This is a genomic window from Desertihabitans brevis, from assembly GCF_003327535.1.
Classification (GTDB): Bacteria; Actinomycetota; Actinomycetes; order Propionibacteriales; family Propionibacteriaceae; genus Desertihabitans; species Desertihabitans brevis.
Window position 1 is genome coordinate 1 of record NZ_QOUI01000008.1, and the last position, 115,060, is coordinate 115,060.

General features: G+C 73.2%; 103 protein-coding genes (1 of these 103 cut by a window edge). 69 read left to right on the forward strand and 34 right to left on the reverse strand.

Annotated features, from left to right (window positions below; all coding sequences use genetic code 11):
* The first annotated feature begins 167 nt into the window (after positions 1–167).
* From glmS to DT076_RS13110, 5 genes are all read left to right on the forward strand, one after another.
* Positions 168–2,015 carry a glutamine--fructose-6-phosphate transaminase (isomerizing) gene (gene glmS / locus DT076_RS13090; protein ID WP_114127145.1) on the forward strand — a complete coding sequence of 616 codons (1,848 nt, stop codon included), beginning with the start codon at positions 168–170 and terminating at the stop codon, positions 2,013–2,015.
* 25 nt (positions 2,016–2,040) lie between these two features.
* On the forward strand, positions 2,041–2,391 hold the full coding sequence (locus DT076_RS13095) for a holo-ACP synthase (RefSeq protein ID WP_114127146.1): 351 nt from the start codon (positions 2,041–2,043) through the stop codon (positions 2,389–2,391).
* A 31-nt stretch (positions 2,392–2,422) separates the two neighbouring features.
* Positions 2,423–3,898 carry a bifunctional ADP-dependent NAD(P)H-hydrate dehydratase/NAD(P)H-hydrate epimerase gene (locus DT076_RS13100; protein WP_114127147.1) on the forward strand — a complete coding sequence of 492 codons (1,476 nt, stop codon included), beginning with the start codon at positions 2,423–2,425 and terminating at the stop codon, positions 3,896–3,898.
* A gap of 71 nt (positions 3,899–3,969) precedes the next feature.
* Positions 3,970–5,136 carry an alanine racemase gene (gene alr, locus DT076_RS13105; protein WP_114127148.1) on the forward strand — a complete coding sequence of 389 codons (1,167 nt, stop codon included), beginning with the start codon at positions 3,970–3,972 and terminating at the stop codon, positions 5,134–5,136.
* Positions 5,137–5,235: 99 nt separating this feature from the next.
* Complete coding sequence (locus tag DT076_RS13110; protein WP_114127149.1) at positions 5,236–6,384, forward strand: alpha/beta fold hydrolase; 1,149 nt, start codon at positions 5,236–5,238, stop codon at positions 6,382–6,384.
* 13 nt (positions 6,385–6,397) lie between these two features.
* Here DT076_RS13110 and DT076_RS13115 read toward each other — a convergent pair whose 3' ends face one another.
* Positions 6,398–7,528, reverse strand: coding sequence for a glycosyltransferase family 4 protein (locus tag DT076_RS13115; protein WP_114127293.1), 1,131 nt, complete (start codon positions 7,526–7,528; stop codon positions 6,398–6,400).
* 362 nt (positions 7,529–7,890) lie between these two features.
* Here DT076_RS13115 and DT076_RS20020 point away from each other — a divergent pair, with 362 nt between their 5' ends.
* The 6 genes from DT076_RS20020 to DT076_RS13145 all read left to right on the forward strand — a co-directional run bounded on the left by DT076_RS20020 (position 7,891) and on the right by DT076_RS13145 (position 14,622).
* Positions 7,891–10,035, forward strand: coding sequence for a DEAD/DEAH box helicase (locus DT076_RS20020; RefSeq protein ID WP_114127150.1), 2,145 nt, complete (start codon positions 7,891–7,893; stop codon positions 10,033–10,035).
* A gap of 74 nt (positions 10,036–10,109) precedes the next feature.
* Positions 10,110–11,135, forward strand: coding sequence for a tRNA (adenosine(37)-N6)-threonylcarbamoyltransferase complex ATPase subunit type 1 TsaE (gene tsaE, locus DT076_RS13125; protein ID WP_233493948.1), 1,026 nt, complete (start codon positions 10,110–10,112; stop codon positions 11,133–11,135).
* Complete coding sequence (gene tsaB / locus DT076_RS13130) at positions 11,132–11,842, forward strand: tRNA (adenosine(37)-N6)-threonylcarbamoyltransferase complex dimerization subunit type 1 TsaB (protein WP_114127151.1); 711 nt, start codon at positions 11,132–11,134, stop codon at positions 11,840–11,842. The genes tsaE and tsaB overlap by 4 nt, the downstream gene beginning before the upstream one ends.
* Positions 11,839–12,306, forward strand: coding sequence for a ribosomal protein S18-alanine N-acetyltransferase (rimI, locus tag DT076_RS13135; RefSeq protein WP_114127152.1), 468 nt, complete (start codon positions 11,839–11,841; stop codon positions 12,304–12,306). Before tsaB ends, rimI begins: the two co-directional genes overlap by 4 nt.
* The gene (gene tsaD, locus DT076_RS13140) at positions 12,296–13,432 is read left to right on the forward strand and encodes a tRNA (adenosine(37)-N6)-threonylcarbamoyltransferase complex transferase subunit TsaD (protein WP_114127153.1); all 1,137 of its coding nucleotides are present in this window, start codon (positions 12,296–12,298) and stop codon (positions 13,430–13,432) included. The genes rimI and tsaD overlap by 11 nt, the downstream gene beginning before the upstream one ends.
* Before the next feature lie 2 nt (positions 13,433–13,434).
* The gene (locus tag DT076_RS13145; protein WP_114127154.1) at positions 13,435–14,622 is read left to right on the forward strand and encodes a class I SAM-dependent methyltransferase; all 1,188 of its coding nucleotides are present in this window, start codon (positions 13,435–13,437) and stop codon (positions 14,620–14,622) included.
* A 186-nt stretch (positions 14,623–14,808) separates the two neighbouring features.
* On the opposite strand, the gene DT076_RS13150 is transcribed toward DT076_RS13145, so the two are convergent.
* A complete protein-coding gene (locus DT076_RS13150) occupies positions 14,809–15,984 on the reverse strand; it encodes an ROK family transcriptional regulator (RefSeq protein WP_199539177.1) in 1,176 nt (391 codons plus the stop codon).
* A gap of 131 nt (positions 15,985–16,115) precedes the next feature.
* Here DT076_RS13150 and xylA point away from each other — a divergent pair, with 131 nt between their 5' ends.
* Entirely contained in the window at positions 16,116–17,309 is a 1,194-nt protein-coding gene (xylA, locus tag DT076_RS13155; RefSeq protein ID WP_114127156.1) for a xylose isomerase, read from the forward strand.
* Positions 17,310–17,410: 101 nt separating this feature from the next.
* On the opposite strand, the gene DT076_RS13160 is transcribed toward xylA, so the two are convergent.
* The 3 genes from DT076_RS13160 to DT076_RS13170 all read right to left on the reverse strand — a co-directional run bounded on the left by DT076_RS13160 (position 17,411) and on the right by DT076_RS13170 (position 21,573).
* The gene (locus DT076_RS13160; RefSeq protein ID WP_114127157.1) at positions 17,411–18,265 is read right to left on the reverse strand and encodes an SMP-30/gluconolactonase/LRE family protein; all 855 of its coding nucleotides are present in this window, start codon (positions 18,263–18,265) and stop codon (positions 17,411–17,413) included.
* Positions 18,262–20,610, reverse strand: a complete 2,349-nt coding sequence (locus DT076_RS13165; protein WP_233493949.1) for a glycoside hydrolase family 3 N-terminal domain-containing protein — start codon at positions 20,608–20,610, stop codon at positions 18,262–18,264. Before DT076_RS13165 ends, DT076_RS13160 begins: the two co-directional genes overlap by 4 nt.
* Before the next feature lie 99 nt (positions 20,611–20,709).
* Positions 20,710–21,573 carry an alpha/beta fold hydrolase gene (locus DT076_RS13170; protein ID WP_114127159.1) on the reverse strand — a complete coding sequence of 288 codons (864 nt, stop codon included), beginning with the start codon at positions 21,571–21,573 and terminating at the stop codon, positions 20,710–20,712.
* A gap of 188 nt (positions 21,574–21,761) precedes the next feature.
* Between DT076_RS13170 and groES the strand changes: the two genes are divergently transcribed.
* From groES to DT076_RS13220, 10 genes are all read left to right on the forward strand, one after another.
* Positions 21,762–22,058 (forward strand): co-chaperone GroES, encoded by a 297-nt coding sequence (gene groES / locus DT076_RS13175; RefSeq protein ID WP_114127160.1) that lies wholly within the window; start codon positions 21,762–21,764, stop codon positions 22,056–22,058.
* A 27-nt stretch (positions 22,059–22,085) separates the two neighbouring features.
* A complete protein-coding gene (groL, locus tag DT076_RS13180; protein WP_114127161.1) occupies positions 22,086–23,687 on the forward strand; it encodes a chaperonin GroEL in 1,602 nt (533 codons plus the stop codon).
* Positions 23,688–23,953: 266 nt separating this feature from the next.
* A complete protein-coding gene (locus DT076_RS13185) occupies positions 23,954–25,273 on the forward strand; it encodes an ABC transporter substrate-binding protein (protein WP_114127162.1) in 1,320 nt (439 codons plus the stop codon).
* Between the two features lie 49 nt (positions 25,274–25,322).
* Positions 25,323–26,285, forward strand: a complete 963-nt coding sequence (locus tag DT076_RS13190) for a carbohydrate ABC transporter permease (protein ID WP_114127163.1) — start codon at positions 25,323–25,325, stop codon at positions 26,283–26,285.
* Positions 26,282–27,178, forward strand: a complete 897-nt coding sequence (locus DT076_RS13195; RefSeq protein WP_114127164.1) for a carbohydrate ABC transporter permease — start codon at positions 26,282–26,284, stop codon at positions 27,176–27,178. Before DT076_RS13190 ends, DT076_RS13195 begins: the two co-directional genes overlap by 4 nt.
* Complete coding sequence (locus DT076_RS13200) at positions 27,175–29,211, forward strand: GMC oxidoreductase (RefSeq protein ID WP_114127165.1); 2,037 nt, start codon at positions 27,175–27,177, stop codon at positions 29,209–29,211. Before DT076_RS13195 ends, DT076_RS13200 begins: the two co-directional genes overlap by 4 nt.
* Before the next feature lie 41 nt (positions 29,212–29,252).
* Positions 29,253–30,131, forward strand: a complete 879-nt coding sequence (locus DT076_RS13205) for a TIGR01777 family oxidoreductase (protein ID WP_114127166.1) — start codon at positions 29,253–29,255, stop codon at positions 30,129–30,131.
* Positions 30,132–30,193: 62 nt separating this feature from the next.
* Positions 30,194–31,720, forward strand: coding sequence for an IMP dehydrogenase (gene guaB / locus DT076_RS13210; protein WP_233493950.1), 1,527 nt, complete (start codon positions 30,194–30,196; stop codon positions 31,718–31,720).
* A gap of 13 nt (positions 31,721–31,733) precedes the next feature.
* Positions 31,734–32,837 carry a GuaB3 family IMP dehydrogenase-related protein gene (locus DT076_RS13215; protein WP_114127167.1) on the forward strand — a complete coding sequence of 368 codons (1,104 nt, stop codon included), beginning with the start codon at positions 31,734–31,736 and terminating at the stop codon, positions 32,835–32,837.
* Positions 32,834–33,142: a chorismate mutase gene (locus DT076_RS13220; protein ID WP_267896827.1), complete on the forward strand. Its 309-nt coding sequence runs from the start codon at positions 32,834–32,836 to the stop codon at positions 33,140–33,142. The genes DT076_RS13215 and DT076_RS13220 overlap by 4 nt, the downstream gene beginning before the upstream one ends.
* Before the next feature lie 452 nt (positions 33,143–33,594).
* Here DT076_RS13220 and epsC read toward each other — a convergent pair whose 3' ends face one another.
* The 3 genes from epsC to DT076_RS13235 form a co-directional block, all read right to left on the reverse strand.
* Entirely contained in the window at positions 33,595–34,212 is a 618-nt protein-coding gene (epsC, locus tag DT076_RS13225; protein WP_114127297.1) for a serine O-acetyltransferase EpsC, read from the reverse strand.
* Positions 34,213–34,268: 56 nt separating this feature from the next.
* Positions 34,269–35,198, reverse strand: a complete 930-nt coding sequence (gene cysK, locus DT076_RS13230; RefSeq protein WP_114127168.1) for a cysteine synthase A — start codon at positions 35,196–35,198, stop codon at positions 34,269–34,271.
* Between the two features lie 95 nt (positions 35,199–35,293).
* The gene (locus tag DT076_RS13235; RefSeq protein WP_199539178.1) at positions 35,294–36,022 is read right to left on the reverse strand and encodes an aminoglycoside phosphotransferase family protein; all 729 of its coding nucleotides are present in this window, start codon (positions 36,020–36,022) and stop codon (positions 35,294–35,296) included.
* A 219-nt stretch (positions 36,023–36,241) separates the two neighbouring features.
* On the opposite strand from DT076_RS13235, the gene guaA reads away from it, so the two are divergent.
* Positions 36,242–37,798, forward strand: a complete 1,557-nt coding sequence (gene guaA / locus DT076_RS13240) for a glutamine-hydrolyzing GMP synthase (protein WP_114127169.1) — start codon at positions 36,242–36,244, stop codon at positions 37,796–37,798.
* Between the two features lie 112 nt (positions 37,799–37,910).
* Here guaA and DT076_RS13245 read toward each other — a convergent pair whose 3' ends face one another.
* Genes DT076_RS13245 through DT076_RS13255 form a run of 3 tightly spaced genes read right to left on the reverse strand, consistent with a single transcriptional unit; the run spans position 37,911 to position 39,904 of the window.
* Entirely contained in the window at positions 37,911–38,213 is a 303-nt protein-coding gene (locus DT076_RS13245) for a PspC domain-containing protein (protein ID WP_114127170.1), read from the reverse strand.
* Positions 38,214–38,237: 24 nt separating this feature from the next.
* Positions 38,238–38,450 (reverse strand): hypothetical protein, encoded by a 213-nt coding sequence (locus DT076_RS13250; protein WP_114127171.1) that lies wholly within the window; start codon positions 38,448–38,450, stop codon positions 38,238–38,240.
* Positions 38,447–39,904 carry a PspC domain-containing protein gene (locus DT076_RS13255; RefSeq protein WP_158548132.1) on the reverse strand — a complete coding sequence of 486 codons (1,458 nt, stop codon included), beginning with the start codon at positions 39,902–39,904 and terminating at the stop codon, positions 38,447–38,449. Before DT076_RS13255 ends, DT076_RS13250 begins: the two co-directional genes overlap by 4 nt.
* A 166-nt stretch (positions 39,905–40,070) precedes the next feature.
* On the opposite strand from DT076_RS13255, the gene DT076_RS13260 reads away from it, so the two are divergent.
* Both DT076_RS13260 and DT076_RS13265 read left to right on the forward strand, forming a co-directional pair.
* A complete protein-coding gene (locus DT076_RS13260) occupies positions 40,071–41,423 on the forward strand; it encodes a PspC domain-containing protein (RefSeq protein ID WP_114127173.1) in 1,353 nt (450 codons plus the stop codon).
* Positions 41,420–42,202, forward strand: coding sequence for a response regulator (locus DT076_RS13265; RefSeq protein WP_114127174.1), 783 nt, complete (start codon positions 41,420–41,422; stop codon positions 42,200–42,202). Before DT076_RS13260 ends, DT076_RS13265 begins: the two co-directional genes overlap by 4 nt.
* Before the next feature lie 59 nt (positions 42,203–42,261).
* Here DT076_RS13265 and DT076_RS13270 read toward each other — a convergent pair whose 3' ends face one another.
* Positions 42,262–42,534 (reverse strand): GlsB/YeaQ/YmgE family stress response membrane protein, encoded by a 273-nt coding sequence (locus tag DT076_RS13270; protein ID WP_114127175.1) that lies wholly within the window; start codon positions 42,532–42,534, stop codon positions 42,262–42,264.
* 128 nt (positions 42,535–42,662) lie between these two features.
* Here DT076_RS13270 and DT076_RS13275 point away from each other — a divergent pair, with 128 nt between their 5' ends.
* Entirely contained in the window at positions 42,663–43,013 is a 351-nt protein-coding gene (locus DT076_RS13275; RefSeq protein ID WP_233493951.1) for a hypothetical protein, read from the forward strand.
* 18 nt (positions 43,014–43,031) lie between these two features.
* Here the strand turns inward: DT076_RS13275 and DT076_RS13280 are convergent, their stop codons facing one another.
* Positions 43,032–44,267 carry a phospholipase D-like domain-containing protein gene (locus tag DT076_RS13280; protein ID WP_114127177.1) on the reverse strand — a complete coding sequence of 412 codons (1,236 nt, stop codon included), beginning with the start codon at positions 44,265–44,267 and terminating at the stop codon, positions 43,032–43,034.
* Positions 44,268–44,309: 42 nt separating this feature from the next.
* On the opposite strand from DT076_RS13280, the gene DT076_RS13285 reads away from it, so the two are divergent.
* On the forward strand, positions 44,310–46,811 hold the full coding sequence (locus DT076_RS13285) for a UvrD-helicase domain-containing protein (protein ID WP_114127178.1): 2,502 nt from the start codon (positions 44,310–44,312) through the stop codon (positions 46,809–46,811).
* A 241-nt stretch (positions 46,812–47,052) separates the two neighbouring features.
* Here DT076_RS13285 and DT076_RS13290 read toward each other — a convergent pair whose 3' ends face one another.
* Entirely contained in the window at positions 47,053–48,150 is a 1,098-nt protein-coding gene (locus tag DT076_RS13290; RefSeq protein ID WP_158548133.1) for a M23 family metallopeptidase, read from the reverse strand.
* A 222-nt stretch (positions 48,151–48,372) separates the two neighbouring features.
* Here DT076_RS13290 and DT076_RS13295 point away from each other — a divergent pair, with 222 nt between their 5' ends.
* The 3 genes from DT076_RS13295 to sucD all read left to right on the forward strand — a co-directional run bounded on the left by DT076_RS13295 (position 48,373) and on the right by sucD (position 51,087).
* A complete protein-coding gene (locus DT076_RS13295) occupies positions 48,373–48,798 on the forward strand; it encodes a cobalamin B12-binding domain-containing protein (protein WP_233493952.1) in 426 nt (141 codons plus the stop codon).
* Between the two features lie 213 nt (positions 48,799–49,011).
* Positions 49,012–50,187, forward strand: coding sequence for an ADP-forming succinate--CoA ligase subunit beta (sucC, locus tag DT076_RS13300; protein WP_114127181.1), 1,176 nt, complete (start codon positions 49,012–49,014; stop codon positions 50,185–50,187).
* Positions 50,188–50,199: 12 nt separating this feature from the next.
* Positions 50,200–51,087, forward strand: coding sequence for a succinate--CoA ligase subunit alpha (gene sucD / locus DT076_RS13305; RefSeq protein WP_114127182.1), 888 nt, complete (start codon positions 50,200–50,202; stop codon positions 51,085–51,087).
* Between the two features lie 105 nt (positions 51,088–51,192).
* Here the strand turns inward: sucD and DT076_RS13310 are convergent, their stop codons facing one another.
* A complete protein-coding gene (locus tag DT076_RS13310) occupies positions 51,193–52,974 on the reverse strand; it encodes a hypothetical protein (protein WP_114127183.1) in 1,782 nt (593 codons plus the stop codon).
* 164 nt (positions 52,975–53,138) lie between these two features.
* Here DT076_RS13310 and DT076_RS13315 point away from each other — a divergent pair, with 164 nt between their 5' ends.
* From DT076_RS13315 to DT076_RS13335, 5 genes are all read left to right on the forward strand, one after another.
* Positions 53,139–54,455: a cell division protein PerM gene (locus tag DT076_RS13315; protein ID WP_114127184.1), complete on the forward strand. Its 1,317-nt coding sequence runs from the start codon at positions 53,139–53,141 to the stop codon at positions 54,453–54,455.
* 74 nt (positions 54,456–54,529) lie between these two features.
* The gene (purN, locus tag DT076_RS13320) at positions 54,530–55,105 is read left to right on the forward strand and encodes a phosphoribosylglycinamide formyltransferase (RefSeq protein ID WP_114127185.1); all 576 of its coding nucleotides are present in this window, start codon (positions 54,530–54,532) and stop codon (positions 55,103–55,105) included.
* Positions 55,106–55,149: 44 nt separating this feature from the next.
* Positions 55,150–56,736 carry a bifunctional phosphoribosylaminoimidazolecarboxamide formyltransferase/IMP cyclohydrolase gene (gene purH / locus DT076_RS13325; protein ID WP_114127186.1) on the forward strand — a complete coding sequence of 529 codons (1,587 nt, stop codon included), beginning with the start codon at positions 55,150–55,152 and terminating at the stop codon, positions 56,734–56,736.
* Between the two features lie 25 nt (positions 56,737–56,761).
* Complete coding sequence (locus tag DT076_RS13330) at positions 56,762–57,619, forward strand: bifunctional methylenetetrahydrofolate dehydrogenase/methenyltetrahydrofolate cyclohydrolase (RefSeq protein ID WP_114127187.1); 858 nt, start codon at positions 56,762–56,764, stop codon at positions 57,617–57,619.
* 10 nt (positions 57,620–57,629) lie between these two features.
* Positions 57,630–57,914 (forward strand): DUF3017 domain-containing protein, encoded by a 285-nt coding sequence (locus DT076_RS13335; RefSeq protein ID WP_114127188.1) that lies wholly within the window; start codon positions 57,630–57,632, stop codon positions 57,912–57,914.
* Positions 57,915–58,001: 87 nt separating this feature from the next.
* Here DT076_RS13335 and DT076_RS13340 read toward each other — a convergent pair whose 3' ends face one another.
* Together DT076_RS13340 and DT076_RS20030 are read right to left on the reverse strand one after the other, a co-directional pair.
* On the reverse strand, positions 58,002–58,991 hold the full coding sequence (locus DT076_RS13340; protein WP_114127189.1) for a malate dehydrogenase: 990 nt from the start codon (positions 58,989–58,991) through the stop codon (positions 58,002–58,004).
* Positions 58,992–59,106: 115 nt separating this feature from the next.
* Positions 59,107–59,727, reverse strand: a complete 621-nt coding sequence (locus DT076_RS20030) for an NINE protein (protein ID WP_233493953.1) — start codon at positions 59,725–59,727, stop codon at positions 59,107–59,109.
* Positions 59,728–59,810: 83 nt separating this feature from the next.
* On the opposite strand from DT076_RS20030, the gene DT076_RS13350 reads away from it, so the two are divergent.
* The 5 genes from DT076_RS13350 to DT076_RS13370 all read left to right on the forward strand — a co-directional run bounded on the left by DT076_RS13350 (position 59,811) and on the right by DT076_RS13370 (position 65,120).
* Positions 59,811–60,356, forward strand: a complete 546-nt coding sequence (locus tag DT076_RS13350) for a nucleoside/nucleotide kinase family protein (RefSeq protein ID WP_114127190.1) — start codon at positions 59,811–59,813, stop codon at positions 60,354–60,356.
* A gap of 33 nt (positions 60,357–60,389) precedes the next feature.
* Positions 60,390–61,727, forward strand: coding sequence for a hemolysin family protein (locus tag DT076_RS13355; RefSeq protein ID WP_114127191.1), 1,338 nt, complete (start codon positions 60,390–60,392; stop codon positions 61,725–61,727).
* Between the two features lie 49 nt (positions 61,728–61,776).
* Positions 61,777–62,808, forward strand: a complete 1,032-nt coding sequence (gene trpS, locus DT076_RS13360) for a tryptophan--tRNA ligase (RefSeq protein WP_114127192.1) — start codon at positions 61,777–61,779, stop codon at positions 62,806–62,808.
* A 43-nt stretch (positions 62,809–62,851) separates the two neighbouring features.
* A complete protein-coding gene (locus DT076_RS13365; RefSeq protein WP_233493954.1) occupies positions 62,852–64,078 on the forward strand; it encodes a phosphotransferase in 1,227 nt (408 codons plus the stop codon).
* A 118-nt stretch (positions 64,079–64,196) separates the two neighbouring features.
* Positions 64,197–65,120, forward strand: coding sequence for a type IV toxin-antitoxin system AbiEi family antitoxin domain-containing protein (locus DT076_RS13370; RefSeq protein ID WP_158548134.1), 924 nt, complete (start codon positions 64,197–64,199; stop codon positions 65,118–65,120).
* Positions 65,121–65,173: 53 nt separating this feature from the next.
* Here the strand turns inward: DT076_RS13370 and DT076_RS13375 are convergent, their stop codons facing one another.
* On the reverse strand, positions 65,174–65,902 hold the full coding sequence (locus DT076_RS13375) for a dienelactone hydrolase family protein (RefSeq protein ID WP_114127195.1): 729 nt from the start codon (positions 65,900–65,902) through the stop codon (positions 65,174–65,176).
* Positions 65,903–65,979: 77 nt separating this feature from the next.
* Between DT076_RS13375 and DT076_RS13380 the strand changes: the two genes are divergently transcribed.
* From DT076_RS13380 to DT076_RS13420, 9 genes are all read left to right on the forward strand, one after another.
* Positions 65,980–67,560, forward strand: coding sequence for an acyl-CoA mutase large subunit family protein (locus DT076_RS13380; protein WP_233493955.1), 1,581 nt, complete (start codon positions 65,980–65,982; stop codon positions 67,558–67,560).
* A gap of 82 nt (positions 67,561–67,642) precedes the next feature.
* Positions 67,643–68,869 (forward strand): amidohydrolase, encoded by a 1,227-nt coding sequence (locus tag DT076_RS13385; protein ID WP_114127196.1) that lies wholly within the window; start codon positions 67,643–67,645, stop codon positions 68,867–68,869.
* A 185-nt stretch (positions 68,870–69,054) separates the two neighbouring features.
* The gene (locus tag DT076_RS13390) at positions 69,055–70,170 is read left to right on the forward strand and encodes a BMP family lipoprotein (RefSeq protein WP_199539179.1); all 1,116 of its coding nucleotides are present in this window, start codon (positions 69,055–69,057) and stop codon (positions 70,168–70,170) included.
* A 76-nt stretch (positions 70,171–70,246) separates the two neighbouring features.
* Positions 70,247–71,917 (forward strand): ABC transporter ATP-binding protein, encoded by a 1,671-nt coding sequence (locus DT076_RS13395; protein WP_199539180.1) that lies wholly within the window; start codon positions 70,247–70,249, stop codon positions 71,915–71,917.
* Entirely contained in the window at positions 71,910–73,091 is a 1,182-nt protein-coding gene (locus DT076_RS13400) for an ABC transporter permease (protein WP_233493956.1), read from the forward strand. Before DT076_RS13395 ends, DT076_RS13400 begins: the two co-directional genes overlap by 8 nt.
* Positions 73,088–74,383, forward strand: a complete 1,296-nt coding sequence (locus DT076_RS13405) for an ABC transporter permease (protein WP_114127197.1) — start codon at positions 73,088–73,090, stop codon at positions 74,381–74,383. Before DT076_RS13400 ends, DT076_RS13405 begins: the two co-directional genes overlap by 4 nt.
* Complete coding sequence (locus DT076_RS13410) at positions 74,370–74,789, forward strand: cytidine deaminase (RefSeq protein ID WP_114127198.1); 420 nt, start codon at positions 74,370–74,372, stop codon at positions 74,787–74,789. The genes DT076_RS13405 and DT076_RS13410 overlap by 14 nt, the downstream gene beginning before the upstream one ends.
* Before the next feature lie 114 nt (positions 74,790–74,903).
* The gene (locus DT076_RS13415) at positions 74,904–75,650 is read left to right on the forward strand and encodes a GAF and ANTAR domain-containing protein (RefSeq protein ID WP_199539181.1); all 747 of its coding nucleotides are present in this window, start codon (positions 74,904–74,906) and stop codon (positions 75,648–75,650) included.
* A gap of 27 nt (positions 75,651–75,677) precedes the next feature.
* Positions 75,678–76,760: an adenosine deaminase gene (locus tag DT076_RS13420; protein WP_233493957.1), complete on the forward strand. Its 1,083-nt coding sequence runs from the start codon at positions 75,678–75,680 to the stop codon at positions 76,758–76,760.
* Positions 76,761–76,764: 4 nt separating this feature from the next.
* Here the strand turns inward: DT076_RS13420 and DT076_RS13425 are convergent, their stop codons facing one another.
* From DT076_RS13425 to DT076_RS13435, 3 genes are read right to left on the reverse strand one after another with little or no spacing between them, the layout of a single operon-like run.
* Positions 76,765–77,664 carry a cation diffusion facilitator family transporter gene (locus tag DT076_RS13425; RefSeq protein ID WP_114127199.1) on the reverse strand — a complete coding sequence of 300 codons (900 nt, stop codon included), beginning with the start codon at positions 77,662–77,664 and terminating at the stop codon, positions 76,765–76,767.
* The gene (locus tag DT076_RS13430; protein ID WP_114127200.1) at positions 77,664–78,404 is read right to left on the reverse strand and encodes a cation diffusion facilitator family transporter; all 741 of its coding nucleotides are present in this window, start codon (positions 78,402–78,404) and stop codon (positions 77,664–77,666) included. The genes DT076_RS13425 and DT076_RS13430 overlap by 1 nt, the downstream gene beginning before the upstream one ends.
* Positions 78,401–78,766 (reverse strand): ArsR/SmtB family transcription factor, encoded by a 366-nt coding sequence (locus tag DT076_RS13435; RefSeq protein ID WP_114127201.1) that lies wholly within the window; start codon positions 78,764–78,766, stop codon positions 78,401–78,403. Before DT076_RS13435 ends, DT076_RS13430 begins: the two co-directional genes overlap by 4 nt.
* 93 nt (positions 78,767–78,859) lie before the next feature.
* On the opposite strand from DT076_RS13435, the gene DT076_RS13440 reads away from it, so the two are divergent.
* From DT076_RS13440 to DT076_RS13465, 6 genes are all read left to right on the forward strand, one after another.
* A complete protein-coding gene (locus tag DT076_RS13440) occupies positions 78,860–79,843 on the forward strand; it encodes an aldo/keto reductase (RefSeq protein ID WP_114127202.1) in 984 nt (327 codons plus the stop codon).
* A 52-nt stretch (positions 79,844–79,895) separates the two neighbouring features.
* On the forward strand, positions 79,896–80,243 hold the full coding sequence (locus tag DT076_RS13445; RefSeq protein WP_114127203.1) for a hypothetical protein: 348 nt from the start codon (positions 79,896–79,898) through the stop codon (positions 80,241–80,243).
* Between the two features lie 35 nt (positions 80,244–80,278).
* Positions 80,279–81,193 carry an ATP-dependent DNA ligase gene (locus DT076_RS13450; protein ID WP_114127204.1) on the forward strand — a complete coding sequence of 305 codons (915 nt, stop codon included), beginning with the start codon at positions 80,279–80,281 and terminating at the stop codon, positions 81,191–81,193.
* A gap of 283 nt (positions 81,194–81,476) precedes the next feature.
* Positions 81,477–82,355 (forward strand): GNAT family N-acetyltransferase, encoded by an 879-nt coding sequence (locus DT076_RS13455; RefSeq protein WP_158548135.1) that lies wholly within the window; start codon positions 81,477–81,479, stop codon positions 82,353–82,355.
* Between the two features lie 73 nt (positions 82,356–82,428).
* Entirely contained in the window at positions 82,429–82,614 is a 186-nt protein-coding gene (locus DT076_RS13460; RefSeq protein ID WP_114127206.1) for a zinc ribbon-containing protein, read from the forward strand.
* A 15-nt stretch (positions 82,615–82,629) separates the two neighbouring features.
* Positions 82,630–83,481 (forward strand): PHP domain-containing protein, encoded by an 852-nt coding sequence (locus DT076_RS13465; RefSeq protein ID WP_114127207.1) that lies wholly within the window; start codon positions 82,630–82,632, stop codon positions 83,479–83,481.
* 21 nt (positions 83,482–83,502) lie between these two features.
* Here the strand turns inward: DT076_RS13465 and DT076_RS13470 are convergent, their stop codons facing one another.
* Together DT076_RS13470 and DT076_RS13475 are read right to left on the reverse strand one after the other, a co-directional pair.
* The gene (locus DT076_RS13470; RefSeq protein ID WP_114127208.1) at positions 83,503–83,772 is read right to left on the reverse strand and encodes a hypothetical protein; all 270 of its coding nucleotides are present in this window, start codon (positions 83,770–83,772) and stop codon (positions 83,503–83,505) included.
* A gap of 196 nt (positions 83,773–83,968) precedes the next feature.
* Positions 83,969–85,210, reverse strand: a complete 1,242-nt coding sequence (locus tag DT076_RS13475) for a cation:proton antiporter domain-containing protein (RefSeq protein ID WP_114127209.1) — start codon at positions 85,208–85,210, stop codon at positions 83,969–83,971.
* A 1,039-nt stretch (positions 85,211–86,249) separates the two neighbouring features.
* Between DT076_RS13475 and DT076_RS13480 the strand changes: the two genes are divergently transcribed.
* Both DT076_RS13480 and DT076_RS13485 read left to right on the forward strand, forming a co-directional pair.
* Positions 86,250–86,843, forward strand: a complete 594-nt coding sequence (locus tag DT076_RS13480) for a phosphotransferase family protein (RefSeq protein ID WP_158548136.1) — start codon at positions 86,250–86,252, stop codon at positions 86,841–86,843.
* Between the two features lie 23 nt (positions 86,844–86,866).
* Entirely contained in the window at positions 86,867–87,106 is a 240-nt protein-coding gene (locus DT076_RS13485; RefSeq protein WP_114127211.1) for a hypothetical protein, read from the forward strand.
* Positions 87,107–87,287: 181 nt separating this feature from the next.
* On the opposite strand, the gene DT076_RS20035 is transcribed toward DT076_RS13485, so the two are convergent.
* On the reverse strand, positions 87,288–88,262 hold the full coding sequence (locus tag DT076_RS20035) for a zinc-binding alcohol dehydrogenase family protein (RefSeq protein WP_233493967.1): 975 nt from the start codon (positions 88,260–88,262) through the stop codon (positions 87,288–87,290).
* A 111-nt stretch (positions 88,263–88,373) separates the two neighbouring features.
* Here DT076_RS20035 and DT076_RS13495 point away from each other — a divergent pair, with 111 nt between their 5' ends.
* Entirely contained in the window at positions 88,374–88,991 is a 618-nt protein-coding gene (locus DT076_RS13495) for an isochorismatase family cysteine hydrolase (RefSeq protein WP_114127213.1), read from the forward strand.
* Positions 88,988–89,431, forward strand: a complete 444-nt coding sequence (locus DT076_RS13500; RefSeq protein ID WP_158548137.1) for a MarR family winged helix-turn-helix transcriptional regulator — start codon at positions 88,988–88,990, stop codon at positions 89,429–89,431. Before DT076_RS13495 ends, DT076_RS13500 begins: the two co-directional genes overlap by 4 nt.
* Before the next feature lie 271 nt (positions 89,432–89,702).
* Here the strand turns inward: DT076_RS13500 and DT076_RS13505 are convergent, their stop codons facing one another.
* The 3 genes from DT076_RS13505 to DT076_RS13515 all read right to left on the reverse strand — a co-directional run bounded on the left by DT076_RS13505 (position 89,703) and on the right by DT076_RS13515 (position 92,707).
* Positions 89,703–90,767, reverse strand: a complete 1,065-nt coding sequence (locus DT076_RS13505; protein WP_114127214.1) for a TRM11 family SAM-dependent methyltransferase — start codon at positions 90,765–90,767, stop codon at positions 89,703–89,705.
* A gap of 408 nt (positions 90,768–91,175) precedes the next feature.
* Entirely contained in the window at positions 91,176–91,571 is a 396-nt protein-coding gene (locus DT076_RS13510) for a hypothetical protein (protein ID WP_114127215.1), read from the reverse strand.
* A 119-nt stretch (positions 91,572–91,690) separates the two neighbouring features.
* A complete protein-coding gene (locus DT076_RS13515; RefSeq protein WP_114127216.1) occupies positions 91,691–92,707 on the reverse strand; it encodes a LacI family DNA-binding transcriptional regulator in 1,017 nt (338 codons plus the stop codon).
* 209 nt (positions 92,708–92,916) lie between these two features.
* Between DT076_RS13515 and DT076_RS13520 the strand changes: the two genes are divergently transcribed.
* The 7 genes from DT076_RS13520 (at position 92,917) to DT076_RS13550 (ending at position 102,969) form a co-directional block, all read left to right on the forward strand.
* The gene (locus DT076_RS13520; RefSeq protein WP_114127217.1) at positions 92,917–94,116 is read left to right on the forward strand and encodes a Gfo/Idh/MocA family protein; all 1,200 of its coding nucleotides are present in this window, start codon (positions 92,917–92,919) and stop codon (positions 94,114–94,116) included.
* The gene (locus tag DT076_RS13525) at positions 94,113–94,961 is read left to right on the forward strand and encodes a sugar phosphate isomerase/epimerase family protein (protein WP_114127218.1); all 849 of its coding nucleotides are present in this window, start codon (positions 94,113–94,115) and stop codon (positions 94,959–94,961) included. Before DT076_RS13520 ends, DT076_RS13525 begins: the two co-directional genes overlap by 4 nt.
* A 173-nt stretch (positions 94,962–95,134) precedes the next feature.
* Positions 95,135–96,136, forward strand: a complete 1,002-nt coding sequence (locus DT076_RS13530) for an ABC transporter permease (RefSeq protein ID WP_233493958.1) — start codon at positions 95,135–95,137, stop codon at positions 96,134–96,136.
* Positions 96,133–97,095 (forward strand): carbohydrate ABC transporter permease, encoded by a 963-nt coding sequence (locus tag DT076_RS13535; protein WP_233493959.1) that lies wholly within the window; start codon positions 96,133–96,135, stop codon positions 97,093–97,095. Before DT076_RS13530 ends, DT076_RS13535 begins: the two co-directional genes overlap by 4 nt.
* 147 nt (positions 97,096–97,242) lie before the next feature.
* Positions 97,243–99,249 (forward strand): heparinase II/III family protein, encoded by a 2,007-nt coding sequence (locus tag DT076_RS13540; RefSeq protein ID WP_114127220.1) that lies wholly within the window; start codon positions 97,243–97,245, stop codon positions 99,247–99,249.
* A gap of 64 nt (positions 99,250–99,313) precedes the next feature.
* The gene (locus DT076_RS13545) at positions 99,314–100,969 is read left to right on the forward strand and encodes a type 2 periplasmic-binding domain-containing protein (protein ID WP_114127221.1); all 1,656 of its coding nucleotides are present in this window, start codon (positions 99,314–99,316) and stop codon (positions 100,967–100,969) included.
* A 68-nt stretch (positions 100,970–101,037) separates the two neighbouring features.
* On the forward strand, positions 101,038–102,969 hold the full coding sequence (locus DT076_RS13550; protein ID WP_114127222.1) for a DUF2264 domain-containing protein: 1,932 nt from the start codon (positions 101,038–101,040) through the stop codon (positions 102,967–102,969).
* A gap of 222 nt (positions 102,970–103,191) precedes the next feature.
* Here the strand turns inward: DT076_RS13550 and DT076_RS13555 are convergent, their stop codons facing one another.
* Positions 103,192–104,940: an acyltransferase gene (locus DT076_RS13555; protein ID WP_114127307.1), complete on the reverse strand. Its 1,749-nt coding sequence runs from the start codon at positions 104,938–104,940 to the stop codon at positions 103,192–103,194.
* Between the two features lie 112 nt (positions 104,941–105,052).
* On the reverse strand, positions 105,053–105,628 hold the full coding sequence (locus tag DT076_RS13560) for a TetR/AcrR family transcriptional regulator (RefSeq protein WP_114127223.1): 576 nt from the start codon (positions 105,626–105,628) through the stop codon (positions 105,053–105,055).
* Between the two features lie 69 nt (positions 105,629–105,697).
* Between DT076_RS13560 and DT076_RS13565 the strand changes: the two genes are divergently transcribed.
* A complete protein-coding gene (locus DT076_RS13565; protein WP_114127224.1) occupies positions 105,698–106,747 on the forward strand; it encodes a zinc-binding dehydrogenase in 1,050 nt (349 codons plus the stop codon).
* A gap of 8 nt (positions 106,748–106,755) precedes the next feature.
* On the opposite strand, the gene DT076_RS13570 is transcribed toward DT076_RS13565, so the two are convergent.
* A complete protein-coding gene (locus tag DT076_RS13570; protein ID WP_114127225.1) occupies positions 106,756–110,199 on the reverse strand; it encodes a phosphodiester glycosidase family protein in 3,444 nt (1,147 codons plus the stop codon).
* 144 nt (positions 110,200–110,343) lie between these two features.
* Here DT076_RS13570 and metG point away from each other — a divergent pair, with 144 nt between their 5' ends.
* The gene (metG, locus tag DT076_RS13575; protein WP_114127226.1) at positions 110,344–112,137 is read left to right on the forward strand and encodes a methionine--tRNA ligase; all 1,794 of its coding nucleotides are present in this window, start codon (positions 110,344–110,346) and stop codon (positions 112,135–112,137) included.
* A gap of 13 nt (positions 112,138–112,150) precedes the next feature.
* On the opposite strand, the gene DT076_RS13580 is transcribed toward metG, so the two are convergent.
* Entirely contained in the window at positions 112,151–112,603 is a 453-nt protein-coding gene (locus DT076_RS13580; protein ID WP_114127227.1) for a PGPGW domain-containing protein, read from the reverse strand.
* Positions 112,604–112,664: 61 nt separating this feature from the next.
* On the opposite strand from DT076_RS13580, the gene DT076_RS13585 reads away from it, so the two are divergent.
* A complete protein-coding gene (locus tag DT076_RS13585; RefSeq protein WP_114127228.1) occupies positions 112,665–112,922 on the forward strand; it encodes a DUF4031 domain-containing protein in 258 nt (85 codons plus the stop codon).
* Positions 112,923–112,937: 15 nt separating this feature from the next.
* On the opposite strand, the gene DT076_RS13590 is transcribed toward DT076_RS13585, so the two are convergent.
* The 3 genes in view from DT076_RS13590 to DT076_RS13600 are tightly spaced (at most 58 nt apart) and all read right to left on the reverse strand, a layout consistent with a single transcriptional unit that may run on beyond the window.
* A complete protein-coding gene (locus tag DT076_RS13590; RefSeq protein WP_114127229.1) occupies positions 112,938–113,771 on the reverse strand; it encodes a TIGR03620 family F420-dependent LLM class oxidoreductase in 834 nt (277 codons plus the stop codon).
* A 58-nt stretch (positions 113,772–113,829) separates the two neighbouring features.
* Positions 113,830–114,423 (reverse strand): uridine kinase, encoded by a 594-nt coding sequence (locus DT076_RS13595; protein WP_407642733.1) that lies wholly within the window; start codon positions 114,421–114,423, stop codon positions 113,830–113,832.
* Positions 114,420–115,060 carry the end of a phospho-sugar mutase gene (locus DT076_RS13600; protein WP_233493960.1) on the reverse strand. The gene runs 1,039 nt beyond the window's last position, so 641 of the gene's 1,680 nt are visible here — the last part of the coding sequence; its start codon lies off the right edge, out of view; its stop codon occupies positions 114,420–114,422. Before DT076_RS13600 ends, DT076_RS13595 begins: the two co-directional genes overlap by 4 nt.

The following is a 115,060-nucleotide window of genomic DNA, read 5'->3' on the forward strand; positions in this document are numbered from 1 at the left end:
GTGTGGGAGACTAGGACGCCGCCGGACAACCACACACGAAGGCCCCCGCACCATTTCTGGTGACGGGGGCCTCGTGCGTTGTCAGGGCACTTCGCAGAAGCCGCTCGACCGTGCGACGCCGTCGCGCTCGTTCGGCGCGGCCGCGGCCAGGCCCTAGGGTGGAGCGCATGTGCGGAATCGTCGGGTACGTCGGAGCCAAGAGCGCCTCGGAGGTCGTCGTCGAGGGCCTGCGGCGCATGGAGTACCGCGGCTACGACTCGGCCGGCATCGCGATCGCCGCCGACGGTCGGCTGGCGGTGGCCAAGAAGTCCGGCAAGCTGGCCAACCTCGAGGCCGCCATCGCCGAGCAGCCGCTGCCGGACGCCGGTACCGGGATCGGCCACACCCGCTGGGCCACCCACGGCGCCCCGAACGACGTCAACGCCCACCCGCACGTGGCGGACTCGGGCCGGGTGGCCGTCATCCACAACGGCATCATCGAGAACTTCATGAGCCTGCGCGCCGAGCTCGAGGGCGCTGGGATCCACTTCCTGTCCCAGACCGACACCGAGGTCGTCGCCCACCTGCTCGGGGCCGAGCTGGACGGCGGTGCCGACCTCGCCGGGGCGATGCGTGCGGTGTGCCGTCGTCTCGAGGGCGCGTTCACCCTCGTCGCCGTCGACGCCGAGGACCCCGGCACCGTCGTGGCCGCCCGCCGCAACAGCCCGCTGGTGGTCGGGCTCGGGGAGGGCGAGAACTTCGTCGCCTCCGACGTCGCCGCCTTCATCGAGCACACCCGCGAGGCGGTCGAGCTCGGTCAGGACCAGCTGGTCGTCATCACGGCCGACTCCTGGACCGTCACCGACTTCGCCGGCGAGCCCGCCGCCTGCAAGCCGTTCCGCGTCGAGTGGGACCTCTCGGCCGCGGAGAAGGGCGGCTACGACTGGTTCATGCGCAAGGAGATCTTCGAGCAGCCGAAGGCCGTCGCCGACACCCTGCTCGGCCGGCTGGGCGAGGACGGCGAGCTGGTGCTGGACGAGGTCCGCATCAGCACCGACGAGCTCCGCCGCATCGACAAGATCATCATCATCGCGTGCGGGACGGCCTCCTACGCCGGCCTGGTCGCCAAGTACGCCATCGAGCACTGGACCCGCATCCCCTGCGAGGTCGAGCTGGCCAGCGAGTTCCGCTACCGCGACCCGATCGTCAGCCCCAGCACCCTGGTGGTGGCCATCAGCCAGTCCGGCGAGACCGCCGACACCCTGATGGCGATCCGGCACGCGCAGCAGCAGAAGGCCAAGGTGCTCGCCATCTGCAACACCAACGGCTCCACCATCCCGCGGGAGGCCGACGCCGTCATCTACACCCACGCCGGGCCGGAGATCGCGGTCGCCTCCACCAAGGGCTTCCTCACCCAGGTGGTCGCCTGCTACCTGCTCGGGCTCTACCTGGCGCAGGTGCACGGCACCAAGTTCGGCGACGAGATCAAGGCGGTGCTGGCGGAGCTCGAGGCGCTGCCCGGGCAGATCCAGCACGTCCTCGACTCCACCACCGACCAGGCCCGCGAGCTCGCCCAGGAGCTGGTCGACGCGCCGTCGGTGCTCTTCCTCGGCCGTCACGTCGGCTACCCGATCGCGCTCGAGGGCGCGCTCAAGCTCAAGGAGCTGGCCTACATCCACGCCGAGGGGTTCGCCGCCGGCGAGCTCAAGCACGGCCCGATCGCGCTGATCCAGGACCGGCTGCCGATGTTCGTCGTGGTGCCGCCCCGCGGTCGGGACATGCTGCACGACAAGGTGGTCTCCAACATCCAGGAGGTGCGGGCCCGCGGCGCCCGCACGATCGTGCTGGCCGAGCTCGACGACTCCGAACCGCGGCCCTACGCCGACACGCTGATCCGGCTGCCCTCGGTCTCCACCCTGCTCCAGCCGATGCTGGCCATCGTCCCGCTGCAGGTGTTCGCCTGCGAGCTGGCCACCCTCAAGGGCCACGACGTCGACCAGCCGCGCAACCTCGCCAAGTCCGTCACGGTCGAGTGAACGCGGTGGGCACGGGGAGCCGACGGTGATCGTCGGTGTCGGGGTCGACCTCTGCGAGATCGCCCGGTTCGAAGCGGCCGAGCGGCGCCACCCCGCGCTGACCCGCCGCTGCCTGACACCGCGGGAGGCCGGCCTGTCGCTGGCCTCCCGGGCCGGTCGGTTCGCGGCCAAGGAGGCGCTGGCCAAGGCGCTGTTCGCCCCCGGCGGGCTGTCCTGGCACGACGCCGAGGTGGTCGCCGACGCCAACGGCGCGCCGTCGTTCCTGCTCCGCGGCACGGTGCTGGCCCGTGCCGAGGCGCTCGGCATCATCCGCACCCACCTGTCGATCTCCCACGACGCCGGGCACGCGGTGGCGATGGTCGTCTGCGAGGCTTGAGGGCGCACCCTCACCCGACCCCGGAGGACCCATGCTGAGCGCCCACCGTGCCGAGGACGTCCGCCGCGCCGAGGAGGCCCGGATGGCCGAGCTGGAGGTGCTCGGGCGTGACCCGGGTGAGCTGATGCAGACCGCGGCCGCCGCCGTGGCCGCCACCGCGTTGCGGATGCTGCCCCGCCGCTACGGCGCCCGGGTGCTCGTCCTGGCCGGCAGCGGGAACAACGGCGGCGACGCCCTGTTCGCCGGGGCCCGGCTGCGCGCCCGCGGCGTCGAGGTGTGGGTCGGCGCCACCTCCGAGCGCGGTCTGCACGTCGGCGGCGAGCGGGCCTGCCGACGGGCCGGCGCCCGCTTCCTCGCCCGCGACGAGCTGGTGCCCGCGCTCACCGCCGGACGGCTCGACCTCGTGGTCGACGGCGTCCTCGGTCTGGGCAGCCGGGGCGGGCTGCCCGACGACGTCGCCGTCCTGGCCGATGCGCTGGACGGGCCCGGTGCGCCGCCCGTGCTGGCGGTCGACCTCCCGTCGGGCCTCCAGGCCGACGCGAGCCGGGCCGACCGGTCCTTCCGGGCCGCGCGGACGGTCACCTTCGGCACCTCCAGGATCGCCCACCTCACCAGCCCGGCGCGCGAACGGTGCGGCCCGGTCGAGGTGGTCGACCTCGGGCTGACGCTGCCGGCGCCGGCGCTGCGGCAGTGGCAGGCCGCCGACGTGGCCGCGGCCTACCCCGTGCCCGGGCCGACCGACCACAAGTACACCCGCGGCGTGGTCGGTCTGGACACCGGGTCGGAGCAGTACCCCGGGGCCGCCCTGCTCGGCGTCCTCGGCGCCGTCCACGGCGGCGCGGGGATGGTGCGCTACCTCGGCTCGGCCACCGTCACCACCGAGGTGCCCAACGTCGTCGCCGCCGACGGCCGGGTGCAGGCGCTGGTGCTCGGCTCGGGCTGGGGCAGCGGCCAGGACGCCGAGGACCGGCTGCGGCAGGCCTTCGACCGGGTCGCCGGGGAGGGCTCGGCCCTGCTGCTGGACGCCGACGCGCTGGCGGTGCTGGCGGCCATGCTCGACGGCGGCGGCGAACGCCCCGCACCCGACCGCTGGCTGCTCACCCCGCACGCCGGCGAGCTCACCCGGCTGCTCCAGCGCGACGTCGACCGGGAGTGGGTCGAGTCCCACCCGGACGAGGCCGCGCAGGAGGCCGCCGACCGGTACCGGGCCACCGTGCTGCTCAAGGGCGGCACCCAGTACGTCGCCCACCCGCGCTCCGACGACGGGACCGACGCGCCGCCGGTCGACCTGGCCGTGCCTGGGCCGGCCTGGACCGGGCAGGCGGGGTCGGGCGACGTCCTCGCCGGTCTGTGCGGTGCCCTGCTGGCCGCCGGACTGCCGGCCGGCGACGCCGCGGTCGTGGGGGCGTCCCTGCAGGCGCTCGCCGCCGCCCGGCGACCGGGGCCGCACCCGCCGCAGCACGTCGTCGGTGCCGTCGCGGACGTCGTCGCCGAGCTGACCCGGTGAGCGCGGTCGCCGCCCTCGGACGCAGGCCGGACGGGCCGACCGGCGCTGCCCCCGCACGGCAGAATGGCCGGATGGACGCCCAGCCCGTCGGCGGATGGATCGACCCGGTCACCGCCTCGGCCGACATCGACCTCGACGCCTACGCCGCCAACCTGACCGCGCTGGCGGCGCACGTCGCCCCGGCCGAGCTGATGGCCGTCATCAAGGCCGACGGCTACGGCCACGGGCTGATGGCCTGCGCGCGGGCCGCCCGGGCCGTCGGCGTCCGCTGGCTCGGGGTGGCCACGCCGGGGGAGGCGATGGCGCTGCGCGAGGCCGGCGACACGGGACGTCTGCTGTGCTGGCTGTACGGGCCGGAGGAGGACCTGACGGCGCTGGTCGCCTCCGACGTCGACGTGTCGGCGTCCTCGGTGGAGCAGGTGGGCGACCTGGTGGCCGCCGCCGCCACCGCCGAGCGCACCGCCCGCGTCCACCTCAAGATCGACACCGGCCTGCACCGCAACGGAGCGCACCCCGACGACTGGCCCGCCGTGGTGGGCGCAGCCGCGGAGGCCGAGCGGTTCGGTGCGGTCGAGGTGGTCGGCGTGTGGTCCCACCTCGCCAGCGCCGAAGAGCTCGACCACCCCAGCGTCGCGGCCCAGCTGGACGCCTTCGACGAGGCGCTGGCCGTCGCCCGGGCCGAGGGGCTGGACCCGCGTACCAACCACCTGGCCAACTCCGCCGGGGCGCTGCAGCTGCCCCGCAGCCGTCACCAGCTGGTCCGGGTCGGGATCGCCACCTTCGGGGTCGACCCCGGCGACGGGGTGGCCGCGTCGGCCGGGGTGGCGCTGCGCCCGGTGATGCGGCTGCGCGCCCAGCTGGTCAACGTCAAGCCGGTCCGCGCCGGCGGCGGGGTCTCCTACGGCCACACCTGGGTGGCGCCGCACGACACCGTGGTCGGGCTCGTCCCGCTCGGCTACGGCGACGGCGTCCCGCGCCACGCCGGTTCGGTGGCCGAGGTGTGGGTGGGTGGCCGGCGAGCCCCGGTCCGCGGCCGGATCTGCATGGACCAGTTCGTCGTCGAGCTCGGCCCCGACGCGCAGGACCGGGTCGGGGACGAGGTGGTGCTGTTCGGGGCCGAGCCGGCACCGACCGCGGAGGAGTGGGGCCGGGTGTGTGGCACGATCGGGTACGAGATCGTCACCAGGGTCGGGGCGCGGGTTCCCCGGCGCCACGTCGGCGGCACCCCCACCCCCTGACCCGTCCGTCCAGCCAGGAGGCCGACCCCGGATGAGCACCAGCGTCCTGCCCGGTTCCGCGCGCCCGCGCCGGGGTGGCGCAGACCGGGAGCGGCAGCGGTGAGACGCGACCGGGTGGTGCCGGCGGTGCCGGCGCCCGCCGTGACGCGCGCCGCCCGCCGACGCGACGGCGGTGCGGTGGCGCGGGCGGTCGGCATGGTCGCCGGGCTCGCGGCCCTCGGTGCCGGCGGGATCGCCGCCGGGCTCGAGCTCGAGCGGCGGGTCGTCGGGAGCCGGTTCCGCACCGAGCGGACGCCGCGGGAGGACTTCTTCTCGCTCCGTTCCGACGGCCCGCCGGTCCGCACCTCCGACGGGCTCGACCTGCACACCGAGATCGACGAGCTCGCCGACCACCAGCCCGCCCCCGGCAGCGGGCCCGTGCACCCGGAGCTGACGGTGGTGCTGGTGCACGGCTACGCGCTCTCCCTCGACTGCTTCCACTTCCAGCGCAAGCACCTGCGGGGACGGGCCCGGCTGGTGCTCTACGACCAGCGCAGCCACGGACGCTCACCGCGGGCCGCTCCGGAGACCTGCCGGATCGACCAGCTGGGCGACGACCTGCTCGCGGTGCTGCAGCAGACCGGGGTGAGCGGACCCGCCGTCCTGGTCGGGCACTCGATGGGCGGCATGACGATCATGAACCTGGCCCGCCGCCACCCCGAGCTGTTCGGCGAGCTCGTCGGCGGGGTGGTGCTGATCTCCACCTCACCGGCCGACATGGCCGAGCACTCGCCGATCCGGGGCATCCCGGGCCGCACCTTCTCCCGGGTGGTGGAGCCGGCGCTGGCGCTGCTCAACCGCGTCCCCGACCTGGTCACCCACAGCCGCTGGGCCGGCTCCGACCTCGGGTTCGTGGCGACCAAGCAGCTCGCCTTCGGCAGCGAGGTGCCCGCCCAGTACGTGGAGTTCGTCAGCGAGATGCTCGGCGAGATCCCGCTGGAGGTGGTGGGCGACTTCTACCCGGCCTTCCGCGACCTCGACGAGACCGGCTCGTTCCCCGTGCTGGCCGGGGTGGAGACCGCCGTGATCGGCGGCGAGGACGACGCCATCACCCCGATCGAGCACACCCAGGTGATCATCGAGCTGCTCCCGGGGGCGGACGCACTGGTGCTGGAGAACTCCGGCCACATGGCGCTGATCGAGCACCACGTCCAGGTGGACGAGGTGATCGACGCCCTGCTGGTCCGCGTCGCCCGCAACGCCGGCTAGGCCGGCGCCCTGCTCAGCCGACGCGCTGGACGCGGTGGGCGCGGATGGCGGCCTGGTAGTGCTCGACCAGCCGGGCGCAGACCTCGTCCCAGGTGCGGCCGCGGACGGCGGCGCGGGCGGCGCGGCTGAAGGCGTGCCGCTTACGGTCGTCACCCACCAGGTCCTGCACCTGGCTGCGCAGCGTCGCCAGGTCCCCGGGCGGGTAGAGCCAGCCGGTGTGGCTGGGGTCGATCAGGTCGATCGGCCCACCCCTGGCCGGCGCGACGGCGGGGACGCCGCTGGCCAGGGCCTCCTGGATCGACTGGCAGAAGGTCTCCAGCTCGCCCGGGTGCACGAAGACGTCCATGCTGGCCAGCACCCGCGGCAGGTCCTCCCCGGTCAGCTGGCCGGTGAAGTGGGCGGTGGGTAGACGCTGCTCCAGCTCCTCGCGGGTCGGGCCGTGGCCGACCACCACCAGCCGGGTGTTCGGCAGGTCGGCGAGCACCGCGAGGTCCTCGACCTGCTTCTCCGCGGCCAGCCGGCCGACGTAGCCGATGATCCGCTCACCACCCGGCGCGACCGTGCGGCGCCAGGTCTCGTCCCGCTTCGCCGGCTGGAAGCGGGTGGTGTCGACGCCGCGGCCCCACAGCCCCACCCGCGGGATGCCGCGGTTGACCAGCTCCTGGCGGGTGTAGGACGAGGGCGCGAGGGTCATCGTGGCCAGCGAGTGGCTGGCGCGGACCCGCCACCAGATCACCGGCTGGGCGCGGTGCATCCAGTAGCGGGAGGCGAAGGAGGCGTACTCGGTCTGGTAGATCGCCACGCTCGGCAGGTCCATCCGGTTGGCCACCATGATGGCCTTGTGGCCCATGCTGATCGGCGCGGCCACGTGCACGACGTCGGGACGGAAGTCCTCGAAGACCTCCTCCAGCCGCAGGCTGGTCGGGAAGCCGAAGGGCAGGTCCGGGTAGCCGGGGAGGTTCGCCGAGGGGGCGGCCACGACCGGGAAGCCCGCATAGGTCCGCGGCACCTGGCCGTTGCTCGAGGGGGCGACCACCACGGCGTCGTCGCCACGGTCGCGGAGGTGCTCGAGGACCCGCATCACCGAGTGGGTGACGCCGTTGACGGAGGGCAGGAAGCTTTCGGTCACGATCGCTACGCGCACACCCACGACTCCATCCTCGACCGGTGACAGCCACCCCCCGCCCGGCCGTCGGGTCGACCAACGGCTGGTGACACCTCGGTGACCCGCCGGCCGGTGCGGTGCTGGTGCCATGGTGCCATCCCCGTCGCGCGCTGGTTCGGATTCCGGCTCCCGGGCTGGTAGTGTGAGGGGTCCCGGCTGCGCAGCGCAGTGCGGGACGTGAGGCGCCGGATGCCGCCGTCGGAGATCCACACCGACTGGCTCAGACATCGTGGGCGCTAGAGGTCCGTCGACCACCCGCAACGATGTCAGGCGATGCCCGCCCTTTGCGTCGGTGTGCGACGTGCCCACGAGGGGCCGAACGGCCCGGATGGAAGTCAGGCATGCCCAGCAAGTCCAGCTCACGCCCCACCAAGGGCCCCAAGAACACCAAGGCCGACGGCAGCAAGAAGCAGCGGTGGAGCGCCGCCGAGCGCGCCGCCCGCGGCCACGGCCCGCGACGCGGCGGCGGACGTCCCCGCAGCGAGGTCGAGGCCACCGGTCCCGGCCGTGCGCCGCGGTCGGTCGACCGCTGGGACGACCGCCGGTCCACCGACCGGGCCGGCGCCGGTCGTCGTGACGACCGCGAGGAGCGTCGTCCCCACCGCGACGAGCGCCAGGAGCGCCGTCCCTACCGTGACGACCGTGACGAGCGTCGTCCCGAGCGCTCTGAGCGCCGCGACGGCGACCGCGGCCGGGCGGACCGCTTCGACCGTGGCGACCGCCGCGACGACCGGTTCGAGCGCCGTGACCGTGACGACCGGTTCGAGCGCCGGGAGCGCGACGACCGTCGAGACCGCTTCGAGCGTCGCGACCGTGACGACCGCTTCGAGCGCCGTGACCGTGACGACCGCTTCGAGCGTCGCGACCGTGACGACCGCTTCGGCCGTCGTGACCGGGACGAGCGTCGTGACGAGCGCGGTGGTGACGACCGCGACCACCACCGGCGCGCCAGCCGGCCCGCCGCCGACCAGCACGGCTCCCGCCGCTTCGAGTCCCGCCCGCACCGCTTCGCCGAGCGGAGCCGGGCCGACGACCGGCGCGAGCGCCGCGAGGACCGTCCGGAGTGGCAGCAGCTGACCGGCTACGAGGGCGGCGACGCCGACCAGATGGAGTGGACGCCGACCGCGGCCGCCGAGGTCGACCCCGGGACCGCCGTGGTGGTCGAGGGCCCGGGCTTCGCCGACCTCGGCCTGCCCTCGGCGCTGGTGAACGCGCTGGCCGCCCAGCAGATCACCACCCCGTTCCCGATCCAGGCCGCCACCATCCCCGACGCGCTCGCGGGCCGGGACGTCCTCGGCCGTGGCCAGACCGGCTCGGGCAAGACGCTCGGCTTCGGTCTGCCGATGCTCAGCCGGCTCGCCGGCGGCGCCCGCGGCACCACCCGCGGGGTCGTGCTGGTGCCGACCCGCGAGCTGGCCATGCAGGTCGCCGACGTGCTCTCCCCGCTGGCCGGCACCCTCGGGCTGTCGGTCGTGCTGGTGGCCGGCGGGATGGCCTACGGCCCGCAGCTCAAGGCGTTCGACCGCGGCGTGGACGTCGTCGTGGCCACCCCCGGCCGGCTGATCGACCTGATGGACCAGGGTGCGGCCGACCTGACCGCGGTCGAGATCACCGTGCTCGACGAGGCCGACCACATGGCCGACCTGGGCTTCCTGCCCGACGTCCGCCGGGTGCTGGACACCGTCCCCGCCGGCGGGCAGCGGCTGCTGTTCTCCGCCACCCTCGACCGCGGCGTCGGCACCGTGGTCAGGGAGTACCTGGACGACCCGGTCACCCACGAGGTCGACTCCGGTCAGGCCACCGTGAGCACGATGGCCCACCACGTCTTCCAGGTGAAGCCGGCCGAGAAGCAGTCCATCACCGCCGAGGTCGCCAACCGCGAGGGCCGCACCGTGGTCTTCGTCCGCACCCAGCGCGGCGCGGACCGGGTCGCCAGCCAGCTGCGTGAGGCCGGGGTGATGGCCGGTGCGCTGCACGGCGGGCTCACCCAGGGCGCGCGCAGCCGCATCCTCGGGGCCTTCAAGGCCGGCACCGTGCCGGTGCTGGTCGCCACCGACGTCGCCGCCCGCGGCATCCACGTCGACGAGGTCTCGCTGGTGCTCCAGGTCGACCCGCCGATGGGTCCGAAGGACTACCTGCACCGGGCCGGTCGCACCGCCCGGGCCGGTGGCGAGGGCCAGGTCGTCACGCTGGCGCTGCCGCACCAGCGCCGCGAGGTCGCCCGGCTGGTCAAGCAGGCCGGGGTGAAGACGATGGCCGTCGACGTCTCCGCCGACGACGAGCGGGTCTACCGGGCGACCGGGGCCCGCAAGCCCTCCCGCCCAGCGATCGAGGACCGCGACTACGAGGCGCTCATCGCCCCGCCGGTCAAGGTCCGCAGCAGCCGGCGTCCCGGCGGTCGCGGCCAGGGCGGCCCGCGCGGTCGCGGCCCCTCCCGCGGCGGCTGGTCCCGTTCCGGCCGGGGACGTGCGCACGAGGGTGCCTGAGGCCCGTCGCCCGACGGCTCCCGGGATGCGACCGCGTCCCGGGGCCGTCGGGGGCCCGCCACTACGATGACCCGATGATGACTGCCGAGCCCGCCCTGACCGTCACCGGTCAGCCCGCCTCGGAAGCCCTCGGACCGGAGTGGGAGCTCTGGCTGGCCTCCGCCGAGGACGCCGAGCCCATCGCCGCCGTGGTGCGGGCCGCCTTCGCGGCCCGACCCCCGGTCGACCCGCCCGCCCCCGGCGTGCGCGAGACCGCCGGGAACATCGCCGCGCTGCTGGCCGAGGGCACCGGCGTGACCGCCTGGGTGGCGGACCGGCTGGTCGGCGTCATCCTGCTCACCCCCGCCGGCCCGGTCGAGGACCCGTGGTCGTCGGCGTTCCTGCAGCGGGTCTCGGTGCACCCCGACGTGCAGCAGCACGGCATCGCCGGGGCGATGGTCGAGGCCGTGCAGCGGCTGGCCTCCGACCGCGGCAGCACCGAGGTCCGGCTCTTCGTCCGCGCCGAGTTCCCCGGGCTGCAGCAGTGGTGGCGACGGCACGGCTACCGGGTGGTGGAGCGGCGCGACCACGGCGTGGTGCTGGCCCGCCGCGTCCCGGTCCGGGTCGAGGTGCCGCGCGCCGAGGACATGCACGCCCTCGGCGTCCGGCTCGCGGCGCTGCTGCGTCCTGGCGACGTGGTGCTGGCCGACGGCCCGCTGGGCGCCGGCAAGACCACCCTCACCCAGGGGCTGGGGGAGGGGCTCGGGGTCGGTGACCCCGTCATCTCGCCGACCTTCGTGCTCTCCCGGGTGCACCGCCCCACCGGTGGACGTCCCGGGCTGGTGCACGTGGACGCCTACCGGCTCGGCTCGCCCGAGGAGGTCGACGACCTCGACCTCGACAGCAGCGCCGAGCACAGCGTCACCGTGGTGGAGTGGGGCCGGGGCAGGGCCGAGCAGCTCTCCGACGACCGGCTGGAGATCGAGATCCTGCGCACCACCGACGCCGACGCCACCGACCGGACCCGGCCCGACAGCCGCACCGTCGTCATCACCCCGGTCGGGGACCGTTGGGACGGGGTCGACCTGCAGTCCCTCGACCCGCAGGGCGGCGAGCGGTGACCGCGCGCGCCGACGGCCTCACCCTCGGCCTGGACACCTCCGGCGTGGTCGCGGCCGGGCTGGCCCGCGGCACCGAGGTGCTGGCCAGCCGCAGCCACGACGACACCCGGGCCCACGTGGAACAGCTCACCCCGCTCGTGCAGACCCTGCTCGAGGAGGCCGGGGCCGGCTGGGACGACCTCACCCGCGTGGTCGTCGGCATCGGTCCGGGCCCCTTCACCGGTCTGCGGGTCGGCATCGCCAGCGCCGAGGTCCTCGCGCTCGCGCTCGGCCTCCCGTGCACCGGCGTGTGCAGCCTCGACGTGCTCGCCCTGCAGGCCGTCCGCGCCGAGGCCGTCACCGGTGACTTCGTCGTGGTCACCGACGCCCGCCGCCGCGAGGTCTACCGGGCCACCTACGCCGCCGACGGCACCCGTACCTCCGGACCGGAGGTGGGCCCGGCCGCACAGGTGCCCGCGCTGCCCGTGGTCGGCCCGGGCGCGCACCTCGACGCCGAGCTCGCCGACCGCAGCGTCGCCGCGGTGGGCAGCCTCGACGCCGGGGTGCTGGCCGCCGGGGTGGACCTGCTGCCCGACGCCGGTCTGGAGCCGCTCTACCTGCGCCGTCCCGACGCCACCGTGCCGGGCCGGCCGAAGTCCACCCTGGTCACCCCGGCACCCCGGCTGCGGGTGCGGCCGGCCAGCGGGCGGCGCGGGAGCGGGGCGTGAGCGTCGACATCGACCGGGGACGCCCGGACGACCTGGAGCTGCTGGTCGAGCTCGAGGAGGCCAGCTTCGACCCCCGCGAGCAGTGGAGCGAGTCCTCCTGGGCCGCGGAGCTGCACGGCGGTGACCGCGACGTCTGGGTGGTCCGCTCCGGCGCCGGGGAGCTGCTCGCCGCCGCCACCACGCAGACCGTCGGCGACGTCGCCGACCTGCACCGGATCGTGGTGCTCGGCCCCGAGCGCCGCCACGGCCTCGGCACGGCGCTGCTGCGGCACGCCATGGCGGCCGCCCGGCGGCGCGGCGCCCGGCGGATGATGCTGGAGGTCCGGGCCGACAACGCCGCCGCGCTGTCGGTCTACACCCGCGCCGGGTTCGTCGAGATCGACCGCCGACCCGGCTACTACGGACGCGGCAGCGACGCCGTGGTGATGCGCTGCCGACTGGGAGGTGCCGACGATGACGACTGAGGTGGAGCGCCCGGCCCGCGAGGCGGGACAGCCCCTGGTGCCCTCCCGCGAAGCGGGTCAGCCCCTGGTGCCCTCCCGCGAAGCGGGTCAGCCCTTGGTCCTCGGCATCGAGTCCTCCTGCGACGAGACCGGGGTCGGCATCGTCTCCGGGCACACCCTGCTGGCCAACGAGGTGGCCTCCAGCGTGGAGCAGCACGTCCGCTTCGGCGGGGTGGTGCCGGAGGTGGCCAGCCGGGCCCACCTGCAGGCGCTGGTGCCCGCCGTGCGCCGGGCCTGCGCGAAGGCCGACGTCGACCTGTCCGAGCTGGACGCCATCAGCGTCACCGCCGGGCCGGGGCTGATGGGTGCCCTGGTGGTCGGGCTGGCCGGGGCGAAGGCGCTGGCGGCCGCGCTGGGCAAGCCGCTGTACGGGCTCAACCACCTCGCCGGGCACGTCGCGGTCGACCTGCTCGACCACGGCCCGCTGCCCACACCGTGCGTGGCGCTGCTGGTCTCCGGCGGGCACACCTCGCTGCTGCGGGTGGGCGACATCGCGACCGACATCACCGAGATCGGCTCGACCATCGACGACGCCGCTGGCGAGGCCTACGACAAGGTGGCCCGGGTGCTGGGCCTGTCCTACCCCGGTGGTCCGGTGATCGACCGGGTGGCCGCCGACGGCGACCCGCGCGCCATCCGCTTCCCGCGCGGGCTCACCTCGCCGCGCGACCTGGAGCGGCACCGCTTCGACTTCTCCTTCTCCGGGCTGAAGACCGCGGTGGCCCGCTGGGTGGAGACCTGCCAGCGGGAGGGTCGGGAGGTGCCGCTGGCCGACGTCGCCGCGTCCTTCCAGGAGGCCGTCTGCGACGTGCTCAGCGCCAAGGCGGTCGAGGCCTGCGCCCACGTCGGCGCGGACCACCTGCTCGTCGGCGGCGGGGTGGCGGCGAACTCCCGGCTGCGGGCGCTGCTGGCCGAGCGCGCCGCCGCGGCGGGAATCACCCTGCGCACCCCGCGTCCGGCGCTGTGCACCGACAACGGCGCGATGATGGCCGTCCTCGGGGTCGAGGTGGTCAAGGCGGGCGGACGGCCGTCCCCGTCCGACCTGGGCGCCGACTCCGGGCTGCCGGTCAGCCGCGTCCTGGTCTGAGCGTGGACGCCGCCCTGGTGGCCCGGCTCGCCTCGGCGGAGGGACGGGCGGCGCTCGCGGTGGCCGCCGAGCAGACCGACCTCACCAGCCCGGCCGCGCTGGACGCCGTCCGCCGCCGGGTGGAGCCCGCGCTCGCCTCGGCCGCCTGCGCCCAGGAGAGCCTGCGCCGCCGCGCGGTGACGAAGTTCGGCGCCGCCGCCGCCGGGATGCTGTTCACCCCCGACGGGCTGGAGCAGGCCTCCCGCCCCGAGGTGGCCGCCCACCGGGCCGCACGGCTGGCCGCCACCGGCGTCCGCACCGTCGTCGACCTCGGCTGCGGGATCGGCTCGGATGCGCTCGCGCTGGCCCGGACGGGATTGCGGGTGGTCGCCGTCGAGCTCGACCCGGCCACCGCGGCGGTGGCCCGCGCGAACCTCGCCGGGCTGGACGCCGAGGTGGTCGAGGGCGACGCCGAGGCGCTCGCGCCCGGCCTGCTCGACGGCCCCGACGGCGAGGTCGCGGCCTTCTGCGACCCGGCCCGGCGCGACGCCCGCGGACGACTGTTCGACGTCGAGCGGTTCACCCCCAGCTGGTCGCTGGTGCAGCGGCTGCTGGCCCGCGAGGCGCCCGCCGCGGTGAAGCTCGGCCCGGCCGTCCCGCACGCGGTGCTGCCCGAGGGCTGTGAGGCCGAGTGGGTCACCGCCCGCGGCAGCACCGTCGAGGTCTGCCTGTGGGGTGGTCGCGGCAGTCGTCCCGACCACCGGGTCGCCACCCTGCTGCCGGGCGGGGACCAGCTCGTGGTGCCGCCGGGCCGCCGGGGCGAGCGGGCGCGGGTCGGCGACATCGGCTCGTGGGTGCACGAGCCGGTCGGTGCGGTGGTGCGTGCCGGTGGGATCGCGCTGCTCGCGGGGCAGCTCGACCTGCACCTGGTCGACCCGGGGGTGGCCTACCTCAGCAGCGACCACCCGGTGGGCTCGCCGTTCGTCGACTCCTTCCGGGTGGTGGAGGTGCTGCCGTGGCGGGAGAAGGACGTCCGGGCCTGGCTGCGTCGCCACGACATCGGCCGGCTGGAGATCAAGAAGCGCGGGCTCGAGCTCGACCCGGCCCAGCTGCGTCGCCGGCTCAAGCCGTCCGGCTCGGGGGAGATCACCCTGCTGCTCACCCGCACCCCGGCCGGCGCCCGTGCCGTCCTCGCCACCCGCGAGCCCTGAGGCCCACCCTCCCGTCCGGTTCGAGGTGATCCGGCACTCCGGGCCGTCCGCTGATACCTCGAACGCGCAGGGGAGGAGCCGACGCCCTCGTCCGGTTCGAGGCGATGACGCGCTCCCGAGCGTCCGCTGGTACCTCGAACCGCGCGGGAAGGAGGCGGCCGTCGGGGGAGGGGCAGCAGGAGGGCGTCAGGCGGCGGTCAGGCTGGCGCGCTCGATCACCCGCTGGAAGACCAGCTCGGCCGCCCCGACGAGCAGCAGGTCGCTGCCGAGCGCGGCCCGGACCACCGAGACCGACTCCCAGGACGGCCGCAGCGCCTGCGCCTGCAGCCCCCGCAGCAGGTGCTCCGGGGCCCGCTCGAAGAGGCTGCCGAGGAACCCGCCGAGCACCACCCGCTGGGGGTTGAGCGCGTTGACCATCTCGCGCACCCCGAGGGCCAGCGCATCGAGCTGGCGGAGCACCTCCGCCTGCAGGGCCTCGTCCTCGACGTGGCGCAGGGCGTCGGCCAGCACGTCGTCGCTGGCGCTCTCCAGCCCGAGCAGGTCGAGCAGCCGCTGCCGGCTGACCCAGGCCTCGAGCTCCCTGGACTCCTCCCCGGCCGGGGCGACCTGGGTGTGGCCGAACTCCCCGGCATACCCCTCCGCCCCCATCACCAGCTCGCCGTTGATGATGATGCCGCCCCCGATGCCGCTCGGTCCGCCGTTGAGGTAGAGCACCTGGGTCGCGTCCTGGGCCGCCCCGAACAGGTGTTCGGCCAGCACACCGGCGTTGGCGTCGTTGGCGGCCAGCACCTCCAGCCCGGTGGCCTCGCCGAGCATCGTGCCCAGCGGTTCGTCCCGCCACTCCAGGTGCGGGGCCCAGCGCACCAGCCCGTCGCTGGCCCGCACCAGACCGGGCACGGCGAGGCCCAGCCCGGTGAGCTGCCACGGCCCGGCGGCCTCGTCGAGCACGCCGCGCACCAGCTCGACGGTCTCCGCCGCCGACGGCGGGTGGCCGGTCTCGCAGCGGAACCGCCGTCGCACCGCACCGGCCAGGTCGACCACCGCGACGGTCACGGCGTCGGTCTCGGGCACCACGGCCAGCGCGGCCACCTCGGGGCTGCAGCGCACGATCGGGCTGGGACGGCCGACCTGCCGGGTGGGGTCGGGGTCGTCCTCGACCACGAGCCCGCGCCGGACCAGCTCGGTCACCAGGGCTCCCACCGTGGAGCGGTTGAGCCCGCTCTCCCGGGTGAGCTGGGCCCGCGAGGCCGGACCGCCGCGGTGCACCCGCTCGAGCAGCAGGGTGAGGTTGGTCGTGCTGGGGCGCGCGGGGCCGGTGCCGAGGCGCGAGGCCGTCAGCAGGTCGCTGGGGACCGTGGTCACCTCGCCTCCCTCCTCCGCCGCCGTGTGGACGTCGATTCTGGCCGACCCGGCGGCGACACCTCCAGCCGTCCGTTGACAGCCCGGGGCGCCACCCATATGTTGGGTGCGCCAACAATACCGTGGAGGGTTCGATGACGACCACACCGACACCGGCCGACAAGTTCTCGTTCGGCCTCTGGACCATCGGCTACACCGGTGCGGACCCCTTCGGCGGTCCCACCCGCGCCGACCTCGACGTGGTCCGGGCGGTGGAGAAGCTGGCCGAGGCGGGGGCGTGGGGGCTGACCTTCCACGACGACGACCTGTTCGCCTTCGGCAGCACCGACGCCGAGCGGCAGCGCCAGATCGACCGGCTCAAGCAGGCCATGGCCGACACCGGCGTCGTCGTGCCGATGATCACCACCAACCTCTTCTCCGCGCCGGTCTTCAAGGACGGCGGGTTCACCTCCAACGACCGCGCGGTGCGCCGTTACGCGCTGCGCAAGGTGCTGCGCAACGTCGACCTGGCCGCCGAGCTGGGCGCGGAGACCTTCGTCATGTGGGGTGGCCGCGAGGGCGCGGAGTACGACACCGCCAAGGACGTCCAGGCCGCGCTGGCGCGCTACCGCGAGGCGGTCAACCTGCTCACCCAGTACGTCACCGACAAGGGTTACGGGCTGCGGTTCGCGATCGAGCCGAAGCCGAACGAGCCCCGTGGCGACATCCTGCTGCCGACCCTGGGTCACGCGCTGGCCTTCATCGAGACGCTGGACCGGCCCGAGCTGGTCGGGCTCAACCCCGAGGTCGGCCACGAGCAGATGGCCGGGCTGAACTTCACCGCCGGGGTGGCCCAGGCCCTCGACGCCGGCAAGCTGTTCCACATCGACCTCAACGGCCAGCGCTCCATCAAGTACGACCAGGACCTGGTCTTCGGCCACGGCGACCTGCAGAACGCGTTCTCGCTGGTCGACCTGCTGGAGAACGGCGGCCCCGGCGGCGGCGCGGCCTACGACGGCCCGCGCCACTTCGACTACAAGCCGAGCCGCACCGAGGACGACGCCGGCATCTGGGAGTCGGTCGCGGCCAACATGCGCACCTACCTGCTGCTCAAGGAGCGGGCCAAGGCGTTCCGCGCCGACCCGGAGGTGCAGGAGGCGCTGGCGGCGGCCAAGGTGGCCGAGCTGGGCCAGCCGACGCTGGACGAGGGCGAGGGCTACGACCAGCTGCTGGCCGACCGCTCCGCCTGGGAGGACTTCGACGCCGACGCCTACTTCCACGGCAAGGGATTCGGGTTCGTCCGGCTGCAGCAGCTGATGATCGAGCACCTGGTCGGCGCCCGCGGCTGACCCCGCGACGCATCCTCCGCACCGGGCCCTCCGCGCACACCGCGGGGGGCCCGGTCGCGTTCCCGGGTGCGGTGGGCACGGGCCCAGGGCGTCGGGCTGGGTCAGCCGGCGAAGGGGTGGAGCTCGGCGCCGCGGACGCCGGGCTCGAGGGTGAAGACGGCGCCGGCCCCGGGCTCCTCGCCCTCGGGCAGACCCTCGCGGGAGGTGGTGATGAACAGCCTCGACAGGTCCGGGCCGCCGAAGGCGCAGGCGGTGACCTGGCTGACGGGCAGCTCGACGACCTCGCTCAGCGCGCCGTCGGCGTCGAAGCGGGCCACCCGCGAGCCGCCCCACAGCGCCACCCACAGGCCGTCCTCGGCGTCGATCGCCATCCCGTCCGGCGCGCCGTCGCCGGTCACCGCGGCGAAGCGACGGCGCTCGCCGAAGGTGCCGGTCGCGGCGTCGAAGTCGAGGACGTCCACCTGCCCGGTCGGGGTGTCGTTGTAGAAGGCCCGCTGACCGTCCGCGCTCCACTGCAGCCCGTTGGAGATGGTCACCCCGGTGAGCACGGGCTCGACCCGTCGGTCGGGGTCGAAGCGGTAGAGGGTGCCGGCGCCGGGGGAGGAGTCGTAGGCCATGGTCCCGCAGTAGAACCGGCCCTGCGGGTCGCAGCCACCGTCGTTCATCCGCACGGCCGGGTCGTCCAGCGCGGCCGTCTCCTCGCCCTGCTGGACGAACGCGTCGTCGACGAGGGCGAACCCGTGCTCCAGCGCGACCACGAACCCGCCGTCGCGCCGCGGGCGCAGCGCCGCCGCGACCGTACCGACGGAGCTGCGCTCCGGCTGGTCGGGACGGGCGAGGTCGACGACCACGCCGGCCAGCATGTCGACCACCAGCAGGCGGTCGCCACGGGCGTCCCAGACCGGGCCCTCGCCGTGCACGGTGCACGGTGCGCTCAGCTGCTCGGCACGGGTCACCCGGCCACCTCCTGGATCGCGCGGACGCTGACGTCGGTGGTCAGCACCGGACGCGAACCTACCCGGCGCAGGGGGCCGGTGAGGGTGAGGGTGGCGCTGCCGGTGAGGTCGCCGAGCGAGCGGCCGACCGACAGCTCCAGCTCACCGGGCTCCACCACCCGCGCGCGCTCCAGTCCGGTGAAGGAGAACCGGTCGGTGTGCAGGGCGAAGGTCACCTCGGCGCCGGCGCCCGGCTCCAGGTGCACCCGGGCGTAGCCGACCAGCTGGCGCACCGGACGGGTCACCTGCGCCACCGGGTCGGCGGCGTAGAGCTGGACGACCGTGGCCCCGGCCCGCTCGCCCGTGTTGGTCACGGTCGCGGTGGCGGTGACGGCGCCGTCGGTGGGCACCTCGGTGGCGTCCAGCACCGGACCCGACACCTCGAAGCTGGTGTAGGAGAGCCCGTGGCCGAAGGGGAAGGCGGCGGCGATGCTGAGGTTGCTGATCTTGTCGCCGTCCTGGCCCAGCGGCGGGGCGAGGTAGGTGTGCGGCAGCGCCGAGCCGGTGGCCGGCACCTGCACCGGCAGGTGTCCGCTCGGGTTGACCGACCCGGTGAGCACCCGGGCGATCGCCCCCGGCCCCTCCGACCCGGGCAGGAACGCCTGGACGATCGCGGCGGCCCGGTCGACGAAGGCGCCCAGCGCGTAGGGGCGCCCGGAGACCACCACCAGCACCACCGGACGGCCGGTGCCGAGCAGCGCCTCGACCAGCGCGACCTGGTCGCCGGGCAGGTCCAACCCGGGGGCGTCCGAGCCCTCCCCGGACGTCCCCTTGCCGAACATGCCCGCCCGGTCGCCGACCACGGCCAGCACGACGTCGCAGTCGCGGGCCGCCTCGACCGCCTCGGCGATCTGGCCGGTGTCCGGCTCGACCAGCGGGCAGCCGGGCCGCACGACGACCTCGGTCCCGGGCAGCTCCGAGCGCAGCGCCTCGGGCAGCGGGGCCACCTCGATGCCCAGCCCGAGCCCGGGGTGACGCGGCAGCACGTGCAGCGGGAAGGAGTAGGCGCCCATGAGCGCCGCCGGATCCTCCACGCACGGCCCGACGACGGCGATCCGGGAGGTGGCGGGGGAGAGCGGCAGCACCGTGTGGTCGTCGGCCAGCAGCACCACCGACTCCTCGGCCAGCCGGCGGGCGATGTCACGGTTGCGCGGGCTGTCCAGGTCGACGTCGACCGGCTCGGCGGGCGTCCAGCCCTCGTCGAGCAAACCGAGCTCGAGCTTCTGGCGCAGCACCCGGCGCAGCGCGATCTCGACGTCGGCGGCGACCTCGGGGTCGTCGAGGTCGAGCTGGGCGTAGCCGGCCAGGTCGGGCAGCTCGACGTCGATGCCGGCGTGCACCGCGAGCCGGGCGGCGTCGGCCACCGTGGCGGCGACGCCGTGCTTGGCCTTGAGGAAGGGCACCGCCCAGTAGTCGGAGACCACGGTGCCGGTGAAGCCCCACTCGCCGCGGAGCAGGTCGGTGAGCAGCCAGCGGTCGGCCGCGGCCGGGACGTGGTCGAGCTCGGTGTAGCTGTTCATCACGCTGGCGCTGCGCCCGACCTTGACCGCCATCTCGAACGGCGGCAGCACCAGGTCGCGGAGCTCCCGCACGCCCATCGAGACCGGCGCGTGGTTGCGTCCACCGCGGGAGGTGGCGTGCCCGGCGAAGTGCTTGAGGGTGGCGAGCACGCCGCCCTCCTGCAGACCCTGCACGTAGGCGGTCGCCAGGGTGGCGACGACGTAGGGGTCCTCGCCGAGGGTCTCCTCGACCCGTCCCCAGCGGTAGTCGGTGACGACGTCGAGCACCGGCGACAGACCCTGGTGGACGCCGACGGCGGCCATGTCGGTGCCGATCGCGTGCGCCATCTCGCGCACCAGCTCGGGGTGGAAGGTGGCGGCCCAGGCCATCGAGGTGGGGTAGACGGCGGCCTGGTAGGCGGTGAACCCGGTCAGGCACTCCTCGTGCACCACCGCCGGGACGCCGAGGCGGGTGCGGGTGAGCAGGTGCTGCTGGGAGGCCTGCACCTTCGCCATCCCCTCCCGGGCGGTGACGGGGGCGGTGCCGAAGACGCGCGTGAGCTGGCCGATGCCGTCGCGGACCGCGCCCTCGAAGGTGTCGCGGCCGGCCGACATCACGTCCTGCATCGGTGCGATGACCTCGTCGGGGCTGCGGTGGTCGGCCCAGTGGCTGCCCAGCTGGGCCAGCTTCTCCGCCGGGGTCATGGCCGCCACGAGGGCGTCGATGCGCTCCTCGGCGGGGCGGCTCGGGTCGCGCCAGATCGCGGCGCCGGTGTCGTGCGTGTCAGCGTCAGTGGTGGTGGGCACGGGGATCCTCTCGACGCCGTCACTCCACCACCCCGGTTTTGTTGTGTCAACCAGCAAATGCGGGGACATGTGCCGGGCGGAGGCTGCCGCGCCGCGTCCTCAACCGGCGTCGAGCACCTCGCGCAGCCGCACGGCGAAGGCGTCGGGCTGGCCCGGCCAGCCGTGCTCGCCGTCCATGAACCCGCCGTGGTGGCTGGGGAAGACGGCGGCCTGCTGCCCGAGGAGCTCCGCTGCGGCGACCGCCGTCCGCCCGGTGAGGACCTCGCGCGACTCCTCGCCGACGGCGAGCACGACCCGGGTCGGCGCGGCACGCAGTGCCTCGGCGTCGGGGACGAAGTCGATGATCGGCTGCGAGCGCTCCGAGAGCAGCGGGTCCTCCCGCGAGCCGTCGTCCTCGGTCGGCAGCCCGAAGGCGGCCGGGTCGGGAGCTGGCCGCTCGAGGAACTCCTCGCCCAGCTCCCCGGGTTCGTTGCTCAGCGCCATGAAGGCGGCCATCCCGGCTCCGAACCCGCGGTCGCGGTAGGCCGCACGGACCGCGGCCATCGCCCGCAGGACGACGTCGGCATCGGGCAGCAGACGGACCAGCGGCGGCTCGTGGGCCACCAGCGTCCGCACGTCGCCGGGGTGGGCGGCGACCAGTGCCAGCGCCGTCACCGCGCCGCCGCTGCTGGCGAACAGGTCGACCGGACCGCCGACCTCGGCGACGAGCCGGTGCACGTCCTCGGCCTGCACCCGCGGGTCGGCCTCGACCCGCCCGTCGGAGCGGACGCTGCGACCGATGCCGCGCGGGTCGTAGGTGATCGTGGTGCGCTCGGGCATCCGGGCCACGAGGGCACGGAAGCCGGTGGCGTCCATCGGCTGGCCGATGAGCACGAGCGGCGGACGCCCGTCGGCGGTCGGCAGTGGGCCGTGCACGTCGTAGACCAGGGCGACGCCGTCGCCCTGCAGCGTGTGTGTCGTCATGGCGGTGCCGACCTCCCTCGGACGCCCGACTCATCGCTTCTGGCACTCGGCTTGACCGAGTGCTAACCCCCTTCTAGAGTCGGAGCTGGCACTCTCACCGTGAGTGTGCCAGCTCGGGACGGCACCCGCGACGACGCCCCGGCTGCAGAACATGTGAACACACCTGACACCCGTGAAAGGGGTTTGACGTGGCAGTCACGATCAAGCCGCTCGAGGACCGCATCCTCGTCGAGCCGCTGGAGGCCGAGCAGACCACCGCTTCTGGCCTGGTCATTCCCGACACCGCCAAGGAGAAGCCGCAGGAGGGCAAGGTGCTCGCCACCGGTCCCGGCCGCGTGGACGACAACGGCAACCGTGTCCCGCTCGACGTCGCCGAGGGCGACACCGTGATCTTCAGCAAGTACGGCGGCACCGAGGTCAAGTACGACAACAAGGACCTGCTGCTGCTCAACGCGCGGGACATCCTCGCCGTCGTCACCAAGTGATCAGCACCGACTGAGGGAGTAACACACATGGCGAAGATCCTTCAGTTCGACGAGGAGGCCCGCCGCTCGCTCGAGCGCGGTGTCGACATCCTCGCGAACACCGTGAAGGTCACGCTCGGCCCCAAGGGCCGGTACGTGGTGCTCGACAAGAAGTGGGGTGCGCCCACCATCACCAACGATGGTGTCACCGTGGCCCGCGACGTCGAGCTCAGCGACCCCTACGAGAACCTCGGCGCGCAGCTGGCCAAGGAGGTCGCGACCAAGACCAACGACGTCGCCGGTGACGGCACCACCACGGCCACCGTGCTGGCGCAGGCCCTGGTGCACGAGGGTCTGCGGGCGGTCGCCGCCGGGGCCAACCCGGTCGGGCTCAAGCGCGGCATCGACCAGGCCGTCCAGGCCGTCGAGGCCCGCCTGGGCGAGCTGGCCCGTGAGGTCCAGACCACCCAGGACATGGCCCAGGTGGCCACCATCTCCAGCCGGGACTCCGAGATCGGCGGCCTGATCGCCGACGCCTTCGACAAGGTCGGCAAGGACGGTGTCATCACCGTCGACGAGTCGAACACCTTCGGCACCGAGCTCGAGTTCACCGAGGGCATGCAGTTCGACAAGGGCTACATCTCCGGCTACATGGTCACCGACGCCGAGCGCCAGGAGGCCGTGCTGGAGGACCCCTACATCCTCCTGCACTCCGGCAAGATCTCCGCGATGAGCGACCTCCTCCCGCTGCTGGAGAAGGTCATCGGTGCGTCGGGCACGCTGGTCATCGTGGCCGAGGACGTCGACGGCGAGGCGCTGTCGACGCTGGTGGTCAACAAGATCCGCGGCACCTTCACCTCCGTCGCGGTCAAGGCCCCGGCCTTCGGTGACCGTCGCAAGGCCATGCTCGAGGACATCGCGATCCTCACCGGTGGCCAGGTCGTCGCCCCCGAGGTCGGCCTCAAGCTCGACCAGGTCGGTCTGGAGGTGCTCGGCCGCGCCCGCCGCGTCGTCGTCACCAAGGACGACACCACGATCGTCGACGGCGCCGGGGACTCCTCCGCCGTGGCCGACCGGGTGGCCCAGCTGCAGGCCGAGATCGCCAACACCGACTCCGACTGGGACCGCGAGAAGCTCCAGGAGCGGGTCGCGAAGCTGGCCGGCGGTGTCTGCGTGATCAAGGTCGGCGCCGCCACCGAGGTGGAGCTGAAGGAGAAGAAGCACCGCATCGAGGACGCCGTCTCGGCCACCCGGGCGGCCATCGAGGAGGGCATCGTGGCCGGGGGCGGCTCCGCTCTCATCCACGCCGCCAAGGTGCTGTCCGACGGCCTGGGGGCCACCGGCGACGAGCTGGCGGGCGTCAAGCTCGTCCAGAAGGCCGTCGTCGAGCCGCTGCGCTGGATCGCCGAGAACGGTGGCGAGCAGGGCTACGTCATCACCTCCAAGGTCGCCGAGCTGGAGCCCGGCCAGGGCTACAACGCGGCCACCGGCGAGTACGGCGACCTGATCGCGGCCGGTGTCATCGACCCGGTCAAGGTCACCCGCTCCGCGCTGGCCAACGCCGCTTCCATCGCCTCGCTGCTGCTCACCACCGAGACCCTGGTGGTGGAGAAGCCCGAGGACGAGGACGAGGCCGCGCACAGCCACTGAGCCCGCGCCTCGTAGCGACACCCGGGGCCCCGTCCGCACCACGCGGACGGGGCCCTTGTCATGTCCGTTGACGACCCGGGAGCCCAAGGTCACGGATTTGTTGCGCTTCCCCCCATTTGTGTTGACGGGGGCACGGAGCATGACGCACCATCGATCCGTCTCGCCCCGTCCGGGGACGGCGCGGCGAGGGGCCCCCGCGGCTCGCGGGGACGACAACGAAGTCGAGGGTGGGCCGTGTGCCGATCCCTCCGGGTGGAGGAGACGTCATGGGAAGCAACGGGCGCATGGAGCTGAGCCGGCGCAGTCTGCTGGGCGCCGCTGGAGGTCTGTCGGCCGCCGGGATGCTGGCGGCATGCGGCGGCGGCGGTGGGGCCGGTGGTGGCGGCGGTAGCGAACCGATCGCGTTCTGGAACATGCCGTGGGGTGGCGACCAGTTCAACCCCACCGACGAGGAGATCGTCACCGCCTACCAGCCGCCCGAGGGTCTGCCGCCGGCGACCTACCAGACCGTGCAGTGGGCGAACTTCACCCAGACGTTCTCCTCCGCGGTGGCCTCCCAGACCGGGCCCGCGGTGAGCTCCGGCGGCGGCACCCAGGCCTTCCTGTTCGAGAACCAGGGGGCGATCGCCTACGCCGACGACCTGCTGGAGTCCTGGCGCGGTAACGGGCTCTACGACGACTTCCTGCCCGGGCTGATCGACGCCATGCGCACCGACAACGGCTACGCCGCGGTGCCCTACAACCTCGACATGCGGGTGCTCTGGGTCAACCCCACCCTGCTCGAGGAGGCCGGGACCGAGGCGCCGACGGACTGGCAGTCCTTCCTGGACGCCTGCGAGGCGCTCAAGCAGATCGACGTCTACGGCTACGGCGACGGGTCCGGTTCGGGCCGGTTCACCGGCGGCCACATCCTGGTCAGCTGGATGATCGGCAACGGCGGCGGCCTGTTCAACGCCGACCAGCAGCCCGAATGCGTCACCCCGGCCAACATCGAGGCGATGGAGTTCGTGCTGGAGTGCGTGGCCAAGGGCTACGTCGACCCGGCCGCGGCCACCTACACCAGCGACAACGTGCAGGAGCAGTGGCGGGCCCGCCGCTTCGGGATGGGCTTCGACGGTGGTGGCCTGGCGGCCAACATCGGTGGCGAGGTCGGCGACGAGATCGTCGTCAACTCCCCGCTCACCAGCCCGGCCGGCACGCAGGGCATGCTCTACTTCCCGAACAACATCATGATGTACCAGGACACCCCCAGCCAGGAGGGCTCGGAGGCGTTCCTCACGTACTACTACCAGAACATGTCCCGCCTCTGGACCGAGAACACCGGCATCGGGCTGCCGCCGCTGAGGTCGATCGCCGAGACGCCGGAGTTCCAGGAGAACCCGAACAACGTCAAGATCATCGAGGAGTACCAGCCGATCGCCAAGACGTGGGCGGCTCCCGGCGGCTCGGCGCTGTTCCAGGGCGTGACCAGCGTGGACGCCACGCCGATCATCGACACCTTCACCCAGCAGATCCTCACCGGCGCCACCGACGCCCGGTCGGCGCTGGAGCAGCTGCAGCGGGGTATCGAGGACACCATCAACTGAGGCCGGGTCCCGCCCAGCCTGTCCCGTCCCACTCAGAGAAGAGACACCGATGACCGACCTCGCCATCGGCGAGCGCGTGCGCCGGGCCCGCCGGGGGGTCGCCCCCGGCGGGTCCGGCCGGCAGCGGCCGCAGACCGGGCGGAGAGGGCCGAGCGCCCGCACCCTGACGATGCTGCTGCTGGTGCTGCCGTCCGTGCTCCTGATCGCCCTGCTCAACCTCTACCCGGTGCTGTACGGCAGCCTGCAGTCGGTCCGGGACGGCACCCTGATCTCCGAGGGAGACTTCGTCGGGCTGGAGAACTTCGCCGACGTGCTGACCTCGCCCGGTTTCTGGGCCGCGGCCCGGTTCACGCTGATCTTCACCCTCGTCGGTGTGTTCGGCAGCTGGGCGGTCGGCCTCGCGCTGGCGATGCTGCTGCGCACGAGGATCCCCGGTGGCAGGGCCTTCAAGGTGCTGCTGCTGCTGCCGTGGGTGGTGCCGGTGGTCGTCACCTCCACCTCATGGAACTGGCTGGTCGCCACCCCGCAGAGCCCGCTGCCCATCCTCGGTGAGCTGCTCGGGCTGGGCCGGGTGCTGTTCCTGGCCGACCCCCTGCTGGCCTCGATCACGGTCTGCGTGTTCAAGGTCTGGATCAGCTTCCCGTTCATGATGATGATGATGTCGGCCTCGCTGGCCGCGGTGGACGAGAACGTCTACGAGGCCGGACGGGTGGACGGGGCCAACCGGCGCCAGCTGTTCACCCAGCTCACGCTGCCGCTGATCTCGCGGTCCACCTACATCAGCTGGATCCTCATGACGATCTTCTGCGTGAACGACTTCCCGACGATCTTCCTGCTCACCGGCGGCGGCCCCGTCAACACCACCACCTCGCTGGTGGTGCTCTCCTACCGCACGACCTTCGCGCAGTACCAGACCGGTCCGGGCACGGCCATCGCGCTGCTGATGACCGCCACCCTGGTCATCGTGTCGGTGGTGCTCTACCGCCAGATCCGGAAGGTGGACATCGCATGAGCGGCTCCGCACCGAACGCCCCGGCGGCCCTGGCGCCGCGGCAGCTCTCCACCGAGCAGAAGGGGCCCCGGCGGCGCACCGTCGACCACGGTGCCCGCGGGCAGTGGTGGCGCTTCCTGCTGATGGCCGTCATCACGGGCGTGGTGCTGGTGCCGATCGTCTCGGTGCTGTGGCTCTCGCTGCGGCCCGGGCTGGGCAGCTCGGCCGTCGGTCCCACGCTGGAGAACTTCCAGATCGTCTTCAGCCGGACCCAGGTGGTGACCTGGCTCGGGAACAGCCTGCTCACCGCGCTGGTGACGGTGGCCATCGCCGTGATCGTGGCGGCCCCGGCCGGCTACGTGCTCTCCCGCGGGCGGAACAAGCTGGTCTCGGGCTACTCGCTGCTGCTCTTCGTGGTGCAGTCGGTGCCGATCGTCATCTCGGTCATCCCGCTGTTCATCCTGTTCGCCCAGCTCCAGCTGGTCGACACGCTGACCGGCATCACCATCATCTACGTCGGCTCCACGATGTCGGTGGCGATCTGGATGATGACGGCCTACTACGACTCGATCCCGGTCGCGCTGGAGGAGGCCGCCTGGATCGACGGGGCCTCGGTGTTCGGCGGCTTCGCCCGGATCGTGCTGCGCAACTCCCTGCCCGGGGTGCTGTCGACGGCGATCTTCTGCTTCCTGCTGGCCTGGAACGACTACCTGGTGGCCCTGGTGTTCCTGCGGTCCAGCGGCAACTTCACCCTCCCGGTGGGTCTGCAGACCTTCTTCCAGCAGAACACGACGAACTGGGGCCCGGTGATGGCGGTCGCGGTGATCATGATGCTGCCGCCGGTGATCGTGTTCGCCGTCCTCAACCGCTACTTCAGCGTGGGGGGCATCGGCGGCTCGCTGGCCGGGCGATGACGGGCCCGGACACGGGGCCGTGCCAGGCGCTGCGGGCGGCGGTCGACCGGATCATCCCGGCCGACGAGTGGCCCGGAGGCTGGGACGGGGGCGTCGGGGACTACCTCGCCGCCCCCGGGCCCGACCTGGACTGGGCCCGTCCGCTGCTGGACTCGCTGGCGGACCGGCTGGAGGAGGCCGGCTTCGTCGATCTCGACGACGCCGCCCGCGACGGTCTGCTGCTGGCCTGGGAGCGCGACCCCGACGTCGCCGGCGAGCTGGCGGCGCTGCGTCGGGTCTGCTGGGAGGGCTACTACGCCGCCCGGCACGGGGCCCGTCCGGCCGGGCTGGAGATGATCGGCTTCTCCCCGGTGCCACCAGGGGTGGAGCCGGTCGAACCCGCGCCGCTGTCCACCGTGGCGGTCCGCGACGTCCGCCGCGGCTACGACGCCGTGGTCATCGGGTCCGGACCGGGCGGCGGGTCGGTGGCCCGCTCGCTGTCGGCCGCGGGCAAGCACGTCCTGCTGGTCGAACGCGCACCGGCCCGGTCCAACACCCAGCTGCGCGGGGACCACCTGCACGGCAAGCGCAACGCCGTCTACGCCCCCTCCGCCGGCCCCGGGCCCGGGCACCCGCGCGTGCTCGAGGACGCCGACGGCGCGGTGACGGTGGACGGCGACGGCAACGGCTGGCGCTACGGGCTCAACGCCATGCTGCTCGGCGGCGGCACCCGGATCTGGCAGGGGATGGCCTGGCGGTTCATGCCCGAGGACTTCGCGATGGCCTCCACCTACGGCAACCCCGACGGGGCCTCGCTGGCGGACTGGCCGGTGGGCTACGACGAGATGGAGCCCTACTACACCCGTGCCGAGGCCGAGCTCGGGGTCGCCGGCGAGGAGGGGGCGCTCACCACCCGCACCCGCCGCACCGGTGGCTACCCGATGCCGGCGATGGGCACCGAGCCGGCGCGGGAGTGGCTGGCGGCGGGCGCGGAGCGGCTGGGCTGGGGCTGGGGCCCGATCCCGCTGGCGATCAACAGCGTCGAGCACGAGGGACGTCCCGCGTGCGTGCGCTGCCCGCAGTGCGTGGGTCACGCCTGCCCGGTGGACGCCAAGAACGGCTCCCACAACACGGTGGTGCCGCGGGCGCTGGCCACCGGCCGCTGCGAGCTGCTGATGGACACCGAGGCGGTCGAGGTGGTCGACGCCGCCGGTGGCGCCCGGGTACGGCTGCTGGCCGGCGCCTCCGGCCCCGATCCGGTCGAGCTGGAGGTCGGCGCGCCGGTGGTGGTGGTCTCGGCCGGGGCGGTGGAGACCCCGCGGCTGCTGCTGGCCAGCGGGCTCGGCAACGACCACCTGGGCCGGCACCTGCACGACCACCGCTTCGTCACCGTGCTGGGTGAGGTGGACCGTCCGCTCAAGGACTACCGGGGTCCGGGTCACAGCATCGCCACCCGCGACCACGAGCACGCCGCCACCATCGGCTGGGGCGGTGGCGTCATCGTCGACCTGATGGGGATCCTGCCGCTCACCCAGGCCACCGAGCCGACCGCCCCCGGGGTGCCGGCGTGGGGTCTGGGTCACAAGCGGTGGATGCGGGAGGGCCGGCGCACCGTGTTCGGGGTGTTCGGCATCGGCCAGGAAGTCCCCCTGCCGTCCTCGCGGGTGCGCCTGGACGCCAGCGTGCGCGACCGCTGGGGACGTCCGGCGGCCCGGCTGCGCAAGGACACCCACCCGGCCTCGCTCGAGGTGGAGACCGGGATGGCCGAGGTCGGCGTCCGCTGGATGCAGGCCTCGGGCGCGACGACCGTCCGACGGCACCGGGGCAGCGCGACCGCCTCGGCGGCCGGGGAGCACTCCAGCGGCACCGCCCGGATGGGGGAGGACCCGCGGCACTCGGCCACCGGACCGGACGGCCGGCTGCACGGCACCCGGCACGTCTACGTCGCCGACGCCTCGCTGCACCCGACCAACGGCAGCGTCAACCCCACGCTGACGATCATGGCCAACGCCTTCCGGGTGGCCGACCGGATCCTGGCGGACTGGCCCGGCTGAGGCCCCGCTGCGGCGCTTCGGGTGCGTGCCAGGATGGAGGAGTGCGCATCGCGGTCGGTGGCAGCTCGGGTCTGATCGGTCAGGCGCTCGTGCGTGCGCTGCGGCACCGCGGGGACGAGGTCGTCCGCCTGGTGCGCCGTCCGCCGCGCGAACCCGATGAGCGGGAGTGGGACCCCGGGGCCGGGGCGATCAGCGCGGCCGGCCTGACCGACGTCGACGCCGTGGTCAACCTCGCCGGGGCCGGCATCGCCGACCGGCGCTGGAACGCCGCCCGCCGGCAGCTGCTGCTGACCAGCCGGCTGGAGACGACGCGCACGGTCGTCTCCGCGCTCGCCGACTCCGACCGCTGCCGGGTGTTCCTGTCCGGCTCCGCGGTCGGCTTCTACGGCGACCGGGGCGAGGACGAGCTCACCGAGGCCGACCAGCAGGGAGAGGGTTTCCTGGCCGACCTGGTCGGGCGCTGGGAGGACGCCTCCCGCACCGACGACGCCCGGGTGGTGCAGCTGCGCACCGGGATCGTGCTCGCCGCCGAGGGCGGCATGCTGGACCGCCAGCTCCCGCTGTTCCGGTTCGGTGCGGGCGGCCGGCTCGGCGACGGGCGGCAGTGGATGCCGTGGATCAGCCTGCGCGACACCGTCGCCGCCCAGCTGCACCTCCTCGAGGCCGACCTCAGCGGCCCGGTCAACCTCACCGGCCCCCAGCCGGTCCGCAACGCCGACTTCACCGCCGCGCTCGGGTCGGTGGTGCACCGGCCCACGCTGGTACCGACGCCGACCGTCGGGCTCGACCTGGTGCTCGGCCCGCAGCTGGTGCGGGAGGCCCTGTTCGCCAGCCAGCGGGTGCTGCCGGCACGGCTGGTGGAGAGCGGCTTCACCCACCTCGACACCGATCTGACCGCGACCCTGCGCACACTGGTCTGAGCGTGCGGAGGCCTCCGCGGACCGCACTAGGATGGGGGCTCCGCGAACTGAAGAGGTGACCCGTGTCGATCCTTCCCGGTGACCTGACCGCCGCTGGCGTCCCGCAGCCCTTCGCCGCCCTGGGCCTGACCTTCGACGACGTCCTGCTGCAACCCAACGAGACCGACGTCATCCCCAGCGAGGTCGACACGTCCTCCCAGCTGTCGCGCCGGATCCGGGTGGGGATCCCGCTGCTGTCCTCGGCGATGGACACCGTGACCGAGGCCCGGATGGCCGTCGCGATGGCCCGCCAGGGCGGGATGGGCATCCTGCACCGCAACCTGTCCATCGAGGACCAGGCCCACCAGGTCGACCTGGTGAAGCGCTCGGAGGCGGGGATGGTCGACGAGCCGATCACCATCTCGCCGGAGGCCACCCTGGCCGAGGCCGACGAGCTGTGCGGGCAGTTCCGCATCTCCGGGGTGCCGGTGGTGGACGCCGAACGCACGCTGCTCGGCATCATCACCAACCGCGACATGCGCTTCGAGACCGATCCGCACCGCCGCGTCGGCGAGGTGATGACGAAGATGCCGCTGGTCACCGGCAGCACCGGGATCAAGCCCGACGAGGCGCTCGCGCTGCTGGCGGCGAACAAGATCGAGAAGCTGCCGCTGGTCGACGACGCCGGTCGGCTCACCGGGCTGATCACGCTGAAGGACTACGTGAAGTCCGACCAGTTCCCCAACGCCTGCAAGGACCCGCAGGGCCGGCTGCGCGTGGGCGCGGCGGTGGGCTTCTTCGGTGACGCCTGGGAGCGGGCGATGTCGCTGGTCGAGGAGGGTGTGGACGCGCTGGTCGTCGACACCGCCAACGGCCACGCCCGCGGGGTGATCGACCTGATCAAGCGGCTCAAGAACGACCCGGCCGCCGCCGACGTCGACATCATCGGCGGCAACGTGGCGACCGAGGCCGGGGCGCGGGCCCTGGTCGAGGCCGGCGCGGACGCCGTCAAGGTCGGCGTGGGCCCCGGCTCGATCTGCACCACCCGCGTGGTCGCCGGTGTCGGCGTCCCGCAGGTGACCGCCATCCACAGCGCGGCCCAGGCCTGCCGCGAGGCGGGCGTCCCGGTGATCGGCGATGGCGGCCTGCAGTACTCCGGCGACATCGCCAAGGCGCTGGTGGCCGGCGCGGACACCGTGATGCTCGGTTCGCTGCTGGCCGGCTGCGACGAGAGCCCGGGCGAGCTCGTCTTCATCAACGGCAAGCAGTTCAAGTCCTACCGCGGGATGGGCTCGCTGGGCGCGATGGCCTCCCGCGGGCGGAAGGCGTCCTACTCCAAGGACCGCTACTTCCAGAGCGACGTCACCGCCGACGACAAGCTCGTGCCGGAGGGCATCGAGGGCCAGGTGCCCTACCGCGGCCCGCTCGGCGCGGTCGCCTACCAGCTGGTCGGCGGACTGCGGCAGGCGATGTTCTACACCGGCTCCCACACCGTCGCCGAGCTCAAGCGCCGTGGACGTTTCGTCCGGATCACCTCGGCGGGTCTGCGAGAATCGCACCCGCACGACATCCAGATGACGGTCGAGGCCCCCAACTACGCGGGCTCCTGACACGGGAGAGCAGATGATCGAGATCGGCCGGAGCAAGCGCGCCCAGCGGGCCTACTCCCTCGACGACGTGGCGATCGTCCCCTCACGCCGCACCCGGGGCGCGGAGCAGGTGAGCCTGAGCTGGCGGATCGACGCGCTGACCGTCGAGTTCCCGATGATGGCCGCGCCCATGGACTCGGTGATGTCGCCGGCGACCGCGATCACCATGGGCCGTCTCGGCGGGCTCGGCGTGCTCAACCTCGAGGGGCTGTGGACGCGCTACGACGACCCGCAGCCGCTGCTGGACGAGCTGGCCCAGATCGTCGACGCCCGCACCGCCACGCGGCGGATGCAGGAGATCTACGCCGAGCCGATCAAGCCCGAGCTGATCACCGCCCGGATGGCCGAGATCCGGGCGGCCGGGGTGCCGGTGGCCGGGGCGCTGTCCCCGCAGCACGCCGCCGAGCACGCCCGCACGGTGGAGAGCGCCGGGGTCGACTTCTTCGTCATCCGCGGCACGACGGTCTCGGCCGAGCACGTGTCGGAGGACCGCGAGCCGCTCAACCTCAAGCAGTTCATCTACGACCTGGACGTGCCGGTGATCGTCGGCGGCGTGGCCACCTACCAGGCCGCGCTGCACCTGATGCGCACCGGTGCGGCGGGCGTGCTGGTCGGGTTCGGCGGCGGCGCCGCGCACACCACCCGGCAGGTGCTGGGGATCGCGGTGCCGATGGCCTCGGCCATCGCCGACGTCGCCGAGGCCCGCCGGGACTACCTGGACGAGTCGGGTGGCCGCTACGTGCACGTCATCGCCGACGGCGGTGTGGGCCGCTCGGGCGACATCGCCAAGGCGATCGCCTGCGGGGCGGACGCGGTGATGATCGGCTCGCCGCTGGCCCGTGCCACGGACGCGCCGGGGCAGGGCTACCACTGGGGGGCCGAGGCCTGGCACGGCTCGCTGCCGCGGGGGGAGCGCGTCGCCTTCGAGCAGGTCGGCCCGCTGGAGGAGATCCTGCTCGGACCGTCGCGGCGTCCCGACGGCACGATGAACCTCGTCGGTGCGCTGCGCCGCGCGATGGCCACCACCGGCTACACGGAGGTGAAGGAGTTCCAGCGCGTCGAGGTGGTCCTCTCGTGACCGCCCCGGACCCCGTGACCGAGGAGCTGCTGCGGCTGCGGGCCAGCATCGACAACATGGACGCCGCGCTCATCCACCTGCTGGCCGAGCGGTTCAAGGTGACCCAGCGGGTCGGCGAGCTCAAGGCCGCCCACGGCCTCGCCCCAGCCGACCCCGACCGCGAGGCCCGTCAGATCGCCCGCCTGCGTGCGCTCGCCGTGGACGCCCGGCTCGACCCCGAGTTCGCCGAGAAGTTCCTCAACTTCGTCGTCGCCGAGGTCATCCGCCACCACGAGGCCATCGCCTCCGACACCGCCACCGCCTGAGGACGCCCGCCTTCTGCAGGACGGCCACCTGGCCGCGCTCCGCGCCGTGGTGCGTTCGGGCCGCCGCCGCGCGCTGTGGACCGCTCCGATCGGGCGACCGTCGCGCTGGGCCTCGTGCTCACGCCTGAGTACCGGCCCGAGCGGGCGCCGCTCGCGGGCGGGAGGGGCCTGACGTCCAACGTCGCGTCAGTGCGGTCTTCGCGCTCGGACGGCGTCCAGCTGCTGAGGGCCGCGTCCAGCGGGCGGTGATCGCGTTCCCGCGGCCGCGAGGACGTGAAGGCTGCCTCGAGCGGGCGGTGCTCAGGTCCGAACGGGACACCCCCACGGCTCGCGCCGGTTCGAGGGTGAGAGGGCGCTCTGGGAGTCGCCGTATCACCTCGGACCGCGAGGGGAGAGGCCAGCTGCTGCGGCCCGGGTCGGCGAGACACCGCGGACCTGACGGAGGGCGAGCCTCAGATGTGCCACTCCGGTTCCTGCGCGGCCTCGGCCGGGGTGCGTTCCCGGGCGGGGACGCCGACCACGGTCGCGCCGGCCCGCACGTTGCGGGTGACGACCGCGTTCGAGCCGACCTTGGCCCCCCGGCCGACCACCACCGGGCCGAGGATGGAGGCGCCGGCGCCGACCATCACCCCGTCCTCCAGGGTGGGGTGGCGCTTGCCGCGGGCCATCGGCGAGCGCCCGCCCAGGGTGACACCGTGGTAGAACATCACGTCGTCGCCGATCTCAGCCGTCTCCCCGATCACCACCCCGGTGCCGTGGTCGATGAAGAAGCGCCGCCCGATGGTGGCCCCGGGGTGGATCTCGACCCCGGTCGCGGCCCGGGCCAGCTGGGAGACGAGCCGCGCGGCCAGCGGGTGCCGGCGCCGCCAGAGCAGGGCCGAGAGCCGGTGCGCCCAGATGGCGTGCATCGTCGAGTACGCCAGCGTCACCTCGGCCCGGTTGCGGGCCGCGGGGTCGTGGCGCAGGGCGTTGTCGGCGTCCTCCTGCCAACGCCGCCAGGCCCGGGACAGCAGCGCGAGCGCTGCCCCGGGCCGGGGGCGTGGTCCGTCGGGACCGGTGCGGGTCACCATGGTCGAGCCGGGTGCGCTGAGGACCGTCACCAGACGCCTCAGCAGCGCAGGCCTCATCAGCTCATCAGGTCGGCGTACAGGATCGTCGACAGGTAGCGCTCGCCGTAGGAGGGGACGACCACGACGATCGTCTTGCCGGCGTTCTCGGGGCGCTGGGCCACCGCGATCGCCGAGGCCAGCGCGGCACCGGAGGAGATGCCGGCGAGGATGCCCTCCTCGACGCCAGCGCGACGGGCCCACTTGACCGCGGTCTCGGCGTTCTGCGGGATGACCTCGTCGATGACCGAGCGGTCGAGGATGTCGGGCACGAAGTTGGCGCCGATGCCCTGGATCTTGTGGGGGCCGGGCTGGCCGCCGGACAGGATCGGGGACTCCTCGGGCTCGACGGCCACGATCTTCAGCTCGGGCTTGCGCTCCTTGAGCACCTGGCCGACGCCGGTCAGGGTGCCGCCGGTGCCGACGCCGCCGACCACGAAGTCGACCGTGCCGTCGGTGTCGTTCCAGATCTCCTCGGCCGTGGTGCGCCGGTGCACCTCGACGTTGGCGGGGTTGGCGAACTGGCGGGCGAGCACGGCGCCACGCTCGGCGGCGATCTGCTCGGCGCGGGCGACAGCGCCCTTCATGCCCTCCGAACCCGGGGTCAGCACCAGCTCGGCGCCGTAGGCGCGCAGCAGCGTCTTGCGCTCGGCCGACATGGTCTCGGGCATGCAGAGCACGACCTTGTAGCCCTTGGCGGCGCCGACCATGGCCAGCGCGATGCCGGTGTTGCCCGAGGTGCCCTCGACGATGGTGCCGCCCGGCTGCAGCTCGCCGGACGCCGCGGCGGCCTCGATGATGGCCACACCGATCCGGTCCTTCACGCTGTGCGCGGGGTTCACGAACTCGATCTTGGCCAGGACGGTGGCCTGGGCGCCGTCGGTGATCCGGTTGAGGCGCACGAGCGGGGTGCCTCCGACGATCTGGGTGACATCATCATGGATTCGCATGGCAGAAGAACACCGGACGTCGGCGCGCGGATTCCTCCAGCCGGACGATGTCTCACATCATGGACCAGTTTCCCGGCCGGTGAACTAGGGAACGGTCAGCCGGCGAAGAGGTCGAGCAGCCGCCGGCACCGCACCGGGTCGGTGGTCAGCCCGCGCTCGAGCCCCCACAGCAGGTAGGACATCGAGCGCACCACCACCCAGGCGGTCGCCCGGTCGCGGGGCACCCCGGCCACCGACACGGCCACGTCGAAGGCCTGTCGGACGTCCCGGTCCTCGGGCAGCTCGTCCAGCCGGGTCCACAGCACCCGCGCGAGGTCGTGCTCCCGGTCGCCGCGCAGCAGCACCGGGTCGACCACGAGCCACGGCTCACGACCGCCGCGCAGCACCTGCTCGGAGTGCAGGTCGGCGTCGACGGCTGCGGTGCCCGGGTCGGTCGCCGCCAGCTCACGGGCCGCAGCCACCGCCCGATCCAGCTGCGCGGACGGGGTCGGACGTCCGGCGTCCTCCCAGCGCCGGCGGAAGGACGACGCCTCCGCGCCGGCGACCTCGGCGGTCGAGCGCACCCGCTGCGGCGCCGGCACCGCGAGCCGGACCATCAGCGTGGCCAGCACCTCCACGGCCCGTCCGACCGGTTCGCGGGCGAGGGTGTGGTCGCCGTCCAGCCGCTCGAGCAGCGTGGCGCCGTCGGCGACGTCGACGTCGAGCAGCCGGACGGTGCCGCGGCCGTCCCACAGCCGCAGCGCCTCGGCCTCGCCGGCGACGTCGTCGCCGGGCGGTGACATCCGCAGCGCGAGCTCATCCAGGCCCCGGCGCACCGGCACCACGAGCGCGTTCGACCCGTGCCAGGGCGTCCGTCGGCCGTGAGCCCCCAGGCACGCAGCCGGTCCTCGACCAGGGCCGGCAGCCGGGTCAGCCAGGCGCGACCCGCGGTGTCGTGCCACCAGCGGGGCATCGCGAGCAGGGTGGCCGGGACGTCCACGGGCCGACCCTACGACCGTTGCGACGACGCAGGGACGTGGCAGCGGGCCCTAGACTGGGCGGCCATGAGCGCGCGTGACCACGACCTCGTCCTCGTCGTCGACTTCGGGGCCCAGTACGCCCAGCTGATCGCGCGCCGCGTGCGGGAGGCCAAGGTCTACTCCGAGATCGTCCCGCACACCATGCCGGTGGCCGAGATGGCCGCCCGGCGGCCGACCGCGATCATCCTGTCCGGCGGCCCGCAGTCGGTCTACGCCCCGGGCGCGCCGCAGGTGGACGCCGGCCTGTTCCACCTCGGTGTCCCCGCCTTCGGCATCTGCTACGGCTTCCAGGCGATGACCCAGGCCCTCGGCGGCGAGGTCGCCCACACCGGCCGCAGCGAGTTCGGCCGGACGCCCGCCACGGTGGTCGAGCCCGGCGCGCTGCTGTCGCAGGTCGACCCGGCGATGCGGGTGTGGATGAGCCACGGCGACTCCGTCACCCGCGCCCCGGAGGGGTTCACCGTGCTGGCGACCTCGCCCGGCGCCCCGATCGCCGCCTTCGAGGAGCGGGATCGTGGGTTCGCCGGGGTGCAGTGGCACCCGGAGGTGATGCACACCGAGCACGGCCAGCGCACCCTGGAGCACTTCCTCTTCGACATCGCCGGCTGCCGCCCGGACTGGACCGCCGCCAACATCGTCGAGGAGTCGGTCGCCGCCATCCGCGAGCAGGTCGGCGACAAGGAGGTGCTCTGCGCCCTCTCCGGCGGGGTCGACTCGGCGGTCGCCGCGGCGCTGGTGCAGCGCGCGGTCGGTGACCAGCTGACCTGCGTCTTCGTCGACCACGGGCTGCTGCGCGCCGGGGAGGCCGAGCAGGTCGAGCAGGACTTCGTCGCCGCCACCGGCGTCGACCTGGTGGTGGCCGAGGTGGCCGACCAGTTCCTCGACGCGCTGGCCGGGGTCTCCGACCCCGAGCAGAAGCGCAAGATCATCGGCCGCGAGTTCATCCGCACCTTCGAGGCCGAGACCCGCCGGATCAACGCCGAGCACGACATCGAGTTCCTGGTGCAGGGGACGCTCTACCCCGACGTCGTGGAGTCCGGCGGCGGGGAGGGCGCGGCCAACATCAAGAGCCACCACAACGTCGGCGGTCTGCCCGAGGACCTCCAGTTCACCCTGGTCGAGCCGCTGCGGGCGCTGTTCAAGGACGAGGTCCGTGCGGTCGGGGCCGAGCTGGGGCTGCCCGAGGCGATGGTCTGGCGCCACCCGTTCCCCGGGCCGGGACTGGCCATCCGGATCGTCGGCGAGGTCACCCGCGACCGGCTGGAGATCCTCCGCCGGGCCGACCTGATCGCGCGGGAGGAGACCACCGCCGCAGGGCTCGACCGCGAGATCTGGCAGTTCCCGGTGGTGCTGCTGGCCGACGTCCGCTCCGTCGGCGTGCAGGGCGACGGACGCACCTACGGCCACCCGGTGGTGCTGCGCCCGGTGAGCTCGGAGGACGCGATGACCGCCGACTGGAGCCGGCTGCCGTACGACGTGCTCGAGCGGATCAGCACCCGGATCACCAACGAGGTGCGCGAGGTCAACCGCGTCACCCTCGACATCACCAGCAAGCCCCCGGGCACGATCGAATGGGAGTGAGCGCTCCGCGCTCGGGCGAATGGGAGTGAGCGCTCCGCGCCCGGGCGAATGGGAGTGAGCGCTCCGCGCCCGGGCGAATGGGAGTGAGCGCCTCCCGGTGAGGCCCTCCGGCTCAGCGCAGGTCGTCGGGGTTCCGGAGCGTGGTGTCGGTGGGGTGCTGAGCCGGCGTCCCGAGGGGGTCGGTGGGCTCGAACGGGGCGATCCGGTCGGCGTCCAGCGGTGCCTCGGGGATGACGAAGTGGCCGACGAGGTAGGCGAGCAGGCCGAGCCACACCCCGGTCAGCACGGTGACCGCGGCGAAGGCGACCCGCACCAGGGTGGGATCCATGTTGAGGTACTCGGCCAGGCCTCCGCAGACGCCGGAGACGATCCGCTGGTCGCGGCTGCGGGTGAGCTGACGGGGCGTGGTGGACATCGAGGGGACCTTCCGTGTGGCGGGCTACTGGCGGGACAGGACCAGACCGAGCCCTCCGACGAGGACCAGTCCGACGGGCGCGAGGACGGCGAGGGTGCCCCAGTCGACCGCGAGGCCGAGCGAGGTCCACACCACGAGTGCGGCGACCGGGAGCATGATCAGCCCGAGGATGAGGACGCCGACGTCGACGGAGCGACGCGTCGGCCGGACCGGGACGCGGTCGGTGGGGGCGCTCATCGGGCCACCACCTCCACCGTGCCGGCCTCGGCGAGGGCGCGGATCGTCAGCCGGGGCTCGTCGGTGTCGCCGAAGGTGGCGGTCTGGCGGAGGTCGATGCCCTGGCTCGACCCGGCGGGCGTCCTGATCGTTCCGACATCCACCACGGCCTCCACCTGCACGTGCTGGTCCTCGGGCACGACCAGCCGCACGACACCGGCGTCGACCCGTACCACGTAGCTGCGGTCCTCGGTGACCTCGAGGCCGCTGAGATCGACCTCCACGGTGCCGACCTCCATCCCGTCCGAGGCCGGCAGCTCGGCCAGCGAGTCGTAGCGGTGGGTCGAGGACTGCGACCAGGCCGGGCTCTGGCTGAAGGCCTGGCCGAGTCCGGTCGTCACCGCGGAGATCGCGAGCAGCACGGTGATCGCCGCCAGTCCGCGGAACCGGCCGGTGAAGGCTGCCACCACGCAGGCGACGGCCGCCACCGCGAGCGCCGCGCCGAGGTAGGTGCTGAGGACGATGGGCCAGCCGGTGACCGCGTCCAGGGCGCCGAGGCTGCCGAGCACCACCACCAGGGCCGCCAGCAGCACGCCGAGCAGGACGCGGTTGCCGCGTCGCCGCTGCGGTGCCGGCGGGTCGGCCGGTGGGGGAGCGGTGTACAGCCCGGCCGGGTCGGGGACGCCGAGGTACTGCCGCACCGCGGCGGTGTGGGCCGACAGCGCCTCGGCGCCCTCGGCCGTCGTCACGGGCCGGGCGGGGGAGGGGGCCGGGTCCGCGGGCGACGGGCGGTCCACCGGCGGCACCGGTGCCGGGCCGGGAGCCCGGCCGTGCGGCTGGTCCGCGGCCGGTGCGGCCGACCAGGACGTCCGCGGGCCGGGATGCGACGGCGTCCGGGTCGCCTCGGGGTGGGCTGCGTCGGGGCGGAGGGGCGTGGGCCGGGAGGCGTCCGGCTGCTCGCCGCGGGAGCGGTAGGCGAGCACGGTCTGCTGCCACTCCCGGGCGGCGCTGGTGAAGGCGGTCTCAGGGCCGGCGAAGGGGTCGTGCGAGGCGCCGGGGGTGGGCAGGGCACCCGTCGTCTGCTCCCTGTCCCGTGCCTGGCGCTGCGGCCGGCGGAAGCCGAAGTACCAGACGGCGACCACCACGACCGCGGGCATCAGCCCGAGCGGGGCGACCGAGCCGACGCTGAACGCCACCGCCACGGTGACGATGATCACCGCGGCCAGCCAGAACTCCCGGCTCTGCCGGGCCAGACCGGGGGCGTAGCGCTGCACCGGCGACTCCTGCTCGTCCTCGCGTGGCAGCAGCGCCCAGGCGAACAGGTAGAGGACGGCGCCGGCACCGGCGCTCAGGGCGAGCAGCACCGCGCCGATCCGCACCACCAGCGGGTCGACGTCCCACCGCGTCGCCAGCGCGCTGCACACGCCGGCGACCTTGCCGTCAGTCGCCCGGCGCAGGCTCCACACGTCCTCCATGGCCCCCATCCTGCGCAGCCGTGCCGCGGCCCACCATCGGGGAAGGCACCCATTCGGGCCCCTCCGGCCCGGTCCGGCACCCGGTCCTCGTCCGGCCGGCCTCAGGGGCGCGCACGGGCTTTCCCGCATGACTGCGGCGCCGCGACGTGTGAGGCTTGACGTCATCATGACCGACCTGCGTCCGCACACCGAAGCGAAGCCGGTGCTGCCCGCCTCCGCCGAGGAGGCGGGGGCCTCCGCGCCGCTGCAGCGGCCGGCCGGTGCGGACGAGGGCGAGGGGCCGAAGAAGGGCCGCCCCCGTGCCTCCCGCCAGCTCGAGGGACGGTGGGTCGGCGGTGTGTGCGCCGGGCTGGCCCAGCACCTCGGCTGGTCGGTGACCGTGCTGCGCTTCGGCTTCATCGCGCTCGCGCTGTCGCAGTTCGTGGGGGTGGTCGTCTACGCGGTGCTGTGGCTGATGCTGCCGCGGGCCGAGGCGAACCTCGCCCCCGGCCTGCAGGCCCACACCCGCCAGGGGTTGCGCAGCGAGACGTCCGCGCGCACCCACCGGGACCGCGGCGTGCTGGTGGCGCTGATCGTGCTCGGCGCCGGGATGGTGTGGTTCTTCCAGGTGACCGGGTTCGGCTTCTCCGGGCAGGTGTTCTGGCCGCTCGCCGTCGCCTGCATCGGGCTCGCCCTGATCTGGCGCCAGGCCGACTCCCCGGCCGAGACCAGCCGCTCCAGGCGCGACGACGCGCACCCGCTGGTGGCGCCCTTCCTGGCCCGTAGCGGGCGGACGGCCGTCCTCCGGCTGGTCATCGGCCTCGCCCTGGTGGCGGTCGCGTTCGGTCTGGTGCTGGCCTCCCAGATCGGGGTCAACCAGATCCCGGCGGTGCTGCTGATGGTGGTGCTGGCGGTGTCTGGCGTCGTGGTGGCGGCCGCGCCGTGGATCTACCGCTCCCGCCAGGCGCTGAGCGAGGCGCGCGAGCAGCGGGTGCGCGCCGACGCCCGCGCCGACATGGCGGCCCACCTGCACGACTCGGTGCTGCAGACGCTGGCCCTGATCCAGCGCCAGGCCGACGACCCCCGCGCCGTGCACTCGCTGGCCCGCCGGCAGGAGCGCGAGCTGCGGGGCTGGCTCTACGGTGAGGAGCTGGACGAGACCACCCTCAAGGCGGCGCTGACCGCGGCCGCGGCCGAGGTCGAGGACGAGCGCGGCGTGCCGGTCGAGGTGGTGATGGTCGGCGACTGCGAGCTCGACACCGACCTGCGTGCGCTGGTGCAGGCCGCCCGCGAGGCGATGGTCAATGCCGCCAAGCACTCCGGTGCGGACCGCATCGACGTGTTCGGCGAGTGCGCCGACGGACTGGTCGAGGTGTTCGTCCGCGACCGGGGCCGGGGCTTCGACCCCGACCAGATCGGCGAGGACAGGATGGGGGTGCGAGGCAGCATCATCGACCGGATGCGCCGTCACGGCGGATCGGCGAGCATCACCTCCGCCCCCGGCGAGGGAACCGAAGTACGACTGGAGAGGCCACGATGACCCAACCACAGCACCCGCGACCCGTCGGCCCCGGCGGTCCCGGCGGTCCCGGCGTCCCGCAGCGACCGGGGACGCCGGTGCCGCCTCCCGCGGCAGCCGGGCGACCGGGCGCCGAGGGTCCCACCGACCCGGGCCGGCGCGGCCCGCTGCGGGTCGTGCTGGTCGACGACCACGCCATGTTCCGCAGCGGGGTGCGTTCCGAGATCGGCCGCACCGTGCAGGTGGTGGGGGAGGGTGAGGACGTGCCGAGCGCCGTCCGCGCCATCCTGCAGACCCGTCCCGACGTGGTCCTGCTCGACGTCCACCTGCCCGGTGGCGGGGGTGTGGAGGTGCTCAAGCAGGTGCACGCGCAGAACCCCGACCAGCGCTTCCTCGCGCTGTCGGTCTCCGACGCCGCCGAGGACGTCATCGGTGTCATCCGCGGCGGCGCGCGCGGCTACGTCACCAAGTCGATCAGCGGCGCGGAGCTGATCGACGCCATCCGCCGGGTCGCCGAGGGCGACGCGGTGTTCTCCCCGCGGCTGGCCGGCTTCGTCCTCGACGCCTTCTCCGGCGCGATCGACATCGCCAGCATCGACGAGGACCTCGACCGGCTCTCCCAGCGCGAGCGGGAGGTGCTGCGACTGATCGCCCGCGGCTACGCCTACAAGGAGGTCGCGCGCGAGCTCTTCATCTCCATCAAGACCGTCGAGACCCACGTCAGCTCGGTGCTGCGCAAGCTGCAGCTGTCGAACCGGCACCAGCTCACCCGCTGGGCCACCGACCGCAAGCTGGTCTGAGCCCGGACGCACGACGGCCCGGTACCACCGTGGTGGTGCCGGGCCGTCGTGCGCTGGGATCAGGCGCGCGCAGAGGAGCGGCGGCTGATGAGGCCCCAGATGACGAGGATGATGAGCGCCCCGACGATCGAGGTGATCACGCCCTGGATGGAGAACACGTCGCTGTAGCTGACGTCGAACAGCAGCCCGCCGAGGAAGCCTCCGAGGAGTGCTCCGACGATGCCGAGGATGATGGTGGCGATCCAGCCGCCTCCCTGCTTACCCGGGAGGATCAGCTTGGCGATCGCGCCGCCGATGAGCCCGATGACGATGTAGGCGATGATGGTTCCCATACCGACACAGTAACCACATGCGTCAGTCCTAAACGAGCAGCGCACCCTGAGAGTTCCCTCAGAGCGGGGTCCGGGCGTCACGGGGCGGAGCGGTGCCCACGCGCGGCCGACTGGCTATCGTTCGCGCCATGACGGCGATGGACTGGGCTCACGACCTCCTGCTGCTGCTCCACCTGGTCGGCTTCGCCGCCCTCTTCGGTGGTGCGTTCGTGCAGCTGCGCGACCGCGAGCCGGTGGTCAACGCCGCCATGCTGCACGGGGCGCTCACCCAGCTCGTCAGCGGGCTCGCGCTGGTCGGGGTGAACGAGGCGGGCGACGTCGACGTCAACCACGTGAAGATCGGCATCAAGCTCGTGGTCACGCTGCTGGTCACCGTGCTGGTGGTGCTCAACCGCCGCTTCGACTCCATCCCCAAGGGGCTCTGGGCGATCATCCTGCTGCTCACCCTGGGCAACGCGGCGCTGGCTGTGCTGTGGTGAGAGCGACCGGCGTCGGGGTCAGAGGAAGCGGCGGTAGGGCCGCAGCACCGTCTCGGAGAACTTCACCATCATCGGCCGGGCCCGCCACTCCGCCAGGGTCAGCTCGGTGCAGTTGCTGAGGTCGATGGTGAAGACCTCCTCCAGCTTGGCCGCCACCTCGGCCGCGGTCAGCTCGAGGTTGATCTCGTAGTTGCCCGCCAGGCTGAGCGCGTCCAGGTTGGCGGTGCCGATGGTCGACCACTGGCCGTCGATGGTGGCGGTCTTGGCGTGCACCATCGCCCCCTGGTAGAGGAACAGCCGCACCCCGCCGGCCAGCAGCTGGGCGTAGTAGCCCCGCGACAACCAGTCGGCGGTGATGTGGTTCGAGGCGGCCGGGACGATGAGCCGGACGTCCACGCCCCGGCTCGTCGCGGCCAGCAGCGCCCGGACGATGTCGTCGTCGGGGACGAAGTAGGCGTGGGTCAGCCAGATGTGGTCGGTGGCCTTGTCGATCGCCTCCAGGTACATCCCGCGGATCGGGTAGTGCGCCCGCCGGGGGATGTTGCGGTGCACCCGCACCGAGCTGTGCCAGGAGCGGGTGGCGACCTCGGGCAGCATCGGGTGCCGGCCCGGCAGCTCGTTCCAGTAGTCGACGAAGGCGTCCTCGAGGTCGGCGACCACCGGCCCGGTCACCCGGGCGTGGGTGTCGCGCCAGTCGGTGGCGTAGAGCGAGCCGATGTTGTAGCCGCCGACCCAGGCCACCTCGGAGTCCACCACCATCAGCTTGTTGTGGTTGCGTCCGAGGTTGCGCGGGTTGAGCCACCCCAGCCCACCCCACACCAGCGGGTGCCGCAGGACGTTGACGTGGCTGGGGAAGGAGAAGAACGGCCGCGGCACCACGAGATTGGCGAACTCGTCGTAGACCAGGCACACCTCCACCCCGCGGTCGGCCGCCTCGACCAGCGCCTTCTTGAACGCCCGTCCGGTGCGGTCGCCCTTCCAGATGAACGTCACCAGGACGATCCGCTTCCGCGCGTTGCGGATGCCCTCCAGCATGTCGTCGTAGAGGTCCTGGCCGTAGGTGAAGACCGTCAGCTCACCGCCGTCGATCGGCACGGTGCTCGGACGCAGCTTCGGGAAGCGGGCGGGGGAGCGGAGCCGCTTGCGCCGGAGGTCGATGACGAACAACGCACCGAGGGTGAGCCCCTGGACGGCCAGCACGCAGGCGAGGACCCTGCTCACCAACCTCCGCAGGGAGATCCGTGGCAGCCGCATGGCGGGAGTCTAGTCAGCACCCGCCACTAGGCTGGCGGGGTCATGAGCCAGCCAGACCTGTTCGCCAGCCTGCCCCCCGTCGAGACCTCCGCGCCGGCCCCGGCGGGGACCCGCGTGCCCGCCCCCGGAGCCGCCGGCGCGGCGGGGGAGGGGCAGCGCCCGCGGCTGACCGAGGAGCTGCTGCTGGACGGGCTGAACGGGCCGCAGCGCCAGGCCGTCACCCACGAGGGGCCGCCGGTGCTCGTGGTCGCCGGCGCCGGCTCGGGCAAGACCCGGGTGCTGACCCGCCGGATCGCCTGGCTGGTCAGCCAGCGCAACGTGCACCCCGGCTCGGTGCTGGCCATCACCTTCACCAACAAGGCCGCCGCCGAGATGAGGCACCGGGTGGCCGACCTGGTCGGCAACCGGGCCCGCCTGATGTGGGTGTCCACCTTCCACTCCGCCTGCGTGCGGATCCTGCGCGCGGAGATCGCGCGGTTCGGCTACACCCGCACGTTCTCCATCTACGACGACACCGACGCCAAGCGGCTGATGACGCTGGTCTGCCGCGACCTCGAGCTCGACCCCAAGCGCTATCCCGTCCGCGGGGTGATGAACTGGGTCTCCAACCTCAAGAACGAGCTGGTCGACCACGAGTCCGCGCCGGCCCACGTCGCCTCGCCGGCTGAGGAGCCCTACGCCGAGGCCTACAAGACCTACCAGCAGCGGCTGCGGGCGGCCAACGCGCTCGACTTCGACGACCTCATCATGACGACGGTGCACCTGCTGCAGGCCTTCCCCGACGTCCGCGAGCAGTACCGGCGCCGCTTCCGCCACGTGCTGGTGGATGAGTACCAGGACACCAACCACGCCCAGTACGCCCTGGTCCGCGAGCTCTGCGCCGAGGAGGAGGGCGAGCACTCGATCGGGGCGCCGGGGCTGATGGTGGTCGGCGACTCCGACCAGTCGATCTACGCCTTCCGCGGCGCGACCATCCGCAACATCCTCGACTTCGAGAGCGACTTCCCCGGCGCGGAGACGATCTTGCTGGAGCAGAACTACCGCTCGACCCAGAACATCCTGTCGGCCGCCAACGCCGTCATCACCCGCAACGCCGAGCGTCCGGAGAAGCGGCTGTGGTCCGACTCCGGGGACGGGCCGCTGATCACCGGCTACGTCGCCGACACCGAGCACGACGAGGCCCAGTTCGTGGCCGGCGAGATCGACCGGCTGACCGACGAGGGCGTGACCACGCCCGGGCAGACGGCCGTCTTCTACCGCACCAACGCCCAGTCGCGGGCCTTCGAGGACGTCTTCATCCGGGTCGGGCTGCCGTACAAGGTGGTCGGTGGGGTGCGCTTCTACGAGCGGCGCGAGGTACGCGACGCCATCTCCTACCTGCGAGCCATCGCCAACCGGGCCGACGACGTGTCGGTCCGGCGGATCCTCAACGTGCCCAAGCGCGGGATCGGTGACCGGGCGGAGGCGGCGATCGCCACCCTCGCCGAGCGTGAGCAGATCTCCTTCGGCGAGGCGCTGCGCCGCAGCGACGAGGCGGCCGGCCTGGCCACCCGCTCGGCCAAGCAGATCGAGGCCTTCGCCGCCCTGCTGGACGCGCACGAGCAGATGGTCGCCGACGGCGTCCCGGCCGACCAGGTGCTCACCTCGGTGCTGCAGGAGTCGGGCTACCTGGCCGAGCTGCAGAACAGCAAGGACCCCCAGGACGAGACCCGGATGGAGAACCTGGTCGAGCTGGTGTCGGTGGCCGCCGAGTTCGTCGCGAACGCCCACGCCCAGGACATCACCGCCGAGGTGGCCGCGGCCCGCGCCGAGGAGGACCAGACGGCGGAGGACGGGTCCCGCGAGCGGGAGGCGCTCGAGCTGGGCGACGAGCTGGCCGCCGGCGCTCCCGAGCCGGACGACTCGCTGCCGGCCTTCCTCGAGCGGATCGCCCTGGTGGCCGACTCCGACCAGATCCCCGACGCCGACGACGACGGCGGCATGGTCACGCTGATGACCCTGCACACCGCGAAGGGGCTGGAGTTCGACACCGTGTTCCTCACCGGGTGCGAGGACGGGGTGTTCCCGCACCAGCGGGCGCTCACCGACCGCAGCGAGCTGGAGGAGGAGCGCCGGCTGGCCTACGTCGGCATCACCCGGGCCCGAAAGCGGCTGCACCTCTCCCGCGCGGTGGTGCGGACGGCCTGGGGCGCCCCGCAGTACAACCCGCCGAGCCGGTTCCTCGAGGAGATCCCGGCTCACCTCTACGACTGGCGGCGCACCGGCGCGGCGGTGGCCAGCTGGGCCACCACCTCGGCCACCCGCCGCAACGAGGCCGACAGCTCGCTGGGCAGCTGGCGCAGCGCCGTCGGCTACGGCGCACGCCCGACCACCCGGCAGGTGCCGTCCCTGGACGCGGGTGACCGCGTGCTGCACAGCACCTTCGGGATGGGCACGGTGATCGCGACGAGCGGGACGGGCGACGCCACCAAGGCCGATGTGGACTTCGGCTCCGTCGGCGTGAAGCGCCTCTCCCTCAAGCACGCCCCGCTGGAGAAGCTGTAGGCGCGTCTTCCTGGGACCCGGGTCGGTCCCCGTCGGCTCGTCGGCGGGGTGTTCCGGGCGAGCGTCCTGACCGAGATCGACGGTCGGTCGACCACTCACCCCATCGGGTGCCGCGCCACTGCGCGGTGCCGCACGGCAGAATCTCGTCACTGACCGTCGGAATCGGTCAGCACCCTGCCGCTCGAGCACAAAAAAACCTGGCCCCCGCTGGGTCGCAGCGGGGGCCAGGTTGGTCTCGGTGTCAGAGCCGGACGCCGTGGGACAGCATCCAGACGGCGGGATCGCGCGTCTCGTAGGGGTTGCTGGTGGAGGCGCCGGCCGGGTACCACTCGAAGTGGAGGTGGGGGCCGAACGTGCGCCCGGTCATGCCGACCACGCCGATCATGGTGCCGGCCTTGACCTGCTGGCCGGGGGAGACGGCGGTGCTCGCCATGTGCGCGTAGAGCGTCTTGCTGCCGTCGGCGTGCTTGATGATCACGTGGGTGCCGGCCCAGCCGCCGCCGTTGGCCGGGACGACGACGCCGTCGGCCGCCGCGCGGATCGGGGTGCCGATCGGGGCGGAGAGGTCGGTGCCGGTGTGGTAGCGCGACCAGGAGCCCACCGCGCCCCAGCGCGCTGCCAGGCGGTAGTGGGCCAGCGGGGAGACGCCGCCGCCGTCGCCCACCGCCACGGGCTCGACCTCGTAGTCCTCGGGGAGGGAGAGGGTGCCGGAGGCGGACTCCTCGGCCTGGCGCTTCTTCTCCGCCTCGGCCTTCTTCTTCTCCTCCTCCTTGATGCGGGCGTCCTCGGACTCGATCTCCTTGCTGGTCTCGGCCAGCTTCTCGGCCCGCTCGTCCTGCATCGCCTGGCGGGAGGTCTGCACGACCTTCTCGTCGACCTTGCTCAGGTTGCTCTGCCGGTCGGCCAGCTCCTTGGCGGCGATCGCCCGGTCGAGCTCGACCCGCACGGAGTTGCGGCTCTCGCGGTCGTCACGGCCGCTGAAGGAGTCCAGCGTCCCGCTCTGGTTGCTCTGGCCGGCATCGCTGGCCTGCTCGCGCTCGTTGGCCTGGGCCGCCGCCTGCAGATCGCGGTTGAGGTTGACCGCCTGCTGCGCCGGCTCGGCCCGCGAGGTGTCGGCCGACCCGCTGTTGAGAGCGGCCTTCGCATCCACCTGGGTGGCCTGGGCGGCCGAGGTCAGGCTGACCGAGCCGGCCACGCCGAGGCCGAGCACGGAGATCGCCAGCGCAGCCAAGCCGTGGCTGAGGATGCTGTGACGGGTGGTGTCGGAGCGGTCGGAGAAGCTGGCGTCGTCGGCGGCTAGCGCCCGGCGAGCCTTCGCTCCGCGGAACGTCCTGGACACACACACTCCTCGACCTGCTGGATGATCACAACCCGGCCGGATCCTGTCCGGCCAAACGCGCAGAAACCTAACCGATGGGCACAGACCCATCAAGCCCCGACTGAGGAAAAATCTTAGCGATTCTCAGGTTGATGCGCCAATCCGCAGGGCGCCACAACAATCTGTGAATCGTCTCACACCCCGGACAGACCACCTCCGGAAGCGGCGGCTAGGGTGCCGGATGTGGACAGCGCAGTGGCACGCCCGATCCGGGTGGTGGTGGCCAAGCCCGGTCTGGACGGGCACGACCGCGGCGCCAAGGTGGTCGCCCGCGCCCTGCGCGACGCGGGCATGGAGGTCGTCTACACCGGGCTGCACCAGACCCCGGAGCAGATCGTGGCCACCGCCCTGGCCGAGGACGCCGACGCCGTCGGGCTGTCGATCCTCTCCGGGGCCCACATGACGATCTTCCCGCGCGTGGTCGAGCTGCTGCGGGCCGAGGGCGCGGACGACGTCGTCGTCTTCGGCGGGGGCATCATCCCCGAGGCCGACCGGCAGCCGCTGGCCGAGGCCGGGGTGGCCCGCGTCTTCACCCCCGGCGCGACGATGGCCGAGATCGTCGAGTGGGTGCGCGAGCACTGCCGGCGCAGCGACGAGCTGACCTCCTGAGAGGCCGCCCGGACGCCCACCGGCGCCCGGTGGTCGGTTTCGCCGCACCTGAGCCCTGGCGTTAGAGTCGCGCGGGGCGCGAGGACGCCCCCGTGGTGCGGACGGGCGCCGGGCGGCGTCCCCCCACCTCCCACCCGAGGAAACCCCGGACGGCCTGACCGGACGGGGACCGACGTTGGGGCCCGCGAGCCCCGGAAGAAGGATGGAATCGTCGTGGATCTCTACGAATACCAGGCGCGCGACCTGTTCGAGTCGCACGGCGTGCCGGTGCTCCGGGGCATCACCGCCACCACGCCCGAGGAGGCCGAGGCCGCTGCGGCGGAGCTGGGCACCCCGGTCGTCGTGGTGAAGGCCCAGGTCAAGACCGGTGGCCGTGGCAAGGCCGGCGGGGTGAAGATCGCCAAGAGCCCGGCCGAGGCGGCCGAGCGCGCCCGGGAGATCCTGGGGCTCGACATCAAGGGTCACGTGGTGCGCACGGTGATGGTGGCCGAGGGCGCCGACATCGCCGAGGAGTACTACTTCTCCCTGCTGCTCGACCGCGCCAACCGCTCCTACCTGGCCATGTGCAGCAAGGAGGGCGGCGTCGAGATCGAGCAGCTCGCCGTGGAGCGTCCCGAGGCGCTGGCCCGGGTGCCGGTCGACCCTGCGGTGGGCATCGACGCGGCCAAGGCCGAGGAGATCGTCGCCACCGCCGGCTTCGACGAGGCCGACCGCGCCAAGATCGCCGAGGTGCTGGTCACCCTGGGCACGGTCTACACCGCCAGCGACGCCACCCTGGTCGAGGTCAACCCGCTGGTGAAGACCGGTGACGGCTCGATCATCGCGCTCGACGGCAAGGTCACGCTGGACGAGAACGCCGACTTCCGCCACCCCGAGTTCGCCGAGCTGGCCGACGTGGCCGCCGCCGACCCGCTGGAGCTCAAGGCCAAGGAGAAGGGCCTCAACTACGTCAAGCTGGACGGCTCGGTCGGGATCATCGGCAACGGTGCCGGCCTGGTGATGAGCACCCTGGACGTCGTCGCCTACGCCGGCGAGGAGTTCCCCGGTGCGCCGAAGCCGGCCAACTTCCTCGACATCGGCGGTGGCGCCAGCGCCGAGGTGATGGCCAACGGGCTGGACGTGATCCTGCACGACGAGCAGGTGAAGAGCGTCTTCGTCAACGTCTTCGGCGGCATCACCGCCTGCGACGCGGTCGCCAACGGCATCGTGCAGGCCTTCGAGCTGCTCCAGGGCCGCGGCGTCGACCCGAAGCCGCTGGTCGTCCGCCTCGACGGCAACAACGCCGAGCTCGGCCGGCAGATCCTGCGGGACGCGGGGCTGCCCGGTCTGGAGCAGGTGGACACGATGGACGGTGCAGCCCGCCGGGCTGCCGAGCTGGCTGCGAACTGAGGAGCGACTGACATGGCAATCTTCCTGAACTCCGAGTCCCGGGTCATCGTCCAGGGCATGACGGGCTCGGAGGGCATGAAGCACTCCCAGCTCATGCTCAAGTCCGGCACCAATGTGGTCGGCGGCGTGAACCCGCGCAAGGCGGGCACCACCGTCGACTTCGAGGACGGGGTCACCGTCCCCGTCTTCGGCACCGTCGCCGAGGCGATGGGGCAGGCCCAGGCGAACGTGTCGGTGATCTTCGTGCCGGCCAAGTTCACCAAGTCCGCGGTGGTCGAGGCGATCGAGGCCGAGATCCCGCTGGCCGTCGTCATCACCGAGGGAGTCCCGGTCAGGGACACCGCCGAGTTCTGGAGCCTGGCGAAGGGCTCCAAGACCCGGATCATCGGCCCGAACTGCCCCGGCCTGATCACCCCGGGGGTGTCGAACGCCGGCATCATCCCGGCCAGCATCACGTCCGGCGGGCGGATCGGCCTGGTGTCGAAGTCGGGCACCCTGACCTACCAGATGATGTACGAGCTCAACGACTACGGCATCTCCACCGCGGTCGGGATCGGTGGCGACCCGGTCATCGGCACCACCCACATCGACTGCCTGCAGGCCTTCCAGGACGACCCCGACACCGACGCGATCGTCATGATCGGCGAGATCGGCGGCGACGCCGAGGAGCGGGCCGCCGAGTTCATCAGGGCCAACGTCACCAAGCCGGTGGTCGGCTACGTCGCCGGGTTCACCGCGCCGGAGGGCAAGACGATGGGCCACGCCGGCGCCATCGTCTCCGGCTCGGCCGGCACCGCGGCCGCGAAGAAGGAGGCCCTCGAGGCGGCCGGCGTCAAGGTCGGCAAGACCCCGAGCGAGACCGCCGCGCTGATGCGCGACATCATGGCCTCGCTGGCCTGAGCCGCACGCACCGACGGCCCGCACCCCTCAGGGGTGCGGGCCGTCGTCGTCGGTGGGGGCGGAACGCCACGAGGACGCCGGGACGTCCGGGGCTGGTCGGTCGGCTCAGCCGGCCTGGGTGGTGCGACCTGCGGCGCGCTCGGCCAGCTCGGTCCACTGCTCGTCGGAGAAGTCGAAGTCGGCGGCCTCCGGGTCGAGCGGCAGGCCCAGGTAGACGACCTTCTCGTCCACGCTGGCCATCGCGATCCGGTAGCTGACCTCCTCGTCCGCCCCCGTCGACTGGGTCACGGTGTAGGCGGTGCCGGCGATCTTGCTCTTGCCGACCGATCCCTCGATCGGCTGGGGCTCGGAGACGTCGGCGGTGCGCAACTCCTCCTCGCACCCCTCGACCGACTCCTCGTAGTCGTCGACCAGTGCGGTGGCGGCCTCGGCGTCCTCCATCGAGAGCACGACCTCGTCGAAACCGAACTGGCTGGGGGCGTCGGGGTCACGCTGCAGCAGGTAGGTCACCTTGCCGCGGGTCTCCGGACCGCTCACCGTGGCGGGGTCGATGCCCTCGCACCGGCTCAGGGCGACGTCGGTGAAGTCGGTCTCCACGGCCGTCGGACCCCACTCGCCCGCGCCGCGGGTGATCCGGGGGACGTCGACAGGTGCCAGGAAGCCGGGCTCGGAGTCGCCGAGCGGCGGCAGGCCCTTGGTCACCGTCACGTCATCGGCGCAGGCCCCGTCGACGGCACCGCACTGGCCGGTGACGACGTCGGTGGCGGCCTCGACCAGCCCGTCGGACCTGACCGAGCCGTCCTGCTGGGCGGCGTCCAGCACGTTGACCAGCCGGCCCGTGCGCACGAGCACCACCGAGTGGAAGGTGTTCGGCTCGTCCTCGATCACGGCGAGCCCGCCTGCGGCCTGGTCGCCCAGACCGTCGACCTTCCAGCCCTCGGCCATGAAGACCGGCTGGCGGGGGCAGCCCGCGAGCTGGGCCAGCCGGCTCTCGAAGACCCGCTGGGCGTCGGCCTCGGTGGGGTAGAGGTCGGCCTGGTGCAGCACGGCGGTCTCGGCCTCGCTGGCCGTGGTGAGGGTGCGCAGCCGAGACATCTCCGGGGTCGGCAGCCCGGGCTCGGTGCGCAGCAGGCACACCGGCTGCGGGGCGTCCTCGGCGATGCCCTCCTCGTCGAGGCTGATCTTCCAGCCCGCCTCGGGCGAGATCGCGTCGGCCTCGCGGTCGGTGAGCATCGAGGTGGTGTTGAGCGGGGCGACCGGGCTCGGCGTCGGGGTCGTCCCGACCGGCGGCGCGGTGACCTGCGGCGGCTGGTTGGCCCAGACCGCGAAGCCGATCGCCAGCGAGGTCACCATCACCAGCGCGAGCGCGGAGACCAGCAGCCCCATCCGGGTCCGGCGGTCGAGCTGGTGGCGGTGCGGCTCCTGCCACATCGGCGGCGGGGAGCTGGCCGAGCGCTGGTGCTGGGTCTGGCTCGACACCGGGCGGGGGTCGGCCGGGACGGTGCCCGGGCGTCCCCACGGGTTCGGCTCGGCCGGCTGGCTCTCGGCGTAGCTGGCCGGGGCCGCCGCGGTGATCTCGGCGTCGCGGGCCGGCGTGCTGGCCGGCTGGATGGTCACGGTCGGCTGCGCGTCGGGGGTGTCCTGCGCTGCCGCGTCCGCGGTCGTCCGGCGGTCCTGGGTCGACCCGGCCCGCGGGGCGGGGGTCTGGCTCCGGTCGGCACCGGTCGGCTCGGCGCCGGTCGCGTCCTGGTCGCCCTCGGCCGCCGGCCAGGGTTCCAGGCTGCGGCGGGCGCGGCTCGGGCGGGGGGTGTCGGTGGACGGCCGGGAGGGGTCGTCGGACCAGGGGATCGCGCGGCGGGGGTTACCGCCAGCGTCCTTGTCGGCCACTCGCCTGCTCCTTCTCGTCGATCAAAGGCGCCTACTGTAGTGCCGCGCTCCGGGCAACCCAAAATCGCCGAGCGTATCCCGTCACCCTCCAGCGCGGCCAAACTTAGCCCCTCGGGCGTGTCAGGGCGAGCCGGGGCGGGGTCGGGGGCGACGATGGACGGGCTATGACTCCTCCCGCCACCAGCGTCCGAGACCGGCTGCCGACCCTCCGCGTGACCGAGGCCGGGCAGCGGACGGCGCCCGCGGCCGAGCCGGCGGTGGTGCCGGCGTGGCTGGCCGCGGTGGGTGGTGGGACGGCGGCCAGCGCGGTCGGCTGGCTGCTGCCGGCGGCGCTCGTGCTGGTCGGCTGGCTGGCCGACATGGCCGGGCCCTCGACCCTGCCGCTGCGGGCCGCGACGCAGTTCTGGTTCGCCGGCCACGGCGGGAACGCCCACCTCGGCACGAGCACCTGGACGCTGGTGCCGCTGGGGCTGACCGTGCTGCAGCTGCTGGTGCTCACCCAGGTCGCCGGGTTCGCCGCGCGCCAGGCGCCGGCCGCGGTGCGCGCGACCCGGGGGGTCCTGACCCGGTGCGTGGTGCTGCTGGTGCTGGGCTACCTGCTGCCGCTCGCGGTGGTGGCGACCCTGGTCGGCACCCCGGACCAGCTGGTCCGGGTGCTGGCCGGAGGTGCGGTGCTCGCCGCCGCCGGCGGGTGGTGGGGTGCGGTGCGGGCCGTCGGGCTGCCGTGGGCGCTGCCGGACTGGCTGCGCCGGCTGCCCAGGGCCGTCGGCGCCGGGGTGGCGGTGATGTGGCTGGCCTCGGCCGCGGTCCTCGTCGTCTCGGTGGTCCAGCACTTCGAGCAGGTGCAGGCGCTCAGCGGCGGAGCGGCGCCGCAGCCGGTGTCCGCGGTGGTGCTGGTGCTCGCCCAGCTGGCCTACCTGCCCAACCTGGTGCTGTGGGCGATGAGCTACCTGCTCGGTGCGGGGTTCACCGTCGCGACCGACTCGGTGGTCTCCCCGATGGTGACCGAGCTCGGGCTGCTGCCCGGCATCCCCGTGCTCGGGGCACTGCCCCCCGAGGGGATCGGGACGTGGACGTCCTGCCTGTGGCTGCTGGCCGGGGTGGCCGCGGGTGCGGTGACCGCGGTCGTGCTGCTGCGCGGGCTGCGCCCGCTGCGCTTCGACGCCGCCTGCCTGGTCGGCGGACTCGCCGCGGCGCTCACCGGGCTGGTGCTGACGGTGGCCGGAGCCGCCTCCCGCGGCAGCCTCGGCAGCGGCCGGCTGACCGGGCTCGGTCCGCGGCTGACCGAGCTGGCGGTGATGTCGGTGACCGTGCTCGGCATCGCCGGGCTGGTGACCGGGTTCGTCTACGGCCTGCTGGTGCGTCGCCGGCCCGTCGGTCCGGGAGCCGACGGCCCGGACGAGGCGCAGGAGGAGGACACCCGGGTGCTGCGTCGCCTCGACGACGCCGAGGCCACCCAGGTGCTCCGCCGGAGGCGCTGACCCGGCCGGCGTTCGGTCCGGGGCGGTCGTCGCGCGGATCGCCCGCCGCCGGGCCAGGCGATAGGGTCTGGCGGGTGGCGATGCGTGTCGTGGTCCTGGTGTCCGGGTCGGGCACCCTGCTGCAGTCGCTGCTCGACGCCGCGGCGGCCGGACGGCTGCCGGTCGAGGTGGTCGCGGTGGGCAGCGACCGCACCGGCATCGCCGGCCTCGAGCGGGCCGAGCGGGCCGGCGTCCCCACCTTCGTCGTCCCGCTCGAACGCGGCGCGGACCGGTCGGCCTGGGACGCCCGGCTGACCGAGGCGGTCGCGGAGCACCGACCCGACCTGGTGGTCTGCGCCGGGTTCATGAAGCTGCTGGGGGAGGCCTTCCTGGACGTCTTCGGCGGCCGCACCATCAACTCCCACCCCGCGCTGCTGCCGTCCTTCCCCGGGATGCACGGCCCGCGGGACGCCCTGGCCGCCGGGGTGAAGGTGAGCGGGGCCACCGTGTTCATGGTCGACGCCGGTGTGGACACCGGGACGATCCTGGCCCAGCGGGCGGTCGACGTCCGCGAGGACGACACCGTGGAGACGCTGCACGAGCGGATCAAGGTGGTCGAGCGCGAGATCCTGGTCGAGACCGTCGACCGGCTCGCCCGCACCCAGTCCTGACCCGGCCCCGGCACCGTCCGGGCGAGACAACGAGGAGACCCGTCATGACCGACAGCCCCGTCACCGACGCCGACGCCCCCGACCGGGTGCCGCTGCGGCGGGCCCTCGTCTCGGTCTACGACAAGACCGGTCTGGTCGAGCTCGGGCGCGCCCTGCAGGCCGCCGGGGTGGAGATCGTCTCCACCGGCTCGACCGCCAGCCGGCTCACCGACGCCGGGGTGCCGGTCACCCCGGTGGAGCAGGTCACCGGCTTCGCCGAGTGCCTCGACGGCCGGGTCAAGACGCTGCACCCGCTGGTGCACGCGCCGATCCTCGCCGACCGCCGGCTGGCCAGCCACCGCGAGCAGCTGGCCGAGCTGGGAGCGGAGCCGTTCGACCTGGTGGTGAGCAACCTCTACCCCTTCACCGAGACCGTCGCCTCCGGCGCCAGTCCCGACGAGTGCGTCGAGCAGATCGACATCGGCGGGCCGTCGATGGTGCGGGCCGCGGCGAAGAACCACCCCTCGGTCGCGATCATCACCTCGCCCAGCCAGTACGGGCAGCTGGAGCGGGCGCTGGGCGCGGGCGGGTTCACCCTGGTCGAGCGCCGCCGGCTGGCCGCCGAGGCGTTCGCGCACACCGCCGCCTACGACGTCGCGGTGGCGTCGTGGTTCGCCAACGGGCTGGGTGCGGAGCCCGACCAGGTGTTCCCGTCCTTCCTGGGCGCCACCTGGGAGCGCGCCGACGTGCTGCGCTACGGGGAGAACCCGCACCAGGCGGCCGCCCTCTACACCGACCCGTCCGGCGGTGGCCTGGCCGGTGCGGAGCAGCTGCACGGCAAGCAGATGTCGTACAACAACTACGTCGACACCGACGCCGCCCGCCGGGCCGCGCTGGACTTCGAGCAGCCGGCGGTCGCCATCATCAAGCACGCGAACCCGTGCGGGATCGCGGTCGGCGCCGACGTCGCCGAGGCGCACCGGCGGGCCCACGCCTGCGACCCGGTGTCGGCTTTCGGCGGCGTCATCGCCACCAACCGCCCGGTGTCGGTGGAGATGGCCCGCCAGGTCGCCGAGGTGTTCACCGAGGTGGTGGTCGCCCCCGACTACGAGGAGGGCGCGCTGGAGGTGCTGACCGCCAAGAAGAACATCCGGCTGCTGCGCTGCGCGGACGAGGACCGTCCGGCCACCGAGCTGCGGGCGGTCAGCGGCGGGCTGCTGCTGCAGCAGGCCGACCGGATGCAGGCCGAGGGCGATGACCCGGCGCAGTGGAACCTGGTCGCGGGCGAGCCCGCCGACGAGGCGCTGCTGGCCGACCTGGTCTTCGCCTGGCGGGCCTGCCGGGCGGTGAAGTCCAACGCCATCCTGCTGGCCCGTGACGGCGCCTCGGTCGGGGTCGGGATGGGTCAGGTCAACCGGGTCGACTCCTGCCGGCTGGCCGTCGAGCGGGCCGGTGCCGAGCGGGCCCGTGGTGCCGTGGCGGCCTCCGACGCCTTCTTCCCCTTCGCCGACGGGCCGCAGATCCTCATCGACGCCGGCGTCCGCGCGATCGTCCAGCCGGGCGGCTCGGTGCGGGACGAGGAGACGGTGGCCGCCGCCCGCGCGGCCGGCGTCACCTTGTACCTGACCGGCTCCCGGCACTTCTTCCACTGACCACCGCCCGCACCCGAGGAGCGAGATGACCGCACAGACCATGCTGGGCAAGCCCGTCGCCACCGCCATCAAGGACGACCTGAAGCGCCGCGTGGCCGCCCTGGCCGAGCGCGGGGTGGTGCCCGGGCTGGGCACCGTGCTGGTGGGCGACGACCCGGGCAGCCACTCCTACGTCCGGGGCAAGCACCGTGACTGCGCCGAGGTGGGGATCACCTCGATCGCGGTCGAGCTGCCCGGCGACGTGGAGGAGGCCGAGCTGCGTGAGCGGCTGCAGGCCCTCAACGAGGACCCGGCCTGCACCGGCTACATCGTGCAGCTGCCGCTGCCGGGCCACCTGGACGAGAACGCGATGCTCGAGCTCGTCGACCCCGACAAGGACGCCGACGGGCTGCACCCCACCAACCTCGGCCGGCTGGTGCTCGGCACGCCCGCGCCGCTGCCGTGCACGCCGCGGGGGATCATCGAGCTGCTGCGGGCCTCCGACGTCGAGCTGGCCGGCGCCGAGGTGTGCGTGATCGGCCGCGGGACCACGATCGGGCGTCCGATGGGGCTGCTGCTGACCCGCCGCTCGGAGAACTCCACCGTCACGCTGTGCCACACCGGCACCCGTGACCTGGCCGCGCACACCCGCCGCGCCGACATCGTCATCGCCGCCGCCGGCGTGCCGGACCTGGTGGATGCCGACATGGTCGCCGAGGGCTCGGTGCTGGTCGCGGTCGGGATCACCCGGACCGAGGCCGGTCTGGTCGGCGACTTCCACCCCTCCGTGCTGGAGAAGGCCCGGCTGATCGCCCCGGTGCCGGGCGGTGTCGGCCCGATGACGCGGGCGATGCTGCTGAGCAACGTGGTCGACCGCGCCGAGGCGATGGCCGCCACCGCCTGAGCCGGTCCTGATGGAGCCCGCCGGACGTCCGAGCGCCGCCACCTCGCGCTCGCTGAACCCCTGGCCGTTGCTGGCCTCGCTGGCGGTGTTCGCCGCCGGGCTGGTGCTGTGCGCGCTGGGGCAGTGGCGGGTCGGGCTGTGGACCTGCGCCGGCGGGCTGGTGCTGGCCGGGGTGCTCCGGCTGGTGCTGCCGCGGCGGGCGGTGGGGCTGCTGCGGGTGCGCCACCAGGCGGTCGACGTCGTCCTGCTGCTGGGGGCCGGGGTGGCGATGGCGGTGCTGGCCTACCTGCGCTGATCGCGGTGGGAACGCCCCCGGGCGTCCGGGTCGTCCGGGCGTGCAACGGCCCGGGGTGCGGTGTACCCCGGGCCGTCGCTGCGTCGCTCAGATGAGGCCGAGGGAGCGGACCGCGTCGCGCTCCTCGGCGAGCTCGGCGACGGTGGCGTCGATCTTGCCGCGGGAGAAGTCGTCGATCTCCAGGCCCTGCACGATGGAGTACTCGCCGTCGGTGACCGTGCAGGGGAAGGAGCTGATCAGGCCCTCCGGCACGCCGTAGGAGCCGTCGCTCGGCACCGCCATCGAGATCCAGTCGCCCTCCGGCGTCCCGGTCACCCAGTCGCGCATGTGCTCGACGGTGGCGTTGGCGGCCGAGGCGGCCGAGGAGGCGCCGCGGGCCTCGATGATCGCCGCGCCGCGCTTCTGCACGGTGGGCAGGAAGTCCTGCTCGACCCAGGCCTGGTCGTCGATGACCTCGGCGGCGTTGCGGCCGGAGATCTCGGTGTGGAACAGGTCGGGGTACTGGGTGGCGGAGTGGTTGCCCCAGATCGTCATGTGGGTCACCTCGGCGACCGGCACGCCGGCCTTCTGCGCGACCTGGGTGAGGGCGCGGTTGTGGTCGAGGCGGGTCAGCGCGTTGAAGCGGTGGTGGGGGATGTCGGGGGCGTTGGTCATCGCGATCAGCGCGTTGGTGTTGGCCGGGTTGCCGGTGACGAGCACCTTGACGTCGTCGGCGGCGTGGTCGTTGAGGGCCTTGCCCTGCGCGGTGAAGATCGCGCCGTTGGCCTCGAGCAGGTCGCTGCGCTCCATGCCCTTGCTGCGCGGACGGGCCCCGACCAGCATGGCGAGGTTGACCCCGTCGAACACCTGGGTGGCGTCGTCGCCGATCTCGACCGAGCTGAGCAGCGGGAACGCGCAGTCGTCGAGCTCCATCACCACACCCTCCAGCGCCTTCAGCGCCGGGGTGATCTCCAGCAGCCGCAGCTCGACGGGCTGGGTCGGCCCGAGCAGCGCACCGCTGGCGATGCGGAACAGCAGGCTGTAGCAGATCTGACCGGCCGCCCCGGTGACGGCGACCTTGACGGGTGCGTTGCTCACGTCTCGACTCCTCCTCGCGCCGACGGCGCGGTGTCCGCGGCCCGTCCGGGCCCTGTCGGGGTGACGCTAGCAATCCGCCCCGGGTCGGCGCAGACCGGCCGTCGTCGGCGGACCGTCAGCGCAGCGCCCGGCCCTGGCGGTCGCCGATCGTGCCGGTGAGGATGAGGACGAACTCGATCAGCGCCCAGATGCCGGTGATGAGGGGACCGATGCCGAACAGCCAGATGCCGAGCACCCAGATCAGCAGCTGGGCCACCCCGCGGCCGGTGTGGCCGAGGTAGAGGTTGTGCACCCCGAGGCCGCCGAGGAAGAAGGCGAGCACGGCGGCGGTGGTCTTCGACTTGTCCGACCAGTTCGGCTCGGACCCGTAGGGCGAGGCGTAGGGGTGCGCGACGGGGTAGGGACCCCCGTACGGGTGGGCCGGGAAGGACGCCGGCACCATCGCCTGGCCGGCGTAGGGATCGGCGGATGCCGAGGGCCGCGGGGCGTACGGGTCGGCGGGCGGGTACGGCGGCAGCGGCTGCGTCGCGTACGGGTCGGCCGAGGCGGAGGAGGGCGGGCCCCAGGCGGTGGCCCCGGGGTCGAGCGGCCGGGTCGGCTCGGGCGGTGCCGCGTCGGAGGGCCAGGTCGCCCCGGCCGGGGTCGGGACGGCGGGGAGCGGCTCGGTCGGCTCGGCGCCCGTCCGGTCGTCGCGGTGCGGTCCCGGGTCTCCTCCCGCGAAGTACTGTGACGACACGCAGCAGCCTTTCGTGAGGCACCGTCGAGGTGCGCGGACCCGCGCCGCCAGCCTAGCCCCGCGACCGTCCCCGGAGGAGTGCCGTGATCGATGCCGCGGAGGCGGTCCGGCAGGTGCGGGAGAGGCTCGCACCCCTGCGGCGGACGTCCTGGGTCGGGGTCGACGGGATGGGCGCCTCGGGCAAGACCACCTTCGCCGAGACGCTGCGAGGGGCGCTGGACGGGTCCGTGGTGGTGCACGTCGACGACTTCGCCCGTCCCGGTGTGCCGACCTGGCACCACGACCTCTTCACCAGCCAGGTCCTCCAGCCGCTGCTCGCGGGCCGGGCGGCGCGCTGGCAGCGCTGGGACCTCGCCGCCGACCGGCCGCTGGACTGGCAGCACGCGCCTCCGGGCGTCCCCGTCGTGGTCGAGGGTGTCTCGGCCACCGACCGGCGGCTGGCGGTGCCCTGGGACCTCACCGTCTGGGTGGACGTCCCGGCCGCGGTCCGCCACGCCCGGGCCCGCGCACGCGACGGCGAGCGGGTGTGGCGCGAGCGGTGGCTGGCTGAGTGGATCCCCAGCGAGGAGGACTACCTCGCCCAGCAGCGTCCCGACCTGCGGGCCGACCTCGTCGTCGACGGACGCTGACCGCCGCCGTCCGGGCGGACTAGGGTTCAGCGCGTGAACTCCACGCTCGTCAACATCGGGCTGATCCTGCTCTTCACGGTGATCGGCGGGGTGTTCGCCGCGGCGGAGATGTCGCTGGTGTCGCTGCGGGAGAGCCAGGTCAAGAACCTCAGCCACCGCGGCAGCCGCGGTCAGAAGGTGGCCCGGCTGGCCGCCAACCCCAACCGCTTCCTCTCCGCGGTGCAGATCGGGGTGACCCTGGCCGGCTTCCTCTCCGCCGCCTTCGGCGCCGCCACCCTCGCCGACGACCTGTCGCCGGTGCTGCAGACCCGGGGGGTGCCGGCCGGTGTGGCCGACACCCTGGCCCTGGTCGCCATCACCATCGTCATCTCCTACCTCTCGATCGTGCTGGGCGAGCTCACCGCCAAGCGGCTCGCGCTGCAGCGGGCCGAGGGCTTCGCGCTGGCGCTGGCGCCGCTGGTCGACTTCATCGCCACCCTGGCCCGGCCGGTGATCTGGCTGCTGGGGGCGTCGACGAACGTCGCGGTGCGGCTGCTCGGCGGCGATCCGAAGGCGAGCCGGGAGGAGGTCACCGACGAGGAGATCCGCGCCATGGTCAGCACCTCGGTCACCCTCGGCGCGGAGGAGCGCCGGATCGTGGACGAGGTGTTCAGCGCGGGCGAGCGCAGCCTGCGGGAGGTGATGGTGCCGCGGACCGAGGTGGACTTCCTGGCCGGGGACACCCCCGTCTCCCGGGCCGTCCGCGAGGTGCGCGACGCGCCGCACTCCCGCTACCCGGTGACCGCCCAGTCGACCGACGACGTGGTCGGCTTCGTGCACGTCCGCGACCTCTTCGACCCCGGTCTGGCCGGGCGGGCCAGCACCGTGCAGCAGCTGGTCCGCCCGGTGATCTCGTTGCCCGACACGGTGCGGATGCTGCCGGCGCTGACCGAGATGCGGCGTCGCGCCGCCCACCTCGCGGTGGTCCGCGACGAGTACGGCGGCACCGCCGGCATCGTGACCATGGAGGACCTGGTCGAGGAGCTGGTCGGCGACATCACCGACGAGTACGACGTGGTGGTCGGGACGCCCGCGCCGGCGGCCGGCGAGCTGGACGGGCTGACCACGCTGGAGGAGTTCACCGAGCGCCACCAGCTGGTCCTCGACGAGGGCCCCTACGACACTGTGGCCGGGTGGTTCATGGCCCGGCTCGGACGTCTCCCGCTGCCCGGCGACGAGCTCGAGGTCGAGCTGCGCGGGCCCGACGCCGGCGAGGACGAGCCCGGGCACCCGGTCCGCTTCCAGGTGCTCGAGCTGGACGGCCGCCGCGCCGCCCGGTTCCGGGTGACGGTCGGCGCGCGTCCGGCGACCCCGGCCACCCCGGCGTCGTGAGACCGTCCGGGCCAGAACCCGGACGCGGCGGCGTCCCGACGATGGAACAATGACCGCCATGCCAGCCCGCGTGCTCTCCCTGACCCAGCCCACCGCCGACTCCCTGCACCTGGGGAACTACCTCGGTGCGCTGCGTCAGTGGGTGGCCCTGCAGGACGACTACGAGACCTTCTACGGCGTCGCCGACCTGCACGCGCTCACCGTCGAGGTCGAGCCGCAGCAGCTGACCGAGCGCACCCTGCGCAGCGCGGCCCAGTTCGTGGCCGCCGGCGTCGACCCGGTGCGCTCGCCGGTGTTCGCCCAGAGCCACGTCGGAGAGCACGCCCAGCTCGCCTGGGTGCTCAGCTGCCTGACCGGGTTCGGCCAGGCCAGCCGGATGACCCAGTTCAAGGACAAGTCGGCCCGCGTCGGTGCCGACAAGGCCAACGTCGGGCTGTTCACCTACCCGATCCTGATGGCCGCCGACATCCTGCTGTACCAGGCCGAGCGGGTCCCGGTGGGGGAGGACCAGCGCCAGCACCTCGAGCTGACCCGCGACCTCGCCCAGCGGTTCAACCACCGCTTCGGCGAGGTGTTCACCGTGCCCGAGCCCCACATCGTCAGCTCGGTCGGCAAGATCATGGACCTGCAGGACCCGACCTCGAAGATGAGCAAGACGTCCTCCTCGCCGAACGGGATCATCGAGCTGCTCGACGAGCCGAAGGCCAACATCAAGAAGTTCCGCTCCGCGGTCACCGACTCCGACACCGTGATCGCCTACGACGAGGAGAACAAGCCGGGGGTGTCCAACCTGCTCAACCTGCTCTCGGTGTTCACCGGACGCTCCGTGGAGCAGCTGGTGACGGACTTCGAGGGCAAGATGTACGGCCACCTCAAGGTCGCCGTGGCCGACGCCGCGATGGAGGTCATCGCCCCGTTCCGCCAGCGCACCCTGGAGCTGATGGAGGAACGGACCGAGCTGGAGGCGCTGCTGCTCGCCGGCGCGGAACGTGCCCGCGCGGTCGCGGCGAAGACGCTGGCCGACGTCTACGATGCGGTTGGCCTGGTGCGCCCTGCGGGTGCGGCGGGCACAGCGCGCTGACACGGCGGCGCGCGGACCAGGTCGACTCGCCCGGGAGGTGCCGGTGGAGCAGCAGGACCCTGATGGCTCGCGGCTGCTCACCTCCCGCGACGTCGGTGAGCTGCTGAGCGCGGCGGTCGAGCACGCCGGAGGGCAGCTGCTCGACTGGCGGATGGACCACGTCGACGCCAACCCCCAGCACTCCACCACCGCCACCTACCACGCCTCGGTGAAGTGGCCCTTCGGCCGCCGTGACGAGCTGCTCGGGGTCAGTGCGCGGGCCGGCGGCCCGGCGCCCAGCGACGAGCGGGCCGAGATCTTCGCCGCCGGCGACCGGCGGATGGCGGTGTGGCTCTACCCGAAGGATCCTGACCTGCCGGGTCTGGCGCGGGCCGCCTACCCCGACCAGATGGCCGACCTGCTCACCAACCAGCGGGTGCTGCCGCGGCCGGTGCGTCCCGACGAGGTCACGCTGGAGATGATCGCCTACCGGCCGCGGCGCCGGGCGGTGCTGCGGGTCACGGTGGACTCGCCGGCGGGCCGGGCGGTGTTCTACGTCAAGGTGCTGCGGGCCCAGCTGTTCGCCGACGTCGAGCGCCGCCACCGGATGCTGCTCCAGGCAGGCGTCCCCGCCCCGCCGGTGGTGGCGACCACGGAGGACTACCTGCTGGTGCTCCGCGAGCTGGGTGGACGTCCGCTGGCCAAGGCGATCTTCGACGAGCGCCCGCCGTGCACCGCCGAGGCGCTGATCACCCTGCTGGACGCGATGCCGCCGGCGGTCAGCCAGCTGCAGCGCCGTCCGCCGTGGACCGACTCGGTGCAGCACTACAGCCAGATGGTCTCCCGGGCGCTGCCGATGGAGCGCCGGCGGCTGGACTGGATCACCGGTGAGATCCAGTCCGGGCTGGCCGGCATCAGCCCCGGGGACGAGCCCACCCACGGCGACTTCCACGAGGGCCAGGTGCACGTCGAGGCCGGCCGGATCGTCGGCGTCCTCGACGTCGACACCATCGGCCCCGGCCGCCGGGTCGACGACCTCGCGTGCCTGGTCGCCCACCTCTCCACCGTGCAGCGGATGAACGCCCAGCAGGCGGCCCGGGTGCGGGCCCTGCTGCAGGGCTGGGTGCCCGTGTTCGACACCCGCGTCGACCCCGCCGAGCTGCGGCTGCGGGCGGCCGCGGTGATCATCTCGCTGGCGACCGGCCCCTACCGCAGCCAGGAGCCGCACTGGGCGCGGGAGACGTCGTTCATCCTCGACGCCGCCGAGGCCCTCGTCCGCCAGGTGCGCTGAGCCCGGTCCCGGTTCGCCTTCCCGCACCGATGTCGGTGCCGGATCCCGAACTGGCGGCCCGTCCACAGATGTGGCGGAGTCGGCGTCGGGCGGTGGTCCGGGGTGGGAGCGTGGACGGGTGCACGCCAGGGTCCGTCCGTCCGCCGCCTTCCTCGAGCTCGCGGCCCGCCACGGGGGCGTCGTCACCCGTGCCGAGGCGGAGCAGCACGGCCTCAGCCGGCGGGTGGTCGGGCGTCTCACCCGGGACGGCCTCTGGCACCCGCTGGGACGAGGGACCTACCTGACCACGGCGCAGCCGCCCGACTGGACGGCGCGGGCGTGGGCCGGGCTGCGCGTCGGTGACGCCGGGAGCCTCCTCGGAGGACGGGCCGCGGCACACGTGCACGGTCTGCTCGACGCTCCGGACGTCATCGACGTCTGGGTCCGGGGGCCGCGGGCACCGCAGTCGGGCGGCCCCTGGCGGTTCCGGCTCGACCGGCTGTCGCGTCGGACGGGGCCGTCGCGCCCACCCACGCTGTGCGTGGAGGAGACGGTGCTCGACCTCGCCGGCGTCCTCCCGGCCGCGGGGCTGGTCGACCTGCTGTTCTCGGTGGCGCTGTCGCGGCGCACCACGGCCCGACGGGTGCGCGCCGCGATGGCCCGCCGAGGGCGGGTGCCGCAGCGCGCGCTGCTCGGCGACCTGCTGGCCGAGGTGGCCGAGGGCGTCGAGTCACCGCTGGAGCGTCTCTACCGGACGGACGTGGAGTCGGCGCACGGCCTGCCCCGTCCCCGCCGTCAGCACCGCTCCGACGGAACACGCCGGGACGTCGTCTACGAGGACTTCGGCGTCGTGGTCGAGCTCGACGGTGCGCTGTGGCACCGGGCGAGGGTGTTCCGGGACATGCGCCGCGACAACCGGAACCAGCTGCGGGGTCGACCGACCTTGCGGTACGGCTGGCAGGACACCGTCGCCGACCCGTGCTACGTGGCCGCCCAGGTCGGGCTGCTGCTCCGCCAGCGAGGGTGGGACGGCACCTTCCGCCGCTGCCGGCGCTGTCGCTGAGCTCCCAGTTCGGGATCGCGCACCGATGTCGGTGCCGGATCCCGAACGGGCGGTCAGGACGGGTGGGGGACCGAGGCGGTGGGGAGGTGGTCGTCGAGGAACTCGGTGGTGGCGTGCCAGGCGTTGACGGCGGCCTGGTGGTGGTGCCAGGCGCCGAGGTGGTTGTCGAAGGCGTGGTCGGCGCCGGGGTGGGCCATCCAGGTGGCGCCGGCGGCGGTGACGGCCTCGCGGACGCGGGCCTGGGCGTCGGCGTCGATGAAGGAGTCGGCCTCGCCGAAGTGGTGCAGGCTCGGGCAGGTGACCTGCGGGGCGAGGTCGAGCAGTGACGGCAGCGCCGAGCCGTAGTAGCCGATGAGGACGTCCGGCCGCACCCGGGCCGCGACCGCGAACGCCACCCCGCCGCCGAAGCAGAAGCCGAGCAGCCCCACCCCGGTCGAGCCGTCGTAGCGCCGGACGGTCTCGACCGCGCTGACCCCGTCGGCCACCGCGGTCTCCAGGTCCAGCCGCTGCGCCAGGCCCATCGCCCGCTCCAGCGCGTCGGCGTCGGTCTCGGTGACCACGGGCGCGGTGCCGTCCTCGCCCAGCCGCCAGTACAGGTGCGGCACGAGCACGCCGTAGCCCTCGGAGACCAGGTCGCGGCTGCGGCGGTGGATGTAGTCGGTGACGCCGAAGATCTCCTGGAACAGCACCACCGTGGCGGCCGGCTCGGCCCGCGGCGCGAACCAGTCGGCCGGCATCGGGCCGTCCGGGGTGTCGACGTCGATCCGGCGTGGGGTCGTCATGCGGCTGATCCTGCCACGTCGACCGGCGTGGCATCATCGGCCGCGGCGGAGGTGCCCAGCAGCGTCGAGGAGGTCGGGTGGTGCGTGGCGAGACGGAGTCCGGCACCCCCTTCGCCCGGGTCTACGGCCCGGCCGACCGCGAGGGCGCCGATCCGGCCGCGCTGGGTGAGCCGGGCGGCTTCCCCTACACCCGCGGCGTCCACCCCGGCATGTACACCGAACGTCCCTGGACGATGCGCCAGTACGCCGGATTCGGCACGGCCCGGGAGTCCAACGCCCGCTACCGCGAGCTGATCGGGCACGGCACCACCGGGCTCTCGGTCGCCTTCGACCTGCCCACCCAGATGGGCCACGACTCCGATGCGCCGCTGGCCGCCGGCGAGGTCGGCAAGGTGGGGGTCGCGATCGACTCGGTGGAGGACATGGCCGTCCTGTTCGACGCCATCCCGCTGGGTGAGGTGTCGACCTCGATGACGATCAACGCCCCCGCCGCGGTGCTGCTGCTGCTCTACGAGCTGGTCGCCGAGGAGCAGGGGGTGCCCGCCGAGCGGCTCACCGGCACCATCCAGAACGACGTGCTCAAGGAGTACATCGCCCGCGGCACCTACATCTTCCCGCCCGAGCCGTCGCTGCGGCTGGTGGCCGACACGTTCGCCTACTGCCGCGAGCACCTGCCGCGCTGGAACACGATCTCGATCTCGGGCTACCACATGGCCGAGGCCGGGGCCACGCCGGCGCAGGAGATCGCGTTCACCCTCGCCAACGCGATCGCCTACGTCGACGCGGCGCTGGGGGCGGGGCTGGCGGTGGACGAGTTCGCGCCGCGGCTGTCCTTCTTCTTCGTCGCGCGCACCACGCTGCTGGAGGAGGTGGCGAAGTTCCGCGCCGCCCGCAGGATCTGGGCGCACCTGATGCGCGACCGGTTCGGCGCGCAGAACCCGCGCTCGATGATGCTGCGCTGCCACACCCAGACCGCGGGCGTCCAGCTCACCGCCCAGCAGCCGGAGGTCAACCTGGTGCGGGTGACGGTGCAGGCGATGGCCGCGGTGCTCGGCGGCACCCAGTCGCTGCACACCAACTCCTTCGACGAGGCGATCGCGCTGCCCACCCAGAAGGCGGCCCGGCTGGCCCTGCGCACCCAGCAGGTGCTCGCGCACGAGACCGACCTCACCGCCACCGTCGACCCGTTCGCCGGCTCCTACGTGGTGGAGAGCCTGACCGACGACCTGGAGGCCGAGGCGCTGCGGCTGATGGCGGCGGTGGAGGAGCGCGGCGGGGCGGTGCGGGCCATCGAGGAGGGCTTCCAGAAGAGCGAGATCGAGCGGATCGCCTACCGGGTGGCCCGCGAGGTCGACGAGGGCGAGCGGGTGGTCGTCGGCGTCAACCGGTTCACCGTCGAGGAGGACGAGCCCTACCAGCCGCTGCGGCTGGACCCGGCCCTGGAGGCGGAGCAGACCGCCCGGCTGGCCCGGCTGCGGGCCTCCCGCGACGGGGCCGCGGTGCGGACCGCCCTGGAGGAGGTCCGGCGGGTGGCGGCCGGCAGCGGCAACGTGCTGGTGCCGCTGAAGGAGGCGCTGCGCCGGCGCGCCACCGTGGGCGAGGTGTGCGACGCGCTGCGGGACGTCTGGGGCGTGCACCGACCGCGCGAGACGTTCTGATCCCGCGCCCCAGCGGCCCGGGGGCACGGGTTCTGGCACACTGCGAGAGGTCCCGACGTCGTCCTCAGGAAGCCCGCACCTCGTGTACAACCAGGTCCAGGAAGTCATCCGCGAAGCCACCCTCGGGCTCGACGACGAGCTGGTCAGCTTCCGGCGCGACCTGCACGCCCACCCCGAGGTCGGCTTCAACGAGCGCCGCACCACCTCCCGGCTGGTGCAGCGGCTGACCCGCGCCGGCCTCCACCCCCAGCCGCTGAAGATGGGCACCGGTCTGGTCTGCGAGATCGTCCCGCGCGAGCCGGTGCCGGTGCTCGACGGCGAGCGACGTCCGGCCCGGGTGGGGCTGCGGGCCGACATCGACGCGCTGCCGATCAACGACACCAAGGACGTCGCCTACGCCTCCACCCAGGCCGGGGTGGCCCACGCCTGCGGCCACGACGTGCACACCACGATCGTGCTCGGCGCCGGTCTGGTGCTGGCCCGGCTGCGCGACCGCGGACTGCTGCGCAACACCGTCCGGCTGATCTTCCAGCCGGCCGAGGAGGTCAGCCCGGGCGGGGCCACCGAGGTCATCGCCGAGGGCGCGCTGGAGGGGCTGGACGAGGTGTACGCGCTGCACTGCGACCCGCGCACCGACGTCGGGCAGGTGGCGCTGAAGAAGGGCCCGATCACCTCCGCAGCCGACCGCATCCGGGTCTCGCTCAGCGGCCCGGGCGGGCACACCTCCCGCCCGCACACGACCAGCGACGTGGTGGCCGCGCTGGGCACCGTGATCACCCAGGCCCCGCTGGTGCTGTCGCGCCGGCTCGACCCGCGCAGCGGCACCTCGCTGATCTGGGGCCACGTCCAGGCCGGCACCGCCGAGAACGCGATCCCGCGGCACGGGGTGGTGGCCGGCACCATGCGGACGCTGACCGTGGAGGGCTGGGAGCGGGCCCGCACCCTGCTGCCGGAGGTGCTGGAGCACCTGGTCGCGCCGTTCGACGTGGCGATCGAGGTGGACTTCGACGAGGGGCTGCCGCCGACGGTCAACCACCCGGCCGGGGTGGACCGGCTGATCGACGCCGCGCAGAGCCAGCTGGGCCGCGGCTCGGTCACCCGCACCGAGCAGTCGCTCGGCGGGGAGGACTTCTCCTGGATGCTGCAGCGGGTGCCGGGCGCGATGGCCCGGCTCGGCGTGCGCAGCCCGGGTGAGACCGACTGGCCCGACATCCACCGGCCGTACTTCGACGTCGACGAGGGCTGCATCGCGGTCGGCGTCCAGGTGCTCAGCCGGGTCGCCGCGGTGGGCGCCGCCCGGCTGTCCTGACCGCCCGGCCGGTCTCCCCGCACCCGGCGTATTACAAGTCGATACCACTCCGGCCGGAGGGCCGGATCGAGGCAGACGCGGGGCGGGCTGCCGTTCTACAGTTCCAGCGCCCGCCCGAGGCGGCCGCACGATCGTCTCACCCCACCCCCTGCGGGCGTGGATCCTCCTGTCGAAAGGCCCTCGTCGTGAAGAAGCTCCCCGCCGTCGCCACGCTGGCGACCGCCGCCCTGCTCGCCCTGGCCGGCTGCGCCGAGCCGCCGGCCCCCCAGGCCCCGCAGCCCAGCACCAGCGAGAGCGCCGGCGGCAGCGGTGACGGCGCCGCGGCGTTCAAGGCCTGCATGGTGTCGGACTCCGGCGGCTTCGACGACAAGTCGTTCAACCAGACCTCCTACAAGGGCCTGACCGATGCCGTGGCCGAGCTCGGCATCGAGAGCAACGAGGTGCAGTCCTCGACCAACGCCGACTTCGCCCCCAACGTGGAGGCGATGGTCGCCGACGGCTGCAACATCATCGTCACCGTCGGCTTCCTGCTCGACGACGCGACCACCGCTGCGGCCGAGGCCAACCCCGACATCGACTTCGCCATCGTCGACTCCAACCCCGAGGGCAGCGCCGACCTGGAGAACCTCAAGCCGCTGCTGTTCAACACCGCCGAGTCGAGCTTCCTCGCCGGCTACCTGGCCGCGGGCATGACCAAGACCGGCACCGTCGGCACCTTCGGCGGGCTGCAGATCCCGACCGTGACGATCTTCATGGACGGCTTCGCCCAGGGCGTGGCCCACCACAACGAGACCAAGGGCACCGACGTCCAGGTGATCGGCTGGAGCTCGGAGAACCAGGACGGCCAGTTCGTCCCCGGTGACGACCCGTTCCAGAACATCGCCGGTGGCAAGCAGACCGCCGACACCCTGGTCAGCCAGGGCGCCGACATCCTCTTCCCGGTCGCCGGCCCGGCCGGTGAGGGTGCGCTGCAGGCGGCCCAGTCCAGCGGCGGCAACGTCAACGCCATCTGGGTCGACACCGACGGCTGCGTCTCGGCCGAGCAGTACTGCCCGCAGCTGATCTCCAGCGTCTACAAGGCGATGGACCTCGCGGTGGCCGACGCCATCCGGGCCTCCTACAACGACGAGTTCTCCAACGAGCCCTACGTCGGCACCCTGGAGAACGACGGCACCGGGCTGGCCCCGTTCAACGAGTTCGAGGACGACGTGCCGGCCGAGCTGAAGGCCGAGCTGGAGCAGCTGCGCACCGACATCACCTCCGGCACCATCCAGATCGAGTCCGCCGCCCAGCCCAAGTGAGCACCCGCCGCCGCCCCGAGCCCTGCACCGGGCTCGGGGCGTCGCGCTGCCGGACCCGTGTGGAAGGATCCCGAAGGTGACCTCGAGCAGCGCCTCCCCGCCCGGTGGGGACGTGGCCGGCACGGACGCCGGCGCGGGCGTCCTGCGGCTGGACCGGATCACCAAGGTGTTCGGCTCCCTGGTCGCCAACGACGCCGTCAGCCTCGACCTGCGCCCCGGTGAGATCCACTGCCTGCTGGGTGAGAACGGGGCCGGCAAGTCCACCCTGATGAACCAGCTGTACGGGCTGCTGCAGCCCGACGGCGGGGAGATCCTGCTGGACGGCGCCCCGGTCCGCTTCGCCAACCCCCGCCAGGCCATCGACGCCGGCATCGGCATGGTGCACCAGCACTTCATGCTGGTCGACGTGTTCAGCGTCGCCGAGAACATCGTCCTCGGCCGCGAGCCCGGACGCGGCGGCGTGCTCGACCTGCGCGCGGCCCGCCAGCTGGTCCGGGAGATGTCGGAGCGCTACCGGCTCGAGGTCGATCCCGACGCCCGTGTGGAGGACCTGCCGATCGGCGTCCAGCAGCGGGTGGAGATCCTCAAGGCGCTGAGCAACGACGCGCGCTTCCTCGTCTTCGACGAGCCGACCGCGGTGCTCACCCCGCAGGAGACCGACGAGCTGATCGAGGTGATGCGCGCGCTGCGCGACGAGGGCCGCGCCATCGTCTTCATCACCCACAAGCTGCGCGAGGTCCGCGCCATCGCCGACCGGATCACCGTGATCCGTCGCGGCCGCGTGGTCGGTGAGGCGGCGCCGTCGGCCTCGGAGTCCGAGCTGGCCGAGATGATGGTCGGCCGGGCGGTCTCGCTGAAGGTCGACAAGACGCCGGCGCAGGTGGCCGGGGCCCGGCTGGAGGTCGAGCACCTCACCGTGACCAGCCCCGACGGCGTGGTGGTCGTCGACGACGTCGACCTGCAGGTGGCCGGCGGGGAGATCCTCTGCGTGGCCGGGGTGCAGGGCAACGGGCAGAGCGAGCTGGCCGAGGCGTTGCTCGGAGTGGTGCCCGCCAGCCGCGGCCGCATCCGCCTGGACGGCACCGACCTCAGCCGGGCGACGCCGCGGCGCCGGCTGCGGGCCGGGATGGGCTTCGTCCCCGAGGACCGCAAGTACGACGGCTTCGTCGGCTCCTTCACGGTCGCGGAGAACCTGGTGCTCAACCACGTGGACGCCTTCGCCGACCGCGGTCTGCTGCGGCTGGGCGACATCCGCTCCCACGCCGAGACGCTGACCGAGCAGTTCGACGTCCGCACCCAGTCGGTGGAGACTCCGGTGGCCTCGCTCTCGGGCGGCAACCAGCAGAAGGTGGTGCTGGCCCGTGAGCTGTCGCGCCCGCTGTCGCTGCTGATCGCCTCCCAGCCCACCCGTGGGGTGGACGTCGGCGCCATCGAGTTCCTGCACCAGCGGATCGTCGAGGAGCGCGACAAGGGCACCGCGGTGCTCATCGTCTCCACCGAACTGGACGAGGTGTCCGCGCTGGCCGACCGGATCGCGGTGATGTACCGCGGCCGGGTGGTCGGGGTCGTCGACGCCGACACCTCCCGGGAGGTGCTCGGGCTGATGATGGCCGGCGTCCCGCACGAGGAGGCGGTCCGGTCGGCCTCGGTCACCACCGTGGCCGAGGAGGAGCAGAAGCTGGAGGCGGAGGTGGCCGAGCACGTGGCCGATCTGCAGGGGCCTGGGACGGGGGAGCGTCGTGCCTGAGCTGGTCCGACGGGTGCTGCGCCGGCTGCCCTGGCGCGACGTGCTGGTGACGGCGCTGGCCTTCGTGCTGGCCTTCCTCGTGGGGGCCGTGCTGATGGTCGTCTCCGACCCGGAGGTGATCGGGCAGTACGCCTACCTCTTCACCGCGCCGCAGCTGCCGCTGGGGGCGTCGTGGGAGAAGGTGTCCTCCGCCTACGCCGCGCTGGTCGCCGGTTCGGTCGGCGGCTGGGTGCCGCTGACCGAGACCACCGCCCAGGCGGCGCCGCTGATCTGCGCCGGCCTCGGCGTGGGGCTGGCCTTCCGGGCCGGGCTGTTCAACATCGGCGCCCAGGGCCAGGCGGTCGTGGGCGCGATGGCCAGTGCCTGGGTGGGCTTCACCTGGCACCTGCCGCCGGGCCTGCACCTGCTGGTCGCGGTGACCTTCGGGATGCTGGCCGGCGCGGTGTGGGGCGGCATCGCCGGCGTCCTCAAGGCCCGGGCCGGGGCGCACGAGGTGATCGTCACCATCATGCTCAACTACATCGCCACCGGGCTGCTGGCCTTCGCCCTCACCACCACCGCCTTCCAGCGGCCCGGGCGCGCCGACCCGATCTCGCCGGTGGTCGACTGGAACGCCACCATGCCGCGGCTGGAGGGCAGTCGGCTGCACCTGGGCTTCGTCCTCGCGCTGGCCGCGGCGGTGCTGGTGTGGTTCCTGATGGAGCGCTCGGTGGCCGGGTTCACCATCAAGTCGGTCGGGCTCAACCCGCACGCCGCCCGGACCGCCGGGATGAGCGTGTCCAGCAGCACCGTGCTGGCGATGCTCATCGCCGGCGCGCTGGCCGGGCTGGCCGGGGTGCAGGCCGCCCTGGGCCCCAACGTCTCGGGCACGCCCACCCCGCTCAGCGGTGGTCTGGTCGGCAGCATCGGCTTCGACGCCATCACCGTCGCACTGCTCGGACGGTCCCGCCCTCTGGGCACCGTGCTGGCGGGGCTGCTGTTCGGCGCGCTGCACGCCGGTGGGCTGGCCATGCAGTCCCAGGCGCAGACGTCGGCCGAGCTCACCACCGTGCTGCAGGCGCTGATCGTGCTGTTCGTCGCCGCACCCGCCCTGGTCACCACCGTGGTGCCCTTCCTCAAGGCGCGCCGCGCGCCGCTCACCGGCACCACCCCGACCGGAGGTCTGTCCTCGTGACCACCACCCGTCCCGAAGCCGTGACCGGGCGTCCTGCCGCCACCCGGCTGGAGTCCAGGGAGGACCGGACGCACCGGCTGTCGGTCGGCGTGCTGGTGCTGGTCGTCGGCGTGGTGCTGGTGGTGCTCACCGCCAGCACCGGCGACGTCGCCCGGTTCGCGCTGTCCAACGCCTTCGACGAGGTGCAGCTGCCCACCCTCGGGCTGCCCGGGGTGCCGGTCGTCGTGGTCTGCGCCCTGCTCTGCCTGCTCGCTGGCGCCGGCTTCCTCGTCGGCCGGCTGGGCAGCCGGGTGCGCACCCTGGCCGGGGCGGTCGCCGGGGTGGCCTTCCTGCTCGGCTTCCTCACCTGGGCCGCCGCCGGCCGCGACCTGCCGTTCCCGGTCAGCAACCAGCTCTCCGGCACCCTCACCCTGGCCACCCCGCTCGTGCTGGGTGCCCTGTGCGGGGTGCTGTGCGAGCGGGCCGGCGTCGTCAACGTCTCCATCGAGGGCCAGTTCCTCACCGCCGCCTTCACCTCCGCGGTGGTCGGCAGCATCACCGACTCGATCCCGCTGGCGCTGCTGGCCGCGGTGGTCGGCGGGCTGGTGATGGCGGCCCTGCTGGCGCTGTTCGCGATCCGCTACAAGGTCGACCAGGTGGTGCTCGGGGTGGTGCTCAACCTGCTCGCCGCCGGGCTCACCGGCTTCGTCTTCGACCAGCTGGTGCAGCCGAGCTCCGGCGAGCTCAACGCCGCGCCACTGCTCACCCCGATCCCGATCCCGGGGCTGTCGGCGCTCCCGCTGCTCGGGCCGGTGCTGTTCGAGCAGAACGCCCTGGCCTACCTGGCGATCGCCTCGGTGCTGGTGGTCTGGTTCCTGCTGTTCCGCACCTCCTGGGGGCTGCGGGTCCGCGCGGTCGGCGAGCACCCCGAGGCCGCCGACACGGTCGGCATCAGCGTCCGCGGGATCCGCTGGTCGGCGGTGCTGGTCGGCGGCGTCTTCGGCGGTCTGGGAGGCGCGTTCTTCTCCCTCGCCGCCACCGGGTCGTTCACCAAGGAGATGACGGTCGGCAACGGCTTCATCGCGCTGGCCGCGCTGATCATGGGTCGCTGGCACCCGGTCTGGGCGACCCTGATGGCGCTGTTCTTCGGTTTCGTCACCCAGATGGCCTCCCAGCTGCAGACCCTCAACACCCCGATGCCGAGCCAGTTCCTGCTGGTGCTGCCCTACGTGGCGACGATCATCGCGGTGGCCGGGTTGATCGGTAAGGTGCGGGCCCCGGCGGCGGACGGGGTGCCCTATGACAAGCCCTGAGCCGGCCGACGTCGACTGGGCCGCGCTGCGCGAGGCCGCCCGGGCCGTCTCCGAGCACGCCTACGTGCCGTACTCGCGGTTCCCGGTGGGGGCGGCCGCGCTGGTCGACGACGGCCGGGTGGTGGTCGGTTGCAACGTCGAGAACGCCGGCTACGGGGTGACGCTGTGCGCCGAGTGCGGGGTCGTCTCCGCGCTGCACGCCGGCGGTGGTGGACGACTGGTCGCCTTCAGCTGCGTGGACGCCCGGGGCGAGGTGCTGATGCCGTGCGGTCGCTGCCGTCAGCTGCTGTGGGAGAACGGCGGCCCCGACCTGCTGGTCGACACCGCCCGCGGCATCCGCACGATGCGCGAGGTGCTGCCCGACGCCTTCGACGTCACCGACCTCGACGCGGTCCGGGGCGGCTGAAGCACCTGCGGGTGGGCCCGCGGCCGTGTTCACGCTGACTGGGCGGCGGCGGCCGCCCCTTGCTAGCGTGCCCACGGGCCGTTCCGGCGGCCATCGCCGACCGAGGGAGCCGAGGTGAGGGACGACAGCCACGACAGCCCGCGCGGGAAGCCGTCGGCCGAGAGCGCCGGCGACGTCCCCGACCAGGCGCTGGCCGAGAGCCTCGGGACGCTGGCTCGGCAGCTGCAGAGCGAGGACGACACCGAGACCATGCTCGATGAGCTGGTGCGCTCGGCGGTGGCGCTGATCCCGGGCACCGACGAGGGCTCCATCAGCGTGGTGCTCGCGCGCCGCGAGGTCTCCAGCTACCACGGCACCAGTGCGCTGCCCAACCAGGTCGACGCCGTGCAGAGCGAGCTGGGCGAGGGCCCCTGCCTGGACGCGGCCTTCGAGCAGCAGACCGTCCGGGTCGACGACATGGCTGCCGAGCAGCGGTGGCCCCGGTTCAGCCGCCGGGCGCTCGAGCTGGGCGCCAGGGGGATGCTGGCCTTCCAGCTCTACGTCGAGGGGGACAACCTCGGCGCCCTCAACCTCTACTCGCGCCGTCCTCGCGCCTTCGACGACGAGTCTGAGCAGATCGGGCTGCTGTTCGCCACCCATGCCGCGGTGGCCTTCGCCAACGCCCAGAGGGTCGACCAGCTCGGCCGTGCGATCGCCAGCCGCGACCTCATCGGGCAGGCCAAGGGCATCCTCATGGAGCGGTTCCAGATCGAGGCGGCGGTGGCCTTCCGGGTGCTGTCGCGGGTGAGCCAGCAGCGCAACGTCAAGCTCCGCGATGTCGCCGAGGAGCTGGTGCGGACCGGCCATCTGATGGAGTCCTGACCGGTCGGCGGCACTAGGCTGCCCGCCGTGCCGAACGCCGCTGACCCGCTGACCCCACCCACCCCCGAGCAGATCCGCGCCCTGCCCAAGGTGGCTCTGCACGACCACCTGGACGGCGGTCTGCGCCCGGCCACCGTGCTCGAGCTGGCCGCCGAGGTGGGCCACCCGCTGCCGGCCGGGGACGCCGACGCCCTGGCCGACTGGTTCTTCGAGGCCGCCGACTCCGGCTCGCTGGTGCGCTACCTGCAGACCTTCCACCACACCATCGCGGTGATGCAGACGCCGTCGGCGCTGCGGCGGGTGGCCCGGGAGTGGGTGCTCGACCAGGCCGCCGACGGGGTGGTCTACGCCGAGGCGCGCTGGGCGCCCGAGCAGCACGGCCAGCAGGGGCTGACGCCGGCGCACGCGGTCGAGGCCGTCCGCGACGGCCTGGCCGAGGGTGTGGCGGAGGCGGCGGCGCAGGGCCGGACCATCGTGGCCCGCCAGATCGTCACCGGGATGCGCCACGCCGACCGGTCGGCCGAGATCGCCCGGCTGGCGGTGGAGTACCGCGACGACTCGGTCGCCGGCTACGACATCGCCGGTGCCGAGGACGGGTTCCCGCCGTCGCGCCACCTCGAGGCCTTCGAGCTGCTCAAGAGCGCCAACGCCCGGGTGACCGTCCACGCCGGCGAGGCCGCCGGACCGGAGTCGGTGTGGGAGGCGGTCCACCTGGCCGGGGCGCACCGGCTCGGCCACGGCGTCCGGGTCCTGGAGGACGTGGACGCCGACGGCGGGTTGGGCACCCTGGCCGTGCTGGTGCGCGACCTGCAGCTGCCGCTGGAGGTGTGCCCCTCGTCCAACCTCCAGACCGGGATCGCGGCCAGCATCGCCGAGCACCCGGTGGGCCGGCTGGTCGACCTCGGCTTCGCGGTGACGATCAGCTGCGACAACCGGCTGATGAGCCGCACCACCCTGAGTCGCGAGCTGGCGCTGTGCGTCGAGGCCTTCGGCTGGGACCTCGACCGGCTCCGCCGGCTGCAGCTGACCGCGCTGGAGGCGTCCTTCCTGCCGAAGCCGGAGCGTGACCGCTTGCGGGAGGACGTCCTGCTGCCCGGGCTGGAGGGCTGACCGGCTACCAGTCGATCTCGGCGCAGGTGCGGTGCGTGCGCGGCTCCACCTGCAGGGTGGCGTGGGCCAGCCCGTGCCGCTCCCGCAGCAGCGCCCCGGCCCGGTCCAGCACCGGGTGCACCGCCTCCTCCTCGGCGGTGACGAGGTGCGCGGTGGCGACGTGCATGCCGGAGGTGAGCGTCCACAGGTGCAGGTCGTGCACCTCCAGGACGCCGTCGACCGCCTCCAGGTCGGCCGCCACCCGCTCGGGGTCGACACCCTCGGGGGCGTGCTGACCCAGCACCGCCAGCACCTGGCGCCCCAGCAGCACCGCCCGGACGGCCACGAAGGAGCCGATCGCCAGCGCCACCCCGGTGTCCCACAGCGGCTGCCCGGTGGCGGCCACCAGGACGCCGGCCAGCACCACCCCGACCGAGCCGGCGGTGTCGGCCACCACCTCCAGGTAGGCGCCGCGGACGTTGAGGCTTTCCCGGGCCCCGCCGCGCAGCAGCACCAGCGCGGCCACGTTGACCACCAGCCCGAGGCCGCCGACGACGACCATCGCCCCGGTCTGCGGCTCGACCCCGGATCCCCAGCGGCCGACCGCCTCCACCACCACGTACGCCGCGACGCCGAGCATGAGCAGCACCGCCAGCCCGGAGGCGAACACCTCGGCCCGGTAGGAGCCGAAGGTGCGCCGTCCCGTGGTGTCGGGTCGGGTCGCCACCCGGGTGGCGACCAGAGCCGCGCCGAGCGCGACCACGTCGGCGGCCATGTGCCCGGCGTCGGACAGCAGGGCCAGCGATCCCGACAGCAGACCGGCGACGAGCTCGACGACGAAGAAGACGGCGACGAGGCCGAAGGCGACCGCCAGCCGCCAGCGGTGCCGTCCGCTGGCGTGGCCGTGGCTGTGCCCGGCGCCCATCAGCGGGCCCGGTCGGGTGCGGTGCCGGCCGGTCGGCAGCAGGCGGCGGTGCAGCCGTCGCCGCAGCCGCAGGCGTCCTCGTCGTCGCGGCCCGCGACGGAGCCGCAGCAGCCCTCGCCCCGCCAGGCCTGGTAGCCCTCCCGTACCGCGACTCCGGCGATCACCAGCCCCGCGACCGGGTCCGCCCAGGACCAGCCCAGGGTGGCGTTGAGCAGCAGCCCGACCAGCAGCACGGCGGACAGGTAGGTGCAGAGCAGGGTCTGGGTGCCGTCGGCGACCACCGCGTTCGACCCGAGCGCCCGGCCGGTGCGGCGCTGCGCCCAGGACAGCAGCGGCATCACGACCAGCGAGGCGACCGCCAGGCCGATGCCCACCGGGGAGGGATCGGGATCGGCGCCGGTGAGGAGCGTCCGGGTCGACTCCACCCCGACGTAGAGCGCGAGGGCGAAGAAGGACACCCCCAGCAGCCGGAGCGCCAGCCGCTCCCGCGACTCGGGCAGCCGGTGCCGGAACAACCAGAGGATGATGAGTCCGCTGGCCACCTCGACGGTCGAGTCCAGGCCGAAGGCCACCAGGGCGACCGAGCCGGCGACCATCCCGCTGCTGATCGCGACCACGGCCTCGACGACGTTGTAGACGACCGAGGCGCCGGCCAGCAGCTGGGCGCGGCGTCCGAGCCGGTGGCGGAGCCCGGGGTCGGCGACCCAGCCGGTGGGGCGTGGCGTCGCCGGGGCGCTCACCGGGCGTCCTCGCCGGTGACCGGGCACAGCGTCACGGCGTCCCCGGTGGCGGCCAGCAGCTGCTCGGCGCCCCGCAGCGTCTCCAGCACCAGCTCGGGCTGGGTGAGCTCGTGCACCGAGGCGCGTCCCTGCGGGCGCGCGCTGACCAGACCGCAGTCGCGCAGGCAGGCCAGGTGCGCCGACACCGTGGACTGGGCCAGCCCGAGGTGGGCGGTGAGGTCGACCACCCGGTGCCCGCCGAGCAGCAGGTGGCGCAGGATCGCCAGCCGCGCGGGGTCGCCGAGGGCCCGGAAGAGGCAGGCTGCTGCCGTCAGCGCCGCCCGCTCGTCGACCAGGGCAGCATCGTCAGTCGTCGTTCCCATCGTCACGCGGCGATGCTATCGCCGCTGACCGGACATCGGTCAACCCCTCGACCCGGGCGAGGGTGGCGGCGAACCGCCGGGCAGAGTGGGGCCATGGACTACACCCATCTCGGACGCACCGGGCTCTCCGTCTCCCGTCTCTGCCTGGGGACGATGAACTTCGGGCCCGCCACCGACACCCAGACCGCTCACCAGATCATGGACTCCGCCCACGAGGTGGGGATCAACTTCTTCGACACCGCCAACGGCTACGGCCGCCAGATCCGCCTCGGGCTCACCGAGGAGATCATCGGTGAGTGGTTCGCCCAGGGCGGCGGACGCCGTGAGCGCACCGTGCTGGCCACCAAGGTGTACGGCGACATGTCCGACCCCGACCGCCCCTGGCCCAACCAGGGCAAGCTGTCGGCGCTGAACATCCGCCGGGCCCTGGACGCCAGCCTGAAGCGGCTGCAGACCGACTACATCGACCTCTACCAGATGCACCACGTCGACCGGGACACGCCGTGGGAGGAGATCTGGCAGGCGATGGAGGTCGCCGTCCAGCAGGGCAAGATCCTCTACGTCGGCAGCTCGAACTTCGCCGGGTGGCACATCGCCCAGGCCCAGTCCGCGGCCGAGATGCGCTCGTTCAACGGGCTGGTCAGCGAGCAGTCGATCTACAACCTGCTCAAGCGCGAGGTCGAGCTGGAGGTGCTGCCGGCCGCGGAGTACCACGGACTCGGCGTCATCCCGTGGTCGCCGCTGCAGGGCGGTCTGCTGGGTGGTGTGGTCCGCAAGGAGAACGAGGGCCAGCGCCGGCTGGAGGGTCGGGCCAAGGAGTCGCTGGAGGCGAACCGGCCCGCGATCGAGGCCTACGAGCAGCTGGCCGACGACCTCGGCCTGGAGCCGGCGGTGCTGGCCCTGGCCTGGCTGCTCCACCAGCCGGCGGTCACCGCGCCGATCATCGGCCCCCGCACGCCGGAGCAGCTCGACGGCGCGCTCGCAGCGGTCGACGTCAGCCTCGACGCGGCCACCCTGGAGCGGCTCGACGAGCTCTTCCCCGGCCACAAGCCGGCCCCGGAGGACTACGCCTGGTGAACCCGGCCGCCCGCCGCGGTTTGGGTCCGCGGCGGGCGGCTAGCACCGGAGGGTGACCGACTTCCCTCCGCAGAAGAGCGTCCCTGCCGAGCTCACCCGGATCGGCTTCAGCGGCACCCTGTGGTTCGCCGCGGCGCTGCTGGCCGCAGCGATCGGGCTCGCGGGGCTGCTCGCCGGTGGCTGGCGGCCGGCGGGGCTGCCGACCCTGGCGGCCGTGGGCTTCTGGGTCGGCGCGGGCGCGCAGCTGCTCGGGCTGGGTGGCCTGGCGTGGGCCGGCTGCCCGGTGATCGGCCTCGACCGCGAGCGCGCCGACAAGAACAAGTCGCTGGTGGTGCGCGCGGGGGTCATCGCGTTCGTGCTCGGTGGCGCGCTGGCCTCGCTCGCGGTGCTGCTCAGCTGAGCCGGGCGTCCCACCCGCGCCGGAGGACCGACCCGATGAGCCCGAGCCTGACCAGGCCGCAGCCGGCCGAGCGGCTGCCGACCGGGCCCGGCTGGGTGTTCGAGCCGAAGTACGACGGCTACCGCGCGCTGGTCGAGTGCCGCGGTGGCATCGGCCGGCTGGTGTCGCGGCGCGGTACCGACCTCACCCGGCTGTTCCCCGAGCTGGCGACGGCCGTGGTCGAGCAGGTGCCTGACGGCAGCCAGCTCGACGGCGAGATCGTCGTCCTCCGCGACGGCCGGCTCAGCTTCGACGCGCTGCAGGAGCGGATGGCGGCCGGTCCGCGCCGGGCAGCCGCGCTGGCGCGGTCGTCGCCGGCCACGCTGGTCGTGTTCGACGTCCTGGTCGAGCAGGGGAGCGACCGGACGGGGGAGTCCTGGACGACCCGCCGTGACCGGCTGGAGGTGCTGGGCGCCGGCTGGCGTCCACCGGTCCAGGCCACCCCCTGCACCGACGACCGCGCCGAGGCGGCCGGCTGGATGGCGGCGCTCGCGCCGATGGGGATCGAGGGGGTGGTGGCCAAACGGGCCGGTGCCCGCTACGGCGCCGCCGGCAGCTGGGTGAAGGTCAAGCAGCGCCAGACCCTGCAGGGCGTCGTGGGCGCGGTCGTCGGACCGCTGCACCGGCCCGAGGCGCTGGTCGTGGGTCGCTGGAGCGAGGACGGCGAGCTGGGGGTGCTGGGCCGCGCACCGCTGGCACCGCGGCAGAGCGCCGAGGTCGGCCCGTTGCTCAGCCCGCCCAGCGCGCCGCACCCGTGGCCGGACCAGGTCAGCGCCGCCCACTTCGGTGGTGACCCGGTCACCGTCACCCACGCCGACCCGGTCCTCGTGGTCGAGGTCCGCGCCGACACCGCCGAGTCCGGCGGACGACGCCGGCACCCGCTGCGGTTCGTCCGGGTGCGTCTGGACTGAGCGCCTCTGCGTCGCCGTCGATGGCAGCTGCGCCGCCCCGGGTGCTCTTCGACATCCTATCGCGAGAAACACCGCCACGGGAAAACGGTCATCAATTCTGAGATATCTTGCGCGAGCGGAGGCGGGGCGGCCGAGAGCGTTATAGGGTGTGAATATCGAGTTCCCCTGGCAGCGATTCGTCCGGAATTTTGAACTTCTTTCCGCGGGCTATTGATCTCGTCGATATCGACCTGTCAATGTCCGGGACATGACGGTGCATTCTTCGACTGATTCCTCAGCTGTCGTGATCCGACCTGCGCGTCCCGCCGACCAGGCCTCGTCCGACGGGTTGCCGCCGCTGCGGCCCGACGGCGACGGCCCGCGGTGGCGTCGGACGGTGGTGGCCGAACGCGCCGGGGAGGTCGTGGGGCTGGCGAGCATGCAGCTCGACCCGGTGACGGAGAACTACCTCTGCGAGGTGGTGGTCGCGCCCGCGCACCGGCGGGCCGGGATCGGCACGAGCCTGTACGGCGCGGCCTGCCAGCTGCTCGAGCGCCCCTACCGGGTGCAGGCGCGGGCGATGGCGAGACAGCCGTTGCGGCGGCTGTTCGCAGAAGCGCTCGGTTGTGAGCTGGTGCGCCACCACCCCGAGCCGTGGGCGGACCCCACGACCACACCCTGGCGGCAGTGGATCGACGCCCATCCCGTGCCCGACGGCCACACCGCCCTGACCCTCGCAGAGGCCGACCCGGCCGGCGTCCGCCGGGCGTGGCTGCAGTACGACGAGTGGTCGCACGCACCGGTCGGGCCGGTCCGTCCGCACCATCTCGTGGACGCGTGGGAGCGCTATCGCTCCGGGCTCGACGCGGACACCTCCACGGTGGTCGTCGAGGAAGCGGCACCCGAGGAGGTGCTGGCCTTCTGCCTGGTCTCAGCGCAGCAGTGGGAGGGTCGCACCCTGGCGGTCAGCGAGACCGCGGCCCCGGACCAGGAGGACGGGGTGGCGTTCCTCGAGGCCGCGGTGGCGCGCACGCTGCTGCGGCTCGGGGCCAGGGGCGTCCGCCGGGTGGAGCTGGAGGGCCACAGCGACGATCCGCACTTCCCGGTCCTGGTGGCGGGCCTGCCCGAGCACGACGCCGACCCGATGGACCTGCTCGCCCTGCGCCGACCCGCGGCCGGCTGACTCGCTGCCCGGGCCCACCGGACGTCTTCTTCCGACCGGTGGTGAGCCGCGCCGACGTGGGTACCCACCGGGCATGGCTGATCCCGTCCCCGCCGGCAGCGACGCCTCCGCCGGCACGTACAAGTGCAACCAGTGCGGCTACCGGCTGCAGGTGACCTCCACCAAGAACCTGCCACCGTGCCCCAGCTGCAGCAACGGCTACTACGAGACCCTCAGCGGCGGGGACTCCAAGCACGACCCCTATCCCGACCGGCACTAGTGCGAGGGTGGGCGGGTGACCCCGCTCCCGGCTGACACGCACGTCCACAGCGAGTTCTCCTGGGACACCGGCGGGGCGTCGGGGCCGGCCGCCGGGACGATGCGACGCACCTGCGCCCGTGCCGTGCGGATCGGGCTGCCGGCGCTCGCCTTCACCGACCACCTCGACCTCAGCGGCTGGCGGGCTGCCCCTGAGGACTTCGCAGGGCACCAGCGGGTCCTGATCCGCGAGGGCCTCATGCAGCCGCCACCGCTCGACGTCGAGGGATACCTCGACAGCATCGAGCGCTGCCGCCACGAGTTCCCCGAGCTGCGCGTCCTCACCGGCGTCGAGCTCGGCCAGCCGCACCTCGACGGCGAGGCCGCCGGTGGCCTCCTCGACCTGTCGGAGCTCGACCGCGTCAACGGCTCGCTGCACACGGTGCCCTTCGCCGGGCACCGCAGCGAGCCGGTGACCCTGTTCCGGCTGCTGCCCGACCCCGCCGAGGTGGTCTGGGCCTACCTGCGGGAGGTGCCGGTGATGGTCGACGGCGGGACCTTCGACGTCTTCACCCACATCGACTACGCCGCGCGCTACTGGCCGACCGACGAGCACGGCCCCTTCGACCACCGCCGGTTCGAGGACGGGTTCCGCGAGGCCCTGCGCGCCATCGCGTCCTCCGGGCGAGCCCTCGAGCTGAACACCGGACGTCCGGTGCGGCCGTGGATCCCCCAGTGGTGGGCCGAGGAGGGCGGACGGGCGATCAGCTTCGGCAGCGACGACCACGCGACCAGCGGGCTGGCCGCGAACTTCCCCGAGGCCACCGCCCTCGCCGCACACCACGGATTCCGGCCGGGGCGGCGTGCCGAGGACTACTGGACCCGCTGACGGTGGACGCGGGGACCCGGCTCACGGCGAGGTGAGGTGGTCGATCTGCTGTGCGCGGGTCGTCAGCTCGCGGATGCGCAGGACGCGGTGGTCCTCGGGGCCCACCGTCGAGTAGTCGACGAGGTCGAGTGCGACGAGGTCGAAGCAGGCCCGCAGCAGGCCCGGTCCCGCCACGGCAGCGGCGGCGGTGACGAGCAGCTCCAGAGCGGCGGGCTCGATCCGCTGGTGGTCGAGCAGGGTCGCGTAGTCGAAGACCCGGCTGCCGCTCCCGATCGCCTCGATGTCGACCACGCTGGCGTTCGCTGGCCGACAGAACGTCCATCACGATGCCGGTGGCCTGACTGATGAGCTGGCGGGTCTTCAGCGCCTCGTCAGATGGTTCCCCCATGCGACGATCCAGGCGTGGCTGGCTGTCTCACTGCAGCTCCTCCACCACCGCGACGACACCCCGGGGCGATCACCGCCAGGCGGTGGCGAGCGGGTCCGTTCAGTCGGCCCGGGGAGGGTGGCGGGTGCTCTGGCGACGCTGGAGCCACGCGCTGGCCGGTGCCGTCGAGAGGCCGTGCACCAGCACCGAGAGCGTCACGGCCAGCGTGGTCCAGACGAAGATCTCGCTGTGGCCGGTGAGCCGCTCGGCCAGCGTCGCGTAGAAGAGCGCCGACACCCCGATGGGTCCGAACCAGCTGAGGAAGGCGGTCTCGGAGCGGTCGTGGACCGGGCGCAGCAGGGGACGGAGCAGCCAGAGGGTGACCAGACGCCGCAGCAGCACCGCCGCGAGCAGGGCCAGCGGCACCACCCAGCTCAGCTCGAGCCAGGAACCGATCGGCAGCGCCAGCCCGAGCAGCACGAAGATCGGCAGCAGGAAGAACCGGTTCACCGCGTCCTCGACCTTGTCCTCCTGCGCCTCATCCCGTTGGGGGATCACCTGGCCGAACACGGCCGCGGCGACGAACACCGCCAGCACCGCGTCGGTGCCGACGAGCTTGGCCGCCCCCAGCACGAACAGCGCCAGCGGCAGCAGGAAGCCCAGGTAGGAGCTCTCCTCCATCAGCCCCTTGTCCTCAGCCAGCACGAACAGCCGTCCCAGCAGGTAGCCGGCCACCACGCCCAGCAGGGCCGCCCCGAGGACCTCACGCACCAGCACGGTGGTCAGCAGCTCGTGCCAGGCGGTGTCGGGCTTGGTGAGCAGCAGCACAGGGAGCAGCACGAACAGGTAGCCCAGACCGTCGTTGATGCCGCTCTCGGCCGACAGGTCGTGACGGACCTGGTCCGGGATCCGGTCCTCGGCCAGGGACCCGGTGACGATCGGTGTGGTGACCACCGGGTCGGTCGGGGTGACGATGGCCCCCAGCAGCAGCGCCAGCAGGAACGGCACGCCGAGCAGGGCCCACAGCACACCGGTGGCCACCGCCAGCATCGCCACCATGCCCACCCCGATGATCAGACCGAGCCAGCTGGTGCTGGACCGCCAGTACCCGTGGGGCAGCCGCATCGCCACCCCTGCCAGACCGACGGCCAGGGTCAGCCGGCTCGCCTGCTCGAGCAGGGTGCCGGTGGGCACGCCGAGGTCCTCGATGCGCAGCAGGTCCAGCGCGTGCGGACCGATCAGCACGCCCGCAGCCAGCGCCAGTAGCGGCCCAGGGAGGCTCACCCGTTGCAGCTGCCGCGAGAACGCCGACAGCAGCAGCGTCGTCCCCGCAAAGAGGGTGAGCACCAGGTTGATGGTCAACGTCGTCGCCTCCGGCTCGGTGTGGAGCGGTCGGGACCCTGTACCCGGCCGAACGATGCTGTCCCACCCGGTCTGGTCTGGGCCGGTGCGGTTGGATCGGTGCCGACCTGGGAGGAACGCCGGTGTGGAGCTGCTGCTGGCCGTGCTGGGTCTGCTGGTGATGCTGGTCAGGATCCGTGACATCTACCACGGTCTGATGAGCCCGCGGCAAGGGGGCGCTGGACCGGGCCGTGACGTCGGTGGTGTGGTGGGCCTCCAAGCGCCTCAAGCACACCGTTTCGGCTCCGCCGTCGGACCCGCGGCGATGGTCGCCGTCGTGGTGTTGTGGACACGAACATGTCGATGTCGTCCACCGCGCCCAGCACCCGGTCACGTAGGGCGGTCACGGAGCGGTGCCGGTGACATCAGCGGCGAATACATGCAGCCTGCCGTCAGGGGCATCCGGCCGCCTGCTGCAGCGGCTCCTGCTCACGATCCACCCAGCACCACCGTGGCCCCCTCGGCCAGCAGCACCTCGGCGGTGTGCCAACCGACACCGGAGTCCCGACCGGTGACCAGGGGCCACCTTGTCGCTGGTACCGAGATCCATCAGGTCTCCTTCACCGAGAAGGCCATGAGCTGGCCGGTGCCCGGACGGACCCTCACACATCTACCCGTTGACGAGATGGGATCGCGTTGGGTGCCACCATCACCACCGTGGCGCTCGCCCTCACCGGCTGCTCCGACGGTCAGACCTCCTCGACACCCTCTGAGAGCGGCCGGTGGGGCAGGGGCACCGAGCCCGCGTTCATCGCGGTGTGCCAGCCAGTTCCAAGCAGCTCCCCGTCACGCCTGATCAGCGGCGTCGTCAGCCGGTCCGGTGAGGCGTTGGCCTGCCAGCCGAACAGGTCCGTCCTTGGGTCCCGGGCGGCCGTGGTTGACCGCGAGGATAGCCCTGGATCAGCTCACCCACCGCCGCCTATGGTGGCGGCCATGACCGGCGACGGCACCGCGGCTCGACTGACGTGCGATCACGGACGACGAGCACGCTGACGTCAGCGTGACCAGGACCTCCCTGACCCCTGGTGAGCTGAAGCGGCCGACAGCGCTCGCCCGCCGCCGGGAGCCGTGCGTCGGCCTGTCAGCACCGGTACTGATCGGCGCGGGCACCAGTACGTTGACCTATGCGTTGGGGTCGAGCGGGGACGGGTGGGCGCTCCGGGTGTCGCGGTCCTATCCCGAGCCGTGGACCTGGCGAGGGGGTCGTCGTCACGAGGTCGCTCTGATCGCCGAGTTCCGCCGTCGAGACGTTCCCTTCCCGGCCGACGCGGCCGTGCTCGAAGACGTTGACGGACTGCCGACCGCCATCCTGGAGCGCCGCGTGGTCGGCACACCCCTGCGCCCGCAGGACGTGACACCTGGTTCGCCCATGGTGAAGGTGATCGCCACACTGCTCGATCGCCTCCACGGCGTTGACGTCGCCGACGCTGTTGCGCTCGGCGTGCGGCGAGATGACCCCACAGCAGAGTTTCGGCACGCGGCGACCACCGTGGACCTCGATCCCGATCTGCGCGACCGGGTGCTCGCGATGGTCGACTGGTTGGAAGGTCGTGCCGCCAACAGGACCTCCTGGTCGGTCCAGACGGCGAGCTGACAGGGATCCTCGACCTGGGCGAGGTGGCTATCGATGACCCAGCCATCGATCTCGCTCTACTGCACGGCGAACTGGGCTCGGACGTCGTCGCCGAGATCGCCGGCGCCATGGGGACCGCCGACCCGGGTCTGGTCGACGCGGCGCGGGCGATATCCAGTCTCTGGCCGCGGCTGGAGCTGCTTCCGGGAGGTGAGTCGTGGGGAGACCCGTCAACCGCCCGCGAACGACTTGCCGTCCTCACGCGGTGGCTGCCGGGCCTGTGATCGCCAGTCCGAGCTGCTCGGAAGACGATGGTTTTCGAGCGGGGCAGCAGCTGATCGACACGTCCAGTTCAAAGAGCTGCTCGAAGCGTGTGACCGGGTCACCCTTGTTCGACCAGGAGTTCCCAGCAGAAGCGCACGCTCAAGCGGGCCCATCACGCTGTCAGGGCAGTGTCGGGCCGTCTCAGCGTGTTGTGACGACGAGCTTCCCTGCCACGGCGCCGTTCTCCATGTCGGTGTGGGCCTGCACGATGTCGTCGAAGGCGTAGACGCGCCCGATGGGCAACGTGGCTGCGCCGGAGGCGACGGCGTCGAGGAAGTGCTGCAGTACCTCAGCGGGGAGGTCGCTGGCCTCGCCGGAGTAGGCGGTCAGGCGGACGCCGTTGGGCAGGAAGTCGATCGGGTAGAAGTCCGGGACGGTCCACTGGTTGCTGAGCATGCCGGTGAAGCAGACCGTGCCGTGCACGGCCGTCGCGCGCAGCGTGTCCCGCAGGGTGGGGGTGCCCACCAGCTCCACGGCACCGGAGACGCCCCCGGGCACGATCTGGCGGACCTTCGCAGCGATGTCGCCGTCGTCGATGATGACGTGTTCCACGCCGGCAGCCTCGAGCACCGCGGCCCGGCCGGGGTTGCGAGTGGTGGACAGCACAGTCAGGCCGCGCTGCTTGCCCAGGACGGCCAGGGCCAGGCCGATCGAGGAGGTACCGCCGCGGATCAGGAGGGTGTCACCAGGCTGGGCGTCCACACCGGTGGTGAGGGAGCCGTGGGCGGTCTGCAGCATCTCCGGCACCGCACCGAGCACCGCCCAGGCCAGGTCGCTGGTGAAGGCAACGACGGAGGTGGCGGGGACGGCGACGTACTCGGCGTAGCCGCCGTCGATGGTGCGTCCCATCCCGCCCATCAGCGCACCCACCTGCGTCCCGGGTGCGAACTCGCCACCCGGTGCGTCGACGACGACCCCGGTGGCCTCGATGCCGGGAACCCGGGGGAAGGAACCGAAGGAGCCGAGCCCCTGGCGGAAGTGCAGCTCTGAGCGGTTGAGCCCGAAGGCCTCCACCCGCACGAGCACCTGCCCCGGCTCCACCGGGGGTCGCGGGACGTCCCGGATCTGCAGGGCGTCGGGTCCGCCCGGTCCGTCGAGCACGATGGCGCGCATCATCTCGGTCACAGCTGGTCTCCTCCGGTCAGGGTCTGTACCAGGGAACAATCTTCCACGGAATATGCTTCCCCCGGGTATCACCCTGTTCCTCTCGCTAGGAGATCTGGTCTCATGACCACCACACCCACCGACTCCACGCGCACGGCCGTGCTCGTGATCGACATGCAGAACGACGCCGTTCACCCCGACGGCGCCTACGCCTCCACCGGTGCCGCCGAGCACGCCGCCTCCCAGCAGGTGGTGGCCAACGTCGCCGCCGTGACCGCAGCCGCACGCGCAGCAGGTGTCCCCGTCGTCTACAGCCGGATCGTGGTGCACCCGCTGCGCGGCCTCAGCGGCGACAACGCCCCCATCTTCCGCATGCTCGCCCCCGACTCCTTCAAGGTCGGGACCTGGGGCGCGGAGATCGTCCACGAACTCGCCCCCCAGCCCGGGGAGCTCGCCCTGGACCGCACCCGGATGAGCGTGTTCAACGGCACCGAGATCGACACCCTGCTGCGCAACCTCGGGGTCCGCACTCTCGTGGTGGTGGGCGCCTGGACCAACATGGCCGTCGAGCACACCGTGCGCGATGCCGCCGACCACGGCTACGAGGTGCTCCTCGTCCAGGACGCCACCTCCAGCCTCAGCGCCGAATGGCAGCACGCCGCCACCAACTTCGCCCTGACCAACATCGCCACCATCTCCGAGACCGCGAGCGTCACCGCCGCCATGAGGGCCGACCGGTGAAGCTGTACGACATCTTCTTCGACCTCACCCGCCTCGAGATGCAGCTGTGGGACCAGGTCGACACCGCCCTTCGTGCCGCGACCGGCGTGCCACTCGGCCGCTTCGAGGCTCTGCTCGTCCTGCGCCGGCTCGGACCCAGCCGCGTCCAGGACCTCTCCCGCGAGCTGTCCCTGACCGTCGGTGGCACCAGCAAGCTGGTCGACCGGCTCGAAGCCGCCGGACTGTGCACCCGCACCGCCAACCCCGCCGACCGGCGCTCCTCGGTCATCACCCTCACCGCAGCGGCGCAGCCCCTGCTCGACACGGGCGAAGCGGTCATCACCTCCACACTCGAGACAGCCCTCGGAGCACACCTCAGCCCCGACGACTTGACCTCCCTGGCCGGGCACCTTCAACAGCTCCGCCGCGCCGCAGACGGTGGGAAAGCAGGGCACGCGTGATCTGGACGCTCGAGCTGGCCTACGCCCGACACCTCGCACGGCTCGACGCAGCCCCCCGTCCACCGCGCCATCCCGACGACGACGGGAGGGGCCGACGCGCTGATGCCCCCTTGGGCGCCGTCCAGCCTTCAGCGACCACGCCGGGCCCTGGCCGGTCGGTGTAGTAGTGCAACGGCCCGCGGCGCCCGGTAGCGAACCGAAAGAGGGATACCTCACCAATGACGTATGTGGCCAGTGACGATCGTTTCTGAGCCCGCCACTTGCGCGTCTCTCACCGTCGTGTGCGGGTGAGCACGAAGGCGCTGGGAGTGGCACCGTTGTATCGGAAGAGTCGCTCCTTGACGAGCTTCAGACCTTTGGTGCGTTGCACGGTGGTACGGAGGAGTTGCTTGTCCTCAGTGAGCAGGACGGCGCGTCCGCTCCGGTTGAGAGTCCGTGCGATTTCGTGGAGCAGTGCGGGATAGAGGCTGGCGTTGCTCTCGTGGCTGCCTACTTGCTTGCCGAAGGGCAGGTTCGAGATGACTCGGTCCAAGCTGCCGCTCTCTGCCGAGATCGGGGTCGCGTTTGCGAGCGTGAGCTCGGCGTAGACGTCGTGGCGTTGCAGGTTCGCCCGGGCGATTGCCAGCGTGCTGGCGTCATGGTCGGTGCCGCTCAGCTGCGCCCCAGACGTGTTGTAACGGGTGGCGATGAGCAGCGTCGCCGTGCCGCAGCATGGGTCATGAACACGTGCACCCGAGGTCGGTTTGGCGAGGCGGACCAGGGTCTCGGCCACCAGCGGTGTGGTGGACCAGGGCACTCGATCCAGAGCCGGGAACCGTCGACTGAAGTACAGGGCTCCGAGTTGGGCTGTCCAGCTGGCGTGGTCGGTGGTGATGTTGACGTCCCAGTCGGCTGGGTCGTTGATCCAGCCGAGAGAGGCTTCGATGTTTCCGATGACTCGTTGGCGGAGGTTTGAGTCGGCTGAGCCCACGCGGAAGCGGATCGGATGGTCGGTGGTGAGGGTACGGAGGGTCCCGCGCTGCAGTGAGTGGAGGAGTGGCGTGAGGTTGGGTTCTTGACGCAGTGGGCCGGGGAGGGGAATCGCGGCGGTGGAGTAGAGCCGTGAAGCGTGGAGCCGGCGGAGCGTGCCTTGCACATGAACGGTGACCGCAGCGCGGTGTCGAGCTGTGCTCACGATGTCGGAGACGCTGGACAGGTCGGCTTGAAGGAAATCTTCGGTGCCCTCGATCGTCGTGAGCGTGAGGGTGTCGTCTACGAACTGGTCGAGGTCGAGTGCTTCGGACTGGCCGAACCCCTGCGGTAGGAAGGCAGGATCGAACGAGGAAAAGTCGGGCATTGGATGTGCGCTCCAGAGGACCGTTTCGCTGTGGGGCGAGAACGTGAGCGCGCCAAGCTGGCCTACCAGTGGGAACTGGCAGGTCAGGGGCGCGCTCTAGGAACGTGACATCGCGATGATCCTAGTCGGCGCCCTCAGAGCCCGGAGGATCCGGCCGCGAGAGTGGATGTTGGCGCCACCGACACCCGGTGCAGAAGCGATGGTTTTCGAGCGAGCCGAGGAGCTCCCCAAGCTGGCCGCCAAGGGCGTTCGGAACCCCTGCTCACTGGTTGCCCTACGGAAGGGTCGGCGAATGCGGCTTCTGTGCAGAGGAAGGCGCCACCCACCAGGATGCGTGCCGGCGGCTCTGCTCAGCGCACAAGGCAGGAGAGTCGCAAGCGCCACGACGTCTACGCGGTTCGTCCGCACTCAGCGCCGTGGGCGGACGGCTCCGCGGGTCCGGACCCGGCGGGCGGACCGACGAGCGAGGACGGTGATGAGCAGGTCGGCCACGGTGAGCCCGATCGCGACGACGAGGGCCGCTCGGCGGGCCGCATGCGCCGGAGGCCGCCCGCGCAGGAGCAGCAGGCTCAGGGCCACGTCCATGACGTCCTCGGCGACGAACATCCACAGCCGGGCACTGGCCGGCCGGCGGACGAACGCCGCGAGCACCGCGACCTGCCGGACGCCCAGGCACCGCGCCAGGGTGGTGCTGCGCGGGTCCCGCAGCCCGAGCCGGCGGGTCAGGGCGCCCGGCGCCAGCAGGAACAGCGCAGCCAGCAGCACGCTCGGGACGACCATCAGCCAGAAGGTGGGGCGGCTCACGCGGTCGTCCTGGCTCACCTCAGCTGGGTACCCGGCCCGCTCCGGACGACACGGAAGGCGCTCGGCGCGGCCGCAGGCGCCCCGGTGTCGCCACCGGTACGCAGGTCTGGCCCGGGTGCTCAGGAGCGCACCGGCCCGGTCGAGCCCCGCACCACCAGGTGGGTGGGCAGCACCACCGAGCGGCGCTCGGTCCCGCCGGTGAGCAGCAGCGACACCGCCGTCCGCGCAGCGCGCTCGGTCGGGCTGGCGATGGTGGTCAGGGCGGGGGAGGTGCACGCCCCGATGAAGGTGTCGTCGCACCCCACCAGGCTGACGTCCTCGGGCACCCGCACGGAGCGCTCGGCGAAACGCTGCAGCATGCTGATGGCGATCATGTCGTTGAACGCGATCACCGCGGTGGCGCCGAGGTTCACCACCGCCTCCGCGGCACCCGTGCCGGCGGCGTGGGACGGCGGGTGTGGTCCGGTGCGGGTGGCCTTCGCCCCGAGCCGGGCGGCGGTCCGGCTGATGCTGCGCCAGCGCCGCTCGCTCGACCAGGACGTCCGCGGCCCGCTGACGTAGACGATCCGGCGGTGTCCCAGCGAGACCAGGTGCTCGACCGCCTCGGCCATGCCCGCCGCGGTGTCGAGGACCACGCTGCCGCCCTGCCGCCGGGGGCGGTTGATGGTCACCAGCGGCACCGTCGCCCGCTCCAGCGCGTCGATCCGCGCGTCCGGCAGCCGGGGGATGCCCAGCACCGCCCCGTCGCAGAGGTCCTTGGCTCGGGTCAGCAGCACCTCCTCCAGCGCGTCCGATCCCTCCGTGTCGATCAGCAGCTGGTGCCGCCCGGCGGCACGCAGCTCGTGGTGGGTGCCGCGGATGAGGTCGACGGTGAACGGGTCGCTGATGTTGGGCACCAGGACGGCCACGACCCCGGTCCGCACCCCCTCGCCGGCCGGTGGACGGGCCGGACGCGAGGACCGGTAGCCCAGCTCCTCGGCGGCCACCTCGATCCGGTGACGGGTGTGCACGTTGACCCGTCCGGGGTCGGACAGGGCGCGCGAGACCGTCGAGACCGCCACCCCGGCGCGCGCGGCCACGTCGGCCAGGGTGGTGCGCCCGGCCGCGCCGCCGACCGGCGCAACTGGGGACGCCATGCCGAGATCGAACCACCATGGCAACTTCTTGGCAAACCACTTCCGCTGTTGCCAGCGCCGGATCTACGCTGCACGACCATGAGCCACGACGTCGTGGGCAGCGAGCCCGTTCCCGCCGACGCCGTCGTGGAGCAGGGCACCCGCCCGCCGACCGGCTCCGGCGCCACCGCCGGACCCCGCCCGAGAACCTCCTGAGGAGTCCCCCTGCCATGAGCACCACCTCCAGCCCCACACCGACGTCCGGGCCCGTGCGCGTCCTCGTCGTCGGCTGCGGCGTCATCGGCAAGCACCACGGCATCGTGCTGACCCGGCACCCCTCCTTCGAGGTGGTCGGCCTGGTCGACCCGGTCGCCGAGCGCGCGAGCGCCGTGGCGCAGGCCGTCGTCGACGAGGGCGGGACGGCCCCGCAGGAGTACACCGACCTCGACACCGCGCTGGCCGCCGGTGGCGCCGACCTGGCCGCCATCTGCACCCCGAGCGGGATGCACGTCGACCAGGCCGAGCAGGCCCTGGCCCGTGGCCTGCACGTGGTCATCGAGAAGCCGCTCGACGTCACCGTCTCCAAGAGCGCCCGCTTCACCCGCCTGGCCGCCGAGGCCGCTGAGCGCGGGCAGGTCGTCTCGGTGATCAGCCAGCACCGCTTCGACCCCGGGGCGGTGGTGGTGCGGCGCACCCTCGACGAGGGCGGCTTCGGCACCCTCACCTGCGCGCTGGCCTCGATGTCGTGGTACCGCAGCCAGGGCTACTACGACTCCGGCGACTGGCGCGGCACCTGGGAGCTCGACGGCGGCGGCGCGGTGATGAACCAGGGCGTGCACACCGTCGACCTGCTCCGCTGGTTCCTCGGCCGCCCGGTCGAGGTCTTCGCCCACGTGGCCCAGCTGGCCCACGAGCGGGTCGAGGTGGAGGACACCGCCACGGCCACCGTCCGCTTCGAGTCCGGTGCGCTGGCGACCATCTTCTGCACCACCGCGGCCTACCCGGGCCTGACCACCCGCGTCCAGGTGCACGGCACCCGCGGCTCGGCGATCATCGACAACGACGAGCTGCGCTACCTGCACGTGGGTGACGGAGAGGCCGCCGACAACCTGCGCGCGGCCAAGGTCACCGGCAACCAGGCCGAGGCCGCTCTCGGCGACGAGTTCGCCGGCTCGCGCAACGAGCCCGACAAGTTCGTCGCCGGCCACCTGCGCCAGTACGACGACATCGCCGCGGCGATCAGCGAGGGCCGCGCCCCGCTGGTGGGGGCCGAGGACGCGCTGCTCTCCCAGGCCCTGGTGCGCTCGATCTACGTCTCGGCCGCCCTCGGCCAGGCCGTCCAGGTGCAGGACGTCCTCGACGGCCGCCACGACGACGTGGAGCCGGTCGTCCCCGGCGCCACCCCGGCCACCGTGGGGGTGCCGGCATGAGGTTCTCCGTCTTCACCGCCTCCACCCCGGAGTGGACGCCCGAGGAGGCCGCCCGCACGCTGGCCGAGCAGGGCTACGACGGCATCGAGTGGCGGGTCGTCGACGACCCGGGCAGCCCTGACGGCAAGCCCGGCTTCTGGCGCGGCAACCAGGCCACCTGGCCGCTGACCGGGCTGGAGGAGTCGGTCGAGGAGATCGCGCGGGTCAGCAAGGAGGCCGGGCTGGAGATCTCCGGGCTCTGCCCCTACGTGCCGGCCACCCGCCGCGAGGACGTCGAACGCGTGATCGCCGCCACCGCGGCGGTCGGCGCCAAGCAGCTGCGGGTCAGCGTGCCCGGGGTGGGCGCGGACGAGACCTACCCCGAGGTCTTCGACCGGGTCCGCGAGGCCTACGCCTGGGTCGCCGAGCGGGCCGCGGCCCACGGCGTCAAGGCGCTGGTCGAGCTGCACCACCGCACGCTCACGGCGTCGGCCTCCTCGGCGCTGCGGCTGCTCGACGGGCTCGACCCGGCGGCCGTGGGCGTCATCCACGACCTCGGCAACCTGCTCGCCGAGGGCCAGGAGGACCACCGCTGGGCCTTCCAGCTGCTGGGTCCCTACCTGGCGCACGTGCACGTCAAGAACGGCGTCTGGCGCAGCACGGGCACCCGTGACGACGGCACGGTGGACTGGGAGTTCGGGTGGGCGACGCTGCGGGCGGGCCAGGCCGACGTCGCCGCCTACCTGGGCGCCCTGGCCGAGCACGGCTACAACGGCTGGGTGACGGTGGAGGACTTCTCCACCGAGCTCCCGCTGGCCGAGCGCACCGCCGACAACCTGGCCTACCTCCGCTCGCTGGTGGCCTGACCTCCGGAGCCCGGCGGCTCTTTGCCGCCGGGCCGAGGAGAAAGTTGTGGCAAGGTCTTGCCACATCCCACGCGTCCGGGATTGACTGTGCCGCAGTCGCCACCCCCGCCGGGCAGGCTCGGCCTCCGGGCAGCGTGACGCGACGGACCTCCGACGAAGCAGGTGAGAACGACATGGCGCTCGACCAGTCAAGCAAGCGCTTACGAGACACCCCCCGTGCCCGCGCGATGGGCGCGGTGCTGCCGGCCGACCGCGGTGGCGACCACCGCCGCCGGACGAACCGCTGGACCCGCGACCGGCTGCTGGTGCTGCTGGGACTGCCTGGCGCCGTGGCGCTGCTGATGTTCCAGTACGTGCCGCTGCTCGGCAACGTCATCGCCTTCCAGGACTACCAGCCCTACCTGGGCGTGGGGGAGTCGGAGTGGACGGGGCTGGAGAACTTCTCCTTCCTCTGGGAGGCCGACCCCGAGTTCCTCACCGCGCTCTACAACACGCTGGTGCTGACGCTCATCCAGACGGTGCTGGTCTTCCCCATCCCGCTGGTGCTGGCGCTGCTGCTCAGCAGCCTCGCCGGTGAGCGGCTGAAGCGGGTGCTGCAGTCGGTGCTCTACCTGCCGCACTTCCTCTCCTGGGTGATCGTGGTGTCGCTGTTCCAGCAGATGCTGGGCAACGCCGGCATGCTCAACACCTTCCTGGTGCAGAACGGCCTGCCGATCGTCGAGATCATCGGCGTCCCGGAGCTGTTCAAGGCGCTGCTCACCTCGCAGGTGATCTGGAAGGACGCCGGCTGGGGCACCATCATCTTCCTGGCCGCGATCTCGCGGATCGACCAGGAGCAGTACGAGGCCGCCGCCGTGGACGGCGCCAACTCCTGGAAGCGGCTGTGGCACATCACGCTGCCGGCGCTCAAGGGCCTGTTCATCCTGCTGCTGATCCTGCGCCTGGGCCAGAGCCTGTCGGTCGGCTTCGAGCAGATCATCCTGCAGCAGGGCCCGGTCGGCATCCCGGCCAGCGAGGTGCTCGACACCTACGTCTACAACAACGGCATCCTCGGCGGCGACTGGGGCCTCTCGGCCGCGGTCGGCCTGGTCAAGGGGATCGTCGGGGTGCTGCTCGTGATCGGGGCCAACAAGCTGGCCCACGTGTTCGGTGAGAGAGGGGTGTACGAGAAGTGAGCACACAGGAGTCCACCATCGGCACGGACACCGTGCGCGACGAGATGAAGGCCAGCGCCCGCACCGGCGAGCGCAAGCGTCCGGTCTGGATGGAGAAGCCCAGCCTGCTGGTGCAGATCGGCAAGACCCTCGTGCTGGGGATCTCGGTCGCGCTGGTGATCGTCCCCTTCTGGTCGATCATCGCCACCTCGCTCGCCTCCCAGGAGACCATCAACGCCGCTGCCGGCGGCATGGTCATGTGGCCCGGCCCGATCGACCTGTCCTCCTACACCGCGGTGCTGGGTGGTGGCGTCGTCACCCGGGCGATGATCATCTCGATCCTCATCACCGTGGTCGGCACCCTGCTGTCGCTGGCCACCACCGCCGGGCTGGCCTACTGGCTGTCGCGGTCCGGGGCGGCCGGCGCCAAGCCGATGACGCTGCTGGTGCTCGGTGCGGTGCTCTTCACCCCGGGTCTGATCCCGACCTACCTGGTGGTGCGCCAGCTCGGGCTCATCGACTCCTACTGGTCGTTGATCCTCCCGGTGATGATCAACGCCTTCAACGTCATCGTCATGCGGGCCTTCTTCCAGGACCTGCCCCGGGAGCTGTTCGAGTCCGCCGCCATCGACGGCGCCTCGAGCGCCACCATCCTGTTCCGGATCGTGCTGCCGCTGTCCAAGGCGGTGCTGGCGGTGATCGGGCTGTTCTACGCCGTCTCCTACTGGAACGCATTCTTCAACGCACTGCTCTACATCCAGAGCACCGACAAGTGGCCGATGGCGCTGGTGCTGCGCACCTACGTGGTCAACCAGACCTCCATCGGCGGCGACCAGCTCGGGGCGACCGAGGCGCTGCCACCGCAGCTCTCGCTGCAGATGGCGATCCTCGTCATCGCCGTCGTGCCGATCCTGCTCGTCTACCCGTTCATCCAGCGCCACTTCGCCAAGGGCGTGATGATCGGCGCCGTCAAGGGCTGAGCCCCGCCCCCACGCCACCGACCGGAAAGGAGTCACCGTGCCATCCACAGCGCCCGGGCGTCGCGTCGACGCGGCCGGTGCCGAGGACTCCGTCCAGCCGGTGGGGTGGGACGGGCCCCGCCGGCACGGGTCGAAGGAGCCGGGACGGTGAGGGCGACCCCTGAGGCGTCCTCGCCCGTCGACGAGGTCCGCCCCTACGACCTGCCGGCTGACCCGACGTTGCCCTACGGGCGGGGTCCGCTGACGGCGATCATGCCGCCGGCGGTGGTGCGGGAGGCCCTCGGGACCTGGCACCCCTTCCCGACCGTGGCCGAGCGCGCCGCCTGGGACGCCGTGCCGGCCCCCCGTCGGCGCGAGGTGGTGGAGCGGGCCGAGGCCGCATTGACGACCCCCTGGCCCGAGCTGCGCGCCTCGTTGTTCGCCGAGTTCCACCGCGTGGGCAACCGGGCCAGGTTCGAGCTGAGCCACTTCGCCCGGCGCAGCCTCCTCCGCGACCTGGTCCTCGGTGCGGGCCTGACCGGCGACGCCCGCTTCGACGACCCGGTGATGGACGCGGTCTGGTCCATCTGCGAGGAGTCGTTCTGGGGCCTGCCGGCGCACTCCTTCTCACGACGGCACGCCCGGCTGCCGCTCCCGGCCACCGACGAACCGGTGGTCGACCTGTTCGCGGCCGAGTCCGGTGCCCAGCTGGCCTGGACCCGCCACGTCATGGGGGAGCGGCTGGTCGCGGCCGGCGGCGAGGCCTTCGACGAGCGCGTCGTCGCCGAGATCGACCGCCGCCTGCTCACCCCGGTGCTGGAGCGCGACGACTGGCAGTGGCTGGCCAAGGAGGACCGCAACCCCAACAACTGGACCCCCTGGATCTGCTCCAACCTGCTCGTGACCGCCCTGCTCACCGAGGCCGACGCGGACCGCCGCGCCGTCCTCGTCAGCAAGGTGATCGCCTCCCTGGACGCCTACGTCGCCCAGCTGCTGCCCGACGGCGGCTGCTCGGAGGGGCAGTCCTACTGGGCGGTCGGCCCGGCCAAGCTGCTCGACTGCCTCGAGGCCCTGCGGGGGGCCAGCGGCGGCCGGCTGGACGGGTTCGGCGTGCCGGAGGTCGCCGTGCTGTCGCGGTACCCGGTCGCGATGCACGTCGGCGGGCGGAGGATGGTCCAGCACGCCGACGGCCACGGGCAGTGGCTGCTCGAGGCCTCCGTGCTGCACCGGGCGGGACGGCTGCTCGACGACCCGGAGGCCCGCCAGCTCGCCGTCCACCTCCGCGACCTCCCGAGCGGGCGGCACGAGCGGGCGAGGGCGAGCCTGTGGCGTGGGCTGTCGGAGCTCTTCGAGCCCGGGTACGCCGACGCCCCATCCTGCGACCCACCGTTCCCGCAGCAACGGTGGTTCCCCGACCTGCAGGTGCTCACCGCCCGCCAGACCGGAGGCAGCGCCGAGGGCTTGATGTTGTGCATGAAGGCCGGCCACAACGCCGAGCACCACAACCACAACGACGTCGGCGGGCTGTCGATCGCCCTCGACGGCCAGCACGTCGTCGTCGACCCGGCCGTCGGCGTCTACAGCGGGCAGACCTTCGGGCCACGGCGCTACGAGCTGTTCGAGATGAACAGCGACTGGCACAGCCTGCCGGTCGTCAGCGGCACGGTGCAGCAGCCCGGTGGCGAGCACGCCGCCCGGGCCGTCCGGCTGGAGGAGGCGGACGGCTGCGTGGGTCTGACCGCCGACCTCGCCCCCGCCTGGCCGGCCGGGGCCGGGCTGGAGTCCTACGTCCGCACCGCCATCCTGGACCGCACGGCCGGGCGGGTGGAGGTCACCGACACCTGGCAGGGCGCCGGCGTGAGCTCGCTGGTGCTCCCGCTGACCCTCGCCGTCGAACCGCACCTCGGCGACGTCGAGGACGGCCAGCGCGTCTGCCGGGTCGGGCTCCGCACGGCCACCGGCACGCTCGTGCTGGACGTGGAGGGAGCGCGGGTCGACGTCGAGACCCGCGACCTCGACGACCCCTACCTGAGGTTCCTGTGGGGGGAGCGGCTCTGGCGGCTCCTGCTCACACCGACCGACGGCCCACAGCAGGGGCAGGTGCGGATGGTGTTCCACCGTGGACCCGTCGACCCGCGCGCCAGCCCGCCGGCCGGGGACCCCGTCGCCCACTGACGTCCGGCCCGCCACCACCGAAGCCCATCCAACCCATCACACACCGGATCAGAGAGGATCCTCCATGTCACCCGCAGCCTTCACCCGTCGCCAGCTGCTCGCCGGCGCCGGCAGCTCCGCCCTCCTCATGGGCCTCGGCCTCTCCGGCTGCTCCGGCGGGGGCAGCGAGGAGCGCAACTCCGCCGCGGCCAACACCGCCGTGCAGCTGCCCACCTACACCCCCTACACGGGTGTCACCCCGGACCTGCCGGGCACCGAGCAGGGGGTCGACCCGGCCTTCCGCACCTTCCCGACCGAGAACCCGAGGTCGGTGCCCGAGGTGCCCGGGACGGGCGCGACGATCACCGGTCTGGCCAACATCTACTTCGCGGTGCCGCCGGGCCCGGACAGCAACAGCTACTGGCGCGGGCTGAACGAGCGGATGAACACCGACCTGCAGCTGCAGATGGTCAGCGCCGCCGACTACCAGCAGCGCTTCGCCACCACCATCGCCGGCAACGACCTGCCCGACCTGGTGCAGACGCCGAACGGCAGCCCGGTGCCGGTGCCCAACCTGCCGCAGCTGCTGGAGCGGCGCTTCACCGACCTCACCGAGTACCTGGCCGGGGACGCCATCAACGAGTACCCGAACCTGGCCAACATCCCGACCCGCTCCTGGCGGTCGGCGGTCTACAACGGCGGCATCTACGGCATCCCGATCCCGCGCGGGGCCATCGGCGCCTACCAGTTCATCCGCAAGGACCTCTTCGACGAGGTCGGCGCGCCCACCGAGCTCAAGGGCTACGAGGAGCTGCGCGAGGCCGCCACGGCGCTGACCGATCCGGCCCGTCGCCGCTGGGCCTTCGGCCTCATCGGTCAGGTCCGCGTCATCCTCGGCCGGATGAACGACGAGCCCAACGTCTGGAAGGAGGAGGGCGGCACCTTCACCCACCGCTACGAGACCGAGGAGTTCGCCCAGACCGTCCGCGACCTGACCGAGCTGTGGGACGCCGGCGTCATCCACCCCGACGCCTTCAACCCGGCCAACCCGTTCAAGCAGCTGTTCAACGCGGGCACCATCGCCATCACCGACGACGGCTACCCGGGCTGGAACCAGTACATCCTGGACAACGCGAGCAACCCGGACTTCGAGCTGGGTCTGATGCCGTCCTACCTGCGCGACGGCAGCGGGCTCGCCCCGTGGACCTACGGCAGCGGCTTCTTCTCGATCACCCTGCTGACCCAGAACGACGACCCGGAGAAGATCCGCGAGCGGCTGCGGGTGCTCAACTACCTGGCCGCCCCGTTCGGCACCGAGGAGTACCTCTACCGGCTGTACGGCGAGGAGGGTGTCGACCACGAGAAGGACGACCTGGGCAACCCGGTCCTGACCAAGCAGGGCCAGACCAACACGGTCATCCCGATCCGCTACCTGGCCGACAGCCCGTACACGATCTACCAGCCGGGCCGGCCGGACGACGCGGACGTCCAGCACGCCTACCAGTCGCTGGAGATCCCCACCGGGAAGACCAACCCGGCGATCGGTCTGTACTCCAACGCGGCCGCCACCGACAACGCCACCGCCGACAAGAAGTTCCTCGACGGGGTCAACGAGATCGTCCAGGGCCGCCAGCCCGCCGACTCGCTGACGAGCCTGGTCGACACCTGGCGCCAGGAGGTCGGTGACGCCATGCGCACCGAGTACCAGGAGCAGCTGCAGTCCGGCTCCGCCCCGCGCTGACCGATGTGCTCCGGGCGGGCCCGGGCCGAGCAGGCCCGTGCCCGCCCGGGCGTCCGAGGAGGACCCCCATGACCGAGCCCGACGCCCCGCGCGGCATCGCTGCCGAGCTGGCCGCGATGCCGCTGGACCGCACGCTCTCCCCGGCGACGGGGTGGACCCGCGCCCACCACGAGCGGGTGGCCGACCTCTCCCTGCTGGCGCTGCGGCGCTGGGCCAGCCCCGGGAAGGCCCGGTTCGAGCTGCCGGGTCCGGACTCGGTGGCGGGACGGGCCAGCGACGGCCTGGAGGCGTTCGCCCGCTCGTTCCTGGCGGCGGCGTTCCGGCTGGCCGGCTCGTCGGAGGACCCGCACGACCACGCCGGCTGGTACGCCGCCGGGCTGGCGGCCGGCGCGGACCCGTCCGCGGTCGACCGGTGGCCGCGGCTGGACGAGGTCCGTCAGGCCCGGGTGGAGGCGGCGGCGGTGGCGATCGCCCTGCACGAGTCGCGGGCCTGGATCTGGGACCGGCTCGAGAGCGGCGTCCGGGACCGGCTGGTCGAGTGGCTGGCCGGCTCGCTCGGGGCCGACTACGGCAACAGCAACTGGCGCTGGTTCCAGAACGTGACGCAGGCCTTCCTGCGCTCGGTCGGCGGGCCGGTCGACGAGCAGGAGGTGGCCGACAACCTGGCCTTCCTCGACGGCTGCTACCTCGGCGACGGCTGGTACACCGACGGTCGTCCGGACGGCCGCGCGGGCAACGTCGACTGGTACAACCCCTGGGTCATGCAGCTGTTCTCGCTGTGGTACTGCCGGATCTCCGGCGAGGCCGCCGCGCCGGGGCTGCTGGAGACGAGCCGCTCCCGGATGGCGGCGCTGGTGCCCCAGCTGGTGCGGCTGTTCGGCCCCGACGGCGCGCCGCTGTACCAGGGCCGTTCGCTGGTCTACCGCTTCGCCACCACCGGGGCGCTGTGGGCGGGCCCGGTGTTCGAGCTGGACACGGTGCCGGCGGGGGAGGTGCGCCGGGTCGGCAGCGCCGCGCTGCGCTGGTTCGTCGAGCACGACGCCTACGACGAGCACGACCTGCTCAGCCTCGGCTGGCTGGGCCGGCACGAGGTGATGCGCCAGCCCTACTCCGGCCCGGGGTCGCCGTACTGGTCGAGCCTCGGCTTCGCCGGGCTGGTGCTGGGGGAGGACCACCCCGTGTGGAACGAGCCGGAGCCGGTCGAGGACGCCGCTCCGACGACGCTGGCGGTCGAGCCGGTCGGCTGGCTCGTCGGCCCGCCCACCGACGGCATCGTCCGGGTGGTCAACCACGGCGTCGACCACAGCGGCGCCGCCCCCGGCCCGGAGGACCCGCAGTACTGCCGGTTCGCCTACTCCACCGCCACCGCGCCGGTGCCCGTGAGCCCGGGCGCCGCAGCGGCACCGACCACGGGCGCACCCGACGACCTGGAACCGGTGGCGGACAACCTGGTGGCCGTGCGGGACGCGGCGGGACGCTGGTCGCAGCGGCGTCCGCTGACGTCCACGGTGGTCACCGGTGCCCTGGCCGGGAGCCGGCACGACGTCGTCCTGATGGACGCCGACGGACGGCTGGAGCCGCGGCCCGGGGAGGTCCTGCACACCTGGTCGGTGCTGCGCGGTGCCGTCGAGGTGCGGGTGGCGGTGCTGCGCGCCGACGGTGCCGATCCGCTGCCGCTGACCCTGGTGCTCTCGGGCTGGGCGACCCCCACCGAGGACGTCCACCGGGCCCCCGCGGTCAGCGCGGTGCACCCCCTGCTCGGCGACCTGCGCGTCGGCTCGTCGGTGCACGAGGCCGAGAACCCCTTCGGCCGCCGGCTCGTCGTGCCCTGGGCCGCCGCCGACGACGTCCGCCCCGGGGCCGTGCAGGTGGTCGCCGTGGTGCTCGCCGAGCACGAGCCCGTGCTGCCCGGGGTGTCCCTCGACGGCACCCTCCTCGAGATCCGCTGGCCCGACGGCGTCGGCGACCGCATCGAGCTCGACGTCGTCGACGGCAACTAGCCCGCCGAGGTCGTCCGTGAGCCTGTCGAGGGGCGGCGCAATGCTCGCGCTCCGACAGGCTCAGCGCGCTCCGATCGGGTCAGCCGACAGGGTCGGACGACAGCGCCCTGAGCCTGTCAAAGGGCGATCCCGGCACCACGCCCTTCCGGAAGATGTCGATAGCGGACCATCAGCCCCCTATACGGCCTGATGGTCCGCTATCGACAGCTTTCGGACGAGACCTCAGCCGATCGGGGGCAGGAGGACGGCCGGCTCGGGCTTGTGCACGCCGCGCGGCCGGCGCGGCATCAGCGCGGACAGCCCGACCAGGTCGGCCAGCAGCCAGAGGATGGCCGACCACATCTCCGTGCCCTGCAGCCCGGGCACGGTGGCGGGAACGCCAACCGCGCCGGGGGCCTGGAAGCCGAAGCCCTGGCCGTCGGTCCAGTGCCCGAGCGCGTCGCCGAGCAGGCGGGAGGCCAGCGCGACCACCTCCTCGCGCCGGTGCGTGGTCTGCTGGCCAGCGAGCCACAGCGGGTGGGCGACATCGAGGACGTTGCAGGCGTTCTGCCGCTCGGGCGCGAAGAACCGGGGCTCGGCGGCGTGCGCCAGCGTGGTGTCGACCACCCGCTCCGGGTAGGGCAGCGCCAGCCCGAACTGGGCGTAGGTGCCGCGCGAGGCGCGGTAGAAGCCGTTGACCACCTGCAGCATCCCGTCGGAACCGCTGCTGGTGCCCCACATGCCGGTGCGCCGGTCGGCGCGGACGTGCATCCAGCCCATCAGCGTGGCGAGCAGCTCGGTGCTACCGGGGACGCCGCGCGGGACGTCCCAGCGCAGGGCGGTCCCGAGGTGGTCGACGAACGCCCCCGAGCCCCAGGCGCGGGTGCTCCACGGCTGGCCCTCCACCGCCTCGACGAGGTCGTCCGGGCTGCGACCGCTGACCGCGTGCACCGGGTGCTCGAACCCGCGACCCAGCACGTCCAGGGCGTAGCCGACGCTGAGGATGTGGTAGCCGGCGGGGCCGTCGTGCCAGTCGCGCGCCGCCGGACCGGGACGGCCGGTCTCGTCCAGCTCGGGGACCAGGCCGGTGGCCGGGTCCTGCCAGCCCGCCAGCCGGTCGCCCTGGTCGGCGGCCGGCAGCTGCGGCGGCGTGGTGCCCATCAGGAGGTCGGCGATCTCGATCGCGTCGCACTGGGCGCGGACCGTCGGCCGGGCGCCGGGACGGTCGAGGAACTGCCCGTCCGGCAGTCCCGGCTCCCAGCAGCGGGCCAGCACGTCCTGCCCCTGCTCCCGGGCCCGCTCGAGGTGGGCCAGCAGCCGCTCGGCCAGGGCGTCGGCCGCGCCGTCGGTCGGGACGCCGTCGGCCGGAGGCACCCGCCAGCGCAGCACCCGCGCCGGGTTGCCCCCGACCACCGCGCCCGCGGGGACGTCCTTGGTGACGACCGCGCCGGCGGCCAGCATCGCCTTGTCGCCCACGGTGACACCGTCGACCACCACCACGTGCGAGCCGATCCACACGTCGTCGCCGATGGTGATGCCGCGGCTGCTGATCGGCTGGCGGAACACCTCGACGTCGGGGTCGCTCATGGTGTGGTTGAAGCCGAGCAGCGAGGTGTGCGCACCGATCCGCACCCCGTCGCCCAGCCGGATCCGCCCGCGCACCACGGTGAAGGCGTTGATGGTGCAGTCGCGGCCGGCGACCAGCTCGTCGCTGAGGTAGGCGTGGGCGGCGACGTAGCTCCGGTCGCCCAGCACGAGCGTGGTGTTCTGCAGCGAGGCGTGCTCGCTGAGGAAGCACCGCTCACCCAGCGACCAGCCGGGCCGGGCAGCCAGGGCGTCCTGCTGGCGCTGCCGCTGCGCCTGCTGCGCCTCCTCGTCGGCCTCGCGCCAGAACGACCACGGGGAGTAGTCGAAGTGCAGCGGGTCGACCGGGCGCCGCGCGGTCTCGGCGGGGTGGTCGGCTGGGTCGGAGATCGTCTCGGTGACGGCCATGTCGGAGAGCACCTCTTCGGGCTGGGAGTGGCTCCATCCTCCCCCGGTCGTGCGGGCACCGGCAACGCCCGACCCGCAGGGTGGGACGCCCGCCGCCCGGCCGTCCCGGTGGCTACCCGGTCTCGCCGGCGGCGGCCCGGACCAGGGCGCGCGCGAGGTCGGTGGTGGCCGACAGGGTGTCGAGCGCGAGCGGCTGGGTGGCCAGAGCTCCCTCGTGCAGCACGAGCAGCTGGGTGGCGAGGATGGCCGGGTCGGGGCATCCGGCGGCCGTGGCGCACTCGACGAACAGGTCACGCAGCCAGCGCTTCTGCTCGGTCGCGACCCGGTGCGCGGGGTGGTCGGGGTCGGGCAGCTCGGCCAGCGCGTTGACGAAGGCGCACCCGCGCGTGCTGGTCCGGCTCCACTCCCGCAGCGCCTCGAAGGGTGCCGTGACGGCGTCGAGGGGATCGGCGCAGTCGTCGACGGTGCTCCGGACGAGTGCGCGCCAGCGCCGGTCGCGCTCGCCGAGGTAGGCCGTCACCAGCTGGTCCTTGGAGCCGAACTGGTTGTAGAGGGTGCGCTTGGTGACGCCGGAGCGCTCGGCGACCAGGTCGACGCCGACGGCGGTGATGCCGCGCTCGTAGAACAGCTCCTCGGCCGCGGCAAGCACCCGCCGCCCGGCCGCACTGAACTGTCGCACCTCCGACACCGGAGCCTCCTTTTACTGATCTGTGTACTCTGGACTTCACAGATCAGTATACCGAGGGAGGAGACGGAGATGCAGGTGCCGGAGACGATGCAGGCGGTGCGGATCACCGGCCACGGCGGACCGGAGGTGCTGGAGGTGGCCGACGTCGCCGTGCCGGCACCGGGGCCGGGCGAGGTGCTGGTGCAGGTGGCCGCCGCGGCGCTCAACAACACCGACCTGTGGACGCGGGAGGGCGCCTACGGACGCCCGGGCGACCCGGACGCGCTGTCGGGCTGGCGCGGGCCGGTGGAGTTCCCGCGCGTCCAGGGCGCCGACGTCGCCGGCCGGGTGGTCGCGGTCGGTGCCGGCGTCGACGACGACCTGGGAGGCCGTCGGGTGCTGGTCGACCCGGCCGGGTACGACGGCGACGGGCCCGACGCGAACCCGGTCGGCCTGATGGGCAGCGAGCGCGACGGCGGGTACGCCGGCTACGTCACCGCGCCGGCGGAGCAGGTGCACGACGTCACCGGCTCCCCGCTGACCGACGACCAGCTCGCGAGCCTGCCGACCGCCTACGGCACCGCGCTGGGCATGGTCGAGCGGGGACGGCTCGCCGCGGGGGAGACGGTGCTGGTCTCCGGTGCCTCCGGCGGTGTCGGGCTCGCGGCGGTGCAGCTGGCCCGGGCCCGCGGCGCACGGGTGCTGGCGATCAGCAGCGGCAGCAAGACGGAGGCCGTCCACGACGCCGGGGCGGACGCGGTGGTCGACCGCGGCGGCGACGTCGTCGCGCAGGTCCGCGAGCTCGCCCCGGACGGCGTCGACGTGGTGCTCGACGTGGTGGCCGGTGCGCTGGTGGCCGATGGGCTGCCGCTGCTGCGCGAGGGCGGGCGCTGGGTGGTCGCCGGCGCGCTGGGCGGCTACCAGGTCACGGTGGACGTGCGCCGGCTCTACCTGCACAACGCGCAGCTGGTCGGCTCCTCGATGCACACCCGCCGCCACTTCGAGCTGCTGGTCGAGCTGGCCCGGCGCGGGGACGTCCAGCCGGTCGTCGCCGCGACGTTCCCGCTGACCGAGGCGGCGCGGGCCCAGCAGGAGCTGGCCCGCCGTGAGCACGTCGGCAAGCTCGTCCTGCACCCCTGAGCCCCGGCTCAGCCGGTGACGGTCACCTCCGCCCGCTCGGTGACGCCGTTCACGGTCACCGACAGCGTCGCGGTGCCGGGCCGGAGCGCGGTCAGCCGACCGGTCGCCGGGTCGAGGGCGACCACCGCCTCCCGGCCCGGCCGCTGCTCGCCGATGCTGACCCGGGCGCCGGACCAGTCCGCGCTCACCGGGTAGGCCACCGGGAACGACCGCTCGCCCTGGGTGACGGTCGCCTCCACCTGCGCCGTCGCGCCGACGCCCAGCTCGGCGGGCGCGTCGAGCGCGAGCTCGTCGACGTGCGGGCGCATCTCGACCTGCATCCACGGGTCAGCCGGCTCGGCGTGCCCGCGGCCGCGCTCGTCGGCCGGCACCGCACCGGCGTCGGGGTCGATGCCGACCAGGCTCCAGCCGGCGAAGCCGCCGTCGGCCGGGTCGGTGGAGGGCGCCTTGCCCATGTTGCCGTTGACGACGTACGGGACGCCGTCCACCGAGGCGGCGGAGAAGGCTCCGACGTGGGCGCCGATGAAGGCCGCGCCCTTGCCGGTCTCGGCGCGGAAGTCGGCGAGCAGGTCCTCGACCACCTCGGCCTCGTAGCGGTTGCTCAGCTGGCTGGCCTTGAGCGGGGACGGGTCGCGCGGCGGGTGGTGCCACATCACCACGACCCCGTTCACCGACGCGTCCGCCCGCGCGGCGTCGAGGGCCTGGTCGAGCAGCTGCCACTGCTTGAAGCCGCCGCCGCCCAGCGTCCCGGTGGAGGAGTCGAGCAGCACGAACCGGGTGCCCTCGTGCACGAAGGAGTGCTGGGCCGGCCCGAACTCGGCCTCGAAGGGGGCGATGGTTCCGGGGCCGTAGATCTCGTGGTTGCCCGGCACGTAGTACCAGGGCACCTTCCCCTCCAGCTCCTCCTCGATCACCGTGCGCGCCAGGGCCAGGTCCTCGGGGTAGGCGGTGTCGATGAAGTCGCCGTTGATGACGACGAAGTCGGGGTCGGCGGCGACGGCCTCGCGCAGGGTGCGCCGGGCCGCCGGCACCAGGGACTGGTTGGCGGCGGTGAACTGGGCGTCGGAGACGACGGCGAACCGCCACTTCCGCCCCTCGGTGCCGAGCGTGCCGTCGGTGACGACGACGTCGTCGGTGACCCGCTCCGCCGGTGGGGTGCGGACGGTCGGGGCGACCTGCACCGACAGGTCGTCGATCGTGGTGGCCGCGCGGTAGGAGCGGTTGGCCTTGGTCTCGATCACGGTGAACCGGCTGATCGAGATGGGGAAGGCGAGGGTCTGGGGGATGGCCACCTCGACCCGCTGCCAGCCGGGCTCGGTGAGGTAGGGCCCGTACAGCGCGCTGCTGCGGCCCTCGGCGTCGATGACGGTGAAGGCGGTCCACTCGCCTTCTCCGCTGGCGAGCACGTCGGCGCCGACCGAGAGCGGCTGGCCCTCGATCGCGAACGGTGCGGGCGCGTTGGCATAGGCCGTCCGGGTGGCGGTCGAGGCGGTGAAGTCGTAGTCGATGGTGAGCGCGCCGCTGCCGTCCTCGCCCTCGGCGGGTGCCAGCGAGCCGCTGCCACGGGCCGAGCCGAACCGCCAGCCGTCGATGCCGTCGTCGAAGTCGGCGAGCACCCGTTCCTCGACCCCGACGGTGATGCCGAGGCTGGTCGTCTGGCCCTGGGCGGTGGCGGTGACGACCACCGAGGCGGTCTCGGTCAGCGGGGTGACGTCCCAGCCGCCGGCGCCGTCGGGCTCGATCGTCACGGCGCTCTCGTCGTAGTCGAGCTCGACGTCGGCGGGCTCCAGCGGGGCCTCGAACCCGCCGTGGTCGGCGCCGATGATGCGGAAGCTGCCGCGGGCGTCGGCGTCGGGCAGGTTGACGGTGTCGACCGAGGGGCGGACGCGGTCCAGCGGCTCCAGCACCTCCAGCTCGAGCGAGCCGGTGACGCGGCGGTCGCGGGCCTCGACGGTGAGCGGTCCGGGCTGCTTCCCGGTGACGACACCGTCGCGGACCGAGCCGGTCTGGACGTCGGTGGAGCGCCAGGTGAGCCGGTTGGTCGCCACCGGGGCCAGCGTCTCGTCGTGGCCGAGGGCGTCCAGGCGGCGGGTCAGGCCGGGGAAGACCCGCAGCAGGTCCTCGTCCTCCTCGTCGGCGGCGGGCACCACGCGCAGCCCGTCGAGGCGGCCCGAGCCCTCGGCGGCGAACAGCCCGAGACCGTTCGGCACCGCGCGCAGCGACCCGTCGGACGGGGTGTTCTCGACGTCGAGGTCGTCCTCGCCGGCCTCGCGGGCCAGCATGGTGGACGACCCGCCGCCGTCGAGGTTGAGCGCGTCGTCGGCGCCCAGCTCCTTGAGGAAGCCGCCGAGCTCGGTGTAGGTCATCCCGCGGCTCTGCGCGATCCGGCCGTCGATGGAGACGAGGTAGGCGGTGTCGCCGTCCTCGTCGAAGCCGATCGCGGTGCGGGGGTGGGCGGCCGGGTCGGTGTGCGGGACGACCTCGCCGTCCTCCAGCAGCGTGACGTTGCCGCCGAGGGCGGTGGCCAGCTCGGCGCCGTCGTAGCGCAGCTCGTGGCTGACGGCCACCTCGTCGCCGACGACCAGTCCGGCCAGCGCGTCGGCGCCGCCGTCGCGGCCGACCAGCACGGTGGTGCCGGGCGCGATGGCACCCGCGCCCGCGGTGTCGGCGACCGCGGTGACCACGCCGTCGACCAGGGTGACCTCGCGGACGCGGGTGGCGCCCTCGGTCATCCGGGCCCGGCTGGCCTCGCCCCACTGCTCGGTGAAGGCGCCCACGCCGTCGGCGACGACCTGGTGCTGGTTGTAGCCGGCCAGCGGGATGCTGCCGCCGTCGGGCAGCTCGACCCGGCCCTCCAGCAGCGCCCGGGTGATGTGGCCCAGCCCGTCCTCGTCGAAGCCGACGGCCAGGTCGTGCCCGGGCACCGGACCCTTGACGATCCCGTCCTGGGCCTGCCCGACGCCGAGCGGGGCGCCGGTGTTGTTGATGTCGAAGAAGTCGCCGTTGACGCCGGCGACCGCACCGCGCTCGGTGGCCGGGCCGTCCAGCGGCTCGGGGTCGGTGACCCGGCCGGAGTCGAGGTAGTCGGCGGTGATCCGGCCGTCGCCGAGCTCGACGGTGAGCACCTGGCCGCGGATGAAGCCCTCCCGCGCGACCCAGTCGAAGGTGGTGAGGTCGAGACCGGGGGCGACCGGGCGGGCCTGCCGGTCGAGCAGTACGCGGGCGCCGTCGTCCTCGCCGATCGGGACGCCGTAGCCGCCCTCGTCGCTGCTGGCGGCGGGCAGCCGTCCGGCGGCCGGATCGGCGGGCCCGGGCACCGGCACGGCGTCGTGCGGCGGGACGTCGGTCGGCTGGGCGGTGGCGGGCAGCGGCCAGGCCAGTGCCGGCAGCAGGACGGCCAGCAGGCCGGCGGGAAGCAGGGTGCGCAGACGTGGCGCGGGGGTGGCAGTCACGCGTCCGATCCTCGCGGAGCCGCAGAGGTCTAGACAACGACCGGCGGGCCACGAGGTGGTGAACTCCGGCGGACGCGCGGTGCCCCGGCCGGCACCGGGAATCGCGGTCGGGGACGGGGTGCGGTCCTGGGTAGGGTGCGGCGCATGACTGCTGTTCTCGCCGCCGTGGCCTGGCCGTACGCCAACGGTCCCCGGCACATCGGCCACGTGTCCGGTTTCGGGGTGCCCTCCGACATCTTCGCCCGGTTCATGCGGATGAGCGGTCACGACGTGCTGATGGTGTCGGGCACCGACGAGCACGGCACGGCGATCCAGGTGCAGGCCGACAAGGAGGGTCTGACCGCGCGGGAGACCGCCGACAAGTACCACCGGATGATCACCGAGGACCTGCGCGGGCTCGGGCTGTCCTACGACCTCTACACCCGCACCACCACGGTCAACCACCGCGAGGTGGTGCAGCAGCTGTTTACCGCGCTGGAGGAGAACGGCTACGTGGTGGCGAAGACGTCGATGGGCGCCATCAGCCCGTCCACCGGACGCACCCTGCCCGACCGCTACGTCGAGGGCACCTGCCCGATCTGCGGCTATGACGGCGCCCGCGGCGACCAGTGCGACAACTGCGGCAACCAGCTCGACCCGATCGACCTGTTGAACCCGCGCTCGCGGATCGACGGCGAGGTGCCCGAGTTCGTCGAGACCGAGCACTTCTTCCTCGACCTGCCCGCCTTCGCCCAGAGCCTCACCGCCTGGCTGGGCGAGCGCCGCGACTGGCGTCCCAACGTGCTGAAGTTCAGCCAGAACTTCATCGACGACCTGCAGCCCCGCGCCATCACCCGCGACCTCGACTGGGGCGTGCCGGTGCCGCTGGAGGGCTGGCGGGACGCCCCGATGAAGCGGATCTACGTCTGGTTCGACGCCGTCATCGGCTACTTCTCCGCCTCGGTGGAGTGGGCCCGGCGCAGCGGCGACCCGGATGCCTGGCAGAAGTGGTGGCACGACCCGGAGGCGCTGTCGTACTACTTCATGGGCAAGGACAACATCGTCTTCCACTCCGTCATCTGGCCGGCGATCCTGCTCGGCGCGAGCGGCAGCGGTGACAAGGGCGGCACCCCGGGCCCCTACGGCGGGCTGAACCTGCCCACCGAGGTGGTCTCGAGTGAGTTCCTCACCATGAGCGGGGCGAAGTTCTCCACGTCGCGCAACACCGTGATCTACGTCCGCGACTTCCTGGAGGAGTTCGGCCCGGACGCGCTGCGCTACTTCATCGCCGCGGCCGGCCCGGAGAACCAGGACGCCGACTTCACCTGGGAGGAGTTCGTCCGCCGGATCAACAACGAGCTGGCCAACGAGTGGGGCAACCTCGTCAACCGCTCGCTGTCGATGGCGCACAAGAACGTCGGCGCCATCCCCGCGCCGGGGGAGCTGCAGCCGGTCGACGTCGCCCTGCTGGAGGCCTCCGCGGCCGCCTTCGACACGGTCGGGCAGGCGCTGGGGCGCAACAAGGTGCGGCAGGCGATCGGTGAGGCGATGCGGATCGTCACGCTGGCCAACCGCTACCTGTCGGAGACCGAGCCGTGGAAGCTCAAGGACGACCCGGGACGCCGCGACACCGTGCTGCACACCGCGCTGCAGGTGGTCTCGGACTGCAACACCCTCCTCACCCCGTTCCTGCCGCACTCGGCGCAGCTGGTCTTCGAGGCCCTCGGCGGTCGCGGGGTGTGGGCGGCGCTGCCGGAGATCCACGAGGTGTCGGAGGAGGGCGGACCGGACTACCCGGTGCTGATGGGCTCCTACGCGTTGGAGCAGGCCCGCTGGCAGCGCACCGACATCGCGCCGGGCACGCCGTTGAGCAAGCCGTCGCCGCTGTTCAGCAAGCTCGACGAGACGCTGGGTGAGACCGGGCCGGAGTGGGCGCCGGTGCACCGCGCCGAGGACTGAGCGGGGCCGGCCGTCAGACGCGGGCGACCGGACCGTGCCGGCGGTGCCGCCACCAGCTCCAGACGAGCAGCACCAGGGCCAGGACGGCCGAGCCGAGGACGGTGCCGCCGGTGGCCCAGCCGCCGAACAACCAGAACCGGTCGTCCACCGGCCACCAGCCGGGGGCGGGCGGGCGGATCCCCCAGAGCACGCCGACCCCGGCCACGACGAGCACGCTGAGAACCGACAGCGCCAGCCGCGGCCAGGTGCTGACGGCGTCGTCGGCGGTCCGCAGCGCGCGCCGCTTCACCGGCTCCACCCAGCGCTGGGCCCAGGCGTACTGCTGCGAGAGCACCAGGAGGCCGAGCAGGAGCAGCAGCAGCCCGGGGCCGGGCAGCACCAGCGCGGCCAGGCCGAGCACGACCAGCCCCCAGCCCAGCACCTCCAGGCCGATGCGCTTCAGGGCGGCGCCGCTGCGGCGGAACATGGCCTCCAGCCTGGCAGGTGGGCCCGGGCGGGAGCCGGTCGGCCCCGGTTACGGTGGGGCGATGATCTTGATCGACCCGCCGCGCTGGCCGCACCGCGGGACGGTGTGGTCGCACCTGGTCAGCGACGACTCCTACGAGGAGCTGCACGCCTTCGCCGCCGGCCTGGACATCCCGCGGCGGGCCTTCCAGGGCGACCACTACGACCTGCCGCAGGAGCGGTACGACCGCGCCGTGGAGCTCGGCGCGGTGCCCACCGACAGCCGCGAGCTGCTCCGCCGCCTGGTGGCTGCGGGGCTGCGGCGGCGCCGCCGCGGCTGAGGCGGGTCGCGGTCGTCAGAGACCGAGCGCGGCCGCCAGCTCGCGGAGCTGACCGGGACGGTCGTCGCCGTCGGTGAACTGCGGGTGCACGGCGACGTGGTCGGCCCCGGCGGCGAGGTGCCGCTCCAGCCGTGCGGCGACAGCGTCCGCCGGGCCCTGGTAGACCAGCTCGTCGAGCAGCCGGTCCGAGCCGCCGTCGGCGATGTCGGCGTCGGAGAAGCCGAGCGTCTTCAGGTTGCGGGTGTAGTTGCTCAGCCGGAGGTAGAGGGCGACGGCCTGGCGGGCGACGTCGCGGGCCGCCGCCGGGTCCTGCTGCAGCGCGATCTTGTGCTCCGGCGCCAGCAGGACGCCGTCGCCCAGCTCGGCCCGCGCGCGGGCGGTGTGCTCGGGGGTGGTGAGGTAGGGCAGCGCCCCGGCGGTCCGCTCGCCGGCCAGCCGCAGCACGCGCGGACCGAGGGCGGCCAGCGCGCGCTGCTCGGGGGCCACGCCCGCCGCGTCCAGCGCGTCGAGGTAGTCGACCAGGCTCTGGTAGGGCGAGGCGTACTCCCGCTGCGCCTCGGGGTGACCGATCCCCACCCCGAGCAGGAACCGGCCGGGGAAGCGCTCCGCGAGCCGGTGGACGGAGGCAGCGACCGTGGCGGCGTCGTCCTTCCAGACGTTGACGATGCTCGTGCCCACCAGCACGTGCTCGGTCGCCGCCAGCAGTCGCTCGGCGTCGGCCAGGTCGCCGTCGGGCGACCCGCCGATCCACAGCGTGCCGAAGCCGAGGTCCTCCGCCGCGGACGCCAGCTCCGCGGACCACTCGTCGGCGCGCAGCCAGATCCCGTACCTGCCGGTGTCGATGCTCATACCCGGGGAACCGGTCCGGCGCCGGACCGATTCCCCGACCGTCCGCGCTGGCCGAGCCTCAACCGGTCGAACCGCCGGCGAGGCGGCGGACGGCCGCCCGCATGCCCAGCGGCTCGAAGCCCAGCGCGAGGGCCCGCCGGCGCATCGCCGGCTCGGAGCGCCACAGCGCCAGCCCGCGGCGCAGCAGCACCAGCGGCGGCTTGCGCCGCTCCCGCAGGTCGCGGAGCAGCCGGAGCAGGAAGGTCAGCGTCCGCGGCCGGTTGAGCCACAGCGGCTGGACGTGCATGCCGGCCGCGCGCGCCGGCTCGAGCACGTCGGCGGCGAAGACACCCTCGGCCACCACGCACCCGTCGTCGGTCAGCGTCAGGACGTGGCTGCCCACCCGGGCGTTGGCGGCGATCTCGTAGCGGGGCAGGGTGACCGTGCCGGTCCGGCAGAGCGTGCGCAGCGCGTCCACCGCCTCCTCGAGGTGCCAGGAGCCGGGGTCGTCCCAGTCGACGATGCCGAGGGTGTGCGGCAGTCCCGGCTCGTCGCCGTCGCGGTAGAAGTCGTCCAGGCGCACCAGCGGCCGCCCGGCCATCCGGGCCAGCCGCGACTTGCCGCTGCCCGACGCCCCGGCCACCAGCACCAGCGTGCGTCCGCTCCCGGTCATACCAGCCCGAGCGCGGTGGCCATCTCCTCGCGCAGCTCGGCCAGCAGGGACGCCGCCCGCACGCGGGCCGCCGCCAGATCGGTCGACTCCTCCGGGCTCTGGCGCACCTCGAGGTAGCACTTCAGCTTGGGCTCGGTCCCCGACGGGCGCGTCACCACCTGCACCCGGTCGGTGGTGATGAGCACGCCGTCGGTGGGCGGCAGCGCGTCGCTGCCCGCGGCCAGGTCGAGGACCCGGGTCGGCTCGCCGAGCAGGGTCGTCGGAGGAGTGGCCCGCAGTGTCTGCATGGCGGTGGCGATCTGACCCATGTCGGTCACGCGCACCGACAGCTGGTCGGTGGCGTGCAGGCCGGAGGTGCGCATGATCTCGTCCAGCCGGTCGGTCAGCGTGCGCCCCTCGGCGCGCAGCGACGCGGCCAGCGCGAGCACCCGCACCAGCGCGGTGATGCCGTCCTTGTCGGCCACTGCGGCCGGGTCGCAGCAGTAGCCGAGCGCCTCCTCGTAGCCGAAGGCCAGCCCGGGCACCCGACCGATCCACTTGAACCCGGTCAGCGTCGTGGTGGACGGCTGCCCGGCGGCCTCGGCGAGCCGGTCGAGCAGGGTGCTGGAGACCACCGAGCGGGCGTACACCCCGGACG

Bases quoted from the DNA above. Each gene is read 5' to 3' on its own strand.
- DT076_RS13275 (WP_233493951.1), top strand. From the start codon at position 42,663: ATGACGGCGATGGACTGGGCTCACGACCTCCTGCTGCTGCTCCACCTG.
- DT076_RS13585 (WP_114127228.1), top strand. From the start codon at position 112,665: ATGATCTTGATCGACCCGCCGCGCTGGCCGCACCGCGGGACGGTGTGG.
- DT076_RS13100 (WP_114127147.1), top strand. From the start codon at position 2,423: ATGCTGAGCGCCCACCGTGCCGAGGACGTCCGCCGCGCCGAGGAGGCC.
- alr (WP_114127148.1), top strand. From the start codon at position 3,970: ATGGACGCCCAGCCCGTCGGCGGATGGATCGACCCGGTCACCGCCTCG.
- DT076_RS20020 (WP_114127150.1), top strand. From the start codon at position 7,891: ATGCCCAGCAAGTCCAGCTCACGCCCCACCAAGGGCCCCAAGAACACC.
- metG (WP_114127226.1), top strand. From the start codon at position 110,344: ATGACTGCTGTTCTCGCCGCCGTGGCCTGGCCGTACGCCAACGGTCCC.
- DT076_RS13410 (WP_114127198.1), top strand. From the start codon at position 74,370: ATGACAAGCCCTGAGCCGGCCGACGTCGACTGGGCCGCGCTGCGCGAG.
- DT076_RS13215 (WP_114127167.1), top strand. From the start codon at position 31,734: ATGATCGAGATCGGCCGGAGCAAGCGCGCCCAGCGGGCCTACTCCCTC.
- DT076_RS13580 (WP_114127227.1), bottom strand. From the start codon at position 112,603: ATGTTCCGCCGCAGCGGCGCCGCCCTGAAGCGCATCGGCCTGGAGGTG.
- DT076_RS13260 (WP_114127173.1), top strand. From the start codon at position 40,071: ATGACCGACCTGCGTCCGCACACCGAAGCGAAGCCGGTGCTGCCCGCC.
- DT076_RS13315 (WP_114127184.1), top strand. From the start codon at position 53,139: ATGACTCCTCCCGCCACCAGCGTCCGAGACCGGCTGCCGACCCTCCGC.
- DT076_RS13245 (WP_114127170.1), bottom strand. From the start codon at position 38,213: ATGTCCACCACGCCCCGTCAGCTCACCCGCAGCCGCGACCAGCGGATC.
- DT076_RS13265 (WP_114127174.1), top strand. From the start codon at position 41,420: ATGACCCAACCACAGCACCCGCGACCCGTCGGCCCCGGCGGTCCCGGC.
- cysK (WP_114127168.1), bottom strand. From the start codon at position 35,198: ATGCGAATCCATGATGATGTCACCCAGATCGTCGGAGGCACCCCGCTC.
- DT076_RS13505 (WP_114127214.1), bottom strand. From the start codon at position 90,767: ATGCCCGACTTTTCCTCGTTCGATCCTGCCTTCCTACCGCAGGGGTTC.
- purH (WP_114127186.1), top strand. From the start codon at position 55,150: ATGACCGACAGCCCCGTCACCGACGCCGACGCCCCCGACCGGGTGCCG.
- DT076_RS13450 (WP_114127204.1), top strand. From the start codon at position 80,279: ATGAGCCCGAGCCTGACCAGGCCGCAGCCGGCCGAGCGGCTGCCGACC.
- DT076_RS13195 (WP_114127164.1), top strand. From the start codon at position 26,282: ATGAGCGGCTCCGCACCGAACGCCCCGGCGGCCCTGGCGCCGCGGCAG.
- DT076_RS13375 (WP_114127195.1), bottom strand. From the start codon at position 65,902: ATGACGACCCCACGCCGGATCGACGTCGACACCCCGGACGGCCCGATG.
- DT076_RS13200 (WP_114127165.1), top strand. From the start codon at position 27,175: ATGACGGGCCCGGACACGGGGCCGTGCCAGGCGCTGCGGGCGGCGGTC.
- tsaE (WP_233493948.1), top strand. From the start codon at position 10,110: ATGATGACTGCCGAGCCCGCCCTGACCGTCACCGGTCAGCCCGCCTCG.
- glmS (WP_114127145.1), top strand. From the start codon at position 168: ATGTGCGGAATCGTCGGGTACGTCGGAGCCAAGAGCGCCTCGGAGGTC.
- groL (WP_114127161.1), top strand. From the start codon at position 22,086: ATGGCGAAGATCCTTCAGTTCGACGAGGAGGCCCGCCGCTCGCTCGAG.
- DT076_RS13460 (WP_114127206.1), top strand. From the start codon at position 82,429: ATGGCTGATCCCGTCCCCGCCGGCAGCGACGCCTCCGCCGGCACGTAC.
- DT076_RS13545 (WP_114127221.1), top strand. From the start codon at position 99,314: ATGTCACCCGCAGCCTTCACCCGTCGCCAGCTGCTCGCCGGCGCCGGC.
- DT076_RS13250 (WP_114127171.1), bottom strand. From the start codon at position 38,450: ATGAGCGCCCCCACCGACCGCGTCCCGGTCCGGCCGACGCGTCGCTCC.
- xylA (WP_114127156.1), top strand. From the start codon at position 16,116: ATGACGACCACACCGACACCGGCCGACAAGTTCTCGTTCGGCCTCTGG.
- epsC (WP_114127297.1), bottom strand. From the start codon at position 34,212: ATGGTGACCCGCACCGGTCCCGACGGACCACGCCCCCGGCCCGGGGCA.
- DT076_RS13440 (WP_114127202.1), top strand. From the start codon at position 78,860: ATGGACTACACCCATCTCGGACGCACCGGGCTCTCCGTCTCCCGTCTC.
- sucD (WP_114127182.1), top strand. From the start codon at position 50,200: ATGGCAATCTTCCTGAACTCCGAGTCCCGGGTCATCGTCCAGGGCATG.
- trpS (WP_114127192.1), top strand. From the start codon at position 61,777: ATGACCGCCATGCCAGCCCGCGTGCTCTCCCTGACCCAGCCCACCGCC.
- DT076_RS13595 (WP_407642733.1), bottom strand. From the start codon at position 114,423: ATGACCGGGAGCGGACGCACGCTGGTGCTGGTGGCCGGGGCGTCGGGC.
- DT076_RS13495 (WP_114127213.1), top strand. From the start codon at position 88,374: ATGACCACCACACCCACCGACTCCACGCGCACGGCCGTGCTCGTGATC.
- DT076_RS13285 (WP_114127178.1), top strand. From the start codon at position 44,310: ATGAGCCAGCCAGACCTGTTCGCCAGCCTGCCCCCCGTCGAGACCTCC.
- DT076_RS13525 (WP_114127218.1), top strand. From the start codon at position 94,113: ATGAGGTTCTCCGTCTTCACCGCCTCCACCCCGGAGTGGACGCCCGAG.
- DT076_RS13185 (WP_114127162.1), top strand. From the start codon at position 23,954: ATGGGAAGCAACGGGCGCATGGAGCTGAGCCGGCGCAGTCTGCTGGGC.
- DT076_RS13335 (WP_114127188.1), top strand. From the start codon at position 57,630: ATGGAGCCCGCCGGACGTCCGAGCGCCGCCACCTCGCGCTCGCTGAAC.
- DT076_RS13330 (WP_114127187.1), top strand. From the start codon at position 56,762: ATGACCGCACAGACCATGCTGGGCAAGCCCGTCGCCACCGCCATCAAG.
- DT076_RS13515 (WP_114127216.1), bottom strand. From the start codon at position 92,707: ATGGCGTCCCCAGTTGCGCCGGTCGGCGGCGCGGCCGGGCGCACCACC.
- DT076_RS13170 (WP_114127159.1), bottom strand. From the start codon at position 21,573: ATGACGACACACACGCTGCAGGGCGACGGCGTCGCCCTGGTCTACGAC.
- guaA (WP_114127169.1), top strand. From the start codon at position 36,242: ATGAGCGCGCGTGACCACGACCTCGTCCTCGTCGTCGACTTCGGGGCC.
- DT076_RS13270 (WP_114127175.1), bottom strand. From the start codon at position 42,534: ATGGGAACCATCATCGCCTACATCGTCATCGGGCTCATCGGCGGCGCG.
- DT076_RS13190 (WP_114127163.1), top strand. From the start codon at position 25,323: ATGACCGACCTCGCCATCGGCGAGCGCGTGCGCCGGGCCCGCCGGGGG.
- DT076_RS13590 (WP_114127229.1), bottom strand. From the start codon at position 113,771: ATGAGCATCGACACCGGCAGGTACGGGATCTGGCTGCGCGCCGACGAG.
- DT076_RS13280 (WP_114127177.1), bottom strand. From the start codon at position 44,267: ATGCGGCTGCCACGGATCTCCCTGCGGAGGTTGGTGAGCAGGGTCCTC.
- DT076_RS13520 (WP_114127217.1), top strand. From the start codon at position 92,917: ATGAGCACCACCTCCAGCCCCACACCGACGTCCGGGCCCGTGCGCGTC.
- DT076_RS20035 (WP_233493967.1), bottom strand. From the start codon at position 88,262: ATGATGCGCGCCATCGTGCTCGACGGACCGGGCGGACCCGACGCCCTG.
- DT076_RS13425 (WP_114127199.1), bottom strand. From the start codon at position 77,664: ATGGGCGCCGGGCACAGCCACGGCCACGCCAGCGGACGGCACCGCTGG.
- DT076_RS13530 (WP_233493958.1), top strand. From the start codon at position 95,135: ATGGCGCTCGACCAGTCAAGCAAGCGCTTACGAGACACCCCCCGTGCC.
- DT076_RS13550 (WP_114127222.1), top strand. From the start codon at position 101,038: ATGACCGAGCCCGACGCCCCGCGCGGCATCGCTGCCGAGCTGGCCGCG.
- DT076_RS13555 (WP_114127307.1), bottom strand. From the start codon at position 104,940: ATGGCCGTCACCGAGACGATCTCCGACCCAGCCGACCACCCCGCCGAG.
- DT076_RS13255 (WP_158548132.1), bottom strand. From the start codon at position 39,904: ATGGAGGACGTGTGGAGCCTGCGCCGGGCGACTGACGGCAAGGTCGCC.
- tsaD (WP_114127153.1), top strand. From the start codon at position 12,296: ATGACGACTGAGGTGGAGCGCCCGGCCCGCGAGGCGGGACAGCCCCTG.
- DT076_RS13565 (WP_114127224.1), top strand. From the start codon at position 105,698: ATGCAGGTGCCGGAGACGATGCAGGCGGTGCGGATCACCGGCCACGGC.
- DT076_RS13435 (WP_114127201.1), bottom strand. From the start codon at position 78,766: ATGGGAACGACGACTGACGATGCTGCCCTGGTCGACGAGCGGGCGGCG.